Annotated in this window: 101 protein-coding genes, 1 tRNA gene and 3 pseudogenes (2 of these 105 cut by a window edge); 53 read left to right on the forward strand and 52 right to left on the reverse strand. The window is 60.2% G+C overall.

Annotation, left to right across the window (positions count from 1 at the left end):
- On the reverse strand, nucleotides 1-110 hold the start of the coding sequence (locus A3C3_RS0117385) for an N-formylglutamate amidohydrolase (RefSeq protein ID WP_022715854.1). 772 nt of this gene lie to the left of the window's left edge; the window shows 110 of its 882 coding nt (coding positions 1-110); the start codon lies at nucleotides 108-110; its stop codon lies off the left edge, out of view.
- A gap of 190 nt (nucleotides 111-300) precedes the next feature.
- Between A3C3_RS0117385 and cpdR1 the strand changes: the two genes are divergently transcribed.
- Both cpdR1 and A3C3_RS0117395 read left to right on the forward strand, forming a co-directional pair.
- Entirely contained in the window at nucleotides 301-663 is a 363-nt protein-coding gene (gene cpdR1, locus A3C3_RS0117390; RefSeq protein WP_003542883.1) for a response regulator CpdR1, read from the forward strand.
- Nucleotides 664-747: 84 nt separating this feature from the next.
- Nucleotides 748-822: transfer RNA gene (locus A3C3_RS0117395), tRNA-Val, on the forward strand.
- 149 nt (nucleotides 823-971) lie between these two features.
- On the opposite strand, the gene A3C3_RS47940 is transcribed toward A3C3_RS0117395, so the two are convergent.
- A complete protein-coding gene (locus A3C3_RS47940) occupies nucleotides 972-1,106 on the reverse strand; it encodes a hypothetical protein (protein WP_022715855.1) in 135 nt (44 codons plus the stop codon).
- A 315-nt stretch (nucleotides 1,107-1,421) separates the two neighbouring features.
- Here A3C3_RS47940 and A3C3_RS38625 point away from each other — a divergent pair, with 315 nt between their 5' ends.
- Nucleotides 1,422-1,619 (forward strand): CrpP-related protein, encoded by a 198-nt coding sequence (locus A3C3_RS38625; protein WP_022715856.1) that lies wholly within the window; start codon nucleotides 1,422-1,424, stop codon nucleotides 1,617-1,619.
- A gap of 194 nt (nucleotides 1,620-1,813) precedes the next feature.
- Nucleotides 1,814-2,290: a hypothetical protein gene (locus A3C3_RS0117410; protein ID WP_022715857.1), complete on the forward strand. Its 477-nt coding sequence runs from the start codon at nucleotides 1,814-1,816 to the stop codon at nucleotides 2,288-2,290.
- A 3-nt stretch (nucleotides 2,291-2,293) separates the two neighbouring features.
- Here the strand turns inward: A3C3_RS0117410 and A3C3_RS0117415 are convergent, their stop codons facing one another.
- Nucleotides 2,294-2,992: a hypothetical protein gene (locus A3C3_RS0117415; RefSeq protein WP_022715858.1), complete on the reverse strand. Its 699-nt coding sequence runs from the start codon at nucleotides 2,990-2,992 to the stop codon at nucleotides 2,294-2,296.
- Between the two features lie 150 nt (nucleotides 2,993-3,142).
- Here A3C3_RS0117415 and A3C3_RS0117420 point away from each other — a divergent pair, with 150 nt between their 5' ends.
- Nucleotides 3,143-3,661 carry an MgtC/SapB family protein gene (locus A3C3_RS0117420; RefSeq protein WP_022715859.1) on the forward strand — a complete coding sequence of 173 codons (519 nt, stop codon included), beginning with the start codon at nucleotides 3,143-3,145 and terminating at the stop codon, nucleotides 3,659-3,661.
- Between the two features lie 26 nt (nucleotides 3,662-3,687).
- Here A3C3_RS0117420 and A3C3_RS38630 read toward each other — a convergent pair whose 3' ends face one another.
- Together A3C3_RS38630 and A3C3_RS0117430 are read right to left on the reverse strand one after the other, a co-directional pair.
- A complete protein-coding gene (locus A3C3_RS38630; RefSeq protein WP_022715860.1) occupies nucleotides 3,688-3,885 on the reverse strand; it encodes a hypothetical protein in 198 nt (65 codons plus the stop codon).
- A 72-nt stretch (nucleotides 3,886-3,957) separates the two neighbouring features.
- Nucleotides 3,958-4,188 (reverse strand): hypothetical protein, encoded by a 231-nt coding sequence (locus A3C3_RS0117430; RefSeq protein WP_022715861.1) that lies wholly within the window; start codon nucleotides 4,186-4,188, stop codon nucleotides 3,958-3,960.
- Between the two features lie 409 nt (nucleotides 4,189-4,597).
- Between A3C3_RS0117430 and A3C3_RS0117435 the strand changes: the two genes are divergently transcribed.
- A complete protein-coding gene (locus A3C3_RS0117435) occupies nucleotides 4,598-5,719 on the forward strand; it encodes a DUF475 domain-containing protein (RefSeq protein ID WP_022715862.1) in 1,122 nt (373 codons plus the stop codon).
- A 104-nt stretch (nucleotides 5,720-5,823) separates the two neighbouring features.
- On the opposite strand, the gene A3C3_RS46130 is transcribed toward A3C3_RS0117435, so the two are convergent.
- The 5 genes from A3C3_RS46130 to A3C3_RS0117460 all read right to left on the reverse strand — a co-directional run bounded on the left by A3C3_RS46130 (nucleotide 5,824) and on the right by A3C3_RS0117460 (nucleotide 10,473).
- Nucleotides 5,824-5,994, reverse strand: coding sequence for a hypothetical protein (locus A3C3_RS46130; protein WP_022715863.1), 171 nt, complete (start codon nucleotides 5,992-5,994; stop codon nucleotides 5,824-5,826).
- Nucleotides 5,995-6,154: 160 nt separating this feature from the next.
- Complete coding sequence (locus tag A3C3_RS0117445) at nucleotides 6,155-7,672, reverse strand: tripartite tricarboxylate transporter permease (protein WP_022715864.1); 1,518 nt, start codon at nucleotides 7,670-7,672, stop codon at nucleotides 6,155-6,157.
- Nucleotides 7,673-7,683: 11 nt separating this feature from the next.
- The gene (locus tag A3C3_RS0117450; RefSeq protein ID WP_022715865.1) at nucleotides 7,684-8,175 is read right to left on the reverse strand and encodes a tripartite tricarboxylate transporter TctB family protein; all 492 of its coding nucleotides are present in this window, start codon (nucleotides 8,173-8,175) and stop codon (nucleotides 7,684-7,686) included.
- A complete protein-coding gene (locus tag A3C3_RS0117455) occupies nucleotides 8,172-9,116 on the reverse strand; it encodes a Bug family tripartite tricarboxylate transporter substrate binding protein (RefSeq protein ID WP_022715866.1) in 945 nt (314 codons plus the stop codon). Before A3C3_RS0117455 ends, A3C3_RS0117450 begins: the two co-directional genes overlap by 4 nt.
- A gap of 310 nt (nucleotides 9,117-9,426) precedes the next feature.
- Nucleotides 9,427-10,473 carry an ABC transporter substrate-binding protein gene (locus A3C3_RS0117460; RefSeq protein ID WP_028739737.1) on the reverse strand — a complete coding sequence of 349 codons (1,047 nt, stop codon included), beginning with the start codon at nucleotides 10,471-10,473 and terminating at the stop codon, nucleotides 9,427-9,429.
- A gap of 140 nt (nucleotides 10,474-10,613) precedes the next feature.
- On the opposite strand from A3C3_RS0117460, the gene A3C3_RS0117465 reads away from it, so the two are divergent.
- The 15 genes and pseudogenes from A3C3_RS0117465 to A3C3_RS47105 all read left to right on the forward strand — a co-directional run.
- The gene (locus tag A3C3_RS0117465) at nucleotides 10,614-12,482 is read left to right on the forward strand and encodes an adenylate/guanylate cyclase domain-containing protein (RefSeq protein WP_022715868.1); all 1,869 of its coding nucleotides are present in this window, start codon (nucleotides 10,614-10,616) and stop codon (nucleotides 12,480-12,482) included.
- A gap of 116 nt (nucleotides 12,483-12,598) precedes the next feature.
- Nucleotides 12,599-13,276 carry a response regulator gene (locus tag A3C3_RS0117470; protein WP_022715869.1) on the forward strand — a complete coding sequence of 226 codons (678 nt, stop codon included), beginning with the start codon at nucleotides 12,599-12,601 and terminating at the stop codon, nucleotides 13,274-13,276.
- The gene (locus A3C3_RS0117475; RefSeq protein WP_022715870.1) at nucleotides 13,273-14,655 is read left to right on the forward strand and encodes a sensor histidine kinase; all 1,383 of its coding nucleotides are present in this window, start codon (nucleotides 13,273-13,275) and stop codon (nucleotides 14,653-14,655) included. The genes A3C3_RS0117470 and A3C3_RS0117475 overlap by 4 nt, the downstream gene beginning before the upstream one ends.
- Nucleotides 14,656-14,765: 110 nt before the next feature.
- On the forward strand, nucleotides 14,766-18,089 hold the full coding sequence (locus A3C3_RS0117480; protein WP_022715871.1) for a transglutaminase family protein: 3,324 nt from the start codon (nucleotides 14,766-14,768) through the stop codon (nucleotides 18,087-18,089).
- A gap of 14 nt (nucleotides 18,090-18,103) precedes the next feature.
- Entirely contained in the window at nucleotides 18,104-20,524 is a 2,421-nt protein-coding gene (locus A3C3_RS0117485) for a circularly permuted type 2 ATP-grasp protein (protein ID WP_022715872.1), read from the forward strand.
- Nucleotides 20,521-21,408, forward strand: a complete 888-nt coding sequence (locus A3C3_RS0117490; protein ID WP_022715873.1) for a transglutaminase family protein — start codon at nucleotides 20,521-20,523, stop codon at nucleotides 21,406-21,408. The genes A3C3_RS0117485 and A3C3_RS0117490 overlap by 4 nt, the downstream gene beginning before the upstream one ends.
- Nucleotides 21,409-21,788: 380 nt before the next feature.
- Nucleotides 21,789-22,979: a vWA domain-containing protein gene (locus tag A3C3_RS0117495; RefSeq protein WP_028739738.1), complete on the forward strand. Its 1,191-nt coding sequence runs from the start codon at nucleotides 21,789-21,791 to the stop codon at nucleotides 22,977-22,979.
- Between the two features lie 276 nt (nucleotides 22,980-23,255).
- Nucleotides 23,256-25,718, forward strand: coding sequence for a glycogen/starch/alpha-glucan phosphorylase (locus A3C3_RS0117500; protein ID WP_028739739.1), 2,463 nt, complete (start codon nucleotides 23,256-23,258; stop codon nucleotides 25,716-25,718).
- Complete coding sequence (gene glgB / locus A3C3_RS0117505) at nucleotides 25,715-27,922, forward strand: 1,4-alpha-glucan branching protein GlgB (protein WP_022715876.1); 2,208 nt, start codon at nucleotides 25,715-25,717, stop codon at nucleotides 27,920-27,922. The genes A3C3_RS0117500 and glgB overlap by 4 nt, the downstream gene beginning before the upstream one ends.
- 22 nt (nucleotides 27,923-27,944) lie before the next feature.
- A complete protein-coding gene (glgC, locus tag A3C3_RS0117510) occupies nucleotides 27,945-29,207 on the forward strand; it encodes a glucose-1-phosphate adenylyltransferase (RefSeq protein WP_022715877.1) in 1,263 nt (420 codons plus the stop codon).
- A 4-nt stretch (nucleotides 29,208-29,211) separates the two neighbouring features.
- On the forward strand, nucleotides 29,212-30,654 hold the full coding sequence (gene glgA / locus A3C3_RS0117515; protein WP_022715878.1) for a glycogen synthase GlgA: 1,443 nt from the start codon (nucleotides 29,212-29,214) through the stop codon (nucleotides 30,652-30,654).
- A 5-nt stretch (nucleotides 30,655-30,659) separates the two neighbouring features.
- Nucleotides 30,660-32,291 (forward strand): alpha-D-glucose phosphate-specific phosphoglucomutase, encoded by a 1,632-nt coding sequence (locus A3C3_RS0117520; RefSeq protein WP_022715879.1) that lies wholly within the window; start codon nucleotides 30,660-30,662, stop codon nucleotides 32,289-32,291.
- 10 nt (nucleotides 32,292-32,301) lie between these two features.
- Nucleotides 32,302-34,281 (forward strand): glycogen debranching protein GlgX, encoded by a 1,980-nt coding sequence (glgX, locus tag A3C3_RS0117525; protein ID WP_022715880.1) that lies wholly within the window; start codon nucleotides 32,302-32,304, stop codon nucleotides 34,279-34,281.
- An 89-nt stretch (nucleotides 34,282-34,370) separates the two neighbouring features.
- Nucleotides 34,371-34,859, forward strand: a complete 489-nt coding sequence (locus A3C3_RS0117530) for a MaoC family dehydratase (protein ID WP_022715881.1) — start codon at nucleotides 34,371-34,373, stop codon at nucleotides 34,857-34,859.
- Between the two features lie 12 nt (nucleotides 34,860-34,871).
- A pseudogene (locus A3C3_RS47105) lies at nucleotides 34,872-35,346 on the forward strand (HIT family protein); the annotation flags it as partial.
- A 36-nt stretch (nucleotides 35,347-35,382) separates the two neighbouring features.
- Here the strand turns inward: A3C3_RS47105 and A3C3_RS0117535 are convergent.
- The 4 genes from A3C3_RS0117535 to A3C3_RS0117550 are packed head-to-tail and all read right to left on the reverse strand — an operon-like array spanning nucleotide 35,383 to nucleotide 40,535.
- Nucleotides 35,383-35,931 (reverse strand): sarcosine oxidase subunit gamma, encoded by a 549-nt coding sequence (locus A3C3_RS0117535; protein ID WP_022715882.1) that lies wholly within the window; start codon nucleotides 35,929-35,931, stop codon nucleotides 35,383-35,385.
- Nucleotides 35,924-38,917, reverse strand: coding sequence for a sarcosine oxidase subunit alpha (locus A3C3_RS0117540; RefSeq protein ID WP_022715883.1), 2,994 nt, complete (start codon nucleotides 38,915-38,917; stop codon nucleotides 35,924-35,926). The genes A3C3_RS0117535 and A3C3_RS0117540 overlap by 8 nt, the downstream gene beginning before the upstream one ends.
- Nucleotides 38,914-39,255 carry a sarcosine oxidase subunit delta gene (locus tag A3C3_RS0117545; protein WP_022715884.1) on the reverse strand — a complete coding sequence of 114 codons (342 nt, stop codon included), beginning with the start codon at nucleotides 39,253-39,255 and terminating at the stop codon, nucleotides 38,914-38,916. The genes A3C3_RS0117540 and A3C3_RS0117545 overlap by 4 nt, the downstream gene beginning before the upstream one ends.
- A gap of 26 nt (nucleotides 39,256-39,281) precedes the next feature.
- Complete coding sequence (locus A3C3_RS0117550) at nucleotides 39,282-40,535, reverse strand: sarcosine oxidase subunit beta family protein (RefSeq protein WP_022715885.1); 1,254 nt, start codon at nucleotides 40,533-40,535, stop codon at nucleotides 39,282-39,284.
- 245 nt (nucleotides 40,536-40,780) lie between these two features.
- On the opposite strand from A3C3_RS0117550, the gene A3C3_RS0117555 reads away from it, so the two are divergent.
- Nucleotides 40,781-41,743 carry a FecR family protein gene (locus A3C3_RS0117555; RefSeq protein ID WP_022715886.1) on the forward strand — a complete coding sequence of 321 codons (963 nt, stop codon included), beginning with the start codon at nucleotides 40,781-40,783 and terminating at the stop codon, nucleotides 41,741-41,743.
- A gap of 4 nt (nucleotides 41,744-41,747) precedes the next feature.
- On the opposite strand, the gene A3C3_RS0117560 is transcribed toward A3C3_RS0117555, so the two are convergent.
- The 5 genes from A3C3_RS0117560 to A3C3_RS0117580 form a co-directional block, all read right to left on the reverse strand.
- Complete coding sequence (locus tag A3C3_RS0117560; RefSeq protein ID WP_022715887.1) at nucleotides 41,748-43,919, reverse strand: CHASE2 domain-containing protein; 2,172 nt, start codon at nucleotides 43,917-43,919, stop codon at nucleotides 41,748-41,750.
- 177 nt (nucleotides 43,920-44,096) lie between these two features.
- Nucleotides 44,097-44,327: a hypothetical protein gene (locus A3C3_RS0117565; protein WP_022715888.1), complete on the reverse strand. Its 231-nt coding sequence runs from the start codon at nucleotides 44,325-44,327 to the stop codon at nucleotides 44,097-44,099.
- 52 nt (nucleotides 44,328-44,379) lie between these two features.
- A complete protein-coding gene (gene rpsU / locus A3C3_RS0117570; RefSeq protein WP_022715889.1) occupies nucleotides 44,380-44,616 on the reverse strand; it encodes a 30S ribosomal protein S21 in 237 nt (78 codons plus the stop codon).
- Nucleotides 44,617-44,667: 51 nt separating this feature from the next.
- Nucleotides 44,668-44,970: a hypothetical protein gene (locus tag A3C3_RS0117575; protein WP_022715890.1), complete on the reverse strand. Its 303-nt coding sequence runs from the start codon at nucleotides 44,968-44,970 to the stop codon at nucleotides 44,668-44,670.
- A 107-nt stretch (nucleotides 44,971-45,077) separates the two neighbouring features.
- Nucleotides 45,078-45,287, reverse strand: coding sequence for a cold-shock protein (locus tag A3C3_RS0117580; RefSeq protein WP_028739741.1), 210 nt, complete (start codon nucleotides 45,285-45,287; stop codon nucleotides 45,078-45,080).
- A gap of 366 nt (nucleotides 45,288-45,653) precedes the next feature.
- On the opposite strand from A3C3_RS0117580, the gene rpsU (A3C3_RS0117585) reads away from it, so the two are divergent.
- The 5 genes from rpsU (A3C3_RS0117585) to A3C3_RS0117605 all read left to right on the forward strand — a co-directional run bounded on the left by rpsU (A3C3_RS0117585) (nucleotide 45,654) and on the right by A3C3_RS0117605 (nucleotide 50,384).
- The gene (rpsU, locus tag A3C3_RS0117585) at nucleotides 45,654-45,866 is read left to right on the forward strand and encodes a 30S ribosomal protein S21 (protein WP_003585885.1); all 213 of its coding nucleotides are present in this window, start codon (nucleotides 45,654-45,656) and stop codon (nucleotides 45,864-45,866) included.
- Between the two features lie 138 nt (nucleotides 45,867-46,004).
- Nucleotides 46,005-46,874 carry a tetratricopeptide repeat protein gene (locus A3C3_RS0117590; protein WP_022715892.1) on the forward strand — a complete coding sequence of 290 codons (870 nt, stop codon included), beginning with the start codon at nucleotides 46,005-46,007 and terminating at the stop codon, nucleotides 46,872-46,874.
- 27 nt (nucleotides 46,875-46,901) lie between these two features.
- Nucleotides 46,902-47,966: an NAD(P)/FAD-dependent oxidoreductase gene (locus A3C3_RS0117595; RefSeq protein WP_022715893.1), complete on the forward strand. Its 1,065-nt coding sequence runs from the start codon at nucleotides 46,902-46,904 to the stop codon at nucleotides 47,964-47,966.
- Between the two features lie 218 nt (nucleotides 47,967-48,184).
- A complete protein-coding gene (locus A3C3_RS0117600) occupies nucleotides 48,185-49,843 on the forward strand; it encodes a sensor histidine kinase (protein ID WP_028739742.1) in 1,659 nt (552 codons plus the stop codon).
- A gap of 61 nt (nucleotides 49,844-49,904) precedes the next feature.
- Complete coding sequence (locus A3C3_RS0117605) at nucleotides 49,905-50,384, forward strand: DUF992 domain-containing protein (protein ID WP_022715895.1); 480 nt, start codon at nucleotides 49,905-49,907, stop codon at nucleotides 50,382-50,384.
- A 92-nt stretch (nucleotides 50,385-50,476) separates the two neighbouring features.
- Here A3C3_RS0117605 and A3C3_RS0117610 read toward each other — a convergent pair whose 3' ends face one another.
- The 6 genes from A3C3_RS0117610 to A3C3_RS0117635 form a co-directional block, all read right to left on the reverse strand.
- Nucleotides 50,477-51,871, reverse strand: a complete 1,395-nt coding sequence (locus A3C3_RS0117610) for an NAD(P)(+) transhydrogenase (Re/Si-specific) subunit beta (protein ID WP_022715896.1) — start codon at nucleotides 51,869-51,871, stop codon at nucleotides 50,477-50,479.
- A 10-nt stretch (nucleotides 51,872-51,881) separates the two neighbouring features.
- On the reverse strand, nucleotides 51,882-52,280 hold the full coding sequence (locus tag A3C3_RS0117615) for a proton-translocating transhydrogenase family protein (protein WP_022715897.1): 399 nt from the start codon (nucleotides 52,278-52,280) through the stop codon (nucleotides 51,882-51,884).
- Entirely contained in the window at nucleotides 52,270-53,427 is a 1,158-nt protein-coding gene (locus tag A3C3_RS0117620) for a Re/Si-specific NAD(P)(+) transhydrogenase subunit alpha (protein WP_022715898.1), read from the reverse strand. The genes A3C3_RS0117615 and A3C3_RS0117620 overlap by 11 nt, the downstream gene beginning before the upstream one ends.
- Nucleotides 53,428-53,526: 99 nt before the next feature.
- Nucleotides 53,527-53,751 carry an aa3-type cytochrome c oxidase subunit IV gene (locus A3C3_RS0117625; protein ID WP_022715899.1) on the reverse strand — a complete coding sequence of 75 codons (225 nt, stop codon included), beginning with the start codon at nucleotides 53,749-53,751 and terminating at the stop codon, nucleotides 53,527-53,529.
- Between the two features lie 117 nt (nucleotides 53,752-53,868).
- Entirely contained in the window at nucleotides 53,869-54,621 is a 753-nt protein-coding gene (locus A3C3_RS0117630) for an N-acyl amino acid synthase FeeM domain-containing protein (protein WP_022715900.1), read from the reverse strand.
- Nucleotides 54,622-54,764: 143 nt separating this feature from the next.
- On the reverse strand, nucleotides 54,765-57,068 hold the full coding sequence (locus tag A3C3_RS0117635; protein ID WP_028739743.1) for a putative bifunctional diguanylate cyclase/phosphodiesterase: 2,304 nt from the start codon (nucleotides 57,066-57,068) through the stop codon (nucleotides 54,765-54,767).
- Nucleotides 57,069-57,388: 320 nt separating this feature from the next.
- Here A3C3_RS0117635 and A3C3_RS0117640 point away from each other — a divergent pair, with 320 nt between their 5' ends.
- On the forward strand, nucleotides 57,389-57,928 hold the full coding sequence (locus tag A3C3_RS0117640) for a TRAP transporter small permease subunit (RefSeq protein WP_022715902.1): 540 nt from the start codon (nucleotides 57,389-57,391) through the stop codon (nucleotides 57,926-57,928).
- A 21-nt stretch (nucleotides 57,929-57,949) separates the two neighbouring features.
- Nucleotides 57,950-59,509 (forward strand): TRAP transporter large permease, encoded by a 1,560-nt coding sequence (locus A3C3_RS0117645; RefSeq protein WP_022715903.1) that lies wholly within the window; start codon nucleotides 57,950-57,952, stop codon nucleotides 59,507-59,509.
- A gap of 80 nt (nucleotides 59,510-59,589) precedes the next feature.
- On the opposite strand, the gene A3C3_RS0117650 is transcribed toward A3C3_RS0117645, so the two are convergent.
- Entirely contained in the window at nucleotides 59,590-60,696 is a 1,107-nt protein-coding gene (locus A3C3_RS0117650) for a TRAP transporter substrate-binding protein (protein ID WP_022715904.1), read from the reverse strand.
- A gap of 72 nt (nucleotides 60,697-60,768) precedes the next feature.
- On the opposite strand from A3C3_RS0117650, the gene A3C3_RS45310 reads away from it, so the two are divergent.
- From A3C3_RS45310 to A3C3_RS0117665, 3 genes are read left to right on the forward strand one after another with little or no spacing between them, the layout of a single operon-like run.
- Nucleotides 60,769-60,993 carry a hypothetical protein gene (locus A3C3_RS45310; protein WP_156890787.1) on the forward strand — a complete coding sequence of 75 codons (225 nt, stop codon included), beginning with the start codon at nucleotides 60,769-60,771 and terminating at the stop codon, nucleotides 60,991-60,993.
- Nucleotides 60,990-61,763 carry a gamma-glutamyl-gamma-aminobutyrate hydrolase family protein gene (locus A3C3_RS0117660; protein ID WP_022715906.1) on the forward strand — a complete coding sequence of 258 codons (774 nt, stop codon included), beginning with the start codon at nucleotides 60,990-60,992 and terminating at the stop codon, nucleotides 61,761-61,763. The genes A3C3_RS45310 and A3C3_RS0117660 overlap by 4 nt, the downstream gene beginning before the upstream one ends.
- A gap of 37 nt (nucleotides 61,764-61,800) precedes the next feature.
- Nucleotides 61,801-62,310, forward strand: a complete 510-nt coding sequence (locus tag A3C3_RS0117665) for a GNAT family N-acetyltransferase (protein WP_022715907.1) — start codon at nucleotides 61,801-61,803, stop codon at nucleotides 62,308-62,310.
- A gap of 4 nt (nucleotides 62,311-62,314) precedes the next feature.
- Here A3C3_RS0117665 and A3C3_RS0117670 read toward each other — a convergent pair whose 3' ends face one another.
- The 3 genes from A3C3_RS0117670 to A3C3_RS0117680 all read right to left on the reverse strand — a co-directional run bounded on the left by A3C3_RS0117670 (nucleotide 62,315) and on the right by A3C3_RS0117680 (nucleotide 64,944).
- Entirely contained in the window at nucleotides 62,315-63,271 is a 957-nt protein-coding gene (locus A3C3_RS0117670; RefSeq protein WP_022715908.1) for a 2-hydroxyacid dehydrogenase, read from the reverse strand.
- A gap of 16 nt (nucleotides 63,272-63,287) precedes the next feature.
- Nucleotides 63,288-64,310 carry a LacI family DNA-binding transcriptional regulator gene (locus A3C3_RS0117675; protein ID WP_022715909.1) on the reverse strand — a complete coding sequence of 341 codons (1,023 nt, stop codon included), beginning with the start codon at nucleotides 64,308-64,310 and terminating at the stop codon, nucleotides 63,288-63,290.
- A 121-nt stretch (nucleotides 64,311-64,431) separates the two neighbouring features.
- A complete protein-coding gene (locus tag A3C3_RS0117680) occupies nucleotides 64,432-64,944 on the reverse strand; it encodes a MarR family winged helix-turn-helix transcriptional regulator (protein ID WP_028739744.1) in 513 nt (170 codons plus the stop codon).
- Between the two features lie 87 nt (nucleotides 64,945-65,031).
- On the opposite strand from A3C3_RS0117680, the gene A3C3_RS0117685 reads away from it, so the two are divergent.
- The 3 genes from A3C3_RS0117685 to A3C3_RS0117695 all read left to right on the forward strand — a co-directional run bounded on the left by A3C3_RS0117685 (nucleotide 65,032) and on the right by A3C3_RS0117695 (nucleotide 68,046).
- Nucleotides 65,032-65,823, forward strand: coding sequence for a creatininase family protein (locus tag A3C3_RS0117685; RefSeq protein ID WP_022715911.1), 792 nt, complete (start codon nucleotides 65,032-65,034; stop codon nucleotides 65,821-65,823).
- A 124-nt stretch (nucleotides 65,824-65,947) separates the two neighbouring features.
- Entirely contained in the window at nucleotides 65,948-67,057 is a 1,110-nt protein-coding gene (locus tag A3C3_RS0117690) for a CobW family GTP-binding protein (RefSeq protein ID WP_022715912.1), read from the forward strand.
- Entirely contained in the window at nucleotides 67,057-68,046 is a 990-nt protein-coding gene (locus A3C3_RS0117695; protein ID WP_028739745.1) for a WD40 repeat domain-containing protein, read from the forward strand. The genes A3C3_RS0117690 and A3C3_RS0117695 overlap by 1 nt, the downstream gene beginning before the upstream one ends.
- A 51-nt stretch (nucleotides 68,047-68,097) precedes the next feature.
- On the opposite strand, the gene A3C3_RS0117700 is transcribed toward A3C3_RS0117695, so the two are convergent.
- Nucleotides 68,098-69,108: a serine hydrolase domain-containing protein gene (locus A3C3_RS0117700; protein WP_028739746.1), complete on the reverse strand. Its 1,011-nt coding sequence runs from the start codon at nucleotides 69,106-69,108 to the stop codon at nucleotides 68,098-68,100.
- Between the two features lie 148 nt (nucleotides 69,109-69,256).
- Between A3C3_RS0117700 and A3C3_RS0117705 the strand changes: the two genes are divergently transcribed.
- Nucleotides 69,257-70,213 (forward strand): NAD-dependent epimerase/dehydratase family protein, encoded by a 957-nt coding sequence (locus tag A3C3_RS0117705; protein ID WP_022715915.1) that lies wholly within the window; start codon nucleotides 69,257-69,259, stop codon nucleotides 70,211-70,213.
- Between the two features lie 40 nt (nucleotides 70,214-70,253).
- Here A3C3_RS0117705 and A3C3_RS0117710 read toward each other — a convergent pair whose 3' ends face one another.
- Both A3C3_RS0117710 and odc2 read right to left on the reverse strand, forming a co-directional pair.
- Nucleotides 70,254-70,844: a GNAT family N-acetyltransferase gene (locus tag A3C3_RS0117710; RefSeq protein WP_022715916.1), complete on the reverse strand. Its 591-nt coding sequence runs from the start codon at nucleotides 70,842-70,844 to the stop codon at nucleotides 70,254-70,256.
- Nucleotides 70,845-70,932: 88 nt separating this feature from the next.
- Nucleotides 70,933-72,066 carry an ornithine/lysine decarboxylase gene (odc2, locus tag A3C3_RS0117715; protein WP_028739747.1) on the reverse strand — a complete coding sequence of 378 codons (1,134 nt, stop codon included), beginning with the start codon at nucleotides 72,064-72,066 and terminating at the stop codon, nucleotides 70,933-70,935.
- Nucleotides 72,067-72,591: 525 nt separating this feature from the next.
- Here odc2 and A3C3_RS0117720 point away from each other — a divergent pair.
- The 3 genes from A3C3_RS0117720 to A3C3_RS0117730 all read left to right on the forward strand — a co-directional run bounded on the left by A3C3_RS0117720 (nucleotide 72,592) and on the right by A3C3_RS0117730 (nucleotide 75,296).
- Nucleotides 72,592-73,485, forward strand: a complete 894-nt coding sequence (locus A3C3_RS0117720) for a LysR family transcriptional regulator (protein WP_022715917.1) — start codon at nucleotides 72,592-72,594, stop codon at nucleotides 73,483-73,485.
- A gap of 102 nt (nucleotides 73,486-73,587) precedes the next feature.
- The gene (locus A3C3_RS0117725) at nucleotides 73,588-74,229 is read left to right on the forward strand and encodes a DUF1007 family protein (protein ID WP_022715918.1); all 642 of its coding nucleotides are present in this window, start codon (nucleotides 73,588-73,590) and stop codon (nucleotides 74,227-74,229) included.
- Nucleotides 74,223-75,296 carry a nickel/cobalt transporter gene (locus A3C3_RS0117730; protein WP_022715919.1) on the forward strand — a complete coding sequence of 358 codons (1,074 nt, stop codon included), beginning with the start codon at nucleotides 74,223-74,225 and terminating at the stop codon, nucleotides 75,294-75,296. Before A3C3_RS0117725 ends, A3C3_RS0117730 begins: the two co-directional genes overlap by 7 nt.
- Nucleotides 75,297-75,300: 4 nt before the next feature.
- Here A3C3_RS0117730 and A3C3_RS0117735 read toward each other — a convergent pair whose 3' ends face one another.
- From A3C3_RS0117735 to A3C3_RS0117750, 4 genes are all read right to left on the reverse strand, one after another.
- A complete protein-coding gene (locus A3C3_RS0117735; protein WP_022715920.1) occupies nucleotides 75,301-75,507 on the reverse strand; it encodes a hypothetical protein in 207 nt (68 codons plus the stop codon).
- Complete coding sequence (locus A3C3_RS0117740) at nucleotides 75,504-76,196, reverse strand: GNAT family N-acetyltransferase (RefSeq protein ID WP_022715921.1); 693 nt, start codon at nucleotides 76,194-76,196, stop codon at nucleotides 75,504-75,506. Before A3C3_RS0117740 ends, A3C3_RS0117735 begins: the two co-directional genes overlap by 4 nt.
- A gap of 64 nt (nucleotides 76,197-76,260) precedes the next feature.
- Complete coding sequence (locus A3C3_RS0117745; protein WP_022715922.1) at nucleotides 76,261-76,980, reverse strand: tellurite resistance TerB family protein; 720 nt, start codon at nucleotides 76,978-76,980, stop codon at nucleotides 76,261-76,263.
- Nucleotides 76,981-77,082: 102 nt separating this feature from the next.
- Nucleotides 77,083-77,721: a 2-dehydro-3-deoxy-phosphogluconate aldolase gene (locus A3C3_RS0117750; RefSeq protein ID WP_022715923.1), complete on the reverse strand. Its 639-nt coding sequence runs from the start codon at nucleotides 77,719-77,721 to the stop codon at nucleotides 77,083-77,085.
- 151 nt (nucleotides 77,722-77,872) lie between these two features.
- Between A3C3_RS0117750 and A3C3_RS0117755 the strand changes: the two genes are divergently transcribed.
- The 3 genes and pseudogenes from A3C3_RS0117755 (at nucleotide 77,873) to trhO (ending at nucleotide 80,257) form a co-directional block, all read left to right on the forward strand.
- Nucleotides 77,873-78,361, forward strand: a complete 489-nt coding sequence (locus A3C3_RS0117755; protein WP_022715924.1) for a CYTH domain-containing protein — start codon at nucleotides 77,873-77,875, stop codon at nucleotides 78,359-78,361.
- Nucleotides 78,339-79,246, forward strand: a pseudogene (locus tag A3C3_RS41620) (CHAD domain-containing protein). The gene A3C3_RS0117755 and the pseudogene A3C3_RS41620 overlap by 23 nt, the downstream one beginning before the upstream one ends.
- A gap of 81 nt (nucleotides 79,247-79,327) precedes the next feature.
- The gene (gene trhO / locus A3C3_RS0117765) at nucleotides 79,328-80,257 is read left to right on the forward strand and encodes an oxygen-dependent tRNA uridine(34) hydroxylase TrhO (RefSeq protein WP_022715925.1); all 930 of its coding nucleotides are present in this window, start codon (nucleotides 79,328-79,330) and stop codon (nucleotides 80,255-80,257) included.
- Nucleotides 80,258-80,259: 2 nt separating this feature from the next.
- Here trhO and A3C3_RS0117770 read toward each other — a convergent pair whose 3' ends face one another.
- From A3C3_RS0117770 to A3C3_RS0117815, 10 genes are all read right to left on the reverse strand, one after another.
- The gene (locus A3C3_RS0117770; protein WP_022715926.1) at nucleotides 80,260-82,467 is read right to left on the reverse strand and encodes a bifunctional diguanylate cyclase/phosphodiesterase; all 2,208 of its coding nucleotides are present in this window, start codon (nucleotides 82,465-82,467) and stop codon (nucleotides 80,260-80,262) included.
- Nucleotides 82,468-82,637: 170 nt separating this feature from the next.
- Nucleotides 82,638-83,414 (reverse strand): MetQ/NlpA family ABC transporter substrate-binding protein, encoded by a 777-nt coding sequence (locus A3C3_RS0117775; protein WP_022715927.1) that lies wholly within the window; start codon nucleotides 83,412-83,414, stop codon nucleotides 82,638-82,640.
- Nucleotides 83,415-83,448: 34 nt separating this feature from the next.
- Nucleotides 83,449-84,114: a methionine ABC transporter permease gene (locus A3C3_RS0117780; protein ID WP_022715928.1), complete on the reverse strand. Its 666-nt coding sequence runs from the start codon at nucleotides 84,112-84,114 to the stop codon at nucleotides 83,449-83,451.
- Nucleotides 84,104-85,177 (reverse strand): methionine ABC transporter ATP-binding protein, encoded by a 1,074-nt coding sequence (locus A3C3_RS0117785; protein ID WP_028739748.1) that lies wholly within the window; start codon nucleotides 85,175-85,177, stop codon nucleotides 84,104-84,106. The genes A3C3_RS0117780 and A3C3_RS0117785 overlap by 11 nt, the downstream gene beginning before the upstream one ends.
- Nucleotides 85,178-85,613: 436 nt before the next feature.
- Entirely contained in the window at nucleotides 85,614-86,987 is a 1,374-nt protein-coding gene (locus A3C3_RS0117790; RefSeq protein ID WP_022715930.1) for a GH1 family beta-glucosidase, read from the reverse strand.
- A 295-nt stretch (nucleotides 86,988-87,282) separates the two neighbouring features.
- On the reverse strand, nucleotides 87,283-88,470 hold the full coding sequence (locus tag A3C3_RS0117795) for a Gfo/Idh/MocA family protein (protein WP_022715931.1): 1,188 nt from the start codon (nucleotides 88,468-88,470) through the stop codon (nucleotides 87,283-87,285).
- A 197-nt stretch (nucleotides 88,471-88,667) separates the two neighbouring features.
- Nucleotides 88,668-89,720: a sugar phosphate isomerase/epimerase family protein gene (locus A3C3_RS0117800; protein ID WP_028739749.1), complete on the reverse strand. Its 1,053-nt coding sequence runs from the start codon at nucleotides 89,718-89,720 to the stop codon at nucleotides 88,668-88,670.
- A gap of 245 nt (nucleotides 89,721-89,965) precedes the next feature.
- Nucleotides 89,966-90,916: a substrate-binding domain-containing protein gene (locus tag A3C3_RS0117805; RefSeq protein ID WP_022715935.1), complete on the reverse strand. Its 951-nt coding sequence runs from the start codon at nucleotides 90,914-90,916 to the stop codon at nucleotides 89,966-89,968.
- Nucleotides 90,917-90,986: 70 nt separating this feature from the next.
- Entirely contained in the window at nucleotides 90,987-91,997 is a 1,011-nt protein-coding gene (locus A3C3_RS0117810) for an ABC transporter permease (protein ID WP_022715936.1), read from the reverse strand.
- Between the two features lie 73 nt (nucleotides 91,998-92,070).
- Nucleotides 92,071-93,594, reverse strand: a complete 1,524-nt coding sequence (locus A3C3_RS0117815) for a sugar ABC transporter ATP-binding protein (protein WP_022715937.1) — start codon at nucleotides 93,592-93,594, stop codon at nucleotides 92,071-92,073.
- A 168-nt stretch (nucleotides 93,595-93,762) separates the two neighbouring features.
- Between A3C3_RS0117815 and A3C3_RS0117820 the strand changes: the two genes are divergently transcribed.
- On the forward strand, nucleotides 93,763-94,794 hold the full coding sequence (locus A3C3_RS0117820) for a LacI family DNA-binding transcriptional regulator (RefSeq protein WP_022715938.1): 1,032 nt from the start codon (nucleotides 93,763-93,765) through the stop codon (nucleotides 94,792-94,794).
- A 49-nt stretch (nucleotides 94,795-94,843) separates the two neighbouring features.
- Here the strand turns inward: A3C3_RS0117820 and xylA are convergent, their stop codons facing one another.
- From xylA to A3C3_RS0117845, 5 genes are all read right to left on the reverse strand, one after another.
- Nucleotides 94,844-96,154 carry a xylose isomerase gene (xylA, locus tag A3C3_RS0117825; protein WP_022715939.1) on the reverse strand — a complete coding sequence of 437 codons (1,311 nt, stop codon included), beginning with the start codon at nucleotides 96,152-96,154 and terminating at the stop codon, nucleotides 94,844-94,846.
- A gap of 158 nt (nucleotides 96,155-96,312) precedes the next feature.
- Nucleotides 96,313-97,767, reverse strand: a complete 1,455-nt coding sequence (xylB, locus tag A3C3_RS0117830; protein WP_022715940.1) for a xylulokinase — start codon at nucleotides 97,765-97,767, stop codon at nucleotides 96,313-96,315.
- 16 nt (nucleotides 97,768-97,783) lie between these two features.
- Nucleotides 97,784-98,809, reverse strand: a complete 1,026-nt coding sequence (locus A3C3_RS0117835) for a LacI family DNA-binding transcriptional regulator (RefSeq protein WP_022715941.1) — start codon at nucleotides 98,807-98,809, stop codon at nucleotides 97,784-97,786.
- A 132-nt stretch (nucleotides 98,810-98,941) separates the two neighbouring features.
- Nucleotides 98,942-100,531: a DHA2 family efflux MFS transporter permease subunit gene (locus A3C3_RS0117840; protein WP_022715942.1), complete on the reverse strand. Its 1,590-nt coding sequence runs from the start codon at nucleotides 100,529-100,531 to the stop codon at nucleotides 98,942-98,944.
- A gap of 21 nt (nucleotides 100,532-100,552) precedes the next feature.
- Nucleotides 100,553-101,767 carry an HlyD family secretion protein gene (locus A3C3_RS0117845; RefSeq protein WP_022715943.1) on the reverse strand — a complete coding sequence of 405 codons (1,215 nt, stop codon included), beginning with the start codon at nucleotides 101,765-101,767 and terminating at the stop codon, nucleotides 100,553-100,555.
- 154 nt (nucleotides 101,768-101,921) lie between these two features.
- On the opposite strand from A3C3_RS0117845, the gene A3C3_RS0117850 reads away from it, so the two are divergent.
- From A3C3_RS0117850 to lysS, 6 genes and pseudogenes are all read left to right on the forward strand, one after another.
- On the forward strand, nucleotides 101,922-102,596 hold the full coding sequence (locus A3C3_RS0117850) for a TetR/AcrR family transcriptional regulator (protein WP_022715944.1): 675 nt from the start codon (nucleotides 101,922-101,924) through the stop codon (nucleotides 102,594-102,596).
- A gap of 103 nt (nucleotides 102,597-102,699) precedes the next feature.
- Nucleotides 102,700-103,520: pseudogene (locus A3C3_RS41625) on the forward strand (GyrI-like domain-containing protein).
- Between the two features lie 100 nt (nucleotides 103,521-103,620).
- Nucleotides 103,621-104,370 (forward strand): TerC family protein, encoded by a 750-nt coding sequence (locus A3C3_RS0117860; protein ID WP_022715945.1) that lies wholly within the window; start codon nucleotides 103,621-103,623, stop codon nucleotides 104,368-104,370.
- A gap of 296 nt (nucleotides 104,371-104,666) precedes the next feature.
- The gene (locus tag A3C3_RS0117865) at nucleotides 104,667-106,436 is read left to right on the forward strand and encodes an SLC13 family permease (protein ID WP_022715946.1); all 1,770 of its coding nucleotides are present in this window, start codon (nucleotides 104,667-104,669) and stop codon (nucleotides 106,434-106,436) included.
- 192 nt (nucleotides 106,437-106,628) lie between these two features.
- Nucleotides 106,629-108,086, forward strand: a complete 1,458-nt coding sequence (gltX, locus tag A3C3_RS0117870; RefSeq protein WP_022715947.1) for a glutamate--tRNA ligase — start codon at nucleotides 106,629-106,631, stop codon at nucleotides 108,084-108,086.
- A gap of 16 nt (nucleotides 108,087-108,102) precedes the next feature.
- Entirely contained in the window at nucleotides 108,103-109,599 is a 1,497-nt protein-coding gene (gene lysS, locus A3C3_RS0117875; protein WP_022715948.1) for a lysine--tRNA ligase, read from the forward strand.
- Nucleotides 109,600-109,663: 64 nt separating this feature from the next.
- Here the strand turns inward: lysS and A3C3_RS0117880 are convergent, their stop codons facing one another.
- On the reverse strand, nucleotides 109,664-110,353 hold the full coding sequence (locus A3C3_RS0117880) for a hypothetical protein (protein WP_022715949.1): 690 nt from the start codon (nucleotides 110,351-110,353) through the stop codon (nucleotides 109,664-109,666).
- Nucleotides 110,354-110,534: 181 nt separating this feature from the next.
- Between A3C3_RS0117880 and A3C3_RS0117885 the strand changes: the two genes are divergently transcribed.
- The 4 genes from A3C3_RS0117885 to A3C3_RS0117900 all read left to right on the forward strand — a co-directional run.
- Nucleotides 110,535-111,443, forward strand: a complete 909-nt coding sequence (locus tag A3C3_RS0117885) for a LysR family transcriptional regulator (protein ID WP_022715950.1) — start codon at nucleotides 110,535-110,537, stop codon at nucleotides 111,441-111,443.
- 121 nt (nucleotides 111,444-111,564) lie between these two features.
- Entirely contained in the window at nucleotides 111,565-112,725 is a 1,161-nt protein-coding gene (locus A3C3_RS0117890; RefSeq protein WP_028739750.1) for an ABC transporter substrate-binding protein, read from the forward strand.
- Nucleotides 112,726-112,919: 194 nt separating this feature from the next.
- On the forward strand, nucleotides 112,920-113,906 hold the full coding sequence (locus A3C3_RS0117895; RefSeq protein WP_022715952.1) for an ABC transporter ATP-binding protein: 987 nt from the start codon (nucleotides 112,920-112,922) through the stop codon (nucleotides 113,904-113,906).
- A protein-coding gene (locus A3C3_RS0117900) for an ABC transporter permease (protein WP_022715953.1) crosses the window boundary here: on the forward strand, nucleotides 113,903-114,370 show its start. The gene runs 501 nt beyond the window's last position; only the first 468 of its 969 coding nucleotides appear in the window; the start codon lies at nucleotides 113,903-113,905; its stop codon lies off the right edge, out of view. The genes A3C3_RS0117895 and A3C3_RS0117900 overlap by 4 nt, the downstream gene beginning before the upstream one ends.

Below are 114,370 nucleotides of genomic sequence, written 5' to 3' on the forward strand. Positions count from 1 at the left end.
AATTCCGGTGGATAAATACGGCCGCTGTGGGGAGAATTGTAAACGAAGGGAATGGTCTGCGACACGGGCTCACGGATCTCAAAAAGCTCGTATTCGCGAATTTCCGGCACCTTTTTCCCTCTTAACCATGTCACAGGACGGCTGCTTCGCCCATGTTGCCAGTTGCCTCACCGCAAGTCCATACTATGTAGCGGGGATGACAGCCTTGGGCAGGCAATTCACCGGTTGTTTACTGGCCAAAGTCTAGTGTAAATAGCTGGCGCCTCCCACCAAAAACCTATTCACCAATCGGTCTGGATAATGACTCAGAAGATACTGCTCGCCGAAGACGACAACGACATGCGCCGCTTCCTTGTAAAGGCGCTCGAAAAGGCCGGTTACAAGGTTCTTTCCTACGATAACGGCGCAAGCGCCTATGACAGGCTCCGCGAAGAGCCCTTCTCCCTGCTCCTGACCGATATCGTCATGCCGGAAATGGATGGCATCGAGCTCGCACGCCGTGCGACCGAACTCGACCCGGACCTCAAGGTCATGTTCATCACCGGTTTTGCGGCCGTTGCACTGAACCCTGATTCGAAGGCGCCGAAGGATGCAAAGGTGCTTTCCAAGCCTTTCCATCTTCGCGATCTCGTCGATGAAGTGAACAAAATGCTTGCCGCATAAGGCTTGCGGGCGGCGGGTCACAAAACTTCGAAAAAGCCTATTGACGGCTCCCAAGGTTTTGTGATCTATGCGCCGCCATCGGATGGGCGTGTAGCTCAGCGGGAGAGCACTACGTTGACATCGTAGGGGTCACAAGTTCGATCCTTGTCACGCCCACCATTCGATCCTCTTGAAATTACAAGAGGACTTCGTCAAACCGCTGATTGACGAGTTATCTTCCAGGGCGTGAGCAATCCTGCCTTACGGCGCAAAACTGCGCCCTTGCCCAACACGGCTCACACAAGCCAGCCAAAACCCCATCAAATACTTTACTTCGTAAGCGTGGCGTCTTCAGATAGAGTTGCTGCGGTTTGCAAGTTCGGCGTCTCAGGGATTGCTGCGATGAAAAACATCGTGAACGCATAAACTGAGAACAACGTCAGCACCGCGGTCAATCGAATCATTCAGTATCTCCTTATTCACAAGGACAGCTTGACCCATATCGGGGTTTTCCAAAACCGTTTTCTGAACGGGAGATGAACAAAAACTTGTGACGGGGAATTTTAACGATATTTTTACAACACATTTTGGAGAGTCTCGCCTCTTCCCGCGGGGGCTTATAAGCCGGAAGAAGGAGCCTTTTAGGTCATGAAGGAGGCATTGCTCCATTCGAGCTAATCCTGTGAATAGCGGGAATCGACGCCGGTGAACTGGACATTAGCAACGAGAAATGTTTGCCTAGGAAGGCTGGCTGAGGGGCCGGCGGTTGGGGGCGAGCGATGAATATCGAAGAACTGCTTGACATGCAGGAGCGCGGAATACGCGACCGGATCCTCGGCTACGCGTTAAGCGACAATCCCATGTCGCGACCGGAACTGATGCCGATCTGTGACGCTACGGAGCTTGAAATCTGGTACGCCCGCTACGAGGCATGGCGCTTCGGTTGGTCCGTCGAGGACGCCAGCCGGCGACACTGAGCGTTTGAATGGGCGAAGGCTCCGCGCAAGCAAGAGGGAAGATACAGAGGCCGGCCCGTCGTTGTTGACGGCCACGCTTCCCAGAACGGGCCGCTATCCCTGCAGCGGCCCGTTTTCTTTGAGCGCGGCAAATTTCGGACACAGAAACATGCGACCCCCGTCCGGTAAACCAGCATGACAGGATTCCTGAACAGATGAGACTGACAGTGATTGCAGCTGCGGCGCTTTCCGCCGCAGCTTTCGCCTCCGGCGCCAACGCCGCATCCCAGAATTTTCCAGGCGCCGGTGTTTCGACACTTACAGGCAAATGCACAAAGCTCGTCGTTGGCAACGTGGATGCAACGAAGGGCTGCAAGGGCGAACTCGCCAGCGTGGGACTGCCGAACGGCCAGGTGACCTTCATCTTCACCTCAGGCGGCAAGATGCTTGGCTTCCAGGGCGACGGCACCGCGATCAAGCCGGCTTCTAACGGCAATGCCAGGATTCCGCTCAAGATGGTGACAACCGGCGTCGGCGAGAAGATGACGGGCCAGGTCAAGGTGGCAGGCACCTGCACATTCGGCAACCCTTACGGCGGCAAGCCGATCGTGATCGAATGCTCCGCGAAAAGCAAGGATACGGCCTTTACCGGCAGCTTCCGCACCAGCGGTAAGGCTCCGAAGCAGAAGTAGACCTCAGGCGCACCATCCACCGGCGGCGCCAGGCTTGCGGGCAAGACCCTCGGTAATCAGTTGCGTGCCCAAGGAGCGGCCGCCGCGCGAAATCACGTGCGGCGCACCGGTACTGGCTGGCTTGCCGGTAGCGTTCATGATGAAGGGCCCGGCATTCAGAAATTTAAGCAGCCTCGATTTTGCGGCAAAGCCGATCCTCCGCTCGCCTTCGCAACGCGCGGCGCCGACATCCGGCACTACCATATCCGCGATTACGATCTTCTCGCCCTTATACCAGAATATCCCACCGTCTGCGACGCAGTTCACATGCTGGCCCTGCCCGCAATAGCCGAAGGCAGCACGCGCGCTTTCCGGGCCGGCGGGTGATGTAGCCGTTGGGGAGAGCTTCACAGGCTGCGCGGCGGGAACAGGAACGGCTTCGGGCGGCACGGGACGCTGCGGCTGCGACGCAATAGCCTGCCTCGGCGCGCTCTTGGCGACAGCCGGTTTCGGCGAATCTGCCTTGATTGCAGCGGTAATCGCGGCTGTGTCCGGCGCGCGCGAGGCAAGAATCGGGCGCACGCTCTTCCAGTTGTCGTAAAGCGCGATGCTGCCAACGGCAACGATACCGGCGAAGAGCCAGGGCAAGGCTCCACCACGCCCCCTGCTCTTCGATTTTGCGGATGATTTGCGGCGGCGGCCGCGAGGTGCAGTTCTAGCCATCTGGTCCGAATCCCGTGATGGGCGGATTATCGCCTCCCAATCCTTTCCGAAAGGTTGGCGTGGAGCCGCAACGTCGAAACGGACGAACAAAGAGCCGCAGAAGACGTTAGCCCCGCGAAGAAATGTTCACCCGAAGGGAGCGCCTTCTCCATGGATATCGTCTTTGCCGACATATTCCCTGAATCCCGTATTCAATACCCGGTGATCTTTGCCCGGCTCATCGGTGCGATTATGCTGGGCGGCATCATCGGCTTCGAACGCGAGGCGCAAAACCATGCGGCGGGTCTCCGGACCCATATTCTGGTGAGTCTTGCGGCAGCGCTTTTCGGCATCATTTCCATCGAATCCGTGCATATGCCGGGCTTTGCCAACGACGAGCAGGTCCGCATCGATCCGTTGCGCGTCATCGAGGCCGTGACGGCGGGCGTCGCGTTTCTGGCCGCCGGCATGATCGTCTTTTCCAGAGGCAGGGTGAAGGGCCTGACGACGGGAGCAGGCATGTGGCTTTCCGGCGCGATCGGCCTTGCCATGGGCTTCGGCTATTGGCCGGTCGCCTTCTTCGCGACGGCGGCGGCGGTCAGCGTCCTCTTTGCTCTGGGTAAAATGGAGCAGCGCCTGGAGCGAGATTCCGGAAAGCAGCCGCCGCCGGAAGACGATGCCGACTCATGAAAAACGCCCGGCATGCCGGGCGCGCTTTATCGGCGATGAGAATTAGCCAGTCTTCCTCTTGAACTGTCCCTGTCTCCAGGCCCGCCCGTTTCGCCATGGGCAATAGTGCCGGATGCCGTTTCGCGCTTCTGCATATCAATGCCATTCTCGGAGGCCTCTTTGAGGGCCTGCCATTCGTTTTCGTGTTTCAGATAGATGTCCTGCGGCACGAGATCAGTCGTCATGGCGTCCTCACATGTTTGTCCGGGCCTTAAATGCAAAAGCCCCGACGTCGGTTCCCGCGCCGCCTGAAAAATCTAGGCGCGCCGTTTGCGACCTTTGGCTGCAAGGTCTGGACCGCCTTTTGAAAGGTCGCCGCCGGTGACATGAGCCGGAACATGAATGTCGTCCATCGGCGTCTGCGGCAGTGTCAGATCGACATGGTGCGGCGGCAGGACCTGCACCTTCTGCATGCGGTTCGGCTTTGCCCGCTTCATGCGATCTGCCGCTTCCGTACGCTTGTCGGGAGAATGAGTCGAAGTCTGCATTCGTGGTCCCTCCTTTTGTTATCGCGCCGACAATGGGGTTCCATTGCCTCAACCAGAGCCTAACGGGCGGGCGACTGCATGGTTCCAAAGAAAAGCTCCGGCGCGGACTGCGGGCCGCCTTGACTGGCGCCACAGGTTGACTAACTAGAAGGCTGATCCGCGGCCAAAACGATGCGCATGGTTGCCCCCCGTGCAAAAGCATCGGCTGCCGGACAAACACTGGTGCCGGGCCCCTCTGGCGAGAGTTTTTACGGCGCTCTCGTGATGTCGGTACCGCCTGCAAATAGCCGGCGGATTTTCACTCGATGAAAAAGCTCACAATGCCTCACGCGCATATCCCTTACGATATGCCGCGTTTTTCAATCACATCATCCTTCAAAAACGATGTCCGCATCAAAGAGGTGCGGCCATGAAGCAACCCATCAGCCATAAATCCACGCTCGGCTATTTCCGCTGGGCTTTTATCGTAACGGCCGTTGGCCTGGCGCTCGGCGCTTTGCTGGGCTGGCAGTCCACCGGCACGATGAGCGGCACGGCGACTATCTTCTTTATTTGCACGGTTCTGGCCGTGCTGGAGATTTCCCTCTCCTTCGACAACGCGATCGTAAACGCCAACAAGCTCAAGGAAATGACGCCTGTCTGGCAGCATCGGTTCCTGACCTGGGGCATTATCATTGCCGTCTTCGGCATGCGCATCGTCTTTCCGCTGGCAATCGTGGCGATAGCCGCAAGTATCGGCCCGATCGACGCTGTGATCCTCGCCGCACGGCAACCGGCTGAATATGCGCGCATCATGAACGAAGCCCATCTGCCCATCGCCGCCTTCGGCGGGACTTTTCTTCTGATGGTCGGGCTTTCTTACTTCTTCGACCCTGAGAAGGACGTCCATTGGATCGTCTCTGTTGAAAAACTGATGTCGCGCGGTGCGACGGTCAAGGGCATCGAGATCGCCTTCGTTCTCCTATTGATCCTCACTTTCGCTTCACTGCTTGAAGGCCAAGAATCGACGACCTTCGTCTACAGTGCGATCTACGGTCTTGTCACATTCCTGGTGGTCGAGGTGATTGGGGCACTGCTGGACGCCTCGCAAAGGGCCATGGCTGAAGCGGCACGCGGTGGGCTTGGCGCATTCATCTATCTTGAGGTTCTGGATGCAAGCTTCTCGTTCGACGGCGTCATAGGCGCCTTCGCCCTGACGCAGAACCTTTTCGTCATCGCCATCGGTCTGGGCATCGGCGCGATGTATGTACGCTCGATGACGATCATGCTCGTCGAAAACGCAACACTGACGCATTACCGCTACCTGGAGCACGGCGCGTTTTATGCGATCCTAATCCTTGCGATCATCATGTACGTCCAGACCCTCTTCCACATTCCGGAAGTCATCACCGGTCTCGGCGGTGCAGCGCTTATCGGTGTCTCGCTCTGGTCCTCGATCCGCCACAACAAGCGGAAGGAAGCCCGTGCGAAAGCAGAAGCGAGGGCGCGGGCCGAAGTCCATTCCCCTGCCCGCGAGCGGCTGGAGGCCTGACATTTCCAAGGCCGCAGCGTTTGCAAGCGTTGCGGCCTGACGGACAAAAATAAAGCCCGCGACCAACCGGTTGCGGGCTGTTTCATGCGTGATATATCGGGAAATTAACGGCCGATATGGTCGAAGGCATCGGGTGCGATACCGAGAACCTTGAGGTCCCGGGGCTTCGGACGGCGACCCGCTTCGAATGCAGCGCTTACAGCATTTGCGGCGCCGATGACAGCGAAGGCACGGCCGAAGAAACCTTCCCGAATGGACTTGCTGTAGGAGGACATTGTCTTTCTCGCTTTGGCTTCATTATTGACACCTCACATATGATGCGCTGCAGCATTCCTCACAAGTAACGGGATTTCAGGCCTGCCATGCAAAAACAAGCGGCCGGCCCATGTTTCAGGGCCGGCCGCAAGAAAAGGGTTCGAGCAGTACTTTTCTTCTTTAGTCGTCGCTTGCAGCAAGTTGCGAAAGAACTTCGCCGCGGCCGCGTAGTCTCAAGATCAACGGGATGATGAAAGCCGCAGCCGCCACGAGCAGCAGCCCGGCTGAGATCGGCGACGTGACAAGCGTCGTCACATCGCCCTGGCTGATGGCGAGCGCCCGGCGGAGCTGCTGTTCGGCAAGCGGCCCGAGAATCAAGCCGACAACCACCGGGGCGATCGGATAGCCGAAGAGCCGCATGATGTAGCCAAGAACGCCGAAGGCGAGCAGCATGCCGAGCTCGAACACCGAGGGATTGGCGCCGATGGTACCAAGCGTCGCAAACAGCAGGATGCCGGCATAAAGCCAGGGCTTCGGGATCGTCAGCAGGCGGACCCAAAGCCCGATCAGCGGCAGGTTTAGAACCAGCAGCATGGCATTGGCGATGAGCAGGCTGGCGATCAGGCCCCAGACGAGCTGCGGATTGTTTGCAAACAGCAGAGGACCGGGTTGCAGGCCATATTGCTGGAAGCCTGCGAGCATGATTGCCGCCGTCGCCGTCGTCGGCAGGCCGAGCGTCAGGAGCGGCACCAGCGTACCGGCTGCCGACGCGTTGTTTGCCGCCTCCGGGCCCGCTACGCCTTCGATCGCACCGTGACCGAATTCTTCGGGGTTCTTCGCCAGGCGTTTCTCGGTCGCGTAAGAGAGGAACGTGCCGATTTCGGCACCGCCAGCCGGCATTGCACCGATCGGGAAGCCGATCAAGGTACCACGCAGCCATGCCTTCCAGGAGCGGCCCCAATCCTGCGCCGTCATCCAAAGAGAACCCTTGACCGCTTCGACCTTGTCCTCGCCGCGATTGCCTTGGGCTGCGATATAGAGCGTCTCCCCGATCGCGAACATGGCAACCGCAAGCGTGGTCACTTCGATGCCGTCCAGAAGATCCGGAATGCCGAAGGAAAGACGTGCCTGGCCGGTCTGCTGATCGATGCCGACCATCGCCAGCGCAAAGCCGATGAAAAGCGACGTCAGCCCGCGAAGCGCCGAATCGCCGAAAGCGGACGAAACGGTCACGAAGGCGAGTACCATCAGAGCGAAATATTCACGCGGCCCGAAGATCAGCGCCAGTTTGACGATATAGGGCGCGATGAAGGCAAGGCCGAGCGTGGCTATGAGGCCGGCGACGAACGATCCGATCGCCGCTGTCGCCAGCGCTGGACCGCCGCGACCCGCGCGCGCCATCTTGTTACCCTCGAGCGCAGTCACGATCGAGGCGCTTTCACCCGGCGTATTGAGCAGGATGGAGGTCGTCGAGCCGCCATACATGCCGCCGTAGTAGATACCAGCAAACATGATCAGCGAACCGGCCGGGTCGAGCTTGTAGGTGACGGGAAGAAGAAGGGCAACCGTCAGCGCCGGGCCGATGCCCGGCAGAACGCCGACCGCGGTGCCAAGCGTGACACCCACGAACGCGTAAAGAAGGTTCATCGGCTGCATGGCGACCAGGATGCCCTGGAAGAGGAATTCGAAGGTGCTCATCGCATCCAATCCTAGAAGAAGAGTCTCTCGAACGGTCCGGCAGGCAGCGTGAGCTGCAGCAGCTGCGAGAAAATGATCCAGACGACAAAGCTGAAGACGATACCCGCCGGGATCGAAAGCCAGAGCTTGCGACGTCCAAAGCCACGCGCCGTGAAGGCAAAGAGAATGCCTGTGGCAATCGAGAAGCCGGCCGTCTTCAGAAGCAGCATTTGCGCCGCAAGACCGGCCACAATCCAGATGACGGGAGCGACTTCCTGATGTTCCCGTTCGGGAAACTCATTGCGCAACGCCTCGAAGACGGTCCAGATGCCGAGGCCGATCAACCCGAACGCCACGACCTTGGGCGCGGTAGCCGGCCCGATGCGAGCATATTGGGCAATCGCTCTCATATGCGTGGCGTCCCAAAGCATGACGGCCGCAACGACGAAAAGACAGATAGCAATGATCAGCGCCGCCCAATCCGGGCGGCGCTTCGTTGCCAAGGGTGCGTTGCCCCTGCTCATTTAACCAGCCCGATCTCTTTGAGGATGCCTTCGGTTGCGGAGACGTCCTTCTCGAGCTGCGCCTTGAAGGCATCGCCGGCGAGGTATGTGTCGGCCCAGCCCTTCGTCTTTAGGATTTCCTGCCAGCCTGCCGACTTGGAAAGCTTGTCGAAATCGGCGGTGACGGCAGCTGTCTGCTCAGGCGTCAGGCCGGGAGCAGCGGCGACCATCCGCCAGTTCTGTACGCTGACATCGACGCCAGATTCCTTCAGCGTCGGAGCGTCGACCCCGTCAATGCGCTTATCGCTCGAGACGGCGAGCAGGCGGAGCTGACCGGCCTTCACCTGCGATTCGAATTCGCCATAGCCTGAAATGCCGGCCGTCACCTGTCCGCCGAGGATAGCGGCAAGCGCCTCACCGCCGCCCGAGAAGGCGACATAGTTGATCTTCGTCGGATCGACGCCTGCGGCCTTCGCGATGAGACCGACCGCGATGTGGTCGGTACCGCCGGCCGAGCCGCCGCCCCAGGACACCGAACCCGGATCAGCCTTCAGCTTGGCAACGAGGTCACCCATCGTCTTGATGTCGGACGATGCCGGAACGACGATGGCCTCATACTCGCCGGTCAGGCGAGCGATCGGTGTGACATCCTTCAGCGTGACAGGTGACTGGTTGGTGAGAATCGCGCCGACCATGACATAGCCGCCAACGATCAGGGCGTTCGGATTGCCGCTGTTTTGGCTTGCGAACTGCGCCAGACCGATGGTGCCGCCGGCGCCCGGAACGTTCTGAACCTGAACATTGCCGGAGATGCCTTCCTTCTGCATGACGGTCTGCAGCGAGCGGGCCGTTTGATCCCAACCGCCGCCGGGTGCGGCAGGCGCCATGATGGTGTAGTCGGCCGAATAGGCCGGCAGCGCAATAGCGGCTGCGAAAAGCGTTGCAAGGAAAGTATGCTTCACGATGTGTCCTCCGTGATCGCGGTGAGCGCCGCGTATTGTTCTCAAGGGAATCGAGAAGCGTTGCCGGGCAGCGGACATTGATGGTCCGCAATAGCGACGGAGACTCCTCCCGAAACGTCTACTCTCCGCCTCCACGAAGAGAAGTACCAGAACCGCACCACATCAAGCTGTCATTTAGCTGACATCGGCAGGATATCCAGCGCCAAGGACACTTTTTTGCCGTAATTCAAGCATGAGCGCCCGGTTATGCCGGTGGCGTACATGTCAAATCCCCTCCCATAAAGGAGGTAGGTTCGAAGGCTATCGCCATCTACTGTGTCCGCAGCACCTCGTTCCAATGGGCGATCAGCCGCGCGCGCTTGACCTGGTCGAGATAGACCATCAGGCCCGGGCTGACCGGAACGGGCCGGAGCTGGGCACCGAGAAGCTCCTGTAGGGTGTTCGCCGTATTCTCGCCTGCAACTTCGGGGCTGACCGCCGGGATCTGCAGTTTTCGGGCCATGATCGTCTGTCCTTCCTTCGACATGAAGAAGGTGAGATATTGCCGCCCGAGTTCCGGCTCCGCCGCAGCCTGCGGCACCAGCCCGATGCGCGACATCACGACTGTATAATCCTTCGGCAGCACGATGCCGACATCGGGGTGCCGCGACGCCCAGTCCGCAGCATAGGAGCCGAGAATGTTGTAGCCGAGCACGAAGCGCCCGTCGGCTACCCGCTCCAGGATCGCCGAACTCGTCGAATAGAGCTTGACGCCCGCAGCCCCCATCGCGCGGATCACCGACCAGATGTCCCCGAACTGCTCCTGGTCGCGCGCCATGAACAGAAAGCCGACGCCGGAGCGTTCGATGTCATAGGTGCCGATGCGGCCGTAAACCGCGTTGCCTTTGCGCTTCAGGTAATCGACGAATTCCGCCCGTGAACTTGGCACCGGCTCATGCAAAAAGCTCGGCTTGTGATAGACGAAGACGGCCGGCTCGAAGGTGAGCGCATAGGCCGTGTTGCGCCAGTTTGCCCATTTCGGCCATTGTCCGCTCATCGGCAGATTGCTGACCTGCGCATAGCCGTCGTTGGAGAGCTTCACCTGCAGGTCCATCGCCGATGAAAAGGCGAAATCCGCGGTTTTCTTACCGGCATCCGTTTCCCGCACGATCCGGTCATAGATCTCGCCCGTCAGCATGTCTTCATAACGCACGGCGACATCCGGATTGGCTTCCTGAAAGCCGTGGATCATCGGCTGGGCGAGCGGCTCGTCGAGGGAGGAATAAACCGTCAGCACCCGCGCATCCGCCTTGCCGGATTTCGCGGGATAAAAGGCCTGATCCGCGGCTGCAAAACCGGGACAGAGCAGAAGCAGCACAACAAGAAGTCTCCTCATGAGCGCAGAATGCATCACCACGCTTCACCGGGCAAGCTCGAGTGATTGCGGGTGCTGTCTCGCAACGCGACAAGAGCATTAAAAGACGCTAAGCTAATTTAGACAACCGTATGGAGGGGATATTGGAACGACGGCTGAGTGCCATACTCGCTGCCGACGTGGTGGGTTATAGCCGTCTGATGGGTATCGACGAGACCGGTACCTTGCACGCGCTCAACCGCCACCGCTGCGAACTGATCGATGTCAGGATCTCCGACTACAAGGGGCGCATCTTCAAGCTGACCGGTGACGGAATGCTCGCGGAATTCCAAAGTGTGGTAAACGCCGTTGCCTGCGCTGTCGAAATCCAGCGCGAGATGGCTATGCGCAACAAAGACGTCCCGCAGGATCAGCGCATCGAATTGCGGATCGGCATCAATCTCGGCGATGTCGTGATCGAGAATGACGACGTCTTCGGCGACGGCGTAAACGTCGCTGCTCGGCTCGAGCGCCTTGCTTTGCCGGGTGGCATTGTCGTTTCCGGCTCGGTTCGCGATCAGGTCGGCACGCGCCTCAATATCGGCTTCGAGTTCCAGGGGGAGCAATCTCTGAAGAACATCAAGCAGAATGTGTCGGTGTTCACGGTTCTCCTCGATCCGCCTTCTGCAACGGCCGGCGCGTCGGGCGACCAAACCCGCAATACCTGCTTTATTGCCGTTCTGCCCTTCACCAACATGAGCGGCGATCCTGAGCAGGAGTATTTCGCCGACGGCATCACGGAAGACATCATTACCGACCTCTCCAAGATATCGAGTCTACACGTCGTGCCGCGGCACACTGTCTTCACCTACAAAGGGAGTTCGCTGAAGGTAAAGCAGCTCGCCCACGAACTCGGCGTGCGATACGTTCTCCAGGGCAGCGTCCGCATCGCCGGCGCGCGCGTGCGCATATCGGGCCATCTCATCGATACGGCGAACGGCGACCATCTGTGGGCCGATCGCTACGACCGGAATCTCACCGATATCTTCGCGATCCAGGACGAGATCACCAATTCGATCGTCGGCCAGCTCAAGATCCGGCTCCTGCCGGCCGAGAAGAAGGCCATCGCCGCCGAACCCACCGCCAATATCGAGGCCTATACCTACTATCTGCGAGGCCGCCAGCTATCGCACACCTGGACGAAGTCGTATCTGCACCTTGCCCGCAGGATGTTTTGCAAGGCTGTCGAGCTCGATCCTGATTATGCGCGCGCCTATGCGGGTATTGCCGATTGCGATGCGGCCTTACGCGATTGGGACCCGGAAAATGTCCCTCTCGAGAACATCCTGCAGATGAGCGCCCGCGCCCTTGAACTCGATCCTGATCTTGCCGAGGCCCATGCCTCCCGAGGTCTGGCCTTGCATCAGAACGGCCAGGATCAGCAGGCCATTGCAGCCTTCGAGCGGGCACTTGCACTTGAACCCAATCTTTATGAAGCGAACTTCCACTATGCGCGTTTCTTCTTCATGCGCGGCGATTTCGCCAATGCCGTCCGCTATTTCACGCGCGCGGCACATATCCGCACGGACGACTATGTCTCACCCATTCATTTGATGAGCGCCCACCGCTCGCTCGGGCGCATGTCGGATACGGAAAACTGGGCCAAGCTCGGGCTGCTGCGAGCGGAACGCGCACTGAATCTCAGTCCGGAAAATTCAGGACCGGCCCATCGCGGCGCGCTGGCGCTGGCGCATCTCGGAGACAGGGCGAGGGCAAGGGATTGGGCCGCCCGCGCCATCGCGATCGATCCCGACGACATCGTTGCGCAATACAATCTCGCTTGCGTCTATTCCGTCCTCGGCGACGTGGACGAAGCGATTGATATCCTGGAGAGGCTGATGCCGCGAAGCTCGGTCTACCACATCAAATGGTTCGATAACGACTCCGATCTGGATAACATCCGCAGCGACCAGCGCTTCCAGAAACTCCTGCTCGCAGCGCAGGAGGAACAACCCCGCGAGGTCGCTGAATAGAGCCATTGAGACAGCCAAACTCTCGTTGATTGAATGGCGCCGGGTTTTCTTTTGCCGCTGATGACATCCCCCTTCACGGGCTGTAATCTTCTTTGTTGAACAACAGGAAACCACCCGTGCGCATTCTCCTCACCGAAGACAATATCGCGCTGGCCGACGGCCTGTCGGCGATCTTGCGCGGTACGGGGCATGCCGTCGATGTCGTCCACGACGGCGCATCCGCCAATGCAGTCATCGCGGCGGAAAATTTCGATCTCGTGATCCTCGACCTCAACCTGCCCGAGATGGACGGGCTGGACGTCCTGCGCAGCATGCGCGCGCGGCAGAACCAGGCAGCCGTCCTCATTCTGACTGCACGCGGAGCGCCGGAGGAGCGTGTCAGAGGCCTGGACCTCGGCGCCGACGATTACCTTATCAAGCCCTTCGACATTACCGAATTCGAGGCGCGCGTGCGCGTGCTGCTCCGGCGCCAGGCGGGCCTGCATTCGGCGACGGTGATGTACGGCTGCGTGTCCTTCGACCTCAAGTCCCGCACCTTTTCCGCCGGCAATATGCAGCTTGATATTCCCGCTCGCGAAGTCGGACTGCTTGAGATCCTCTTCATGCGGGCCGGCAAAGTCGTGTCCAAAGAGGCAATCACCCAGTCGTTGACGGCCTTCGACGATGACATCTCCGCCAATGCGATCGAGCAATATGTCAGCCGGCTGCGCAAGCGCCTGGCACCGCATGGATTGACCGTGAAGACCGCGCGCGGCATCGGCTACTATCTCGACAAGCTTCCCGAGGCCTCATGAAAGCCGCCTATTCGCTGAGGCGCCGGCTGCTTTTCTGGCTGCTGATCTCCACCGCCATCATCGGCACGCTGGCGCTCGCCGACACATACCGGGAGGCAGTCGAGACCTCGAACATTGTTTCAGACCGTGTGCTTGCCGGTTCAGCGCTCGCCATTGCCGAGCGCGTAGTCGTGGCAGAAGACGGCGCGCTGGAAGTCGACATTCCCTATGTCGCGCTGGAAATGCTGACATCGGCCGCTCAGGACCGGGTGTTTTACCGCGTCGATGGTCCGCCCGGAAAATTCATTACCGGCTACCAGGCGCTTCCGGTTCTTGAGGAAACCAAGAGCGACGCAGCCGTCTTCGCAGACGATATTTTCCGCGGCGAGCCGATCCGCGTCGCGACGCTGGAGCGCTCCGCCTCAACCGGCATCCGTTCGGTTCCCTTCGTTGTCACCGTCGCGGAAACGACGATCGCCCGCCGTCAGCTGGCACGCGCGATCCTTTTCCGTTCGGCTGTCCGCCTCGCTTTCATGATCGCCGGTGCAGCCGTGATCGTCTGGATCTCGGTCACGGTCGCGCTCCGCCCGCTCTACAAGCTCCGGGACGCGATCGGCGAGCGCAGCCCGGACGACTTGCATCCGATCGAGCAATCGGTGCCGAGCGAGGTGCAGCCACTGGTGGATACGGTGAACAGCTTCATGGTGCGCCTGCAGTCAGCCCTTGATGCGCTCCGGAATTTCACCGGCAATGCCAGCCATCAATTGCGCACACCGCTTGCCATCATCCGAACTCAGCTCGCGCTTTCCGCCCGCGCCGCAACGCTGCCTGAAGCGCAGGACTCGGCCCTGAAAGGCGACCAGGCCGTCGCGCACGCCGAACGCATTCTCGCCCAGCTGCTGCTGATGGCAAAGATCGACGCAGCAACGGCCAAGGAGGCTCTGGCGGCCTCGACGATCGACATCGCGGCTATCGCCCAGGAGATTACCGGCGAACTGATCCCTGCAGCCGCCGAGGCCGGTATCGATCTCGGCTTTGAGGGCGATGGACATGCGATGATCCGCGCCGAACCCCTGCTGATCGGCGAGCTGCTGCGCAATCTTGCGGGCAACGCCATCGCATATGCCGGCAAGAGCGCCGAGGTGACCGTGCGGATTGCGCAGGATGGCGAAACCGTACGCCTCGAGGTTGAAGACAATGGTCCCGGTATCGCGCCGGAAAAGCTCGACGCCGTGCGCCGCCGCTTTTGGCGCGGCAACGACTCCGATGCGCCAGGCGCCGGCCTCGGCCTCCCGATCGTCGAGGAAATCGCCAATCTTTTCAATGCGACGCTCACGCTCTCGCCTGCGACCAGCGGCAAGGGGCTCAAAGCCGCCGTCGCCTTTGCAAAAGTGTCGTAAAGGCCTCGCGGCGTTAACCTTTCCGCCTTGCTTTCTGTCGTTGCATTGCACACTATCGCGTCGGGAACAGCAAATGCCGCAAAACGATGTGGCGTCGGACAAGGCAAAATATGTCGATCAAAGCCAGTATCTATCATCTGACGCACTACAAATACGACAGGCCGGTCCGCCTTGGGCCGCAGGTCATCCGCCTCAAGCCCGCCTCGCATTCAAAAACGCGCGTGCTCAGTCATTCGCTGAAGGTCACGCCGTCGAACCATTTCGTGAACCTGCAGCAGGACCCCTACGGGAATTATCTTGCCCGCTACGTCTTTCCCGACCCGGTGACCGAATTCAAGATCGAGGTCGATCTCGTCGCCGACATGACGGTCTACAACCCCTTCGACTTCTTCGTCGAAGAAGAGGCCACCAACTGGCCCTTCGACTATCCGCAGACCATCCAGGAAGACCTCTCGATCTACATGAAACCGGAGGACCCCGGCCCGCGGCTCAAGGCTTTCCTCGAAACGCTCGACTATTCGCCGGGCCAGCCGACCGTTGACATGATCGTCGGCCTCAACGCCCGCCTGCAGCAGCAGATCGGCTATGTCATCCGCATGGAGGCCGGCGTCCAGACGCCGGAGGACACGCTTGAAAGCGCCAGAGGCTCCTGCCGTGATACGAGTTGGCTGCTCGTTCAGGTTCTCCGTCACCTCGGGCTTGCCGCCCGTTTCGTCTCCGGCTACCTCATTCAGCTGACGCCCGACCTGAAGGCCCTTGACGGCCCCTCCGGTACGGAGGTCGATTTCACCGACCTGCATGCCTGGGCCGAAGTCTATCTGCCCGGCGCCGGCTGGGTCGGCCTCGACCCGACATCCGGGCTGCTCACCGGCGAAAGCCACATCCCGCTCGCCGCAACCCCGCATTATAGCAACGCCGCCCCGATCTCCGGCGGCTATTTCGGTGAAGCCAATACCGAGTTCGCCTTCGACATGAAGGTCGCCCGTGTCGCCGAACATCCGCGCATCACCAAGCCCTTCTCGGAGGAGAGCTGGAACGAGCTCGACGCACTTGGCGAAAAAGTGGATCGTATCCTCAAAGCAGAAGATGTGCGCCTGACGATGGGCGGCGAGCCCACTTTCGTGTCGATCGACGATTTCGAATCCGAAGAGTGGAATACCGCCGCCGTAGGCCCGACCAAGCGGGAGAAAGCAGACAGCCTGATCCGCAGGCTGCGCCAGCGCTTCGCCCCGGGCGGCTTCCTGCATTACGGACAGGGAAAGTGGTATCCCGGCGAAAGCCTGCCGCGCTGGACCTTCTCACTCTACTGGCGCAAGGACGGAAAGCCGATCTGGCAGAATCCGGATTTGATCGCAGTAGAGGGCGCTGACACCGTCGCCAAGGCGGAAGACGCCGAGCGGCTGCTCACCGGCATCGCGCGCGAGCTGGCGATTACGCCTGATATGGTGCTGCCGGCCTATGAGGATCCCGCCGAGTGGATCATCAAGGAGGGAAGCCTTCCCGAAAATGTCGATCCGTCGAATTCCAAGCTGAAGGATCCGGAAGAGCGCAACCGCATCGCCCGCGTTTTCGAACGTGGCCTGACGGTTCCGACAGGTTATATCCTTCCCGTTCAAGCCTGGAATGCTCAGGCTTCAGGGCACCGCTGGATCAGCGAGAAATGGCAGACCCGGCGCGGTAAGATCTTCCTCGTACCAGGCGACAGCCCTGTCGGATACCGTCTGCCCCTTGGTACGCTCCCTTACGTGCCGCCATCGCGATATCCCTATATCCACATCGCCGACCCATCGATCCCGCGCCAGCCTCTGCCCGAAGTCTTTGTGCCCGCCGGCCGCGCCATGCCGGAGGCCTCCTTCCAGCGCGACGAGAGCGGCCAGAGCCGTGTGGAACAGACGCTCGGCGTAATCGGCGGCGCGGTTCGCACGGCGATATCGGTCGAGCCGCGCGACGGCCGGCTTTGCGTCTTCATGCCGCCCGTCGAGCGCATTGAAGACTATCTCGAACTCATTGCAGCCGCCGAAAACGCTGCGGCCGAACTTGGGCTTGCCGTCCATATCGAGGGCTATTCGCCGCCTCAGGACGAGCGCATCAATGTCATTCGCGTCGCACCGGATCCAGGCGTCATCGAGGTGAATATCCACCCCGCCTCGAACTGGCAGGATTGCGTCGCCATCACCACCGCGATCTACGAAGAAGCGCGGATGACGCGTCTCGGCGCCGACAAGTTCATGATCGACGGCCGTCACACGGGCACGGGCGGCGGCAACCATGTCGTCGTCGGCGGCGCCAATCCGAACGACAGCCCGTTCCTGCGCCGGCCCGACCTCTTGAAGAGCCTCGTGCTGCACTGGCAGCGGCATCCCTCGCTCTCCTATCTCTTCTCCGGCATGTTCATCGGGCCGACCAGCCAGGCGCCGCGCATCGACGAGGCCAGGCACGACAGCCTGTACGAGTTGGAAATCGCCCTCGCCCAGGTGCCCGCACCAGGCCGCGGCCCGTCGCCGCTTCCCTGGCTGACCGACCGCCTGTTTCGCAATCTCCTGATCGACGTGACGGGCAACACCCACCGTGCCGAGATCTGCATCGACAAGCTGTTTTCGCCGGATGGGCCGACCGGACGTCTCGGTCTGGTAGAGTTCCGCGGCTTCGAAATGCCCCCGAATGCGCGCATGTCGCTCGCTCAGCAATTGATGGTCCGAGCCCTCATTGCCCGCTTCTGGAAAAATCCCGCCGACGGCAAGTTCGTGCGCTGGGGCACTTCCCTGCACGATCGCTTCATGCTGCCGCATTTCGTCTGGGCCGATTTCCTGGATGTACTTGCCGATCTCAAAGAAAACGGCTTCGAGGTCAGCCCGGAGTGGTTCAAGGCACAACTCGAATTCCGCTTCCCCTTCTGCGGCGAAGTGGAATACGAGGGCTCGAAACTCGAGCTTCGCCAGGCGCTCGAACCCTGGCACGTCATGGGCGAGGAAGGCGCGATTGGCGGCACCGTTCGATATGTCGACAGCTCAGTTGAGCGACTTCAGGTTCGCCTCGAAACCAGCAATTCCTCACGCTATACCGTCACCTGCAACGGCCGAACCGTGCCGCTGACGCCGACAGGGACGTCCGGCGTGTCCGTCGCCGGCGTCCGCTTCAAGGCGTGGCAGCCGGCCTCGGGCCTGCATCCGGTCCTGCCGGTGAATACGCCGCTGACATTTGACATTTATGATACATGGTCGAAGCGTTCGATCGGCGGCTGCATCTATCATGTTGCCCATCCGGGCGGGCGCAACTATGACACCTTCCCGGTAAACGGCAACGAAGCGGAAGCAAGGCGGCTTTCCCGATTCGAACCGTGGGGACATACCGCGGGCGGCTTCATTCCGCGCGCCGAAATGGGTTCGCCGGAATTCCCGCTGACGCTGGATCTCCGCAGGCCGGCAGGCATTTGACGAGCTAGGTTTTAATGGGCAAGAAACCGGCATTGGAGAAACCTAGGGACGAGGTTGCAAGCCGCGGCGGCAATGATGCGGCGTTCGGCTATTCGCCCCTGCCTGGCATTGCCGACGAGATGGTCGACAACAACGGCGCCATCCGCCCGGTCTGGCAGCGCTTTCTTGCGGGCTTCGGGGCAATTCCCGAGAAGGAACTGACCGAGCGCTTCGCGCGAGCCGACCGCTATCTGCGCGATGCCGGCGTATTCTACCGCGCCTATGGCAGCAAGGGCACCGGCGAGCGGTCCTGGCCGCTGTCGCATATCCCGGTCCTGATCGACGAGCGCGAATGGCAGGCGCTTTCTGCCGGCCTGGTGCAGCGCGCCGACCTGCTTGAGGCGATCGTTGCCGATATCTATGGCGACAACAAGCTGGTCGAGGAAGGCTTCCTGCCGCCTGGCCTGATCGCCGCCAACCCGGAATTCCAACGCCCGCTTGCAGGCGTAAAGCCCGCGACCGGCCATTACCTGCATTTCTGCGCCTTCGAGATTGGCCGCGGTCCGGACGGAAACTGGTGGGTTCTGGCCGACCGTACACAGGCGCCGTCAGGTGCAGGCTTCGCGCTTGAAAGCCGCGTTGCCACCACCCGCGCCTTCTCCGATATCTATGCCGAAACCCCGGTTCACCGTCTCGCCTCCTTCTTCGGCGCCTTCCGCGATGCGTTGCAGACGATGAAGCATTCCGGCGACGACCGCATCGGCGTTCTGACCCCCGGACCGGCAAACGAAACCTACTATGAACACGCCTATATCGCCCGCTATCTCGGCTTCATGCTGCTCGAAGGCGAAGATCTGACAGTGGTCAACGGCCGCGTCATGGTTCGCACGGTGGCCGGCCTGAAGCCGATCGGCGTCCTCTGGCGGCGCCTCGATTCCGCCTATGCCGATCCGCTGGAGCTGAACCAGAATTCGCATATCGGCACACCCGGTCTGGTCGAGGCACTGCGTGCCGAATCGGTGACGATCGTCAATGCCCTGGGAACCGGCATCCTCGAGACGCGCGCCTTGCTCGCTTTCATGCCGACGATCTGTCGCCGCCTGCTTGGCGAAAAACTGTCCCTGCCGTCGATCGCCACTTGGTGGTGCGGGCAGAAGCAGGAGCGCGAACACGTCGCGAAGAACATCGAGAAGATGGTGATCGGTCCCGCCTATTCGCGCGCTCCCTTCTTCGACGATAGCGGCGAGTCCGTCCTCGGCTCGTCGCTGCGCGCAACGGCAAAGGATTCGATCACCGACTGGCTGAACTCCGACGGCCCAAAACTCGTCGGCCAGGAAGTCGTCACGCTGTCGACGACGCCGGCCTGGGTAGACGGAAAGCTGACGCCACGGCCGATGTCGCTTCGCGTCTTCGCCGCCCGCACGGCGAATGGCTGGCAGATCATGCCGGGCGGCTTTGCCCGCATCGGCGCCGGCGATGACGCCGCTGCGATCGCCATGCAGTCGGGCGGCGCGGCGGCAGACGTCTGGATCGTCAGCGACAAGCCGGTCGAGCGCCATACCCTGCTGCCTGCCGAAGGAAGCTTCACCCGCAATATGCCGGGCAGCCTGCCAAGTCGGGCGGCCGACAATCTCTTCTGGCTCGGCCGCTATATCGAGCGCGCCGAAGGAGCGCTGCGCATCCTTCGCGCCTGGCACGCCCGTTACGCCGAAGCCGCCGATCCGAGTCAGCCGCTGCTTGCCGATGTTTCGGAATATCTCGCCGCCGTCGACATCGGCACGGAAGAAGCCGTGCCTGAAACGCTGCTGCGCAACATCGACAGCGCCGTCTATTCCGCCAGCAATATCCGCGACCGGTTCTCGCCGGATGGCTGGCTGGCCCTTAACGACCTGGCCAAGACCGCGCACCGCTTCCATGTCAGCGTTGCAGCAGGCGACGACGCGAGCCATGCCATGACGATCCTGCTGCGCAAGCTCGCGGGCTTTGCAGGTCTCGTGCACGAAAACATGTATCGCTTCACCGGATGGCGCTTCCTCTCGCTCGGTCGCTATATCGAGCGCGGCCTGCACATGACCCGTCTTCTCGGCCATATGTCCGGCTCCGACGCCCCTGATGGCGCGCTGGATATGCTGCTCGAAATCGGCGACAGCGTCATGACCCACCGCCGCCGGTACAACGTCAACACCGCCCGCCTGACCGTCACGGACCTTCTGGCGCTCGACCCGCTGAACCCGCGTTCGGTTCTCTTCCAGATGAATGAGATCCATCGCGAGGTCGAGCAGCTGCCGAACGCCTTCGTCAACGGCCAGATGTCGCCATTCTACCGCGAGGCCATGCGCCTGCATTCCGGCCTCGCCGTCATGACGCCGGAAACGATGACCGGCGAGTTCTACAACAAGTTTGAACGCGAGCTCGAGCAGCTGTCCGACCTTCTCGCCCAGACCTACCTCGGGTGACCGCCGTGCTCTACGACCTCACCCTGCACATGGGATACACCTACGACACGCCGGCTTCCGGCGCGCGTCACATCATTCGGCTGATGCCGCTTTCGCTGTCCGACCGGCAGCGGCTGGTCGCAGGCTCGATTACCATATCTCCGTCGCCGGACGAGCAATCGCATTTCACCGATTTCTTCCTCCATCCAGCAACATCCTTCCTGCTGCGGTCGCCCCACGAGACGTTGGATATCCGCATGCAGGCCCGCGTGCAGGTCGATAGCCGTTCGATCGCCGCCGATTTCTCGCCGGACCTCGACCGCCTGCCGAAGGAAGTCGCCGGCGTCTGGTCGCTGGAGCCTGACTCTCCGCATCATTTCCTCGCCGGCAGCCCTCGTCTCACGGAAACCCGCGCCATTTCGGACTATGCCAGGGACTGCGCGCTGCCCGGGCTTACCGTGCTGCAGATCGCCAATGCCTTGTGCACCCGCATCAACAGGGATTTCACCTACGATACGGAAGCGACGACGGTCGATTCCACGGCTCTCGACGCTTTCACCCTGAAACGCGGCGTCTGCCAGGATTTCGTCCATGTGATGATCCTGGCGCTCCGCAGCCTCGGCATCCCGGCAGGCTATGTCTCCGGCTTCCTGCGCACCATCCCACCGCCCGGCAAGGAACGGCTCGAAGGCGCTGACGCCATGCATGCCTGGGTCCGTGTCTGGTGCGGTGAAACACTGGGCTGGATCGAACTCGACCCGACCAACGACATGCCCGCCGGCACCGACCACATCGTCGTCGCCTATGGCCGCGACTATTCCGACGTCGCCCCTGTCATCGGCGTGCTGAAAAGCTACGGCGGCCATCGCGCCGTGCAGGCCGTCGACGTTATTCCGATCAAGTGATCGGAAGACAGGAATAGCCGCTGCTTCCTGGAGCCTTGCGACCAGCACGACAAACCCTGTCTCATGTGTTTTTGCCTGCTTGAATCCCGAAATCAACCGACCTTGGCGGAAGCATCCGCATGTCTTTCCTGGCCTCTGTGCCGGAATGTGCCAATGGCGACGGCAAGTGTGTAGGACTGAGGCAGAACCCACCGCCACAGACGTTAATGCGCAAGAGCGCCAGCTGTCCTCTTGGCGAGAAGGTTATCCGGCAAACGCAGTAGATCATGTCCCGAAATCGCAAGGTATCTGCAATTTTAACGATTACCTTAAGACCTGTGGTAACAACCGCGCTGTAGATATGGAACCAGCATAAATCCTCTCTTGCTGCAGGTGACATGATGTCTCCCATATCTTTTCTGCGCGCCAACATTGCGCGCGTCCTACGCGATCGTTCCGGCAATTTCGCCATGATGACGGCGATTTTGATGCCAGTCGCGATTGGCGCCGCCGGGCTCGCCGTCGATGTATCCAACATGATGCTTTCGCAACGTCAGTTGCAGGAAGCCTCCGATTCGGCTGCTCTGGCCGCAGCCTCCGCGCTCGTCGCCGAAAAGGTCGATCTGAATGGCGCCAAGGAGCTTGCCAAGAACTTTGTCATCGGCCAGATGTCAAACTATGTTGACGACCCGGACACCATCGCGGCCCTAAAGGATGCAATGTCTGTTGTTGTCACGGAAACCGCATCCGGTTCGGGCGGCAAGACTTACAAAGTTGAAGTCAAAACTGCCTACAAGATGGACAACAGCGCGCTGATGCGCGTCTTGGGCAAGGAAAGCACGCAAATCGGCTCGTTGTCCAAGACGGAGAGCAGCACCGAAAACACCGTCACAAAGAGCTCGCTCTCCATGTATCTCGTGCTCGACCGTTCGGGCTCGATGGCCGAGGATACGACGACCTCGCATACGTACACGGAACGCTACAACTGTGGCTCGAAAAAGAACCCAAAGACCTGCGATCGAACAGTCACGGACTTCTACACCAAGATCGAGGCATTGAAGCTGGCCGTTTCGAGCCTTTTGACCCAGTTGAATACCGCCGATCCTAATCTGCAATACGTCCGCACCGGCAGCGTCTCTTACAATATCGAAATGCAGTCGGCGTTGAATCTGGCCTGGGGAACGTCTGCCGTGTCAACCTACGTCAACGCTTTGACCGCGACAGGCGGGACAGATTCAAGCGATGCCTTTAAGACGGCATATAACAAGCTTATCGACCCGGCCGAGAATACAGCGCATTTGAACAAGAACGGCCTGACGCCCGACAAATACATTGTCTTCATGACGGACGGCGACAACAATTACATTTCAGCCGATACTGAAACCAAACAATGGTGCGACTTGGCGCGCGACAAAAATATCACGGTCTATACGGTTGCGTTCATGGCTCCCGATCGCGGCAAGGCGCTGCTAAGCTACTGCGCGACGAGCTCTTCAACCTATTTCGCAGCCGAGAACATGGCCTCGCTCGTCGAAGCCTTCAAGATAATCGGCTCATCGGCCGCCAAACAGAGCATACGCCTGACCCAGTAAATTCGTCGCACATCCTTTCAAGGAAAAGCCGCTCCGGAACAAACCGGGGCGGCTTTTCGTTTAGGGCTAATCTCGCGGATCAGACTGGGAAAACCAATTGAAATCAAGTCCCTTATGCCGGTGAACACGACGGTTTCGCAAATTTTTGCTTTCGCTAAATCCCTTGTTGCAAGTGCTTGGTAACGATGCATAAACTGCCGTGACCGGCGTGCGTGCAAAGTCGGCTTCGTCAGACGTAACGCACTGAAACTAAATCAAAATTGGCGAGATATGACGATGAACCCCCTTTCCAAGCCGACCATCCCTTCTCCCGCCCCGCGCAGTTCCCGCCCGGAAATTCTAGCCGAAGAAATCATCGAACGCCTGACTTACCGCATCGGCAAGGATGCAAAAGTTGCCAAGCCGCATGACTGGCTGACGGCGACTATCCTCGTCGTTCGCGACCGCATCATCGACAAATGGATGGAATCGACGCGCAAGGTCTACGCGACAGGCGACAAGCGCGTTTACTACCTTTCGCTTGAGTTCCTGATCGGCCGGCTGATGCGCGATGCCGTCACGAACATGGGCCTGATGGAGCAGGTGCGCGATGCGCTCGCCTCTCTCGGCGTCGATGTCAACGTGATTGCCGGCCTCGAGCCGGATGCTGCTCTTGGCAACGGCGGCCTCGGGCGCCTCGCGGCCTGTTTCATGGAAAGCATGGCAACGGTCGAAGTGCCGGCCTATGGCTACGGCATCCGTTATGTCCACGGCCTATTCCGTCAGCAGCTTGCCGACGGCTGGCAAGTGGAATTGCCGGAAAGCTGGCTGGCGCATGGCAACCCCTGGGAATTTGAACGCCGCGAAAGCGCCTATGAAATCGGCTACGGCGGCACCGTCGACGTCGCCAACGACGCCGAAGGCGAGCCGCGCTATGTCTGGAAACCGGCGGAGCGCGTCATCGCCGCTGCCTTCGACACACCGGTAGTCGGCTGGCGCGGCAAGCGCGTCAACACGCTGCGACTCTGGTCGGCCCAGCCGATCGACCCGATCCTGCTCGACGCCTTCAATGCCGGCGACCATATCGGTGCTCTGCGCGAAAGCAACAAGGCCGAAAGCCTGACGCGCGTGCTCTATCCGGCAGATGCGACGCCGGCCGGACAGGAGCTGCGCCTTCGCCAGGAATTCTTCTTTTCCTCCGCCTCGCTTCAGGACATCCTGCGCCGCCACCTGCAGCAGTATGACGATTTCACCTCGCTGCCGGACAAGGTGGCGATCCAGCTGAATGACACGCACCCCGCCGTTTCGGTTGCCGAATTGACGCGCCTGCTCTGTGACGTTCACGGCATGGATTTCGAGCAGGCCTTCGATATCGTCCGCCGCACGATTTCCTACACCAACCACACGCTCCTGCCGGAAGCTCTCGAAACCTGGCCGATCCCGCTCTTCGAACGGCTGCTGCCGCGTCACATGCAGCTGATCTACGCGATCAATGCCAAGATTCTGCTTGAGGCCCGCAGGGAAAAGAACTTCTCCGACACCGAAATCCGGGCGATCTCGCTGATCGACGAGAGCGGCGACCGCCGGGTGCGGATGGGCAATCTCGCCTTCGTCGGCTCGCATTCGATCAACGGCGTATCCGCCTTGCATACCGAACTCATGAAGGTCACGGTCTTTGCAGACCTGCACAAGCTCTATCCGAACCGCATCAACAACAAGACGAACGGCATCACACCACGCCGCTGGCTGCAGCAATGCAACCCCGGGCTCACCAGCCTCATCCGCGAGGCGATCGGCGAAGAATTCATGGATGACGCCGAAAAGCTCAAGCCGCTCGAAAAATTCGCCACTGATCCGAGCTTCCAGGAAAAGTTCGGCTCCGTGAAGCGCGCGAACAAGGTGGCGCTCTCCAATCTTGTCGCCAGCCGCATGGGTGTGAAGCTTGATCCTTCCGCGATGTTCGACATTCAGATCAAGCGCATCCACGAGTACAAGCGCCAATTGCTCAACGTTGTCGAGGCGGTCGCTCTCTACGACCAGATCCGCTCGCATCCCGAACTCGACTGGGTCCCGCGTGTGAAGCTCTTTGCCGGCAAGGCGGCGCCGAGCTATCACAATGCCAAGCTCATCATCAAACTCATCAACGACGTCGCCCGCACGATCAACAATGACCCGGCCGTCCGCGGCCTCCTGAAAGTGGTCTTCGTGCCCAATTACAACGTCTCGCTTGCCGAGGTCATGGTGCCCGCCGCCGACCTCTCCGAGCAGATTTCGACGGCCGGGATGGAAGCCTCCGGCACCGGCAACATGAAGTTCGGTTTGAACGGAGCGCTCACGATCGGCACCCTGGACGGTGCGAATGTCGAGATGCGCGACAATGTCGGCGCCGACAATATCGTCATCTTCGGCCTGCGCGCCGATGAAGTCGCCGATGCCCGCACCGATGGTCACAACCCACGCGCCATCATCGAAAGCTCCCGGGAACTGTCGCAGGCGCTGGCTTCGATTGCCGGCGGCGTCTTCTCGCCGGATGACCGCAATCGCTACGCCCAGCTGATCGATGGCATTTATTCGCACGACTGGTTCATGGTCGCCGCCGATTTCGACGCCTATGCAGCCGCCCAGCGGGACGTGGACCAGATCTGGAACAAGCCGTCCTCCTGGTATGCCAAGACCATCAACAATACCGCGCGAATGGGCTGGTTCTCCTCCGACCGCACGATCAGGCAGTATGCCGATGAAATCTGGAGAGCCGGATGAAAACGCCGAAAGCCGCCCTTGAAGTAAAGCGTCCCTGGGAAATTTCGGCAGACGAAATAACGGCAATCCTTGCCGGCTCGCACGCTAACCCATTTGCCGTGCTCGGCGTGCATGAGGCAGGCGACAGCTACGCCGCCCGCTGCTTCATTCCCGGCGCCGAAGAAGTCACCGCCCTGACGCTCGATGGCAGCGTTATCGGCGAACTGACGCAGCTCCATCAGGATGGCTTTTTCGCTGGCCCGGTCGCGCTGGCGAAACGGCAGCCGGTGCGCTACCGCGCCCGGCGCGACGATGCGGAATGGGCCGTCACCGACCCGTACAGCTTCGGCCCCGTGCTCGGCCCGATGGACGATTACTACGCGCGTGAAGGCTCGCATCTCCGCCTCTTCGACAAGATGGGGGCGCACTGGATCAAGCATGAAGGCGCGCAGGGAATCCATTTTGCCGTCTGGGCGCCGAATGCCCAGCGCGTTTCCGTCGTCGGCGATTTCAACAATTGGGATGGACGCCGACATGTGATGCGTTTTCGCGCCAGCGCCGGCATATGGGAAATCTTTGCGCCGGATGTCCCGACGGGCGTCCCTTACAAGTTCGAGATCCGCGGCCATGACGGCGTTCTCCTGCCGCTGAAAGCCGATCCTTTTGCCCGGCGCAGCGAATTTCGTCCGAAGACCGCCTCCGTCGTGGCGCCTGAGCTTCTGCAGGAATGGCAGGACGAAGACCACCTCAAACACTGGAGCGAAACCGACAAGCGCCGCCAGCCGATCTCGATCTATGAGGTGCATGCCGGTTCATGGCAGCGCCACCAGGATGGCTCCTTCCTCTCCTGGGACGAGCTTGCTTCCAGCCTCATCCCCTACTGCGTCGACATGGGTTTCACTCATATCGAGTTCCTTCCGATCACCGAACATCCCTACGATCCGTCATGGGGCTACCAGACCACCGGGCTTTACGCGCCGAGCGCCCGCTTCGGCGAACCGGAGGGTTTTGCCCGTTTCGTCAACGGCTGCCACAAGGTCGGCATCGGTGTCATTCTCGACTGGGTGCCCGCGCACTTCCCCACCGACGAACACGGCCTCGGCTGGTTCGACGGTACCGCACTTTACGAGCATGAGGATCCGCGCAAGGGTTTCCACCCGGATTGGAATACGGCGATCTACAATTTCGGCCGTACCGAAGTTCAATCCTATCTCGTCAACAACGCGCTCTATTGGGCGGAGAAATTCCATCTCGACGGCCTGCGTGTCGATGCCGTCGCCTCGATGCTCTATCTCGATTACTCGCGCAACCACGGCGAATGGATTCCGAACGAATACGGCGGCAACGAAAACCTCGAGGCGGTCCGCTTCCTTCAGGACATGAACACCCGCATCTACGCCGAGCACCCGGGCGTCATGACCATTGCCGAGGAATCAACCTCCTGGCCGAAGGTCTCGCAGCCGGTGCATGAAGGCGGCCTCGGCTTCGGCTTCAAGTGGAACATGGGCTTCATGCACGACACGCTAAGCTACATGAAGCGTGATCCGATATATCGCAGGCATCACCACAACGAACTGACCTTCGGCCTGCTCTACGCCTATTCGGAAAACTTTGTTCTGCCACTCTCCCATGACGAAGTGGTGCACGGCAAAGGTTCGCTGATCGCAAAGATGCCAGGCGACGACTGGCAGAAATTCGCAAACCTGCGCGCCTATTATGCCTTCATGTGGGGCTACCCCGGCAAGAAACTGCTCTTCATGGGCCAGGAATTTGCGCAATGGAGCGAATGGAGCGAGGCAACCTCGCTCGACTGGAACCTGTTGCAATACAGCATGCACGAAGGCATGCGCCGCCTCGTACGCGACCTTAACCTCACCTACCGCTCCAAGCAGGCGCTGCATGCGCGCGATTGTGAAGGCGACGGTTTCGAATGGCTGATCGCCGACGATCACGAAAACTCCGTCTTTGCATGGCTGCGCAAGGCACCGGATCACAAGCCGATCGCCGTCATCACCAATTTCACGCCGACTTACCGCGAGAACTATTCCATCCGCCTGCCGTTCGAAGGCCGCTGGCGGGAAATCCTGAATACCGATGCCGATATCTACGGCGGCAGCGGCAAGGGAAATGGCGGGCGCGTGCAGGCCGTCAACGCCGGCGGCAGCATCGTTGCGTCGATCACCTTGCCGCCGCTGGCGACGATCATGCTTGAACCTGAGACTTGAAGACTGGTGGGAGGAGTAGAAAATGGTAGAAAAGCGCATTCAGCCACTTGCCCGCGACGCAATGGCCTATGTTCTGGCCGGCGGCAGGGGAAGCCGCCTCAAGGAACTCACCGACCGGCGCGCCAAGCCGGCGGTCTATTTCGGCGGCAAATCACGTATCATCGACTTTGCACTGTCGAACGCGCTGAATTCCGGCATCCGCCGCATCGGCGTCGCGACGCAGTATAAGGCTCACTCTCTGATCCGCCATATGCAGCGTGGCTGGAATTTCTTGCGTCCCGAGCGAAACGAGAGCTTCGACATCCTGCCGGCCAGCCAGCGCGTCTCGGAAACGCAATGGTACGAAGGCACTGCCGACGCCGTCTATCAGAACATCGACATCATCGAGGATTACGGCGTCGAGTACATGGTCATCCTTGCAGGCGATCATGTCTACAAGATGGATTACGAGTGGATGCTGCAGCAGCACGTCGATTCGGGCGCGGATGTCACCATCGGCGTCCTGGAAGTGCCGCGCATGGAAGCCGTGGGCTTCGGCGTTATGCATGTGGACAAGGCCGACCGGATCATCGATTTCGTCGAAAAGCCCGCCAATCCGCCAAGCATTCCGGACAAACCTGACTTTGCGCTGGCGTCCATGGGGATCTATGTCTTCCACACCAAGTTCCTGATCGACGCATTGCGCCGCGACGCAGCCGATCCGAATTCCAGCAAGGATTTCGGCAAGGATATCATCCCCTATATCGTGAAGAACGGTAAGGCGGTCGCCCACCGCTTCGGCCAGTCCTGCGTCCGCTCGGATTTCGAACATGAACCCTATTGGCGCGACGTCGGAACGATCGAAGCATACTGGCAGGCGAATATCGATCTGACGGCGATCGTTCCGGAACTGGATATTTATGACAAATCCTGGCCGATCTGGACCTATGCGGAGATCTTGCCACCGGCAAAATTCGTCCATGACGACGAAGACCGCCGTGGCTCGGCCACCTCCTCGGTCGTCGCCGGCGATTGCATCATCTCCGGCGCCACGCTTCACAAAAGCCTTCTTTTCACCGGTGTTCGTGCTAACTCCTATTCCAAATTGGAGGGCGCCGTCGTCCTGCCGAGCGTGAAGGTCGGCCGGCGCGCGCAATTGAAAAACGTCGTGATCGATCATGGCGTCGTCATTCCGGAGGGCCTTGTCGTCGGCGAGGATCCGGAACTCGATGCCAAGCGGTTTCGGCGCACGGAAAGCGGTATTTGCCTGATTACGCAACCGATGATCGATAAGTTGGATCTTTAGACATATGAAAGTTCTTTCGGTTTCGTCCGAAGTCTTCCCTTTGATCAAGACAGGGGGCCTTGCCGACGTGGCCGGCGCCCTGCCAATCGCACTCAAGCGGTTCGGCATTGAAACGAAGACCCTCATGCCCGGCTACCCGGCAGTCATGAAGGTCATTCGCGATCCGGTCGTTCGCCTGCAGTTCGATGATCTGCTGGGAGCGCCCGCGACGGTGCTGGAAGTGGAATATGAAGGCCTCGATATCCTCGTTCTCGACGCCCCTGCATATTACGATCGCGCGGGCGGTCCTTATCTCGACCAGACGGGCAAGGACTATGCCGACAATTCGCGGCGTTTCGCGGCGCTATCGCTGGCGGCTGCCGAAATCGCCGCAGGCCTGATGCCAAACTGGCGGCCGGACCTCGTACATGCCCACGACTGGCAGGCCGCCATGACGCCGGTCTATATGCGCTACTATCCCACGCCCGAGCTGCCGAGCGTTCTCACAATCCACAACATGGCCTTCCAGGGCCAGTTCAGCGCCGACATCTTCCCGAGCCTGCGCCTGCCGCCGCATGCGTTCTCGACTGAAAGCATCGAATATTACGGCCATATCGGCTTCCTGAAAGGTGGCCTTCAGACCGCGCACGCGATCACCACCGTAAGCCCAACCTATGCCGAGGAAATCCTGACGAACGAGTTCGGCATGGGGCTGGAAGGTGTCATCGCCAGCCGCCGCGACGTGCTGCACGGCATCGTCAACGGCATTGATGCTGAAGTTTGGAATCCGGCAACCGATCCGGTCGTCCACACACACTACGGCGTCACGACACTTAAAAATCGCGAAGAGAACCGCAAATCGATCGCCGAATTCTTCCGCCTGCATGATGACGGCGCGCCGATCTTCAGCATCATCAGCCGCCTTACCTGGCAAAAGGGCATGGACGTGATCGCTGCGACCTCCGACGCAGTCGTCGCCCTCGGCGGCAAGCTTGCCGTCCTCGGCTCCGGCGATCCAGCGCTTGAAGGCTCGCTGCTTGCCGCAGCCGCCCGTCATCCCGGCCGCATCGGCGTCTCGATCGGATATAACGAACCGATGTCGCACCTAATGCAGGCCGGCTGCGATGCCATCATCATTCCCTCGCGTTTCGAACCTTGCGGTCTCACCCAGCTTTACGGCTTGCGTTATGGCTGCGTGCCGATCGTGGCACGCACCGGCGGCCTCAACGATACCGTTATCGATGCCAATCACGCCGCGCTTGCAGCGAAAGTCGCAACGGGGATACAGTTTTCTCCCGTCACCGCAGAGGGTATGTTGCAGGCAATCCGGCGTGCACTACATCTCTTCGCGGACCAAAAAGTCTGGACCCAATTGCAAAAGCAGGGCATGAAATCGGATGTCTCGTGGGAGAAGAGCGCCGAGCGCTACGCTGCCCTCTATTCAAGCCTCGCCCCGAAAGGCAAGTGACAGAAATGAACAAATCTGTATCCACAACGCCCTACCAGGACCAGAAACCCGGCACTTCGGGTCTCAGGAAGAAGGTCCCGGTCTTCCAGCAGCCGAACTATGCTGAGAACTTCATCCAATCGATTTTCGATTCGCTGGAGAGCTATCAGGGCAAGTGCCTCGTCATCGGCGGCGACGGTCGCTACTACAATCGCGAGGTCATCCAGAAGGCGATCAAGATGGCCGCCGCCAACGGCTTCGGAAAGGTCATCGTTGGCAAAGGCGGCATTCTTTCGACCCCGGCTGCCTCGCACATCATTCGTAAATACAAGGCTTTCGGCGGCATCATCCTTTCTGCCAGCCACAATCCCGGCGGTCCGACCGAAGATTTCGGCATCAAATACAACGTCAACAACGGCGGGCCGGCGCCGGAAAAGATCACCGACGCGATCTATGCGCGCACCAGGGTGATCGACAGCTACAAGATCGCCGATTTCCCGGACGTGAACCTCGATCGCATCGGCAAGGAAGAACTGCCCGGCGGCATGATGCTTTCGGTCATCGACTCGGTCGAGGACTATACCGCGCTGATGGAGGAGCTCTTCGATTTCGGCGCGATCCGCAATCTGATCAGCCTCGGCTTCCGCATCGCCTTCGATGCGATGAGCGCCGTTACCGGCCCCTATGCCAAGGAAATCTTCGAAAACCGTCTTGGCGCGCCGCTCGGCTCGGTGCGCAATTTCATGCCGCTGCCGGATTTCGGCGGGCATCATCCGGATCCGAACCCTGTCCACTGCAAGGAACTCTATGACGAGATGATGGGCGAGGATGCGCCCGATTTCGGCGCCGCTTCGGACGGCGACGGCGACCGCAACCTCATCATCGGCCGCGGCATCTTCGTCACCCCATCAGACAGCCTGGCGATCCTCGCAGCCAACGCCAATCTCGCGCCGGGATATTCCGGCGGCCTGGCAGGCATCGCACGCTCCATGCCGACCAGCGGTGCTGCCGACCGTGTCGCCGAGAAACGCGGCATCGGCATGTACGAAACGCCGACCGGCTGGAAATTCTTCGGCAATCTGCTCGATGCCGGCATGGCAACGATCTGCGGCGAGGAGAGCGCCGGAACCGGCTCCAGCCACGTCCGCGAGAAGGACGGTCTCTGGGCCGTACTCCTCTGGCTGAACATCCTTGCCGTCCGCGGCGAAAGCGTTCAGGACGTCGTTATCCAGCATTGGCAGACCTATGGCCGCAACTACTATTCCCGCCATGACTATGAAGGCGTGGATACCGACGCTGCAAACGGCCTGATCGATAATTTACGCAGCCAGCTTGCTGCCCTGCCGGGCAAGACCTTCGGCGGCTTGACTGTCGAAAAGGCGGACGACTTCGCGTATCACGATCCGGTCGACAAGTCGGTCAGCGAACATCAGGGTATTCGCATTCTCTTTTCGGGCGGCTCGCGTGTCGTGTTCCGCCTCTCCGGCACCGGGACGTCCGGTGCGACGCTCCGTGTTTACCTGGAGCGTTACGAGCCAGATTCGACCCGGCACAACATCGAGACGCAGGAGGCGCTGGCCGACCTGGTCGCCGCCGCGGAAAGCATCGCCGATATCGGCAAGCGCACGGGCCGTGATGCACCTTCGGTGATCACCTGATCGGAGGCTCATGCGGGCGGACAACAGGGCTAAAGGGGGCGCGATCCTTTTCGAAACCGGCGTCGAATTCGCCGTCTGGTCGCAGCATGTCGCAGAGATCCAGCTCTGCCTCTTCGATGAAACCGGCAACAAGGAACTCGCGCGCCTGCCGATGGCGCGCGAAAACGGCCATGTGCACCGCCTTTTCGTCGACGGTCTGAAGGAAGGCGCCTGTTACGGCATTCGGGCCGACGGCATCTATGCTCCGGAAAACGGTCTCTGGTTCGATCCGTCCAAGCTTCTGGTCGACCCGTACGCCAAACAGCTCGACCGTCCCTTCCGCCATGATCCGCGTCTCGGCATCTTCGGCGAAGACACGCAGAACCTGATGCCGAAGGCGATGGTGACCCGCGATACGAAAGTGACGCTGGAGAAACCTCTCTTCAAGCCAGGCGGGTTTATCTATGAAGTCGCGGTCAAACCCTTCACGATCCTCCACCCGGACGTTCCCGAGACGCAGCGCGGCACCGTCGCCGCCCTTGCCCATCCCTCAGTGATCGCTCATCTCAAGCGGATCGGTGTCGATGCCGTCGAGCTGATGCCGATCACCGCTTGGATCGACGAACGCCATTTGCCGCCTCTCGGACTAGCGAACGGGTGGGGCTACAATCCCGTTGCCTTCATGGCGCTCGATCCGCGCCTCGTGCCGGGCGGCATGGCCGAACTGCGCGATACGGTCGCGAAGCTTCGGGCCGAAGGCATCGGCGTCATTCTTGATCTCGTCTTCAACCATACCGGCGAGAGCGACCGTTACGGCACGACGCTGTCGCTGCGCGGCCTCGACAATCTCTCCTTCTACCGGCATCTGCCCGGCCGGCCAGGCGAGCTCGTCAACGACACCGGGACCGGCAATACCGTCGCCTGCGATCATCCCTATGTCCGCCAGCTCATCATCGACAGCCTCCGACATTTCGTCCTCGGCGCCGGCGTCGATGGTTTCCGCTTCGATCTGGCGCCGGTTCTCGGCCGCACGGCAAACGGCTTCGAGGCCCATGGGGGGACACTCTCCGCGATCCTCGACGATGACGTGCTCGCCGAGCGCATCATGATCGCCGAGCCTTGGGATATCGGTCCGGGCGGCTATCAACTCGGCAATTTTCCAGCTCCCTTCCTCGAATGGAACGACCGCGTTCGCGACGATATCCGCTGCTATTGGCGCGGCGACGACTGGAAGACCGGACCGCTCGCAACAGCACTGGCCGGCTCCTCCGACATTTTCTCGCGAAACGGCGCAACGGCGACGCGCAGCGTCAATTTCCTGGCTGCCCATGACGGTTTCACGCTGAAGGATCTCGTTGCCTACAGTCATAAGCACAACGAAGCGAACGGCGAGGAAAACCGCGATGGCCACAACGAGAACCATTCGTGGAACAACGGCATCGAGGGCGAAACGCCCTATCCCGATATCATCGAGAAGCGCCGTGGCGATCTGAAGGCGCTGATCTCTACGCTCTTTGCCAGCCGCGGCAGCATCATGCTGACGGCGGGGGATGAAGGCGGGCGAACACAGCGCGGCAACAACAACGCCTATTGCCAGGACAACGAAATCACCTGGGTCGACTGGAAGGCGCTGGATGAAGAATTGATCGCCCACACCGCCTTCGTGGCAGCATTGCGAAAGCGCTTCTCCGTCTTCTCCGAATCCGGCTTCTTCAACGGCAACGGCGATATCGAATGGGTATCATCCTCGGGCAAGCCGATGACCGTTGGCAAGTGGGAGACTGCGAATTTTTCCACGCTCGGCATGCTGCTCACAACGCGCGACCGCGATAGCCGCAGACAGGTGCGTCTGGCCGTGCTCTTCAATCGATCGAACAATGCAATGGACTTCGTCCTCCCGCCCCCAGAGACTGCCGCGTGGCGGCTGTTGAGCGCGTCCGGCAACTCCGGAAAGCTTGGCGCGGCAGTGACCGTTCCGCCGCGGTCGGCCATCTTTTGCGTCGGGAATTGATTCAAGCCGCAACGACTGTGAATCGTTGTCGTAATTGTCATAGATCCACTGTAAGCAATTGAGCAGGCGCCTTTTTTCATGGGGAATTTATGGTCAGGGAAATTTCGCTCGCGGAAGTCCGCGGGCTCATTGGCACGAAAACAGGGCTTTCAGATTGGATTCTTGTCGATCAGGCGATGATCGACGCTTTTGCGCACGCCACCAACGACCATCAGTTCATCCATACCGATCCGGCCCGCGCGACAACCGAAAGCTCCTTCGGTGGCACGATCGCCCATGGTTTCCTGACGCTCTCTCTGCTTTCCACAATGAACTACAATGCGTTGCCCAAAATCCGCGAGCAGACGATGGGTATCAACTATGGATTCGACAAGGTGCGCTTCATGGCGCCGGTCAAATCCGGCACCCGCATCCGCGGTCATTTCGTTCTCGCCGACGCACGCTTCCGCGGCGCCAGCATGCTGATGACCACATATGAAGTGTCCATCGAGATCGAGAACGAGAAGAAACCCGCGCTTACTGCGAACTGGATCACCATCATCCAGTTCGACCCGAAGGACCGGCCGGAGGAAACCTGAGGAGCAGGCTCTTTGGAAATCCCCGCGCAGTCCCATATCCTCGAAACCGGGAGCTGGCTTGTAAACCACAGGATGGATTCGGCGTTGCCGGGCTATCTTATGGTCGGTTCCAAGAGGCTTGCCGATGAACTTTCCGAATTGCCGGCCAGCGCTCTTCCAGAACTGGGCCCCGCTACTGGCAAGGGTCGAGGACGCTGTGCACCGGGTTTTGCAGACGCAGCGTGTCTATATCGGCCGATATGGACACGCCCCGGGCTATAGGGTCCATTTCCACATAATTCCGGTTTATGATTGGGTGGAGACACTCTTCTGGGAGGATGCCCGATATCGGATCCTTGAGGACCTTGCCGAATCTCCCGTCAAGGCCACTGATGGCGCGGCGTTGACGCTGTTCGTATGGCGGGAATTTTGCGAACGCGCAGTTCCGCCCGCGATCAAGGGCTCCTCCGTTTCAGAGGCCATTGGATTGCTGAAAGCGGCTATGCGTCCTTATCCGCTCTCGCGCGATTTCACGGCCAGCCCGTCAGTGCCCCGCGTCTTCTGTCGCCTCGGCCAGCAGACCGAAGACATAGTCGGAAAACGACCGCCAGCATTCGACCCGGAACGTATCGTCTTCGGTGCGGAAGAACACGACCTCCGCCTTGCCGAACAGCGTGCGCGAGCAGGCGCCGACCGGAAATGTGCCGATCGACAGGTCCTGCGGGCAGCCGCCCGAAAGCGTGGCTTCGGCGCCAGGGCCGGAGACGATGATGCCGACATTGCGATGGGAGACATCCGTCGCCGAATGAAGGAGGCTGACACCTGAAAACAAGGCCATCAAATCTGCGCCGTCTTCATCGATCACCAGCCATTCGTCGGGGCCGAGCCAGAGCGCCGAGCGTCCGCCCTTGCGGCCCGAGGTCTTCGGCGCAGCCGGGATCGTGACGCCGAGAGCCGATGAAAGAGCTTTGAGCGAACCTGCCGGCGCCCGCAGCGCCACCCGGCTCGCGGCAGGTGCAGGCGTCAGCCGTACAGTGGCAGAACCGCCGTGGTTGCCGGAAAGAACGGGTTTGCGAATTGCCATATCAACCATTGATCCGGCCTCCTTCTTTGTCAAAGAACACCATATCCGTCACTTCAACGGCAATCGTCTTGTCCGGCATCGGTACGTAAAGAGTCTCGCCTATGCGCGCACGGCCGCCGGCGACCAGCGCGAAGGCGATCGACTTGCCGAGGTTTTCCGACCAGTAGGACGAGGTCACATGCCCAAGCATGGTCATCGGCTTCGGCTCGTTCGGATTGGCGACGATCTGTGCCCCCTCTTCGAGCACAAGCTTCGTATCCTTCGTAGCGAGACCGACAAGCTGCTTGCGGCCTTCCCTGACGAGATCGGGACGCTTCAGCCCCCGAATGCCAACAAAATCGGTCTTCTTCTTGGAAACGGCCCAGGAAAGACCCGCGTCATCCGGCGTAACCGTGCCGTCCGTATCCTGTCCAACGATGATATAGCCCTTTTCGGCGCGAAGAACGTGCATCGTCTCGGTGCCGTAGACGCAGGCGCCGAGCGGCTCGGCATTCGCCCAGACAGCTTCCAGCACCGACTGGCCGAAATCGGCTGGAACGTTGATTTCGAAGCCGACTTCGCCAGTAAACGACACTCGGAAGAGGCGCGCAGGCACGCCGCAGACCTTGCACTCGCCAACGCTCATATGCGGGAAGGCCTCGTTGGAAATATCGAGCCCCTCAACGAGCGGTGCGACGATCTCGCGCGCCTTCGGACCTTGCACGGCAATCACAGCCCATTGCTCGGTAACGGAGGTCAGCCACACCTTCAGGTGCGGGAACTCCGTCTGCAGATAGTCTTCCATGTGATGAAGAACGCGCGGCGCGCCGCCCGTCGTCGTCGTGACATGGAAACGGTCATCCGCGAGACGCCCGACAACGCCGTCGTCGTACACGAAGCCGTCTTCGCGGGTCATGATGCCATAGCGGCACTTGCCGGGTTTCAGCGTGTCCCAGGCATTGGTGTACATCAGGTTCATGAACTCGGCCGCATCCGGACCGACGACCTCGATCTTGCCGAGCGTCGAGGCATCAAAAACGCCTGCGCTATCGCGAGCCGTTTTGCATTCGCGGGCAACTGACTGATGCATCGTCTCGCCGGCACGCGGATAGAACCAGGCACGCTTCCAGTTGCCGACGTCTTCGAACACAGCGCCATGCGCCTCTTCCCACTGATGCATCGGCGTCTTGCGCGCGGGATCGAAGAGCTCGCCGCGCGAATGGCTGATCAGCGTGCCATAGGTGACCGGCGTATACGGCGCACGGAAGGTCGTGAGGCCGACCTGCGGGATTTCCTTGCCGAGCATTTCGGCGGCGATCGCCAGACCGTGCATGTTGGAGAGCTTGCCCTGGTCGGAGGCCATGCCGTTCGTCGTGAAACGCTTGATGTGCTCGATCGAGTGCATGCCTTCGCGCACCGCAAGACGGATGTCCTTGGCGCAGACATCGTGCTGGAAGTCGATGAAGGCCTTGGCGCTCGTCTCCGGTCCGGCACCTTCGGCAGCACCAATCATACCCCCGGTCCAGTCATAGGCCTGCTCGGCCGAGATGCTGATCTTGCCACTGCCCGGTTTTCCGACGGCCTGCGCCATCAGCTCGCCGGCCGCAAGAGACTCTTCGATCGTCTGTTGCAGGCCGTCCGTGCCGTTGCAGGCGCCGACCGACAGGCAGTCCTGGGCATAAGTGCCGGGCAGGAAGCGCTGGCTTTCCGGCTCGAACTTCACCTTGCCGCGCGACTGCGAGAAAAGATGCACCGACGGCGTCCAGCCGGCCGAAACCAGCAATGCATCGATCGCAATCTTGCGCGGCGAACCGCCGCCGTTGCGGGCAACGGTCATCGATGAGACGCGGAGCTTGCCCGAAGTATTGATGACCGATTGTCCAGCCAGCACCTCGATACCGAGTGAACGCGCTTCGGCAAGAACTGCAGCCCCCGGTGCCTGGCGGCAATCGACGATCGCAGCGATAGCCACGCCGGCACGCTTCAGGTCGAAAGCGGCTTCATAGGCCGAGTCATGGGCGGTGTAGACACCAACCCTGGCTCCGACGGCGATGCCGTAGTGGTTCAGGTACATGCGCGCAGCGGACGCCAGCATGATGCCCGGACGGTCGTTGTTTCGGAATACCATGTGCCGCTCGATTGCACCGCTGGCGAGGATCACCCGCTTGGCGCGGACCTGCCAGAGACGCTCGCGCGGCAGGTCACGGCCCGGCTTGGCGATATGGTCGGTCACGCGCTCGGCAAGAGCGATGAAATTATGGTTGTAGTAGCCGAAGGCCGTCGTGCGGGTCAGAACCTGCACGTTGTCCATCGCCTTCAGCTTGGCAGCTGCCTGCTGCGCCCAGACGTAGCCTTCGATGCCGTCGATCTTCACCCCGCAGTCGAAACGCAACGCACCGCCGCATTCCGCCTGCTCGTCGCAGATGATGACGCGGGCGCCCGCCTCGGCCGCGGCAAGGGCAGCGGAGAGACCGGCAACGCCGGCGCCGGCGACGAGCACGTCGCAATGCGCATAGCGGCTTGCGTAGTGATCCGGATCGCCTTCCGTCGGCGCGACGCCGAGACCGGCGGAACGTCGGATGAGTGGCTCATAGACGTGCTTCCAGGCGGCCTTCGGCCACATGAAGGTCTTGTAGTAGAATCCGGCCGCAAAGAACGGCGAAAGCAGATCGTTGATGCCACCGACGTCAAAAGCAAGCGACGGGAAGCGGTTCTGCGACTTGACGATCATACCGTCGAAGACTTCCTGAACCGTGGCGCGCACGTTCGGCTGCTTTCGCGCCGAGTCTCGGGCGACGTCGATCAGCGCATTCGGCTCTTCCGCACCGGCTGAAAGGATGCCGCGCGGGCGGTGGTACTTGAAGGAGCGGCCGACGAGATGCACGCCGTTGGCGATCAGGGCCGAAGCAACGGTATCGCCTTCGAGCGCGGTATAGCTCTTGCCGTCGAAAGTGAAGCGGGCGGTTCTCGCCGGCGTCAGGCGTCCCTTGCCTGGAATTCGGTTCGCGCCGCTCATTGCGCCTCTCCTTCCATCGCTTCATAGGTTTCGACGGGGGCGTGCGGGACGCTGGCAGCGCCTATTTCAGGCTTTGGCTCGCCTGCCTTGTAGGTCATGATGAATTTGTCGCTGATGGTGTCGCGCGCCGCATTGAAGAAACGGCCGCAGCCGTGGATGTGCCGCCAGCGTTCGAAGATCAGACCCTTCGGGTTGTCGCGCAGGAAGAAATACGCCTCGAATTCCTCGTCGGAAATCGAAGCGATATTCTGGGGCCGCGCAATATGCGCGTCGCCAGCGCCACGGAATTCGAGCTCGGAGCGCTCTTCCTGACAGTATGGGCAGTGGATCAGTAGCATTGGATTCCCTTGTCGGAAGTGCGTGGTCAGTGCGCGACGGCGGCGGCTGCCGCTTCATCGATGAGCCGTCCGGTGCGGAAGCGCTCCAGCGTCAACCCGGCATTGAACTTGTGCGGCTCGTCACGGGCGATCAGGTGCGCAAAGAGATTGGCCGAACCCGGCGTCGCCTTGAAGCCGCCCGTTCCCCAGCCGCAGTTGACATAGAGCCCCGGAACCGGCGTCTTCGACTGGATCGCCGAACGGTCCGGCGTATTGTCGACGATGCCGCCCCAGGAGCGCATCATCTTCACGCGGCGGAACATCGGGAAGAGCTCGCAAATCGCATCAAGCGTATGCGTGATGATCTGCAGGCCGCCTGTCTGCGAATAGGAATTATACTGGTCAGTGCCAGCGCCGATGACGAGCTCGCCCTTGTCGGACTGCGAGATATAGGCATGCACCGTGTTCGACATGACGACACAGGGAAAGATCGGCTTTAGTGGTTCGGAAACCAGCGCCTGCAGCGGGCTCGATTGCAGCGGCACGCGCACGTCCGCCATCTTCATCACGGTCGTCGAGTGGCCAGCCGCGGAGACGCCGAGCTTCTTCGCGCCGATGAAGCCGCGATTGGTTTCGACGCCAACAACCCGCCCGTCCGGTCCGCGGCGGATGCCGGTGACTTCGCAATTCTGGATGATGTGAACGCCGCGATCCGACGCCGCACGGGCATAACCCCAGGCGACCGCATCATGACGCGCCGTCCCGCCGCGGCGCTGCAAGGCGGCGCCGTTAATCGGATAGCGCGCCGTCGCCGAAATATCGAGCGGGGGGCAATAGGCCTTCGCCTGCTCCGGCGTCAGCCATTCATTATCGATGCCATAGAGCCGGTTGGCATGGATATGCCGCTTGAAGGACTGCTGATCGTGGATGTTGTGCGAGAGCATCATCACGCCGCGCGGCGAATACATCACATTGTAGTTCAGATCCTGCGAGAGGTTCTCCCAGAGCTTCATCGAATGCTCGTAGATGTGCATGCTCTCTTCATAGAGATAGTTCGAGCGGATGATGGTGGTGTTACGGCCGGTGTTGCCACCGCCGAGCCAGCCCTTTTCCAATACCGCGACGTTGGTGATGCCGTGCTCCTTGGCAAGGTAGTAAGCTGCTCCCAGACCATGCCCGCCGCCGCCGATGATAATGACGTCGTATTGCGCACGCGGCTCCGGCGAAGTCCACTGCCTCTCCCAGCCCTTGTGGCCTCTGAGCGCTTCCCGTGCCACGGCAAAAACCGAGTATTTCCGCATCCGCCTTGATCTCCTTCAGGGAAAGGCATTTTCTTCGTGGCCATACAAATCGCAAATCGAAATGCGGCACAACGTTTCTTTTGCGACGCGAACGGGCTTTTGTTTGACATGGGTGGAACAAGTGCTGATGACAGTGAGGTTGTCGCATCCGCCCGCCCGCACCGGATTAGTCCGACTAACCCAAGAGGGCAGGAAGACGAGCCGTAAAATTACATGCTAATATTCCTATTCTTAGGGGTATTCCCATGTCCTATCTGAGTCTTGCCACAGCCACGGTGCTCAGCGCGGTGCTTTTCAGTTCCATGCCGGCCTCCGCAGCCGAGCAGGTTGGCCAGGCGGTCCACATCAAGACGGAAGTGACCGGTCAAACGGGACCGCTGACCGTAAATGCCGCAGTCCATCGCGACGAGCGCATTCGTACATCGAAATCCGGCCTCGGCCAGTTTCTCTTCCGTGACGGCACCAAGCTTGCGGTCGGCTGGGGTTCGTCAGTCGTCATCGACAAATACATCTTCGATGACTCTCAATCGGTGAAAAAGCTGAGCATCCGCGCAGCGAAGGGGACTTTCCGCTGGATCAGCGGCAGTTCGAAATCGTCCGCCTACCAGATCCTGACACCTGCGGGCACGATCGGCGTGCGTGGCACCGCCTTCGATTTCTATGTCGGCCCGGATGGAACGACGGCCGTCGTGATGCTGAATGGCGCCGCCCAGTTTTGCGGCCCGGGTGGCTGCCGGCAACTGACACGCCGTTGCGACTATGTCGTTGCGACCCCCAACGGCAACATGACGGATGTGGCGCGCGTAAACCAGGGCGTCCTTCGAAGACTGGAGACGGCACGCGCCCTCCCATTCCTTTCCGGCAGTCAGTCGCTTTCCGGCATGATGGGCGGCGGCTGCGGACTCATGGCGACAGTGCAGCGGCCCGATAACCTTCAGCGCCAGGCGCCGGCCGTCCCGCCTCGGGAACCGACGCCGGAGAAGCCGCATAAACCCGACAAGCCGGATAAGCCCGATAAGCCCGATAAGCCCGATAGACCACACAAACCCGACAGGCCGGATAAGCCGGACAAGCCGCATGACCACGATAGGCCGCATAAATCACATGATCACCACCGGGGCGATCACGACAGCGACCGCGACGAAGGCGACCATCATCATGGCAAGGACCGCGATAGGGATCGCGGCGAACGGAACCACCATCGCTGATACGTCATTGTGCGGGGCGCGCTTCCTCGGAAATCGGTTCATCACGGAAATGTTCGGCCCTGCGGGAAATCCGGCGATAAAACTCTGCCAGGCCGGGAGCGATCATTTTGGTCTTCAACCTGATGGCACTGACGATCCTGCGCGTGTCGGGCGAGCGCGAGCGAAATGCCTCGATAAGCTGATTGTGGAGCTGCCGCAGCTCACCAAATTCGGCCGATTGCGTCACGCGCTCATCGCCGACGACGGCGAATAGGCGCGTCCGGCTGCTCTTTCCCTTCAGGCCGATGGTGCCCGCCTTAAGCAGCGCAGCACCTAACTGCAGCCGCGCCGTGTCCTCCGAAATCAGAATATCGAAGCCGACTTCCTTGCAGGAGGATTCGATCCGCGCAGCAACGTTCACGGCATCGCCGACGGCCGAGTAGTTGAAGCGCGTTTCGGCTCCCATATTTCCGACACAGGCAATGCCGGTATGGATGCCGATGCCGATTCCCACCGGCTGATCCTTGCCGAAGCCGAAGGCATCGGCAGCATTGAGCTCGGCAAGCGTTTCGCGCATGGCCAGAGCGGCGCGCACCGCCTTCGTCTCGTGATCGGCCACATCGACTGGCGCATTCCAGAAGGCCATGATCGAGTCGCCGATGAACTTGTCGAGCGTGCCCTCATTGGCAACGACATGGCGGCTCAGCGCGTCGAGCAGCGTGTTCAGGAATCCGACGACGGCCGTCGGCGGCAGCCGCTCACTGATTTCGGTAAAATGACGCACGTCGACGAACATGACCGTCAGTTGCCGATCGTCTCCGCCAAGGCGCAGTGCGTCGCGCGTATGCTCGATACGATAGAGAAGCGATGGCGACAGATACTGCCCGAATGCGCGGCGAACCTCGCGCCTTTCACGGTCGATCACCAGGATGCGGAACGACGTCGCGGCGAAATGCGTCACTGATCCGCTGATGATCGGAGCCAGCGGATCGAAAAGAAGCCCGGCATAGGAAAAGCAGAGCCAGGAGGCGACGACAGCAAGCGCAGTAATCGCCAAACCACAGGCCAGGGCGACCGCCGGGCTGACGAAGGTCGTCAATATCACCAAAAGGCCGCCAAGCACTGCGATGGCGAATATTTCCAGGCCATCCGCCCAATCGGGCCGCGACAGATAGCGGCCGGTCAAAATCTGCTCGACGGTCTGGGCGTGCAGCGAAACCCCCGGCACATTCTCTCCGAGCGCCGTGACACGGATATCCTGCAGCCCCGCGGCCGATGTGCCGATAAAGACGATACTTCCGTTTATCGCCGCGCTGACCTCGGCCGAGGCACCTTTTTCTGCAAGCACATGCCGCGCGGAGACATATCTCTGCGCACGGTCGGGGCTGACATAGAGCCATAGCTCGCCGGCGGCCGTCACGGGGACGACAAAATCGCCTGTCTTGACCGAGACCATGACGCCCGCCGCATCCGGCGCGCCCGCCAGCACATAGGTCGAGACGCCCTGGGCAACACGCAGCGCCTCCAGCGCCAGATTCGGATAAAGCTGCTCCCCATCCGTCAAAAACAGCGGAACTGCCCGCACGACCGACGAAGAGCTGCCCGGATTGAGACTGATATGACCGATGCCAGCGGCGTTCGCTTCAAGGCGCGGACGTAACGGCGTTGCGGCATTGATATGCGGGGGTGCGCCGACGGGACTCTCGCCGGTGAAGGCGAAGCCTGCCTTGACCGACGGGCGATAGGTTCCCTCGTTGGTCAAGCCGAAGCCGAGCACGACAGGCTTATCAGCAATCGAATCGGCGAAAATCTCGTCATTGTCCGGCAATTGCGACAGCAGCGACGGATCGATGCCGGACACATTGCCTAAGACGGCCCGTGGCGAAAGCCGGTCCGGCTCGGCAAAGAGAATGTCGAAGGCGATCGCCGCCGCACCCATCTCGGACAACCTGTCGACGAGCAGAGCCAGCCTGTCTCTCGGCCACGGCCACTGGCCGAATTCGCGCAGCGATGCCTCGTCAATATCGATGACCCGAACCGGCAGCTCTTCGAAGGACCGCGGCGATAAGCGCTGGTATTCGTCGAAGGTCACATCGCGGATCGATCGCAGCAGCTGTGGATCGCTGGCCCGCAGCAGGGTGAGCACGGCAACAATCGCCAAGCCGATGATGACACCGATTTGCTGCGCGCGTGTCATGAACCCGATGGCGCCCCCTACGCTGCAAGCCGCTGAGCAGCGAAGAAAGGCTACGCCGCTTTAGCGCCGAACGCCATCCTGTCGCAGAACTGGCACGCAGCATAAAGAGAGATTGTGTCGGAGCGCGTGGGAATCGGGCAGACGCCGTCCGGGGAGGGACCGCGTTTTGCAATAAACCTATTGGCCGGCCGATTTGATTGAAACCTTGCGCTTCCTTTTCGGAGCCGGAAGTTCGGGCTCAGCTTCGGCCTGCCGCTGCAGACGGAGGGCTTTCAGCTTCTCCGTCTTTTTTTCACGCAGTTTTGCTTCGTCTGCAATAATCGCCCGCGCCGTGTGATCCGTGGCTTCCGCCTTGTCGCGGGCCGACATCTTCGTGGCGTTGAAGAATGCGTCCTTTGTGGCAGTCATTCACTTTTCCTTGGATGGTTCGCGATTTGGAAACCACGCTCGCAAGCGACACTCAACGTGTATTTGCGGCCTTTTTGGGCATCGGCAGCAAACCTTCGCGCTGCATCTTCTTGCGCGCGAGTTTCCGCTGACGGCGGATAGCTTCGCCCTTTTCGCGGGCGCGCTTCTCGGATGGCTTTTCATAGGCGCTGCGCGCCTTCATTTCACGAAACAGACCTTCGCGCTGCATCTTCTTCTTGAGAACGCGAAGAGCCTGGTCGACATTGTTGTCCCTGACGAGAACCTGCAAAATCTTATCCTTTCGCGGCAATGGATGCCGTATCGTTAACGAGGGGAGGCGTTACTTTCGAACCTTGATGCTGGACGTCTTCAGCCAAGGCTCGGCATTGGAAGTTTGGGCTACCTGAGCGCCTGAAATCCGCGGCGGGGATTCGGTCGCATCGATATCAAGCGCTGTTATCCTGCGCTCGAAGTTTTCGGCCTCGAACCGAACACGGTACTGTACATGTCCATGGTCGTTCGGCAGGACGCCGACGACCTTGCATCGCCTGTCGGCAGCGGCCGTTCGGGTGAGACCGGACTTCAGCACGACAAAGTCACCTATTTTATAGGTCGGCTTTGCCTTATAGTTCGGCTTTGGCATCACGGTGCTCTTTCAAAATGTCAAAAAGGCCGGGCGTTCTACCCGACCTCTTCCCGTCATTCAGCCTGCTGCCAGTACATCCGTGGTCAGCCGTGGCAAATGACAAATCACGCGGCCTGGAGATTATCCGCTGCGTTCTTGCCGGACTTTTTGTCCCGGACGAGATCGTAGCGTACCTTCTGCCCGTCGGACAGCGCGCTCATGCCGGCACGCTCCACGGCGGAAATGTGAACAAATACGTCGGTCGAACCGTCGTCCGGCTGAATAAAGCCAAAGCCCTTGGCGCTATTGAACCACTTAACTGTGCCTGAATTCATGAACGATCTCCTTTCAATCGCTGCACTGCCGGGAAAAATTCGCCGGCTCTTATCGAGAGTTGAGAGGAAATCTGACAGAGCGCTCAGCGCGTGACAAAGGTCACAAGCAATATTCGATAGGCTCATATATAGGGGTATTTCTGCATACCGCAATAGCAAATGCATTTCTGGACACCGCATCCGCCAGGCAGGCGGAAGGCTTATCCGCCATTTTTTCCGCAGATCGCCATATCAGTCTGGACTTCGTGGCTTCGATCTGTTATCCCGCATCACCAATCGCAAGGCTCCGGCCGCGCGAGCCGTATAATTTTGCCCTGGCGCTGTGCCGCCGCTGGTGTCAACCAAAACCAAAGGAACGTGATTCTCGTGCAGGTACTCGTCCGCGATAACAATGTCGATCAGGCTCTCCGCGCTCTCAAGAAGAAGATGCAGCGCGAAGGCATTTTCCGCGAAATGAAGATGCGCGACTACTACGAGAAGCCGTCGCAGAAGCGCGCCCGCGAGAAGGCCGAAGCTGTTCGCCGCGTTCGCAAGCTGGCTCGCAAGCGGGCACAGCGCGAAGGTCTGGTCGCACGCTAAGCGGTGCCGTCGTTATTTCGACGTTTTCAAATGCATGTTGGCGGGGGCGATTACGTGTCGCCGCCGCCTTTTTATTTTTGCTGCTGAAGATCGCATATCCGATTGCCCCCGGATATGACGCATGGGGGAAGCGCACGAATGGCTGATTTCTTGTTCACCTCGCCCCGGTCCTTGCGCGCGCCGAAAGCGACGCTGCTGCCGGTGCTTGCAGTTCTTACCGCAATCGGCCTTGCCGGCTGCCAGACCGACAACACCTCCGATGCTGTGATCCGCCTCGACAAGGCTCAGGGGTCCGAAGAGAACATCGCCTCGCTGACCTCGGTGATCAATTCCAATCCGCGTGATCCGGAAGCATACAACGTCCGAGGCTCGGCCTATGGCCGTGCCGGTCAGTTCAAGGCCGCGCTGAACGACTTCAATACCGCCCTGCAGATCAATCCACGCTTCTTCCAGGCCTATGCCAACCGCGCGCTCGTCTATCGCAACATGGGCCAGCAGCAACAGGCGATTGCCGACTACAACGCCGCGCTGCAGATCAACCCGAGCTACGACGTCGCCTATATCGGCCGCGGCAACGTCTATCGCCAGGCCAGCCAGGACGATGCGGCATTCAACGATTTCGCCCGCGCGATCCAGCTCGGCACGACGGATGGGCGCGCCTATCACAATCGCGGCCTGATTTTCCAGAAGCGCAATCAGCAGGACAAGGCGATCGACGATTTCTCGAAGGCAATCTCGCTGTCACCGAATTCGCCCGAGCCCTATAACGGCCGCGGCATTTCCTATATCGCGCTGAACGACGACGACAATGCCTTCGCCGACTTCAACCATGCGATCGAGCTCAACGGCAACATCGCCGAATCCTGGGCCAACCAGGCGCTCGTCTATGAGCGCCGCGGCGAAAAGGACAAGGCGGCCCGTTCCTATCGCCACGCGATCGGGCTGGACCCCAAATACCAGCCGGCCCGCGACGGCCTGGCGCGCATCGGCGCGGCAACCAGCGGCTGATACCTGTAGACCACGGAGAAAAGAGCGATGGCGGCGAAACGGCATGTGATCGTCGTCGGCGCCGGTATCATAGGCGCCTCGATCGCCTGGCATTTGGCGAAGGCCGGTGCTGCTGTGACGGTCATCGCCGAAGAAACCGGCGGCGTCGCAACACCCAATTCCTTCGCCTGGATCAATGCCAGCTGGGGAAACCCCGAATTCTACTTTCATTTCCGGCGCCGCTCGATGGCGGAGTGGAAGCGGCTCGCTGCGGAGCTTCCGGGCCTGCCGCTTTCGTGGTGCGGCGGCATCTGCTGGGACCTGCCCCGCGATCAACTCGAAGCTTACGCGAAGGAGCATGGCGGGTGGGGTTACGGAATCAACCGCATCGAGCGCAGTGAGATCTCCCGCCGTGAACCCTATCTCAGTAATGCACCCGATTTTGCCCTCGCTGTCGCTGAGGAAGGCGCAGTCGAGCCGGTCGCAGCCGCGCGCATGATGCTGGCGGATGCTGAAGCGCGAGGCGCGAGATTCATCGGCGCTGCCGTTCGCAGCCTCATCCGTAGCGGAGATCACATTGCCGGCGTCGTGACGTCGCAAGGTCTGGTCGATGCGGATCATGTCGTCCTCGCTTCCGGCGCAGGATCCGTTCCCATAGCCGCGTCAGCCGGGATCACGCTGCCGATTGACGCGCCGCCCGGCCTGATCGTCCACTCCCGCCCGTTCGAGAAACGGCTGCACGGCTTGGTGATTGCGACGGAACTGCATATGCGCCAGACGACCGAAGGGCGCATCATCGCGGGCAGCGATTTCGGCGGTAGCGATCCGGGCGAAGACCGCAAGGCGACCGCGGCCGCTCTCTTTGCAAAGGTCAAAGCGAGCCTTTTGGAAAGCGACGCGCTGACACTGGATTTCCTCACTGTCGGATATCGCCCGACGCCGCGAGATGGCTTCCCGATCATCGGCAATTGCGGCATCGGCGGCCTTTACATCGCCGTTATGCATTCCGGCGTGACGCTTGCTCCGTTGGTCGGCGCGCTCGCGACAAACGAAATTCTGTCAGGCGCAACTGACGCAAGCCTCGGATCATTTCGGCTCTCCCGGTTCGCCTGACGGCACAATTGTATGACCATTACAATTCTTCCGTCAGCATGTTTTAGTGTGTTGCAACCACTTTCCCGTGCCCCTAACATGTTCCTGCTTCGATAGCAGGCTATCGGGAATCCGAACGCGTTGAGGGCACTGACGGCGATGCAGTTTTTTGCTTTCGTAACTGTTTGCGAAAATCCGGCCGGGCCATTCGCCCTCGAAAGCCTGCAAAGACTATGCCCATGAGTCTGCGCACGCGGCTGTTTCCCAAAGCTTCGATCGGCACCTACCTGATTGCCATGGCGGTCTCGATCGCCGTGCCGATCTTTGCTTTCGTCACACTCCTGCTTCTGCAGCTCGAGGACAATCAGCGCACGACGCTGCGGCGCGAGACGGCGCAAGACGCGCTGACCCTCTCTCGCTCCATTGACCGGCAGTTGCAGGACATGGCGACGACACTTCGTCTGCTCTCAACCTCGCCGGAACTCGAGAACAACGACTTCGCCTCGTTCCATGAGCGGACAGAAACGGCCCTGCGCGGCGATACACTCTACGTGATCGCCGTCGACCGAAGCGGCCAGCAGCTACTGAACACGCGCCGTGATTTCGGCACGCCGCTCAGCAAGACAGCCAATATCCCTGCGATGGAATCGGCCATCAAGTCCGGCCGTATCGAAGCATCCGACGTCTTCAAGGGAGCGACAAGCGGCGAGTGGGTCTACAATGTCACGATGCCGCTGGATGCAGGTCAAGTCGCGGCCCTGATCGTCACCCAGAATGCCAAGGACCTCGCCAGACTTGTCACGACCGAAGGGCTTGCGTCGGGTTGGTCGGCTGCGGTGATCGATCAGGGCGGCCATGTGGTGGCTTCGAGCGGCATGGCAAGCATTGCCCCTGGAACGCCGTTCGACACGCGCATCTTGCCGTCGCTTATCGCTTCACGCGGCGTCTTCGAAGACGAGGATATTCTGCCGAACCAACTCCTGGGTTATGCCCAAATTCCCGGCTGGTCCTGGAAAACGGTGGTCTGGGGACCGGTTGCCACGGCCCAGGCATCGATCCTCACGACATGGCGTTTCCTGATCGTCGGCGGCATCGCATTGCTTCTGGTCGCCGTGCTTGCGGCCTATGCCGTGGCGCGGCAGGTGCGCACTACGATCCGCGATATAGCCGACATGGCGAGCCGCATGGGCGAGGGCCAAATCGTGGCGCCGATCGATACCAGCGTCATCGAGGCAAACCAGGTCGCCGTTGCTCTCTCCAATGCCTCTTTCGATCGCAGCCAGACGGAAGACCGTCTGCATTTCATAATGCATGAGCTCGTGCATCGAACGAAGAACCTGCTCACGCTTGCCCAGGCAATGATGCGCCAACTCGCCAAACAGGCCGACAGCGTCGAAGGCTTTCAGTCGGCCGTTTCCGATCGCCTCGACGGGCTCGTCCGTTCGATTGAGCTTTTGACAAGCGAACAATGGTCCGGTGCCTCGCTCCGCCGGGTCATCGACATTCACCTGGAGGCCTTCCCGCAGGCGGCTGAACAGCTTGAGATTTCCGGAGAGGATTTTGTCGTCAAGCCGGAGGCGGTCCAGAACCTCGGCCTGACGCTGCACGAACTTGCGACCAATTCGGTGAAATACGGTGCGCTTTCCGTGCCGCAGGGCCGCGTCTTCTTCTCCTGGGCGAATATCCAGGTCGAGGATCAGTCCGAGGCAATGCTGCGTTTTATTTGGGAGGAACGGAGCGGTCCCGAGGTCGCTACACCGTCGCGCTCCGGCTTTGGAACCACCGTCATCAAGACGCATGCAGCAGCAGCCTTCCGCGGAACGGTGCAGGTGGACTACCTGCCGCAGGGCCTGATCTGGACCCTGACAGCACCGCGCAGCACGCTCGAGCGCGAATAACGGCCGGAACAATCAAAAGGATCAATTCGTTTCCGATAGGTCATCCGAAAGGAGAACGGCCATGTTTAAGCACATGATCATCGCAGCAACGGCGGCGGCAGCAGTCTTTGCAAGCCCGGCAGGCGCTGCGAACTATATCAGCCTCGGCCGTCTGGTCTGCGGATCGGAAGGCGGTCAGGGACTGATTGTCACTTCGCAGAAGAATCTCATCTGCACCTATACGCCTGCCGGAGGCGGCCCGAAAGCGGTCTATGCCGGCAAGATCGAGAAATTTGGGCTGGATATCGGCGAGACCGGCAAAAGCGTTATGATCTGGCAGGTTCTTGCCAAGACCGGCACGAACATTCCGGAATTTGCGCTTGCCGGTGAATACTACGGGATCGGCGCCGATGCCAGCCTTGGCGCAGGTGCCGGTGCCAAGGTGATCGCCGGTGGCACCAACAAGGCTTTCATGCTGCAGCCGCTGAATGTGCAGGCCCAGGAGGGCCTCAATCTCGCGATCGGCGTGGAGAAAATGACGCTGGCGCCCGCTGCTACCTGACAAAGGTCAGCGGAGATGGACAAAGGCTCGCCTCGGCGGGCCTTTTTCTACGGCTGGCATCGCTTAAAATAAAGGCCCGGCTCGGCGCTGGCTCAGTGGCCGATCGCTTTGTTGATCTCCTCGGTGACCTTCTTTGCGTCGCCGAGCAGCATCATCGTGCCATCCTTGTAGAACAGCGTATTGTCGATGCCGGCATAGCCGGAGCCGAGCGAACGCTTGACAAAGAGGCAGGTCTTGGCCTTGTCGACATCAAGGATCGGCATGCCGTAGATCGGCGAGGTCTTGTCATCGCGTGCCGCTGGATTGGTGACGTCGTTGGCACCGATGACATACGCGACATCGGCCTGGCCGAAGTCGGAATTGATGTCTTCGAGTTCGAAGACCTCGTCATAAGGCACGTTCGCTTCGGCCAGCAACACGTTCATGTGGCCGGGCATGCGGCCGGCGACCGGGTGAATTGCGTATTTGACTTCGACGCCGGCCTTCTTGAGATTGTCGGCCAGCTCGCGAAGCGCGTGCTGCGCCTGGGCAACCGCCATGCCGTAGCCCGGCACGATAATGACCTTGGAAGCGTTCGCCATCAGATAGGCGGCATCCTCTGCCGAGCCGAGCTTGACGGTCTTGTCGGAATTGTCCGCTGCCCCTGCGGAGGTCTCGCCACCGAAGCCGCCGAGAATGACGGAGATGAACGAGCGGTTCATGCCCTTGCACATGATGTAGGACAGGATCGCACCCGAAGAGCCGACCAGCGCGCCGGTGATGATCAGAGCGAGATTGCCGAGCGTGAAACCGATACCGGCTGCCGCCCACCCCGAATAGGAGTTCAGCATGGAGACGACGACCGGCATGTCGGCGCCCCCGATCGGCACGATCAGCAGCACGCCAAGCGCCAGCGAAAGCACCACGACCGCCCAGAAATCGAAATGGCTTTCGGTTGCCGCGAGCCCGATGATGAAAAAGACGATCAGCACCAGCAGCGCGATGTTGATGATATGCCGGAAGGGAAGCAGGATCGGCTTGCCGGACATGCGCCCGTCGAGCTTCAGAAAAGCGATGATCGAGCCGGTAAAGGTAAGCGCCCCGATCGCGGCGCCGATCGCCATCTCGATACGCGCCTCGCCATGGATCGAGCCGATATCGCCGATGCCGAAGGAGGCCGGTGTATAGAGCGCGGAGGCAGCAACCAGCACGGCGGCAAGGCCGACCAAGGAGTGAAAGCCCGCTACCAGCTGCGGCATAGAGGTCATCGGGATGACGCGGGCGATATAGGCGCCCGCCCCGCCGCCGATCGCCAGTCCGAGCACGATCAGCACGAAGCCGGCGAAAGAAGGCGTGGCCAGCACCAGCGTCGTGAGGATCGCCATCCCCATGCCGATCATGCCGTAGAGATTGCCCTTGCGGCTGGTGGCCGGATGGGAGAGGCCGCGCAGTGCCAGGATGAAAAGCACGCCGGAGACGAGGTAGAGGAAAGCTGCGATATTGGTCATTCGTCCGGCCTCACTTGTCCTTCTTGCGGTACATCGCCAGCATGCGCTGCGTGACGAGGAAACCGCCGAAGATGTTGACCGAGACGAGCACGAGCGCAACGAAGCCGAAGCCGGTCGCAAGCCCGCTTGCCGAAATGCCGACTGCAAGCAGCGCGCCGACGACGATGACTGAAGAGATGGCGTTGGTGACGGCCATCAGCGGCGTATGCAGCGCCGGCGTCACCGACCAGACGACGTAATAGCCGACGAAGATCGCCAGCACGAAGATTGCGAACTGGAAAATGAAGGGATCGATCGCCCCGCCCGTTGCCGCACTTGCCGCTTCCGGTGCCTGCGCGGCCGCCGCCACGACTGCGTTGACCGCCTGGTCAAGCTGCTCCAGCGCCTTGTCCATTGCTTCACTGGCCATCAGCTATCCCCTTCTTCGTCCCGCCGAATGCCGGATGCACGACATCGCCTGCATAGGTCAGCATGGTGGCTTTGATGAGTTCGTCGTCGAGATTGAGGAGGACGCTGTTCGTCTCCTTGTTGAGCATGGTCTCGAGGAAGGTGACGAGGTTCTTGGCATAGAGCGCCGAGGCGCTGGCGGCGACCCGGCCCGGCAGGTTGGCAAAGCCGATCACCTTGACGTCTTCGACATCGACGACCGTGTCTGCAACCACGCCCTCGATATTGCCGCCACGCTCGACCGCAAGATCGACGGCAACGGCGCCGGGCTTCATCGAAGCCAGCATCTGGCGCGATACGAGCTTCGGGGCAGGGCGGCCGGGGATCAGTGCCGTTGTGATGACGATGTCCTGCTTGGCGATATGCTCGGCAACAAGCGCTGCCTGTTTCGCCTGGTATTCCTTGGACATTTCCTTGGCATAGCCGCCCGCCGTCTCCGCAGCCTTGAACTCCTCGTCTTCAACGGCGATGAACTTGGCGCCGAGCGAGGCGACCTGTTCCTTTGCGGCGGGGCGAACGTCGGTGGCCGAGACCGCAGCGCCGAGGCGCCGCGCCGTCGCAATCGCCTGGAGGCCCGCCACGCCTGCACCCATCACGAAGACCTTGGCGGCCGGAACGGTACCGGCCGCCGTCATCATCATCGGCAGGGCGCGATCATAGACTGACGCTGCTTCAATGACGGCCTGATAGCCGGCGAGATTTGCCTGTGAGGAAAGAACATCCATGGACTGCGCGCGCGTAATGCGCGGCATCAGTTCCATCGCGAAGGCTGAAAGCCCTGCCTTCGCCATTGCGGCAATCGCCTCATCGTTTCCGTAGGGATCCATGATCGCGATGACGACGGCGCCGCTCTTGTAGCCGGCAATCTCCGCCTCCGTCGGGCGGCGCACTTTCAGCACCACATCCGCGGTTGCCGCATCGCCAGCCGAGCCGATCCGCGCCCCTGCAGCCTCGAATTCGCTGTCCGGCATGCGCGATAAAACGCCAGCACCTGCCTCGACCACGACGTCGAAGCCGAGGTTCCTCATCTTCTTCACAGTTTCGGCAGACGCCGCAACGCGTGTCTCGGAACCGATCGATTCTTTGGTAATGAAAACGATATTGCCCAACTGCCCCCTCCTCCGGGTCAGCCAAACCACCGCGGGCTCACCGCTCAGGCCAAGCACCTATTCAAAAATTCGGAAATGCCGCTCCTCGCCTGCTGCCGCTCAGCGCAGCAGGACGATGCCGGCAACGAAGATGATGAGAAAAACCAGGAGGCCGCCGAGAAAGCCGCTGCTGGTGAAAAAACCGGCCGTCATGGCAAGCAGCAGGGCGATCAGGAACATCGCGCCGTATTTCGCAGCCGAAATGAACATATTGTAGGTTTGTTCATGTTCCTTGTAGTCCATCGGCGCGCCGACTTCGACGGGTCCGTTGTGTTCTTCGGCCATGAAATTTCGTCTCCCTGAATGCCATGATCCCATTCAGGGCTTACACAAAGCCTGGGAAAAGCGCAATGCATGAGAATGCCGCAGCCGGTACGCTTTGCGGCATTTCATGAGCGCGGCTTAAAGCGGCAGATCGGTGCCGAACTGGCCTTCCGGCACGAAGCGAGCGGTCGGGATGATGGTGAGCGACGGCAGCGTGCTTTCGGGGCTGCGGGAAAACATCATTCGCTGTTCGCTGGCGCTGGACATAAAGAAGGGATAGCGCGTCAGAAGCTTTCGGCCAACCTCGATCACATTCGTCGCCATCAGCGTCATGTCGATTCCGTAATTCTTCGCCAGCCGGCCGGGCACGATGGTATCGGCATAGAAGACCCGCTTGTAGAACGCGGCGTGCGGGGGCCGGCAGAACTGAAGAACGCGGTCGGCACGGAAATGCGCCGCCGCAACGATGCTTGGCCTCAGCGTCAGGTAGGGAATCCACGACAGGTCGGCGGTCAGTTCCGGATCGGCCGCAAAGCGCGCCGGATCGATCAAGGTCAGCCCTGCATCCAGGAGCGAATCGATCGCCTCGGGAAAGGCGCCGGCGGACTGGCTGACGCGATGGTCCGGCGTTACATAGTGAAGTCGGACCGTGCTGACCATTTCGCCGTAATAGTAAAGACCGAAGACATAAGCATGGCTATCGAAATCGGTATCGTCCAACAGCCCTTTTGGGGCGAGCGCCAGCACATCATGGGCCTTGTAGGCCTTCCAGCGCAACCGTTCGACATCCTCCATGTCCTCGCTGCTTTCGATGCGGCGATATTCGACATGGTCCAGAATTTCGAGAAGCTTTCTTGAAAAGTCACTTGTATTCAAAGGGATTGACGCCATTGATGTTCCCGCAGTTAACGGGCCATTAATCATATCTGGTCACGCAAAGAGCAAGAATTATCAAAAATTTCTGACGTATTTGAATTATTAAGGTTAACAGACCCGGATAAATGGGCTCTTGTCGCGATGGCGGCAATCCCGGCTCAGGCGACCTTGCTGCGGCGGCGCTGGGTGACGCGACGGCTGAGTGCTTGCGAAAGGATGCCGATCTCCTTTGAGGGGACCGGCGGAGAGAAGACATAGCCCTGCACGAGATCGGCGCTGCGATGCTTGTTGAGCAATGCCAGTTGCTCAACAGTTTCCACACCCTCGATGACGATCTTGAGCCCGAGCTCGCGGGCGAGATTGACGGTACCGCACAAAAGCTTCAGACGGCGCGTGTCTTCCGCGATATTGCGAACGAAGGAGCGATCGATCTTGACGATATCGAGCGGCAACGTGTCGAGATAGCTGAGGCTGGAAAAACCCGTGCCGAAGTCATCGATCGCAATGGTAATGCCGTGTGAGCGCAATTCCGCGAGGATGGCGCGCACCGCCGCAGGCTCGTCGATGAGACAACTTTCTGTAATTTCCAGATGCAGCCGCGACGCTTTCAGGCCGGATGTTGAAAGCGCTTCCGAAACGACGGCGAGGATATCGTTGTCACGCAGGTCGCGTGCCGAGAGATTGACCGATATCGCGATGTGGTCGGGCCAGGTCATGCATTCGCTGCAGGCCTTGAAGAGGATGAACCGCGTGATGTCCGATATGATGCCCATCTCTTCGGCGAGGCGGATGAAAACGTCCGGCGGAATGGCGCCTTTTTCCGGGTGGACCCAGCGCGCCAGCGCCTCGGCGCATTCGATGCGTGTCCCATCGTTTTTGAACATCGGTTGAAACGCGACGCTGAGCGCGCCCGCAGCCACCGCTTCGCGCAAGTCCGCTTTCAGCTTCTGCTGCTCGATGTAGCGGCCATCCATTTCGTGTTCGAAGCCGGTGATACCGCCGCGCAGGCGTGACTTGCTTTCAAAGAGGGCGAGGTCCGCTTTGATGCTCCACTCCTCCATTGCAAATGCATTGCTTTCGAGGAGCGCGTAGCCGGCGCTGAGCGATACAAGGAAGGTGACCTCGTCCACTTCATAATTGCCCTGAATGTCGGCATGCACCCGGCGGATTTCGGCATCGAGCGCTTCGTTGTTCTTGGCATGCGGGAAGAAGATGACGAACTGGTCGCCCATGAGGCGGCCGACGATGGCATTGCCTGCTTCGTCCTTGATCCGTGCCGCGATCGCGCAGAGCAGGTGATCGCCGGTGATGTGGCCGCGCATGTCGTTAACGTGCTTGAACTCGTCGATGTCGAGAACCATGAAACCAAGCGGCCCACGCCTTTTCGGGTGGCGCTCGATATATTCCTTTACGAGATGACCGAAATATTCGCGGTTCGGCAGGCCGGTCAGCGCATCGAAGCGGACCATATGCAGGATCTTCTGCTCCGCCTTCACGCGGCTCGACACATCCTCGAAGATCAGAACGGCGCCGCCGTCGGCACGACGCTTCGCGGAAAATTCCAGCGAGAGGCTCTCGGGAAAATGGATCAGGGTACGCGACAGGCCCTCCTCGGCAACCTGTGTCAGTTGCCGCAGGATCAATTCCGGTTGCGAGGCATCCATGAAGCTGTAGCGCGCGCCGTAGCGCAGGACGGCACCGAGGTCGCGATCCTTCAACCGGTCCGGATCGCCGATCTTGAGAAGCTCGCAGGCCTTCCGGTTGATCACCTGGATACGGTTCGACGGATCGACCATCACGAGACCGTGCGGCATATTGTTGAGCGCGGTATCGAAACGATCGGCAATCAGCGAGATCTGCCGGTGAGCGATGACATTCTCATAAAGGAACTCGCGCACGCCGTTCGCCATCGCCCGCGTCGTCAGCCAGAAGGGAATGAGGAAGATAGAGAGGATGCCGCGATAGAAATCCAACGCCATCAGGCTGCAGACGATCATCGGCAGGCAGCAGGAGAAAGTCTGCAGGTCAACTGCCAGCCGCGAGCCGTAATTGCGGCCGACGACGGAAACCATGGTCGCCATGGTGACGGAAATGCAGGCAAGCTCCGCGAAGGAATCATGCACGACGAAGATGGCATAGCCGCTGCCGATGCCGAGAATGGCGGTAGTGCAGGCTGCACCGGCAACGAGGACACGCTCCCATCGCTCGATGCCGGCGCGCGACAGTTTCTCTTTTTCCACGCGATCGAACCGCCGGAAGGTGAGCATGCGGAGGCAAAAGACCAGGAGGGCGGCAGCCGACAGCAGAACATAGATGAAGGACTGCGTTTTGGCCGCAACTGCCAGGAACGTTGCGACATGCACAATGACGCCGGCAAGCAGCGTCATGCGGTTCCCCGAAAGAGAACTCACAAACGACAGATACACGTCGATAGGGACCCTGTTCGGGTTATGTGGTTTCATCCATACTTTCCCTGTGCGCCGGGATGATATGGGGAACCCTTTAAAAATTGATTGCCTAGACCCTAACTGTTTGGTTGTTTTTTCTAAAACCGAAGAGAGAATTTCAAGATTAAGAGCGAATTTCACAGCTATGAAGTGAAGTTTATGGAAAAATGATCCACGCTTAAGTTGCTGGTTGTACAGGCTGCATCTAGACCGCCGCATCCAAAGTCTACGACTAAAATTCTACACGGCCGTTTATTCTTTCAATTTCCGAAACCGTAGTTTACACAAATTTCAAAAGTGAGAACTTGCCGCAAAGGCAGAGTAAGGGGAAAGGCATGCCGGCGTTCCTAAGCGTCAGCCGGCTGATCGACAGCGTCAGCCAATTCATAGGGAAAATCGCGGATTACATGGTGCTTGTGTGCTGCTTCATCAGCGCCGGCAATGCAATCGTCCGCTATCTTTTCAATTACAGCTCGAATGGTTGGCTGGAGATTCAATGGTATCTCTTTGCCTACATCGTCGTGCTCGGGGCGGCTCATACTCTGCGCAACAATGAGCACGTACGCGTCGACCTGATCTACGGATCGGTTTCCGACAAGGCCAGAATCTGGATCGATATCATCGGTTTGATCGTCTTCCTGATCCCGGCCTGCTCCTTCCTGGCTTTCTTGTGCTGGCCTTATTTCGTGATCGCCTTCCAGCAGGGTGAGATATCCGCAAATGCTGGGGGGCTCATTCGCTGGCCGGTCAAGCTTATTCTTTTTTCAGGTTTCGCACTCCTGGTGCTGCAGGGCATTTCGGAACTCATCAAGAGGATCGCCGCGGTGCGCGGCTACATCCAGCTCGAAACGAAATACGAAAAGCCCCTGCAATAAAGCTCTCCGGGAGGAACGGACTTGTTTGACTTCGGTATCATTCCGCCGGCGATGTTTCTGGGCATGGTCATCTTCATGCTCTACGGCTTTCCGGTCGCCTTTTCGCTCGCATCCGTCGGCCTTTTCTTCGGGGTCATCGGCATAGTAACCGGGCATTTCAGCGAGGCCTTCCTGCAGGCCCTGCCCCTTCGCGTCTTCGGCATCGTTTCCAACGACTTGCTGCTCGCCATACCCTTCTTCACCTTCATGGGCGCCATTCTGGAAAGGTGTGGCCTGGCGGAGGATCTTCTCGAGGGAACCGGCAAGCTCTTCGGCGCCGTTCCCGGCGGTCTCGCCTACGCCGTCATCCTCGTCGGCGCTGTTCTCGGCGCCATCACCGGCACGGTTGCGGCATCGGTCATCACAATGGGCGTGATCTCGCTGCCGATCATGCTGCGCTACGGCTACAATCCGCGGCTGGCGACCGGCGTCATCGCCGCGTCGGGCACGATCACCCAGGTCATCCCGCCCTCCCTCGTGCTCGTCGTTCTCGCCGACCAGCTCGGCAGATCGGTCGGTGACATGTATCTCGGCGCCATCGGCCCTTCGATCCTGCAGGTCGCGATCTTCCTTGGCTTTATCCTGTTCCTGTCCATCTTCCGGCCAGGCTTGATGCCGCCGCTGCCGAAGGAGGTGCGCGGCGAGTTCAACTGGGCACTGCTGATGAAGGTGCTAGCCGGCATGGTGCCTTCCATTATCCTCATCTTCCTGGTGCTCGGCACGATCTTCATGGGGCTTGCGACGCCAACGGAAGCCGGCGCCCTCGGCGTCGTGGGCGCGATCGGGCTTGCAGCGCTCCACCGCCGCCTGACCTGGCCGCTGGTCCGCGAAGCCATGACATCGACGATGCATATCACCTCGATGGTGGTGATGATCTTGATCGGCTCGACTTGCTTCAGCCTCGTCTTTCAGGGCATGGATGGTTCGCGCTGGATCGAGCACATGCTGTCCGGCATCCCGGGCGGTCCGGTCGGCTTCCTGATCTTCGTCAACCTCTTCATTTTCGTCCTCGCCTTCTTCCTCGATTTCTTCGAAATCGCCTTCATCGTCATTCCGATGCTGGCGCCTGTCGCTTCGGCACTCGGTATCGATCTGATCTGGTTTGGCGTGCTTATCTGCGTGAACATGCAGACGAGCTTCATGCACCCGCCCTTCGGCTTCGCGCTGTTTTATCTGCGCTCCATCGCCAGCCGTGACGTGAAGACACGGGATATCTACATGGGCGCGATCCCATGGGTCCTCATGCAGCTCATCCTCGTTGCGGTTGTGATCTTCTGGCCGCAATCCGTGACTTACTGGCTGAACAAGGGTCCGGCCGTGGACCTCAACACGATCAAGATCGAAATACCCGGCTTCGGCGGCAATCAGCTCTCGCTGCCTCCCGCGCCTGGCGGCGGCAGTACGCCACAGATCCCGGGTCTCACCCTGCCGCCACTGAACGGTCTGCCCGGTCAGCAGCCTGCCCCTGCGACGCCCGCGCCGGCCAATCCGGCACAACCAGCACCGCCACCCGATCTCAGCCAACCTCCAAAGATCAATTGAAGGCAAACGAAGAAGCCCCGGATTTCCATCCGGGGCTTCTGTTGGCGATGCGATGAACGCGCAGAAGGGTTCCAAGCCGCCTAGAGCTTGCCCGATCGCTGCTGGATCATCATGAAGGTGTCGAACGTATATTCCGAGAGCTGCATCCACAGGTAAGCATCGCGCTTGAATGCGGTCTGGTCGTCGTAGATCTTCTTGAAAGATGGGTTCGAAGCCGAGAGCTCGCCATAAAGACCGGTCGAAGCCTGGAACGCGGCTTCCAGAATTTCCTGGCTGAAGGGACGCAGCGTCGCACCTTCGGCGACGAGCTGCTTCAGCGCTGAAGGGTTCTTCATATCGTATTTCGCCATCATCCTGGTATTGGAATAGGTGCAGGCGTCGGCGAGGATCGTCTGGTAGTGCTTCGGCAGACTGTTCCACTTTTCGAGATTGAAGAAAGCGTGGATCGCCGGACCGCCTTCCCAGAAGCCCGGATAGTAGTAGTACTTGGCGACTTTATGCAGGCCGAGCTTCAAGTCGTCATAGGGACCGACCCACTCGGACGCGTCGATCGTGCCCTTTTCGAGCGCCGGATAGATGTCACCGCCGGCAATCTGCTGCGGGATGACGCCGAGCTTTTCCATGACGCGCCCGGCAAGACCGGCGATACGCATCTTGACGCCCTTGAGGTCGTCGAGCGTATTGATTTCCTTGCGGAACCAGCCACCCATCTGGACGCCGGTATTACCGGCTGGAAGACCGAACATGCCCTGCGTGGCATAAAATTCGTTCATCAGGTTGATGCCATTGCCCTCGAAGAACCAGGCGTTGGTGAGGCGGGCGTTGAGGCCGAAGGGAATGGCCGTGCCGATTGCATAGGTCGGATCCTTGCCGACGAAATAGTACGAGCAGGTGTGGCAGCATTCGACGGTACCCGAGCTGACGGCGTCGGCCGCCTGCAGGCCGGGCACGATTTCCCCGGCTGCGAAAGGCTGGATCTTGAAGGCACCGTCGGTCGCGTCGGCGACTTGCTTGGCGATATCTTCCGCACCGCCAAAGATCGTGTCCAGGCTCTTCGGGAACGAAGAGGTCATGCGCCACGAAATTTTCGGATTCTCCTGCGCGATCGCCGGTGCGGCGAGCGCGCTTGCCGCAACGGCACCTGCCCCCGCAGTTCCAGCCTTCTTAATAAACGAACGACGATCCATCAAAAACCTCCCGTATAGATGGCATGCGCGGACGATTTCATCCCTACCCGCAGCAATGGAGGCGAGCTAAGCATGCGGCCGCCTGCGTTTCAAGCTTTAGTCGATCAGACTTTGGCATCACGGCAGCAATTTGGCGAATGCCGTGTTTCCATCGAAAATCAGCAGTTTAGCAAGATCTCTATGCTTGAATGGCGCAGATCGCCGCAATTTGGCCCGCCATTGCGCCGAGAAGTTGACTTTGAGGCCGATCTCGGTTCTCACAATAGAAAAATCGAGAGCTTTCCGGACCAAAAATGATGAAGCCGATCGTCGCCGTTCCTGCCGATATCCGCACCCTCGATGGCGCCGACTGGCATGCTGTCCAGCATCAATATGTACGCGCGGCGCTGAACGCTGCCGGCGTCATGGCCTTCATCATTCCTGCCTTCGAGAAAGGTTATGACACGGACGCAATCCTTGACCGAGTGGATGGTCTGCTGGTTTCCGGCTCCGCGAGCAACGTCCACCCATCGCTCTACGGTGCCGAGGCTCGCGAGAGTGATGGCCCCTTCGACCCGGCGCGTGACGCAACGGCCATACCCCTCATCCGCCGTGCAATCGATCGAGCCATCCCGCTGCTGGCGATCTGCCGCGGCATACAGGAGCTCAACGTCGCGCTCGGCGGTTCCCTTGCCAGTGAAATCCACGAGCAGGAGGGCATCTGGGACCACAGAAAGCCAGCCGATGTCGATCGCGACGGCATGTATGCTATCCGCCAGAGCGTTTTCGTCAAGGAAGGCTCCTGCATCGCCCGCATCATCGGTCCAGGCGAAGTCCTGGTGAACTCGCTGCACCGTCAGGCAATCGCCAAGACGGCGCCTCGCCTACAGGTGGAGGCGATTGCCGAAGACGGGACGATCGAAGCCGTTTCCGTCATCGACGCCAAAGCCTTTGCAGTCGGCGTGCAGTGGCATCCGGAATACTGGGCCGAAACCGACAAGCCCTCGAACCAGATCTTTGCGGCCTTCGGGGATGCGGCAAGGGAATATGCGGCGGCTAAGAATGTCTCCATGAAGGTTAAGGCTTAGGCACTCCGGTTGCACGACAGAACGACAGGTATCGACAGTGGCTCACGGCGAGATCAATATACGGCTCCTCGGCCCCGAGGATATTGAGCCTTTTCGGCAAATCCGCTTGGAGGCGCTGCAGACGGAGCCAGCGGCATATGCGAGCACCGCCGCCGATTGGGAGAGCCTGACAAACGATGAATGGCGTCACCGCCTCACGAACAATGCAGTGTTCGTCGCATTCCACCAAGAGAAGCCGGTTGGCATGATGGGCTTGATGCGGCAGCAATCGAGCAAGATGGCCCACCGTGCCACGATTATTATGGTTTACGTGCACAAGAGCTTTCGCGGTTTGGGCGCCGCTTCGGCGCTACTGGAACGACTGACCGGGCATGCTCGAGAGGTCGGCATCAGACAGCTGGAGCTGGCCGTAAGCGCGCAGAACCCGCCCGCGATCCGCTTCTACGAGCGCGAGGGCTTCAACCAGGTCGGGCGAATTCCGGGCGGAATTGTTCACGACGGCGAGGAAATCGATGATGTCGTTATGGCACGGCGCATCGTTGACTGAGCCCTTACCTTGCCGAAGGCGTCTCCGACACCGGAGTTAGCGGCCTGCCTTTGTCGAACCATTCGATGAGATTGCCGGCGACAAGATCGGCCATCGCATTGCGCGTCGGGATCGAGGCGGAGGCAACGTGCGGCAGCAGCACCGCATTCGGCAAGCTGAAGAGTTCCGCCGGGACCACCGGCTCGTCGTAGAAGACATCGAGGCCCGCAGCGCCTAGTGCGCCGCTCTTCAGCGCCGAAACGAGCGCTGCTTCATCCACCGTCCAACCTCGGCCGACATTGATCAGAATGCCGTCAGGGCCGAGTGCAGAAAGGATCTCCGCATCGATCGTCTTGTGGGTGTGAGGCGTCTTCGGAACGATCGCAATCAACGTATCGACAGCCTCGGCGAGACCTTTCAGCGTCGGGTGATAATCATAGGTGATATCTGGATGGATCGTGCGTGTGTGATAGCTGATCTTCACCTTGAACGGTTCAAGGCGCCTGGCGATCTCTTGGCCGATGCGGCCGAGGCCGTAGAGACCGACATGCCGTCCTTTTAAGGAAAAGCGCGATAATGGATAGGCCGAACCCGGCGTCCAGTGGCCCTCACGCAGCCAGTTCTCCGCCCGCGGCAGCTCGCGGACGGTGTTGAGCAACAGGCCGATTGCCGTATCGGCGACCTCGTCGTTCAACACATCCGGCGTGTTGGTGACGACGATACCTTTTTCCGCAGCATGCTTGACGTCCACCGCGTCATAGCCGACGCCGAAGCTCGCGATCACCTCAAGGCTCGGCAGCTGATCCATCCACCTGCCGGCAAACGCGCCGCTGACGGCCGCGCCGCGAATGCGGTTTGCGGTTTCGGCGTCGAGTTCCAACGTCTCGCTTTTTTCGACGGCGACAACTTCGAAACGGTCCTTCAAGGTCGCAAGAACGCGCTCGTGTATCTTCCCGGGAACGAGAATGGCGATGCGGGACATGGCTTTTCCTCTTGTCTTACTGGCGGGGTCTGTAAGGGCTTGTCGACTGGCGGATGCGCATCTCGGGTTTGATCAGGTGGATGCCGTCCGGCTCGTGACTGCCGGCCAAGCGATCGAGAAGTGCCCGGGCGGCAAGGCGGCCAACTTCAGCCTGCCCATTCCAGACCGTCGTCAGCGCCGGTGTCGAGAGCGAGGCTTCCTCGAGATCGTCATAGCCGGTAACCGAGATGTCCTTGCCTGGCACAAGACCGGCACGGGCAATGCCGTTCATGAGCCCGATGGCAACGAGATCGTTCCAGCAGACGGCGGCAGACGGCTTTTGCGGTAGCGACAGGAAATGCACAGCCGCCTCGAACCCGCCCTGCATCGAGCGCGGGCCGGGAATGCGCAGGTTGGGATCGACTTCGATCTCCGCCTTGCGCAGCGCATTGACATACCCCTGATAGCGGTCGCGGCCGGTCGAGGTCTGATCCGTTCCCCCGATCATGGCGATTGAGCGGTGGCCGAGCCCGATCAGGTGATTGGTAGCAAGCGAAATGCCGTAGCTGTCGTCACCGCGATAGGTCGGCAGGTCCATCCCCTCCATCGAGCGCGCGACAAGGATCGCCGGCATGCCGTTGGCCTCGGCAAGCTGCATGTCCTCCGGCGGCGTGCCGATTGCGGGCGACATGATGACGCCATCGCCGCCGAGCTGCAGCAGCGTCTCGATGAAGGTGCGCTGCTTCTCGACCGAATCGTAGTGGTTGGACAGGATGAAGGTATGACGGCTGCGATCGAGTTCGCTCTCGATCGCCTTCAGGATTTCGCCATAGAACGGGTTCATGATGTCGTGCACGACGACGCCGACGATGCCCGAGCGAGACGTACGCAGGCTTGCGGCCCGGCGGTTGTAGATATAGCCGAGCGCGCGCGCCTGTTCCTTGATCTTTTCCCGCGTATTGCCCGCAACGAGCGGGCTGTCGCGCAAGGCTAGCGATACCGTTGCCGTAGAAATGCCGAGTGTTTCGGCAATTGTCGAAAGTTTGATCTTTTGAGCCACGCATCCTCCCCAGGCAACGCGCGAGATGGTGGAGCGCATCGCGGAACCGGAAAAGAGCGCCCCTTAAAATGTTTAATTAAAAGATTAAACGCGGGGAGGCAAACCGAATTTTAATCGACCGTCAAATTTCGTCGGGTTCTTCGAACGGCACTGCTTCGGCCTGGAGATTGTTGTCGATCGCCTTTAGAAGGCGCACGAGGTTGCGGATTTCTTTCTCCGAAAAATCAAGCGTAGCCGTTCGATCGCAGGCCGACGCCGCCATCTCGATCGCCTTCACGCTGCCGCGCCCGAGTTCGGTGAGGTAGACCTTCGTCAGCCGCGCATCTTCCGCATCCGGCTTGCGCTCCAGGAAGCCCTGGGCTTCCATGCGGCCGATGGTGCGAGTCATGGTTGGCGCCTTGACGCCGAGTTTCTGAGCAAGGCCGCCTGCCGTCATCCCGTCGGTTTCAGCAAGCGAAAGAATGACGCCGTCCTGGCCGGCGTAAAGGCCGCTTTCAAGCAGACTACGGGAGAGCACCGTGCGCATCGACCGCGCAGCCTGCGTCAAAGCCGGCGAAAGATCGACAAGCGTGTATTCGGTCTGGTCCTTTTTCTTGGACTTGTTTTTCTTGCCGTCTTTGTGCTTCTTCCCCATCGCCATCCCTTTGATCTTTAAGCCGTGACAACGCTGCGTTATGACATTGCGCAGGTTCACGTCATAAACAAGGGGCATTGAAACCGGATGACAGCGCCTGCCCGGAACTTCGCGGACAACGATGCGGCACTTTCGGCTGAAGACCGCCGGAACTGGATCGCGGTTCTGCCGCTCGGCGCGCATGAGCAGCACGGCCCGCACCTTCCTTTCGAAACCGACACGCTGATTGCCGAAGGCATCGTCGAAAGGCTAAAGGCTGCCCTCCCCTCAACATTACCGGTCACCTTCCTGCCCACAGAACCGGTCGGCTATTCGATCGAACACATGGATGTCGAAGGCACGAAGACGCTGACCTACGGCGAAGCGATCCACCGCTGGCTCGCAATTGCCGGAATGCTGCACGATCTCGGCTGCCGCAAACTGGTAATGTTGAACGCCCACGGCGGCAATTCACCGCTGATGACAATCGTCGCAACCGAGGCGCGGGTGAAGTTCAACATGCTGGCCGTTGCGACCAGCTGGACCCGTTTCGGCGTGCCGGAAGAGGTGATTTCAGCTGAAAACAGGGCGATCGACATCCACGGCGGCGATATTGAGACCTCGGTCATGCTGGCGTTGCATCCCGGTAGGGTCACCATGTCCAAGGCTGAGGACTTCGCTTCAAGGCAGCTGGAATTTGCCAGGCGCTTCAAGCATCTACGCGCCTACGGGCCGCACGCCTTCGGCTGGAAGATGTTCGATCTGAACGTCCAAGGCGCGGCCGGAAACGCCGCTGCCGCTACGGTCGAGAAAGGCGAAGCGCTGGTCGGCCATGCGGTTAAGGGGCTGATGGAACTGCTGCGGGATGTGGATGCGTTTGACACATCCGAACTCAAATAGAGCGATCCGAAGGCAATGTGATCTTATAACATTATAAAACCCTTTGAACTGACGCGTCCAAATCCTTATATGGAACCGACCGTTTAAAGCCCTCTCGGCGGCAAGCCCATTCTTCGAGGTTCTCATGACCGACGCAATTTCGACTGAGCAGAAGCCCATCCCCGTCACCGTGCTCACCGGCTATCTCGGCGCCGGCAAGACGACGCTGCTTAACCGCATCCTGTCCGAAAACCACGGCAAGAAATACGCGGTCATCGTCAACGAATTCGGCGAGATCGGCATCGACAACGACCTGATTGTCGAGTCGGACGAAGAAATCTACGAGATGAACAACGGCTGCGTCTGCTGTACCGTGCGCGGCGACCTGATCCGCGTCGTCGAGGGCCTGATGCGCCGCCCCGGACGCTTCGACGGCATCATCGTCGAGACGACCGGACTTGCCGATCCGGTGCCCGTCGCCCAGACCTTCTTCATGGATGACGACGTGCGCGCCAAGACGGAGCTCGACGCCGTCGTCGCCCTTGTCGATGCCAAGCACCTGCCGCTGCGCCTGAAGGACAGCCGCGAGGCCGAAGACCAGATCGCCTTTGCCGACGTCGTCCTCATCAACAAGACTGATCTCGTCTCGCCGGAAGAACTGGCGCAGATCGAGGATATCGTCCGCGCCATCAACCCCTCGGCTCGCGTCTACAAGACAAGCCGCTCCGGCGTCGATCTCGCCCGCGTGCTTGATCAGGGCGCTTTCAACCTTGAACGCGCGCTGGAAAACGACCCGCACTTCCTGGAGCAGGAACACGACGATCACGTCTGTGGCCCGGATTGCGATCACGACCACCATCATCATGCGCATGACCACGATCATGATCACCACCATCATGATCACGATCACGACCATGGCCATCATCACCACGGCGCGATGTCGCCGATCCACGACGTGACTGTGCAGTCGGTGTCGCTGCGCGGCGGCCAGATGAACCCCGAGCGCTTCTTCCCCTGGATCCAGAAGATCACCCAGACGCAGGGTCCGAACATCCTGCGCCTTAAAGGCATCATTGCCTTCAAGGACGATGCCGAGCGTTATGTCGTCCAGGGCGTGCACATGATCGTCGAGGGCGACCACCAGCGTCCTTGGAAGGATGGCGAGAAGCGTGAGACGAGGCTGGTCTTCATCGGCCGCGAACTCGACCGCGAAAAGCTCGAAGCCTCCTTCAAGGCATGCGAGGCCGCGGCCTGATGCCAACAGTTGCCCCGCTTGATCTCGACGGCCACATTCTGGCCGTCGAATTTTTAGGTGATGTCCCCTTCTTCGCGAATGCCGCCGGCACGCTTCACCGGCTGGATGGCGGCGAGAAGGTTTGCGAAGCCCATCAGGGCATGCTGACCTGCATCCGCGATCCCTATAGCGAAAGCCTGATTTCCGGCGGCGAAGATGGCAAGGTGTTGCGCATTGCGGCCGACGCCGGCGTCAGCGAGATCGCTAACGCGCCGCGCAAATGGATTTCGCAGGTGGCGGCCGGCCCGCAGGGTGCGGTCGCCTATGCCTACGGAAAGAGCGCCTTCGTCCATCTTTCGAATGGCGACACCAAGGAATTCACCGAGGAGCGGACGGTCGAAGGCCTTGCCTTTGCACCGAAAGGCATGCGCATCGCTGCAGCGCGCTACAACGGTGTATCGCTGCACTGGGTTGGCATGAACGCAAAGCCGGTCGATCTGGAGTGGAAGGGCGCGCATACGGGTGTCACATTCTCGCCCGACGGCAATTTCCTCGTGACCACCATGCAGGAAAACGCCCTGCACGGCTGGAAGCTTGACGCCAAGCCGGGCGCTGAGGCGCGTCACATGCGCATGACCGGTTATCCGGCCAAGGTGAAGTCGCTCTCCTGGTCCGCCAAGGGCAAGTGGCTCGCCTCATCTGGCGCACCAGCAGCAATCGTCTGGCCCTTCCAGGGCAAGGACGGTCCGATGGGCAAGGCACCGCTCGAGCTCGGCACGCGCGCCAACATCATGGCGACCGCGGTCAAGTTCCATCCGGCTGAAGATATCCTTGCAATCGGTTTCATCGACGGCATGATCCTTGCCGTGCGTATTGCAGACAGTAAAGAGGCGCTGATCCGCCGCCCCGGCCGGGGCGCCATCACCGCGATGAGCTGGAGCAAGAACGGCAAGCTGCTGGCCTTCGCCTCGGAAGCAGGCGACTGCGGCGTCGTCGATATCTCGGCCTGACCCGTCAAACCCTTCCGATGGTGATGGCTGAATGCTCGGCATCCCTTCCGGTCAGGATGTCCGGGCATTTTCGACGATCTCGCCCAGCACGCCATGCAAGGCATCACGATAGCCGTTGCGGGTGGATGGCCCGCTTTCCTGCGAGGTCATCACCACGGTCAGATTGAGCGACGGCACGATGTAGAGCATCTGCCCACCGTAGCCCCATGCGAAATGCACGTCCTCGCCGCCGAGATTGCGCTCAAACCATCCGTAGCCATAGGCATCGCCCGAGAAGCGTGAGTTGGTGCGCGGCTGCCAGGACGCGGCAATCCACTCGGCGGGAACGACTTGTCGCCCCTCCGGCGTCCTGCCGCCGTTGCGATAGAGCTCGCCAAAAGCAAGCAACGAGCGGGCGCTCATGGCCATCTGGTTTCCGCCGAGATAGATGCCCTGTGGATCGCGCTCCCAGGCGCCGATCCGAAAGCCTTCGACTGGCCTAAGCCATTCCCGTGCCAAGGCAAGGGTTGTCTTACCGCTCGCCTTCGTCAGGATTGCAGACAGGAGATGTGTCGAGGCAGTCGAGTACAGCATTCGGCCCCCGGGCTCATCGTCGAAGGGTTGCGAGAGTGCAAAACGCACCCAGTTTCGGCTCGAAACCCAGCGCCCGTAGTTCGGTCCCGACATACGGCCCAACCCCGCCTGCATGGACAGCAGGTTTCCGATGGTGATCTCGTTTAGCCGCGGATCGGGTGATTGCGGCAGATCCGCCTTCAGGATCGGCGCAATCTTCTGATCCGGTCCTTCGAGCACACCCTTGCTGACGGCGATGCCGACAAGGGCGGAGATGATTGCTTTCGAGGCGGACTTGATATTGGTCGATTCCGACGCTGTATGTCCGCGATAGCCGCGCTCGGCAACGATCTTTCCGTCACGTGAAATGATGATGGTTTTCAGCGACTTCAGTTCCTCGCGGGAAGCGAAGTTGTCGAGCAGCGACGCAAGGCGATCGTTTTCGGGCTGGGCTGAGACCGGCGCGGCGGAAAGAAAAAGGGCAAACCATATGAGGAAGGCTCTGGTCATCGCCATGAGCTAGCGCAATCCCAGGCAGAATTCATCCGTCCAAGAGCCCATTCACGCGGACGTGAAAGTATGATCCTGCTTGCCCTATCGACCGGCCGCCCAACATATTGGCCGGACCAACCCAACACACGGCGGGAGCGTAAAAAGGATGGCACGCGTAATCGTGATCGGAGCAACCGGCCATGTCGGCACATATCTTGTCCCGCGTCTTGTCGAGGCCGGGCATGACGTCGTTGCAATCAGCCGCGGCAAAGCGGAGCCCTACGGTCCCCACGCAACATGGCAGAGCGTCGAACGGCAGCAGATGGATAGGGCGCAGATGGAGGAGGAAGGCAGCTTCGGCCCCGCCGTCCGCGCACTGAGGCCCGATATCGTCATCGACATGATCTGTTTCACGTTGGAGAGCGCTCGCCATCTGGCGGGAGTGTTGGATGGCCATGTCGGCCATTTTCTGCACACCGGCACCATCTGGACGCACGGCCATTCCATTTCGGTTCCGACACGCGAGGACGCGCCGAAGACGCCCTTTGGAGACTATGGCGAGCAGAAGAAGGCAATCGAGGACTATCTTCTAGGCGAGGCACGGCGGCGAGCCTTTCCCGCAACCCTCATCCATCCCGGCCATATCGTTGGACCGGGCTGGCCTCCACTCAACCCCGCCGGACATTTCAACATTTCCGTCTTTTCGACGATTGCGCGCGGCGAGACGGTGAGATTGCCGAATCTCGGTTTGGAGACCGTTCATCATGTCCACGCTGACGATGTGGCAGGTATGTTCATGGCAGCGATCAGCAATTGGCGCGCGTCAACCGGAGAAAGCTTCCACGCGGTTTCCGACCAGGCAGTGACGTTGAGAGGGTATGCCGAAGCGATGTTTCGCTGGTTCGGGCATGAGCCGAAGCTTGAGTTCTTCCCCTATGACGAATGGTCGAAAATGGAGAGCGCCGAGGATGCAAGGGCGACGTGGGAGCACATCGCCCGGAGCCCGAACTGCTCAATGGACAAGGCAAGGCGCCTGCTGGAGTTCACGCCACGCCGCAGCTCCCTCCAGGCTGTGCAGGAATCGGTCCGGTGGCTTATCGCGCAAGGGCGCATAGGCGCTTAAAAGAAAAAGCCCCGCCCGTTTCAGAAAGAGGCTTGACCCGTCAGGCAGCCGTGCGGAGCGGCGCCTTGGCCAGCATGCGGCCCGAGGCAACGATCATGCCGACTGCGCCGTCAAGCCAGCCTTCCGTCAACTCCAGCGCAAGCAAGCGCGAGCGTTCGAACGGGCCGGGCATGACGAGATGGCAAGCCTTCTCCGCAAAGAAGCCGAAGCGCTCGTAATAGGCAGCATCGCCGACGAGCAGGATCGCGCCATGTCGGCGGTTCTTGGCCTCGAGAATCGCCGCACGCATCAGCGCCGAACCGACACCCTTGCCCTCAAAGGTCGGATCGACGGCCAAAGGGCCGAGCAGCAACGCATTGATCGACGTTGCGTCGGCGTTGACGCCAGCTTCGATGTTCCAGAGGCGGACGGTGCCGATGACATGACCGTCGCGGTCGCGCGCGACAAGTGCCAAGCCTTCTGCCGGGATGCGGCCGCGCCGGATCTTCTCCGACGACTTCTTGCGGCGGTTCGGACCCATGGCGCGATCGAGCAGATTCTCGCGCGGTACGACATCCGACGGATTCTCGGAGTCGATGGTAAAAACGGAGGGCGCAAAAAATGCGCGGACAGAATCAAGAACAGCGGCCATCTTGGCCTCCCGAACTCAAAACCGTTTCAAACGGCGTCGAAAGAAAATTGTGAAGGTGCCGCCCCGATTGGATACGGGGCCGGCTGGATCAGATGACGTAGGCCTTCAGCGGCTCAAAGCCATTAAAGGCAACCGCCGAATAGGTCGTCGTATAAGCACCGGTGCCTTCGATCAGAACCTCGTCGCCGATGGTGAGGCTCACCGGCAGCGGGTAGAGGTTCTTCTCGTAGAGCACGTCGGCCGAATCGCAGGTCGGGCCGGCGATGACGCAGGGCTCCATCTTGTCGCCGTCGCGTTCGGTGCGGATCGGGTAGCGGATGGCCTCATCCATCGTTTCGGCGAGACCGCCGAACTTGCCGATGTCGAGGAATACCCAGCGGGCCGTGTCGTTGTCCGACTTCTTCGAGACAAGCACCACTTCAGCCTTGATGACGCCGGCATTGCCGACCATGCCGCGGCCCGGCTCGATGATCGTCTTCGGGATCTGGTTGCCGAAGTGATCGCGCAGGCTCTGGTAGATCGAACGGCCATAAGCCTCGGCCGACGGGACGTCTCGAAGGTATTTAGTCGGGAAGCCGCCGCCCATGTTGACCATCTGCAGATGGATGCCCTGCTTGGCAAGCTGCACGAAAACGCGCTTGGCATCGGCAAGAGCCGAATCCCAGGCATCGACCTTGGTCATCTGCGAACCGACATGGAACGAGACGCCATAGGATTCGAGGCCGAGCTGATGAGCATAGACAAGCACATCGACAGCCATTTGCGGGACGCAGCCGAACTTGCGCGATAGCGGCCATTCGGCGCCTTCGCCATCCGTGAGCACGCGGCAGAACACGCGGGCGCCGGGAGCGGCACGCGAGATCTTCTCGACTTCCTCGTGGCTGTCGACCGCAAAGAGGCTGACGCCGAGCGCACAGGCACGGGCGACGTCGCGCTCCTTCTTGATCGTATTGCCGTAGGAGATGCGGGCAGCGGTCGCACCGGCATCCAGTGCCATTTCGATTTCAGCGACAGACGCGCAATCGAAATTGGAGCCGAGGGAAGCCAGCAGCTTCAGCACTTCCGGGGCCGGGTTTGCCTTGACAGCATAGTAGATCGCGCTGTCCGGCATCGCATGACGGAAGGCGTTGAAATTGTCGCGCACGACGTCGAGGTCGACCACGAGGCAGGGACCGTCGGGACGTCGGGTTGCGAGAAAGTCGCGGATGCGCTGGGTGGTCATATCGATTCCCTCTTCCAATTCCAGAGCTCCGGCAAAAACCGGAGGACAAAGGGCATACGAATGCTCGCATTGGAACCAGCCGGTGGAGACCCCGGAACCATAGCAAGCGCTCGATGCGCAAATATTGAACCAACGCCACGACAGCGGCATAGTTCGGCTTTGTCTGCCATGGATTGGAGGGAAAATCCCAACCGCACTTCCGGCAATGAAGGTGTGCCTCTTCAGTAACCCCGGCTGATGGAAAGCCGGAAGACACCAGAAAGGCCCGCACCGTCGTTGCTTAGGCGTCCTCGCATTTCCCGGTTGGCCGGAATAGCGACTGGAGGGGTTAGTTCCAGGTACCTTACCGATGACCTCACCTAATCGAGGGTCGGCGGACACCCATGGGCACGTGCGACTTTGGGCTGAGGACGAGATAAGAATATTCGCAGTCATAATCAAGAATTTTTTTGCTCCTCCTAAAAAAAATAAATTGAACAACTGCGCGCAATTTGTTCAATCTTTCACAACAACCGGGAGATGGCCATGGACACACTGACGCGCATACGCGCCTTCATCGATGTCGTTGAAGCGGAAGGTTTTTCCGCCGCAGCGCGGCGCACCGGCCGCTCCAAGGCGCTGCTTTCCAAATATGTGCGCGAGCTGGAAGACGAGTTGGGTGCCCTGCTGCTCAATCGCACGACCCGGCAGTTTTCCATGACCGAGGCCGGGCATACTTATTACCGCACCGCCTCCGACATTCTGAAGGAGATCGATAACCTCGCCGATCTGGTCCGCGAGAACAACGCGCAACTCAAAGGCCGGCTGAAGATCTCGGTGCCGCGTACCTTTGTCGATGCCGATGTCGGTCAGTCGCTGATCGATTTTGCCAAGGAGAACCCGGACCTGCAGCTGGAAATCGCCGCGGACGACCGGTTCGTCGATCTGATCGAAGAAGGTTTCGACCTGGCGATCCGCGTCACGAAGCTTGAAGATTCGGGAATGATCGCGCGAAAGATCTCGGATTTCCGCGTCCACGTCTGCGCCACGCCGGAGTTTCTCGAGCGCTATCCGAACCTCGAACATCCGACGGACATTTCCAACGTTCCCTTCATCGTGGATACGAACTCGCGCACGCAGGCAAGCGTGCGTTTCTACAATCCGGACAGCACGTCCTTTGCCGTCGCGGTTTCCGGACCGATCGAGGTGAACAGCCCGCATGCGACATTGCGCGCGGCTCTTTCCGGCATCGGCATTGCGGTCATCCCGGACTTCATCGCTCGCAAGCCGATCGAGGACGGCCGGCTCGTGACGCTGTTCAACGACTACATACCTACCGATCGCGGGATTTATGCCGTCTATCCGCATCGGCGCTACCTGCCGGCAAAGGTCCGCATTTTCGTGGATTACCTCCACGCTTGGTTCAAGAAGCAGGCTTGAAGCCGGCCTGATTCACTTTGCCGCCTTGAAGCAGGTCCCAATTCCGTCCCATTCTCCGGCAAGAAGACACCAACCGATTTGGGCAGAGCGGTAAACCGACACATGAAGAAATCCACTTACGTGATGGCCGCGCTGATCTTACTTGCGCCGGCCGCGGCCATGGCACACCCGCATATTTTCGTGGACGCTCGGCTCGAAGTCGTGGCAGCGCCCGATGGGAGCGTTCAGGAGTTGCGTAATGTCTGGCGTTTCGACGAGGTGTTCTCCTCCTCCGTCGTCATGGATTTCGACAAGAACACCGATCTGAAGCTGGAGCCGAACGAGCTCGCCGAAGTCGGCAAGACTGTCCGGGAGTCGCTCACGGACTACGACTACTACATGAATCTGACAATCGACGGGAAGAACGTGAGCGTGCAGAAGCCGGACATCATTCACGTCGACTACAAGGAAGGTCAGCTTCTGATGTTCTTCGCGGTAAAGCCCGCGCAGAAGATGCCGCTGAAGGGCAAACTGACCTTCGGCGTCTACGACCCCACGCTCTACACGTCGATCGACTTCCCGACGGACAAGGAGCTGGCAACGGTCGGGGACGGCTTCAAGAACTGCAAGCATGATGTGCTGCGGCCGGATGCCGATCAGGTGATTTCTCAAAACAAGCAGTCGCTGACCGACGCCTTCTTCAACGATCCCACCGGCACCGACATGTCCAAGCTCTTTGCCACCAAGCTGGAGGTTTCATGCTGAAACGGAACGCTTTGCTGTTCCTTCCAATGGCCGCATTTGCACTGCTTGCGCTCATGAACGTCGCGCATGCGCAATCGCCGCTCGGGATTGGAACTGCGGAGCCGAGTTTCCAGCCGACAGGCGGACCGCTGGCGCCGCTGCTTGCCTACATCAATTACGAACAGCAGGCCTTCTACCGCGCGCTGACGGATGCCCTGAAGGCAATGCGTGAAGACCCGTGGCAGCTTGCGTCGCTGATCGGCCTTTCCTTCGCCTATGGCGTCTTCCATGCGGCCGGTCCTGGGCATGGCAAGGCCGTGATCTCTTCCTACATGATCGCCAACGAAATCGAGCTGAAGCGCGGGGTCGTGATCTCCTTCATCTCAGCCTTCGTTCAGGGTGCAGTGGCAGTGGCGCTCGTCGGCGGCGCCTGGCTCATCCTGCGTGGCAGCGGCATAACGCTGACGCAGGCGACGAATGCGATGGAGATCACAAGCTTCGTCATGGTCATCGCCTTCGGTGGCTGGCTGCTCTTTCGCAAACTGCGTTCGATGATCAGCGGCCTGCCAAAGCGTGAAGTCGTGGAAACATCGGCCGGTCCGGTCAGCATGATGCTCGACTGGAAGGATAATGAAAGCCACAGGCAAGCCTATGCCTTCGGCGAGAAGCAGGCACGCAAGGCGGGGCACAACTTCATCTCCGGCATGGCCTGCGAAACCTGCGGCCGCTCTCATGCGCCGGACCCGTCGCTGCTGGGCGGCGACAAATTCAGCATCCGGGAAGCCTGGTCTGCGATCGTTGCTGTCGGCCTTCGCCCCTGCTCGGGCGCGCTGCTGGTCATGACCTTTTCGCTGCTGAACGGCCTTTATCTCGGCGGCATTCTTTCCGTGCTCGCCATGTCGCTTGGCACGGCCATCACCGTCGCCATCCTCGCGATCCTTGCCGTCACCGCCAAAGGCACCGCCGTCCGCATCTCCGGCCCTGGCTCAGCGAGATCGATCTGGATTGGCAACGCGATCGAAATCCTGGGCGCCGTCCTGGTGATTTGCATGGGCGTGCTGTTGCTGGGCGCCTCTCTTCAGGGGTAGGCTCTTATTTCCCCCTGCCTCGCTGATACTGCGCCCTCAGCCAGAATATCGCGAAGAAGCCGAGCAGCAGCGCTGCGCCGGCAATGACCGCAAGCACAGGTGAATAGCTGCCGATCCAAAGAACGAGCGTCGGCAGGAAATAGATGACCAGTCCCGCGCAAATGAGGATGGTCGCGGCGGCGATCGCCTGAGAGCGGCTTTCGGGGCTCATGCGAGCCTTTCCTTTTCAAGGTCGGAACGGATATCCTGCAGGCGCCGGCGCTGCTTGCCTTCGGCATCGAAGTTCTCCGGCGAAAGCCAGGTCTCGAAAGCCTCGCTGATCAGCGGCCACTCGCTGTCGATCATCGAGAACCAAGCCGTGTCGCGGTTGCGGCGCTTGGAGATCATATGCTGACGAAAGACACCTTCGAACGTGAAGCCGTAGCGCGTGGCCGTCGTCTTACTGGCCTCGTTGTTGTTGTCGCACTTCCATTCGTAACGGCGGTACCCGAGGCCTTCGAAGACATGCTTGGCCATCAGGTAATGCGCCTCGGTAGAAAGCGGCGAACGCTTCATATCCGGACCGTGCGCCACGCCGCCGATTTCGACGACGCCGTTGGCCGGGTCGGCACGCATATAATTGGCCATGCCGACGATCCTGCCGGTGGCGGTGTCGCGGAAGACGTGGGTGAGCCAGCCAGACCTGGTATAGGCGTTCTCAAGCCAGTTGGCGAAATCGTCGATGCCGGCGAAATCGTCCTGCGCGAAGTAGAGAAGCAGTGGATTGATGCCCATGCCGCCGAGGCCGTCCCAGAGCGCCTGAAGGTGCTCCGCGCGGACATAGGGCTCGACCGTCACGTAGCGCCCCTTCAGTGTCACATAACCAGGTGCCGGAACCTTGAAATTCGATAGATCGCGCATGCTCACTCCTCTCATCGGAAGAGTGGATAGGCCAGCCGCCCTGGAAAGGCAACCAGCCTGCATGTCACCGTGACAAGGAAATCTTGGCGGAGGAAACCGTTGCTTCGATGTGGTCCACAAGCGCATCGGCAAGGCCAAGACGGCCGGCAAGAAGATCGAGATAGCCGCGTTCGGCCCGCGAGTCCGGCTCGATCGTCAGGCGCGAAGCCGTATAGAGCTCGACTTTCTGTTCCTCCGTAGTGGCGGCGGCGACCAGCGCGTCGAGATCGGTCGGCGAGGCAAGCTCGTGCTCGATGAAGGACGCGGCTTCGCCGCTGACGTCGGCGGCCTTCATCTTGTCCATGATGTGCGCTCGCTCGGCCGCGTCGATATGCCCGTCGGCTTTGGCCGCCGCGATCATGGCGCGGATCAGCACGAGGGCAAATTCGTTGCTGCCAGCAGGCGAAGCTGGACCGAAACCGGAGTCGGCGGGTGCGGGCAGAAGAACCGGCGTCGAGGGTGGAGGGGCATCCGAAGGCGTGGCAGGTGCCTGGCCCGCCTGGTAATTCTTGTAGGCCTGGTATCCGAGGCCGGCGATAGCTGCGAGCCCGCCGATTGCCAGCGCGTTGCCGGCAATGTTGCGGCCCGTCTTCGTTCCAAGAAACACGGTCGCCAGCGCTCCGGCCTTCCACGGATTATCCTTGGCCAACTGGACGGCATCGCCGGCCCGGTTGCGGACACTTCCGCCGACGCCCGGTATTTGCGATCCCAGGAACTGGTCAAGAAGCTTCTTCGCGTCGAACATCCTTCATCGTCTCCCTGTTGAGGCAGACCCGAAGATAGGAAGCGGAACGACAAATACAAATGCCGGCGAAACCGCCGGCATCCTGAAGCGATCAGGAAAATGTCAGGCCTTCAGCGCAGCCGCTTCCGAGGCGAGCTTGGTGATGCCTTCCCAATCGCCCGCAGCGACAAGTTCCTTCGGCGCCACCCAGGAGCCGCCAACGCAGATGACGTTCGGCAGCGACAGGTAATCATTGGCGTTTTTGAGCGAAATGCCACCAGTCGGGCAGAAGACCGTGCCGGCGAGCGGTGAGGAAAGCGCCTTGAGATATGCCGCACCGCCCGCCTGTTCGGCCGGGAAGAATTTCAACACCTGGTAGCCTTCTTCGCGAAGCGCCATGACTTCGCTTGCCGTAGCAGCGCCCGGCAGCAGCGGAACCGGCGATGCTGAAGCGGCATCGAGCAGTTCCTGCGTGGCCCCCGGGCTGACGACGAACTTCGAGCCGGCAGCAACGGCCGCATCCCACTGCTGGGCATTCAGGATCGTGCCTGCGCCGACTTCTGCACCTTCGACCTCCTGCGCAACGGCACGGACCGTATCGAGTGCTGCAGGCGTGCGCATGGTGATCTCGATCGCCCTCAGGCCGCCCGCGACCAGCGCACGCGCAAGCGAAACGCCGGACTTCACGTCATCGACGATAAGCACCGGAACAACGGGTTGGAGTTTGAGGATGGAAAGGAGCTTTTCTGTCTTCTCGCCCATGGCCGCACGGTTCCTTAAACGATTGAATTGGGCTTCCGAATACCTCTATGGACCTGCTTTGTCGAGACAAAACAGATGCGGCAAGAAGATGGGTATCCCTCCTGGGAGTTTTACGTTACGGTGCGGCGATCGTCACAAAAGGTTCACTGAAATGGCGAAAGAGATCGAGCGGAAATTCCTGGTACGCAACGACGGCTGGCGCGCCAAGGCCGAGACGAAATCGATCCTCAGACAGGGTTACATCGCCTCGATGGACGACCGGTCCGTGCGTGTGCGCATCCTTGATGGAAAGCGCGCGCGGCTGACGATCAAGATCGGCCGCAGTACCGTGACCCGCGACGAGTTCGAATACGAAATCCCCGTTTCCGACGCCGAAGAGCTGATGCAGAGCACCATTGGCCTGGTGATCGAAAAGACGCGTTACCGCGTGCCGCACGACAGCTTCGTCTGGGAAGTCGATGTCTTTGCTGGTGCGCATCGCGGCCTGGTGATCGCTGAGGTGGAGATGAAGTCCGAAAATGACGATCCCTCCCGCCCCGCCTGGCTTGGCCGCGAAGTGACCGGCGATTTCCGCTATTCCAACCAAGCGCTCGCGACCGAATTCGAGTACGATCAGGATGCCCTTTCGCATACGGCCTGATTTCGATTTCACCGATCAGTTCCGAAGAGTGGCAACGGACCAGCTGGAACGTGCCATTGCCGTTCTCGAGGAGCGACCGGACGGCGCGCATGAGGCGGTCCATGATTTTCGCAAGAACGTGAAGCGGCTGCGCTCTCTTTACCGGCTCGTGGCGAAAGAGGTGCCTGACTTTCAGAAGCGACAAAATGCCAGGCTGCGCGACACCGCAAAATCGCTTTCATCCATCCGGGACGCAGCAGCCCTGATGGCACTGCCGAATATTTGCAAAAAGGCGCCCGCGGCGACGCAGAGAGCGAGGCGCTCAGCCGCATCGTCACCATTCTGCAAGCACGGCGTGACTGGATGGCGGAGGCCGAAAGCGGCCTTGAACAGAAGCTTCACGACACCGCCGTCTCGCTGAAGGACGCGATCGCCGCAGTCGATAAGGTTTCTTTCAAGAGCAACCAGCGCACAAACGCCCGCATGCTCGCCAAAAGCTGGCAGCGAACTTTGCGAAGAGCGCGGACAGCGCTCGATGCATGCCGCGATACGGCAGCGGTCGAGGATTTTCATGAGCTGCGCAAACGAACCTATGACTACCGGCTCTATCATGCGCTGCTGCGCAATCTGTGGCCCGCCGCGATGAAGGCGAAGCAAGATGCAGCCAAGGATCTCGCAGAGCGGCTCGGCCATGTCAACGATCTCTCGGTGCTTTCGCAACTGGTCGAGGCCGAGCCGCAGCTCTTTACGCGCAATGAAGATCTCGCCCACCTGCTCGATGCCATCATCTTCCGCCAGCAGGAAGAGCGGCAAAGCGCGCTCGCCGACGCCGGCCGCGTCTTTGCCGACAAAGCGCAACGCGAGGCCAACCGGATTGAAACACTCTGGCTGTTGAGCCAGAACTGAATTCGACAAGCGCCGACGCGTAGCTGTGGGCCGCAATGGCAACGCTTGCGCGAAAACGCTTCAGACTGTATTTCAGCGCGCATGACCGACAGCATCAATCACACCAGCCCGTTCCGCGTGGCGGCGCTTTATCATTTTGTTTCCGTGCCGCGCTTCGAAAGCCTGTGCGCGCCCCTGCAGACGCTTTGCGAAGAAAACGGCGTGAAGGGAACGCTGCTCCTGGCGCATGAGGGTATCAACGGGACGATCGCCGGGCCGGATGCCGGCATCGAAATGGTGCTCGCCTACCTGCGGGCACAGCCGGAATTCACCGCCCTGGAGCACAAGGAAAGCCGCGCATCCAAAATGCCTTTCCTGCGCATGAAGGTGAAACTCAAAAAAGAGATCGTCACGATGGGCGTCGACAATATCGACCCCAACAAGGTGGTTGGGACTTATGTGCTGCCGCAGGATTGGAACGCCTTGATTTCCGATCCCGACACCATCGTCATCGACACGCGAAACGACTACGAAACGGCGATCGGCACCTTCCGTGGCGCCGTCGATCCGAAAACCAAGACCTTCCGCGAGTTTCCGGAATGGGTGCGCCAAAACACCGGCCTGCACAACAAGCCGAAGATCGCCATGTACTGCACCGGTGGTATCCGCTGCGAAAAGGCGACGGCTTTCATGAAGGAGCAGGGTTTTGAGGAGGTCTACCACCTCAAGGGCGGCATCTTGAAATATCTGGAGGAAGTTCCGCGGGAGGAAAGTCTGTGGGATGGCGCCTGTTTCGTCTTCGACGAGCGGGTGTCGGTCGAGCACGGACTGAAGGAAGGCGAGCACAAGCTCTGCCATGCCTGCCGCAATCCGATCACCGCAGAAGAGATCACGTCGCCGCTTTACGAGGAAGGCGTTTCCTGCAGCAACTGCTACCACACGCGCACTGAAGACGACAGGCTGCGCTATCGCCAGCGTCAATTGCAGATCGCGCTTGCCAGGAAACGCGGCCAGAAGCACATCGGGACTTAGGTTCAGGCAGCGGTTATCTGGCGCGGCATCGCGTCCAGGGCACGGCGTACTTCAAGCATTTCGGTGATCCTGTCTGCCGGCACCGGCTTGCTGAAGAAATAACCCTGCAGGCAATCGCAACCGAAGAGACGAACGGCGAGCGCCTGCTCTTCTGTCTCGATACCCTCGGCCGTCACCGGAATATCCAGTGAGCGGGCAAGCGCGACGGTTGCCTGCAACATCTCGCGCTGGCTGTCGCTTTCGGTCACGCCCTCGACCAGCGAACGGTCGATCTTGATGCGGTCGAAACCGAACTGGCGGAGATAGCCGATCGACGAAAAACCCGAGCCGAAATCATCAAGCGCGATTTTGACGCCGAGCGTCTTCAGCCGCTCGATCGATTGCCGGGTGCGCTGCGGATTCTGGATCATGTATCCTTCGGTGATCTCCAGCGTTACGCGCTCCGCCTCGATCTCCGTCTGTTTCAGGACATAGCGAACATAGTCGGTAAAGGCCGGATTCCGGAACTGGCCGGGGGAAACGTTTACGGCAACGCGCAGCTCCGGCCATTGCTTGGCGGTCTCGCAGGCCTTGCGCAGCACAAAGAGACCGAGCGCCTCGATAAGCCCGCTGGTTTCGGCGATCGGAATGAATACATCCGGCGAGACGGGTCCGTGGCCGGGACGATTCCAGCGCACCAGCGCTTCGACGCCGTTCATCTCATGTGTAGAGGCATCGATCAGCGGCTGATAGGCAAGCGTCAGATCGCCGCTTTCGATCGCAACGCGCAGATCGAGTTCAAGCGCATTGCGCTCCTCGCGGTCGGCATCCATCGCGGGATCGTAAAGCGTCATGCGGGCCCGGCCCGCTTCCTTGGCCTTGTACATCGCAAGATCGGCGCGGCGGACCAGTTCTTCGCGGCTGATCGCCCCGCCAGCAGCCATCGCGATGCCAATGCTGGCGCCGATGACGACGACGCGCCGGCCGATCTCCAGCGGCTCCGCCAGGAAATCCAGAATCTGTTCCGAAAGCTGCAGTGCATCGGCGTTGCCACCTTCAGACAGGAAAGCAATCGCGAATTCGTCGCCACCAATGCGCGCCAGAACCGCGCCGTTAGGGATCAACACCTTGAGCCCGGCGGCGACCGCGCGGATCAACTGATCACCGGTGCCATGCCCGTAGCTATCGTTGACTTCCTTGAAACCGTCGAGGTCGAGATAGAGAAGCAGTACGTTCTTACCGGTCTGCTTCGCCTTGGCAACGACGTCATCGACAGCAATCCCAAGGCCTTCACGGTTCGACAGCCCGCTGAGACGATCGCGGAGCGCGTCCTCGCGGGCATTGTTTTCCTCCGCCTTCAGCCGGCGACCGGCAAGCCAGCCTATGACGAGCAGGCCGGCGAAGAACAGCCCGACGAGGCCGAGTGCCTTCACAACCATCGGGCGCACCTGTGCATAGCTGATGTCGCCCGGCGAACGCGAAATCCATACGAGTTTGCCGAGCGCCTTGCCGGCGGCATCATCGATCGCCACGGAATATTGCGCGTCGTAAGCGGCTGGCACCAGCTTCAATCCCTGGATGACATAGGTCTCCCCGAGGCTCCTGATCGTCTCGTCGTTCAGATGGCGGGCAAAAATCAGATAGCGGCGCTGCCCCGCCGGTGCATTCAGCGTGCCGGATTTTTCGCGCACGAGCGCAACGCCGATTGCCGCGATGCCTTTCTTGGTGCCGACGAAACCCACGGCGTCCGGTGCTTCAAGCCCGGCGGCCTTCACTTTGTCGAACAACGTCCAGAACGATGGCGCAAAGAAATCGTCAACCCCGCCCTCCATCGGCTGGCCGTCGCGATAGACCATCAGCGGTTTCTTGTCGTCATCTATGACGATCGCCACGTCGAAAAGCGCGCTGTTGGAGGACATTTCGCCGTAGTTGCTGATCGTCCAAGCCATGCCGTCTCTGGCATAGACATTGACGGCCGCATCGTCCCAGGCGGCATAGTCGTTCAGCGTCGCGCCGAGTTGCGCTTCGAACGTCTTGAGCGCCCCGGCCGTGGTTTCACGCGAACGTTCGTCGTCGAGAATATTGGCGTTATCGGTGACGCGCGACAGCGCCGTCAGCACCATGACGGTAACGACCGCGACCATAACCGCAAAGGAAAAGAGCACACCGGTAACAGTTGTGTGGCGGCCGATCCCCGAAGCCTGATTTTTTTGCCTAAAGAACGCAGGCATGCATTACTCCCCGATAACGGGGACTTTGCCAGTCAAGGCTTCAAAAACGGTTAAAGCGAACGGTACAAGGCTTCATCCGGGTGTTTTTTCTCCCTGAGAATCACTGGGCATTGAAATACCCTCCCCGCGGAACGGGAAGGGCTTGATTTCCTAACGGTTTTGGCCGTCGCTTACCAGCCTGGGATGACCGAGCCCTTGAAAGTATCGGCGATGAACTGTTTCACGGCATCGCTGTGATAGGCTTCGACCAGCGTCTTCACCCAAGGCTGATCCTTGTCCTTCTCGTTGACCGCCAGAATATTGACATAGGGCGCCTTTTCGCCTTCGCGGGCAATCGGATCCTTCGAAGGATCAAGGCCGGCTTCCAACGCGTAGTTGGTGTTGATAACAGCGGCATCTACATCGTCCAGCGAACGCGGCAGCTGGGCGGCATCGAGTTCGGCGAACTTCAAATTCTTGGCATTTTCCGTGACATCGGCAGGTCCGACCTTCAGGCTCGCGCCATCCTTCAGCTTGATCAGTCCCTTATCGGCGAGGATCAGCAGAGCACGGCCGCCATTGGTGGGGTCGTTGGGTATCGCGACGGTAGCACCATCAGCGAGTTCGTCCAGGCTCTTCACCTTCTTGGAATAGACGCCCATCGGGAAGTTGACTGTATAGGCGACGTCAATGATCTTGAAGCCGCGATCGGCGACCTGGTTGTCGAGATAGGGCTTGTGCTGGAACGAGTTGGCGTTCAACTCGCCATCGGCAAGCGCCTGGTTCGGCACGACATAGTCGGAAAATTCCAGAATCTCGATGTCGAGGCCCTTGGGCGCTGCAACTTCCTTCACCTTCTCCATGATCTGTGCATGCGGACCCGGCGTGACGCCAATCTTGATGGTTTCGGCCGCGGCAGCAGTCGCAAAGGCCGCTGCGAAGGCGGCCGCGAGGATGATTTTCTTCATCGGTTTTCTCTCCTTGGGTTATGGGGCAATTCGATCAATTCTTGCGGGATCGCTTGTCGAAGCGGCGGGCAAGCGCATCGCCGGCGCTCTGCACGGCCTGGACGAGCAGGATCAGGACGATGACGACGACCAGCATCACATCCGGCATGAAGCGCTGGTAGCCATAGCGGATACCGAGATCTCCGAGCCCACCGCCGCCCACGGCGCCGACCATCGCGGAATAGCCGATGAGGCTGACCAGCGTCATCGTGAGCGCCAGTGTCAGCGCCGGACGCGCTTCGGCAAGAAGCACCTTGCGCACGATCTGCATCGGGGTCGCACCCATGGCACGGGCGGCTTCGATCAGGCCCTTGTCGACGTCGCGTATGGCGGCTTCGACGAGCCGCGCGAAGAACGGGATGGTTGCGATCGTCAACGGCACGATCGCTGCCCTGGTGCCGATCGACGTGCCGGTGACGAGGCGCGTGAAAGGAATGATCGCGACGACGAGGATGATGAAAGGCGTCGAGCGCGTCGCGTTGACGACCAGTCCAACGACGCGATTCACGGAAGGCGCCGGAAAGAGCTCGCCGCGGCCGCTAGTTGCCAGGAACACACCGATCGGCAATCCGATCAGGGAGCCGATGAAGCCGGCGATCGCCACCATGCGCAGCGTATCGAGCGTTGCCTTGCCGATGAGAAGCAGAAGATCAGGAGACATAGCCGAGCACCTCCGCAACGAGACCGTTCGCCTTGAAGAATTCACCCGCTTTCGCGGACGTCGCATCATCCGCTGCATAGGCGATGATAAGCGAGCCGTAGGGTTCGCCACCGATCTCGTCGACCGTTCCGGCGATGATGTTGATATCCGAACCCAACGTCTGGATAAGCTGCGAGATCAGCGGCTGTTCCGCAGTGCGCCCGAAGAACGTGATGCGCACGGCAACGCGACCGCCTTGTGTCTTCTGCGGCCGCATGCCGGATGCGAGCGCTGCCGGAAGCTTCGAGCCCGGCAAACCGGCAAGCAATGCGCGCGTCGTCGGATGTTGCGGCCGGGTGAAGACATCGAAGGTGCGGCCGCGCTCGACGATGATACCCTTGTCGATCACCGCGACGTCGCCGGTGACGGCTTTGACGACCTCCATCTCGTGGGTGATCAGAAGCACCGTAAGCCCCAACTCTGCATTGATGCGCTTCACGAGCTCGAGGATCGACTGGGTTGTCTCTGGATCGAGCGCGGAGGTCGCTTCATCGGAAAGCAAAAGCTTCGGCTGCGTGGCGAGCGCGCGGGCAATGCCGACGCGCTGTTTCTGGCCACCGGAAAGTTCTGCCGGATAGCGGTCTCGTTTGTCGGAAAGCCCGACGAGATCGAGCAGCGGCTCGACGCGAGCGCGAATGGCGTCCTTGTCGAAACCGGCGATTTCCAGGGGCAGCGCCACATTGCCGAAGGCGGTGCGCGAGGACAAAAGGTTGAAATGCTGGAAGATCATGCCGACCGAACGGCGCAGCGCACGCAGGCCAGCCTCGTCCAGGTCGGGGACGTTGACGCCATCGACGATGACCTTGCCGCTCGTCGGACGTTCCAGGCCGTTGACAAGACGGATCAGAGTCGACTTGCCGGCGCCGGAACGCCCGATGATGCCGGTAATGGAGCCGCGCGCGACGGCGAAATCGACCGCATCAAGTGCGGTAAACGATTTGTTCTCGGCGCCGAAGCGTTTCGATACCTCTTCGAAGAGGACGGTATTTGCGGCATTGGCCGCGCTGGAAGAGTCGGAATGCATGGGAATGCTCTCGATGTTCAAAAAAGTCCGCAATCGCTGAATGGCTGGGGACGCGGCGCGTCTGATCAGGCCGGCATTCGGCAACGCATTCGGAACAGAGAGGCAGTCTTTATCATCGCACAACCGGAAGATTCAATTTGATCGCGCATGGCTGCCATGCGCAGGGATGTAATGCTTTATGGCGGAGTTCCAGTCGCGATTGACAGAGAGATTTTTTCTTTGAATCGGTCAGTGCGGCAAAAAACCACCCATTGTGCAATTGTCTGATTCACGAAACGCGCGTCGCTTGCTTCTTCTCCCCCAGCAAGGAGAAGTGCTGGAGCGTCAGCGAGGCGATGAGGAGTGAGCGACGAAAGGATCGAACGACAATGAGGCCGGGTCTCCCATACGGCCCCTCATCGGCCTTTCGGGCACTCTCACCAAGAGGCGAGGTTATTCAACCCGCTTTGTGATTGCCCGCCGGAAACTGGCTTGCCAGCTCCCGATACCACTTGCCGCTCTTCTTCACGGTGCGGACCTGGGTGTCGTAATCGACATGCACAAGGCCGAAACGCATCTTGTAGCCTTCCGCCCATTCGAAGTTGTCCATCAGGCTCCAGGCAAAGTAACCGCGCATCGGGTAGCCGTCCTTGATGAGGTCGGCAACGACCGCCAAGTGATCGCTGTAATAATCGAGTCGCGGCTGGTCATCGACCTCGCCGTTGACCACGTCCATGTTGTAGCAGGCACCGTTTTCGGTGATGTAGCATTCCGGCAGTTCATAGCGACGATAGAGATCTTCGACGACGTGCTTGAGGCCGGGCGAATAAACTTCCCAGCCGATATCTGTCTTCACGTCGCTGGCACGCGGTGCTTCGGCCGTCCAGGGGAAATCGCCGTTCTTCGCCGGGTCGTCGGCAACACGCAACGGCGTATAGTAGTTGAGACCCCACCAATCGAGCTTCTGGTTGATGATCTTCATGTCTCCATCTTCGATGATGGGCATGCGGTCGCCCAGCGCTTCCACGAACTCGCTCGGATACTCGCCCTTGAAGACCGGATCGAAAAAAGCGCCGTTGTGGAACTGATGCGCGCGTTCGCCGGCTGCGATATCCGCCTTGCTCTGCGATCCCGGAATGACGGGCATCGCATTCAGCACCAGGCCGGCTGGCACCTTCGGCGCCTCGGCGCGGATCGCCTCGACGCCAAGCCCGTGTGCAAGATTCATGTAGTGCATGGCGTGAAGCGCTGCCTGCATGTTGCGCTCGCCCGGCGCATGAATGCCGTAGAGATGGCTGAGCCAGACGATGCACCAAGGTTCGTTGAAGGTCGCGACGCTGTCGAGCCGGTCGCCGAGACGCGCCATGACGGTCTTTGCGTAGCGCTGAAAGGCGTAGGCCGTGGAGCGCGCCGTCCAGCCGCCGTCGCCTGCCAACAGCAGCGGCAGGTCCCAGTGATAAAGCGTCGCGAAGGTCTTGATGCCACGCGCCTTGCAACCGTCGACGAGGCGGTCGTAGAAATCAAGGCCGGCTTCATTCACAGGCCCGGTGCCATCCGGAATGACGCGCGGCCAGGCGATCGAGAAGCGATAGGCCTCGACACCCATGTCCTTGATCAGGTCAAGGTCCTGTTCGAGCCGGTTGTAGTGATCGCAGGCAACATCGCCATTATGGCGGTTATAGACACGGCCCGGCATGTTGCAGAAGGCATCCCAGATCGACGCCTTGCGCCCATCCGCTTTACTGGCACCCTCGATCTGGAAGGCAGCCGTCGCGACGCCAAAGGAGAAATCGCCCGGAAAGCGGGCGGCGAGTGTCTTAGGATCGATCATCTGAAAACCCCGTCTGGTCATGGACTGGTCGTTCGAGCGGCGGTTTAGCCAAAGGAACCGGCGTTGTACAGTGTGGATATGTCAATCCTGCAACGTTGCAGACGGATAGCGGACCTAACGGGTATAGCCAGCCTAAGGGTCGCCCCTCACGCTAACTTCTCCCCGCAAACGGGGCGAGGGACCGTTCTCACGCAAGTGCAGGTTTCTGCTGAAGCGGTGCGATCTATACCCTTCCCCCCGCGTTCGGGGAGAAGGTGGCGTCGGCCGGATGAGGGGCTCGCCCAAGACCTGGTTATCAGAGCTTGACCCAAGCCCCATTCCGCTTCGACGAAGCAACGCAGGCCTCGACGAAGGCAACGCCCTTCACGCCGTCATCGACGGTCGGATAGACCACGGCCTTGGCGACCGCTTTGCCTTTCTTGTGCGCATTGATGGCATGCGCCGCTTCCGTGTAGATCGTCGCGAAGGCTTCGAGGTAGCCTTCCGGATGACCGGACGGAATGCGCGAGACGCGGGCAGCGGCGGCACCGGAACCTGCGCCGTTGCGGGTAATCAGCCGCTTCGGCTCGCCGAACGGCGTGTACCAGAGATAGTTGGGGTCAGCCTGCACCCACTCAAAGCCGCCCTTGGTGCCGTAGACGCGGATCTTCAGCCCATTCTCATGGCCGGGAGCCACCTGGCTGCACCAGAGCATGCCCTTGGCCGGCTTCTCCTTGCCTTTTGCCTTGAAGCGCAGAAGCACGTGAGCGTTATCGTCCAGGCGACGGCCTTCGACGAAACTATCGAGATCGGCCGCGAGACTATCGAGTTCGAGGCCGGTAATGAAGGAGGCAAGGTTATAGGCATGCGTGCCGATATCGCCGGTCGAACCACCCGCGCCCGACTGCGCCGGGTCGGTGCGCCAGACGGCCTGCTTGGCACCGCTCTGCTCGACAGGCTCTGTCAGCCAGTCCTGCGGATATTCGGCCTGCACGACGCGGATATCGCCGAGTTCGCCATTGGCAATCATCTCGCGCGCCTGACGGACCATCGGATAGCCGGTGTAATTGTGCGTCAGGATGAATAGCGCGCCGCTCTCGTCGGCGACCTTCTTGAGTCTTTTGGCATCGGCAAGATTGGAGGTCAGCGGCTTATCGCAGATGACGTGGATGCCCCGGCGCAGGAATTCCTTGGCGGCATCGTAGTGAACATGGTTCGGCGTGACGATCGAGACCGCCTCGATGCCGTTCTTAAGCTTCGCCTCACGGATCGCCATTTCCCGGTAACTCGCGTAGGTGCGCGACGGGGGGAGGCCGAGATCGCGGCCCGATGCGATCGCCTTTTCCGGCGTCGACGACAGCGCACCTGCGATGAGTTCGTATTGATCGTCGATGCGGGCCGCTATGCGATGCACGGCGCCGATGAAAGCACCCGCTCCGCCGCCGACCATGCCGAGGCGGATGCGCGGCTCGCGCGCCTGTTCCGTTGATCCTTCAATTGCCATAGGTTCCTCCAAAGAAGTGAATGTTTTGCCGAAGGCGCCGAGATTCTACTCCGCAAGGGGAAGAAGGTGGCGGTAGCCGGATGAAGGGGCGCGGCAGACGTAGTCTTTCGCGGTTTGCTCAAGACGTCGATCCGCTCCGCCCCGTCATCTCTCCTTCGGACATCTTCTCCCCGCTGGGGAGAAGAAAGAAGCAAGGCTCACAGCCCGAGCATGCGGCGGTTCGCCGCCTGGTCCGTGCCGCTGCCGGCAAAATCGTCGAAGGCCTTCTCGGTGACGCGGATGATGTGTGCCTTGACGAACTCAGCACCCTCACGTGCACCGTCTTCCGGATGCTTCAGCGCGCATTCCCATTCGACAACGGCCCAGCCGTCGAAATTGTTGGCCGTCATTTTCGAAAAGACGGCGCCGAAATCCACCTGGCCATCGCCGAGCGAGCGGAAGCGGCCAGCGCGTTCGACCCAGCCCTGGTAACCGCCATAGACGCCCTGACGCCCGGTTGGATTGAACTCCGCATCCTTGACGTGGAACATCTTGATGCGATCCTTGTAGATGTCGATGTTGTCGAGATAGTCGAGGCACTGCAGGACATAGTGCGATGGATCGTAGAGCATGTTGGCGCGCGGATGGTTGCCGACCCGCTCCAGGAACATCTCGTAGGTGACACCATCATGCAAATCCTCGCCGGGATGGATTTCATAGCAGACGTCGACGCCACACGACTCGGCATGGTCGAGGATCGGCTTCCAGCGGCGGGCAAGCTCGTCAAAGGCCGTTTCGACAAGACCGGCCGGACGCTGCGGCCACGGGTAGATGAAGGGCCAGGCAAGCGCACCTGAAAAGGTCGCATGTGCCTTGATGCCGAGGTGCTTGGAGGCCGTCAGCGCCATCTTCACCTGCTCGACCGCCCATTCCTGCCGCGCCTTCGGATTGCCGCGCACTTCCGGTGCGGCAAAGCCGTCAAAGGCCTCGTCGTAGGCGGGATGCACGGCCACCAGCTGGCCTTGCAGGTGGGTCGAAAGCTCGGTGATCTCGATACCGTTTTCCCGCGCCTTGCCGGCGAATTCGTCGCAATAATCCTTGGAGCTGGCGGCCTTCTTCAGATCCATCAACTGACCGGCCCAGGTCGGAACCTGCACGCCCTTGTAGCCGATATCAGCCGCCCATTTGGTGATCGCATCCCACGAGTTGAAAGGCGCGGCATCGCCTGCAAACTGCCCGAGGAACAGGCCAGGCCCTTTGATCGTCTTCATGTCAGAATCCTCCCTGATGATCGACCGTAAACGTTTATGATAACTTCTAGCACGCGTTCTGGCGGGAGCAAGGCGCCCACGCCGTTGCGGCAGATGCAGCTGAAAAGCCGAAAGTCAAACTGAAGCGAACTAATCATGCCTGCCTGGAGGCTGCAAGAGGTACGTGCCGCATTCTTGACCGCAGCGCATGCGCAAGCAAAGAAAATGCGCCCATCTTCGCAAATGGGCGCATTACAGTCGGAAGATCAGAACGGAGAATCCGGGAAATAGAAGTCCTTGGCGTTATCCTTGGTGATGAGCGTCGCGTCGAGGATATAGGTACCGCGCACCGGAACCTGATCATAGAAATTTGCCGCCGTCATTTCCATCGCCGTGCCGACCATCGCCGGCGGATAGAGAACGTCTACCGGGATCAGCTTGTCGCCGTCTATGACCTTCTTGACCATATCCTTGGAGCCGGCGCCGGCGATAACATACTGGATGTCCGTCCGCTTGGCCTGCTCGATGGCCTGCAGCACGCCGACGGCCATGTCGTCGTCCTGGCACCATACGACGTCGATCTTCTGGTACTTCGTCAGATAGTCCTGCATGACCTTGAAGGCGTCGTCGCGGTTCCAGTTGCCGTACTGGCGGTCGAGAACCTTGACGTTCGAACCGGCGATGCCCTTGTCGAAGCCGTCCTGGCGCTGCTGGTCGATCGGGATCGGCAGGCCGCGGATGACGACCACCTCTGCATCCGGCGTGTTTTCCTTGATGTACTTGCCGGCGACTTCACCGAGCGCCGGGTTGTTGCCGGCAACGTAGAGGTCACGGACGGAATCATCGTTGTTGCTCGGCGCACGGTCGACGAGCGCCACGAACTTGCCGGCGTCCTTGATTTCCTTGATGGCGTTGACGAGCGGATCCGGATCCGACGGCAGGATGACCAGGGCATCAATGCCTTGTGTCGCAAGATCCTGCACGGCGTTTGCCTGGCTTGCGGCATCTGGCGAGGTCTTGACGATGACGTTCAGGCCCGGATGTTCGGCCATCAGCAGCTTTGCCACGCGCTCGGCATGGAAGACGACGCCGGCCGTCCAGCCATGGTCGGCTGCCGGAATGGAAACGCCGATCGTTACCTTCTTGTCCTGGGCATACGAGACGCCCGTGAGGACCGCCATGGCGGCGACGGCCAGCCCCAGAATTTTTTTACGCATTTTTCTCTCTCTCCCAATGAATGACTGGGTCTAGTCGATCGAGGACCGGGCGACCCATAAACCCGGCTATTCACGATTTACGCACCAGCGACCGCTGAACCAGCATGGCGATGATGATGATCGCCCCCTGGATGGCGCCGATCAGGTATTCGCTGATGAAATTCGAAAGCAGCATGATGTTGCCGACGAGTTCGAGAATGAAGGCGCCGCAGATCGTGCCCCAGACCCGGCCCGCGCCACCCTTGAGCGCCGTGCCGCCGACAACCACGGCGGTGATCGCCTGCAGTTCCCAAAGGATGCCCGTCGTCGCCGAGGTCGACCCAAGCCGCGGCACGTAGAGAAGCACGGCGATGGCAACGCACAGGCCCTGGATGACGAAGGCGATGGTGCGCACGCGATTGACTGCGATACCGGAATAACGCGCCACGTCGCTGCTGGAGCCGACCGCCACGACATGCCGCCCATAGCGGGTGCGGTAGAGGACGAAGGCTGCAACGCCGGTGACGGCAAGGATCACGGCGATCGGAACCGGCACGCCGAGGATGGAGCCGAAATAGGCCGGGCGGTAGAGTGTTTGCAGTTCGGGCTCTCGCAGCGTGATGGCGCCGCCCTGTGAAAGCCAGGTGGTCAAGCCGCGATAAACGCCCATGGTGCCGAGCGTTGCGATGAAAGGCTCGATCTTGCCAACGGTGGTGATGAGACCGTTCGCAAGGCCGCATGATGCGCCGATTACGATCGTGAGCACGATGGCAGCCGTCAGCATCAGCGCCGGATCGGCGATCACGCCGGAATTCATGAACAGGATCATCAGGCTGGCGACGAAAGCGACCATCGACCCCACGGAAAGGTCCAAGTCACCCGCCGAAATTACGAAAGTCGCGCCCACGGCAATGATGGCAATGAAAGCGCTTCTCGTCGCAACATTGGCAAGGTTCGTGATGCCGATGAAATTCGGATTGACCAGCGCCCCGACCACGAGAAGCAACGCCAGCGCCGCGAAGGGCGCGACCGCCCGAAGATCGACATCGCGCCAGGAACGGCGCCGGCTTTCCTTTTCGCTGCTTTCCTCGCTTATACTCATGTTCAAAACCAACCTCCCGTCCCATTGCCCCTGGGAATTCTCTGCCACGCCTAGACCGGATCATTTCGCCTGATCAGGCAGCAATCTTTTTTTTCAATCCAGCCGCGTAGCGCATGATTTCCTGTTCGGAGATCTCATCGCCCTCCAAAATGCCGACGATCCGGCCTTCACGCATCACGGCGATACGCGTGCAGAGTCCGATCACCTCCGGCATCTCGGAAGAGACCACGATGATCGAATGACCATCGCGGGCCAGCGCCGAAATGAAATGATAGATCTGCTGCTTGGTGCCGACATCGATGCCGCGGGTCGGCTCGTCGATGATGATGATCTGCGGCTCGATCTCCATGACTTTCGCCAGCAGCAATTTCTGCTGGTTGCCGCCGGACATGCGGCCGGCAATGATATTGCCGTCCCTGACGCGGATGTCGAAGCGGCGGCGGGCCCTTGCCATCGCAGAGGCTTCGCTCGCAGCGCTCAGATAGCCGAACCGGCCATGCTTGTCCAAGGATTGCAGCGTAAGGTTGGCGATCATGCCGGAGTTGAGAAGCAGTCCCTTGGACTTGCGGTCCTTGGTCATGTAGGCCAAGCCTGCGCGATTTGCGGCATGAACGTCGTGCGAAGGCACGGACTGCCCGTTGACCGTGACTTCACCCGATGCGCGCGAGCGCAAGCCCATGATCGCCTCCATGAGCTCCGTCCGGCCGGATCCGATCAAGCCGGAAAAGCCGAGGATCTCGCCTCTGCGGACCTCGAAACTGGCATCACGGACATAGTGGGTCGATACGGAATCGACGCTGAGCACGACCTCTTCATCGACATCGGGCTCGTTCTTGGCGGGATAAAGGCTGGAGAGCTCCCGCCCGACCATCAATTGAGCGATCGATTCGCCGTCCAGGATCGAGGTTGGCGAGGTCTTCACCCATTGGCCGTCGCGCAGCACCGTCACCCGGTCGGTCAGCTCCATGACTTCGTCGAGCTTGTGGGAAACGAAGACAAAGCTCGTTCCCTGGTCGCGAAGCTTGCGCACCTGCTTGAACAGGAAGTTGATCTCCTCGCGCGATAGCACCGCGGTCGGTTCATCCATGAATACGATCCGCGCATTGCGGCTGATCGCCTTGGCGATCTCCACCATCTGCTTGTCGGCGATCGACAGCGTGTTGATCTGCGCATTCACGTCGAGGTGCGAGCCGAGGAGATCAAGGACGCGCCGCGCCTCGGCGCGCATATACTTGCGGTCGAGCACGCCGAAACGCGTGACTTCGCGACCGAGAAACAGGCTCTCGGTGACGGTCAGATGTTCGGCGAGATTGAATTCTTGGTGAATGATGACGATACCGAGCGCCTCTGCGGCACCATTGGGCGGCAGCGTCACAGGTTTGCCGTCGAGCAGGATTTCGCCGGAGCTTGGCTCTTCGAAACCGGAAAGGATCTTGACGAGGGTGGATTTGCCGGCGCCGTTTTCGCCCATCAGCGCATGGATTTCGCCGGCGCGGAGGTCGAAATTGACGCTGAAGAGCACCTGCACGCCGCTGAACGACTTGCTAATTCGCCTTGCCGACAGCAGCACCGCGCCTTCGACGGTCTCCGGATCCATTATTCCCTCCCCACGGCTCCCGTCCGCTTTATGCGACTGTGTAAACCTTTACATTAGCGATGTAAAGGTTTACATCATTGCATACATGAGAATTTTTCAGCGTCGCCTTTGACCTTCGGGGAAGTCTGTGTAGTGTCCCGGTCAAGACGAGACCCAAGGCAGAGCGCAGTGTCGAATTCCACGCCCGCAACAATCGAAGACGTCGCCCGAATTGCCCAGGTTTCGATTGCAACGGTCTCCCGCGCGATCCATATGCCCGAGAAGGTCGCGAACTCGACACGCCTCAAGGTCAACCAGGCAATCGCCATCACCGGCTACACGACGAATGCGATGGCGCGCAGCCTGCGGCTCGGCCGCTCGAACATGATTCTCGTCGTCGCGCCCGACATCGGCGACCCGAATTTCTCCAACATCCTGGTCGGATTGGAGAATGAAGCCCGCGCGCACGGCTACGGCATCCTCATCGGCCATACGCAGAATGATGCGCAACGCAGTCTCGAATATCTGAAGTTCCTGAATTCCAATCAGGCGGCCGGGCTGATCCTCTTCACCGGCATCCTGCCCTTCGGCCACCAGACCATGACCGCGCGCCTGCCGCCCAGCGTCGGCGTCTTCGAACCGGTCTTCAACGGCGGCATTCCCTATGTCGGCGTGGACGACATCGCGGGCGCCCGCAAGGCCGTCGACCTGCTGATTGCCGAGGGCCATCGGAAGATTGCCTTCATCGGCGATTCGCGCACCCGCCTCGCCTACAGCCGGCGGCGCATGGGTTATGAAGCCGGATTGGATGCCGCTGGCGTCAGTCCGGACCTTCGAATTGTCTTCGAAGGCGACGGCACGATTGAAAGCGGCCGCCTGGCGGTCGAACAGCTTTTTATGCGCGACACCCTGCCGACGGCCTTCATGTGCGTCAACGACCAGACCGCCATCGGTGTGATGATCGGACTCGGCGCGCGCGGCTACGATATCCCTCGGGATTTTTCCGTGACCGGCTTCGACGACGTGCCTCAAGCCGTCTTCATGTCACCCTCGCTGACGACGATCCGCCAGCCACGCACCGCCATCGGCAAGCATGCCATGGCGCTCCTGCTCGAACTGCTGTCGGACGGTCAGCCCACCGAGACGGAAATCCTGCTCAGACCCGATCTGGTGGTCCGCAACTCGGTCTCTGCGCCCTCGCGCAACTGGATAAGGAAGTAAGAAGGACGACGGCGGCAGCCGAGTGAAAGCTGCCGCCGGCCGGCATTGCTTAAACGTAGCGGTTGACGACGTTTTCCAGCAGTTCCTGCTTGCCGGATTTCGGCTGCGGGTTGATGTTCTTGCTTTCAACCCACTCTGCGATCTGCTCCAGCGAGTATTCGCCGCGCAAGAGCTTCTGGCCTTCGGGGGCGTTCCAGCCGGCATAACGATCCTCGAGCGGTTTGGAGAGCGCCCTGTCCTCTATCATCCTGGCCGCCGCCTTAAGACCGCGAGCGCAGCAATCCATGCCGCCGATATGGCCGATCAGCAGGTCCTCCGGATCGAGCGACTGGCGGCGCAACTTGGAATCGAAGTTCGTGCCGCCGGTCCTGAAGCCGCCGCCTGCTAGGACGTGGTAATAGGCCAGCGCCATTTCAGGGACGTTGTTCGGGAACTGGTCGGTATCCCACCCCGATTGGTAATCGTTGCGGTTCATGTCAATCGAGCCGAAGATGCCGAGCGCATTGGCAAGCGCCAGCTCGTGCTCGAAGGAATGGCCGGCGAGGATCGCGTGGCCCTGCTCGATATTGACCTTCACCTCATTTTCCAGGCCGTTCCTCTTCAGGAAGCCGTATACGGTCGCGACGTCGTAGTCGTACTGGTGCTTGGTCGGCTCCTGCGGTTTTGGCTCGATGAGGATGGTGCCCTTGAAGCCGATCTTGTGCTTGTATTCGACGACGAGATTGAGGAAACGGCCGAGCTGATCGAGCTCGCGCTTGAGGTCGGTGTTGAGCAGCGTCTCATAGCCTTCGCGGCCACCCCAAAGCACGTAGTTTTCGCCGCCGAGCTTCTGGGTCGCATCCATGCAGGTCTTCACCGTCGCCGCCGAAAATGCAAAGACATCCGGATCCGGATTGGTCGCGGCACCCGACATGAATCGGCGGTTCGAGAAGAGGTTCGCCGTGCCCCAAAGCAGCTTGACACCGGTCGCAGCCTGCTTTTCGGCAAAATAGTCGACAATCTCGTTGAGGTTCTTCGTGTTCTCGGCAAAGTTGTTGCCTTCCGGGCGAACGTCGGCGTCGTGGAAGCAATAATAGGGCGCGCCGAGCAGCTGGAAGAATTCGAAGGCAACGTCGGCCTTCAATTTCGCTGCCTTCATCGTATCTTCGAACCAGGGACGCAGGAAGGTCTGGCCGCCGAAGGGATCGCCACCCGGCCAGGTGAAGGTATGCCAGTAGGCAACCGCAAAGCGCAGGTGGTCTTCCATGCGCTTGCCCATGACAATTTCGTCGGGTTGGTAGTGGCGGAAGGCGAGCGGATTGGTGCTGTCCGGGCCTTCATATTTCACTTTCTGGATATCGCCGAAAAATCCGGTGCTCATTGTCTTGTCTCCTTGGGTTTCACTCTTGTTGGTTAGCAGCCAGGCGCCCCTCACCTTGCCCTCTCCCCGCTAGCGAGAGCGGGGGCAAGGCGCCGCCGAAAGTCCTTTCTCCCCAGCGGGGAGAAGGTTCCGGCAGGCGGACGAGGGCAGCCTCAACCTCAATGCGCCACCGATTTAATCGCGGGATAAAGAGCCCGATAACGCCTGTAGGCATCCTCATAGGCACCACTCAAAGCCGCGACCGGCTCGATCGTTTTTGCCGTCTTCGGCGGCGTGCAGACTGAAACCGGCTCGGCGCCTGTCGCCGCGATCAGCCCAAGCCGCGCCGCCCCGAAGGCCGCGCCGAAATCGCCGTCGGCGGGCAGATCGACCGGAACGCCGAGCGCCGTTGCGATCGACGCCAGCCAATAGTGCGAGCGCGAGCCGCCGCCGATGGCGGTGACGCGGGATATATCGGTGCCTGCCGAACGGAGCGCTTCGAGGTTATCGCGGATTGCGAAAGACACACCTTCGAGCACCGCCTGTGTCAGCACAACCCGATTGCTCTCATGCTCGAGGCCGATGAAGGCGCCACGGATGACGGCATCATTGTGCGGCGTGCGTTCGCCCGAAAGATAAGGAAGAAAAGTGACACCAGAGGGTGCCTTCAGCGTCTCGCCGAGTTCGTTCGCGAGATCGGCAGCGGATTTGCCGGTGGCGTTCGAATGCCAGTTCAACGCATCGGTGGCCGAGAGGATGACGCCCATCTGATGCCAGGTGTTGGGTAGTGCGTGGCAGAATGCATGGACCGCACTCTCTGGCTTCGGCAGGTAGGCGGCATTCGCCGCGAAGAGAACGCCGGACGTGCCGAGCGAGACAAAGGCCGCGCCATCGCTGACCGTGCCCATGCCGCAGGCAGACGCTGCATTGTCCCCTGCCCCGCCGGCAACGACAGCATCGCCTGCAATACCCCACTTGGCGGCGATTTCGCCGCGCAGCTTTCCTGCCTGCGCCGTGCCTTCCACCAGCGCGGGCATCTGCTTTTCGTCGAGACCCGTCGCGGCAAGAAGCTCCGACGACCATTTGCGTTTGCCGGTATCGAGCCAGGACGTACCGGCAGAATCCGACATTTCGGAAATGTGCTCGCCCGTCAGCCAGAGCCGCAGGTAGTCCTTCGGCAGCAGCACCTTGGCGACCTTGGCGAAAATTCCGGGCTCATGCTTGGCGACCCAGGCAAGTTTCGGTGCGGTAAACCCGGGAAAGACGATGTTACCCGTCAGCTTGCGGAATTTTGGATCGGCATCCAGCGCCGCTGCCTCGACATAAGAACGCGTATCGTTCCAGAGAATGCAGGGACGCAGCACCCTATCGTCGGCATCGAGCAGCGTCGCGCCATGCATCTGGCCCGAAAGGCCTACGCCTTTGACGGCCGCTAGCTCTTTCGGGTGTTTCGCTTTCAAGCCCGCAACAGCCTCCTCCGTTGCGCGAATCCAATGCGACGGTTCTTGTTGCGACCAGCCCGAATGCGGCCGCGAAACATCGAGCGAACCATTCGCCGAGCCGATGATCTTCTGATCGCCGTCGATGAGCATCGCCTTGACGCCCGAGGTTCCGAGATCGAGACCCAGATACATGTCATTCTCCTTGCCGTTACGGCAGATTGTCTTTCAGGAATATGTCGAGCCGGATCCGCTCCTGCGCGTCGATGACGGCAAGCCCGTCGGCCTTTGCTTTGAGAACCCGGATTGCACTGCGGACCTCATGGCCGGCGTTCTGGTTGAGGATCGCATCGATCGTGCCGTCGATGAGGGCTGCGCGCGTATGGACGGTCAATTCATGGGCGACGACTGTCAGCGGGCGGCTCGAGGCTCTCTCCTTCAGCGCCCTGACAAGTCCACGGTTGCCGGCCCCTAGGCTGTAGATGCCAATCACCCGCTCATGCTTGGACAAGACGTCGGCGACGAGCATATGCGCCAGTTCCGGATCGTCGCGGCCTTCGAGGACGGGCAGGATGGAAAGTTTCGGAAATTCCTGCGCCATCAGCGCGGCAAAGCCTTCCAGCCGCTCGCGATGGTCGCGCACCAGCATGGAGCCGGCAAGCACCGCCACCTCGCCCTTGGCATCACCAAGAAAGCGTCCGAGAAGACGCGCTGCGGTTCTTCCGGCAGCGATGTTGTCGACACCCGCATAATGATGCCGGCGCGAACCGGTGAGGTCTGAAACAAGCGTGACGACAGGAATGCCGTCGGTCACCAGCTTGTCGACCGCAGCGACTACCTCAGGTGCATCGGTGGCGACAAGCGCAACCCCGGCGGGGCGTTCATCGGCAAGCTTTTCGAGCGCCGTAACCAGAGCGGCCGGATTGAAGGCGGCAACTTCCACCGTGCGAATACTCGTCCTCTCGGACGGCGAACGGATCATCGCTTCGCGGATCTCGGCGTGCAGCCCGTGCATGAAGGAATTGTCTGAGGCAGGCAGGATGAAAACCAGCGGATAGGTGCGGCTCTTGGCGAGGTTGGCGGCGGCAACATCGCGCACATAGCCGATCTCGCGGATTGCCGTTTCCACTTTTTCGCGCGTGATGCGGCGGACACCGGGGCGCTGGTTCAGCACGCGGTCAACGGTCGCCAAACTGACCCCCGCTGCAGCGGCGATATCATGAACTGTAGGCCTCATCGCTCCTCCTGATGAAACCATTATCGCCAAATTTGATGTACGTAAATCAAAAAATTCAAACGGCTGTCGGGCACCCAGAAAAAAGGCCGGCATGGTCTCCCAAGCCGGCCGTCACTTCGTTTCTTCGAACGCTCAGTGGCCTCCGCTGCCACCGCCGCCGCCCTGGGGTGCCGGTTTCTTGATCATCGCGACCCCGAGGATCATGGCCATGAACAGTACGGTCAGGATCAGGAATACGTCGCTGAAGGAGAGAATGATCGCCTGTTGGGTGGCAAGCCCGACCATCTGCTTGATCGCGGCCGAAGCACCGTCCAAGCCATAGGAATTGAAGTTGGCAGTCAGGTTGTTCATCTGGTCGATCGCGGCCGGATTACCCCAATCCATGTTTTCCCGCAGCCGCTCGTAGTGCACGTCCTGACGGTTGGAGAGAACGGTGTTGATCACCGCAAGGCCAACTGCCCCGCCGAGGTTACGAGTGAGGTTGAACAGACCGGAGGCACCACGGATACGTGAAGGCGGCATCGTGCCGAGCGCGATGTTGTTGATCGGCACCATGCACATCATGAGCCCGAACCCGCGCAGGATCTGCGGGATGAAGAGCTCGTAGAAATCCCAGTCGTCCGTCAGATGGGTCATGACGAAGGTGCCGGCCGCGAAGCTGGTAAAGCCGATCACCATCATCAGGCGAAGGTCCATCTTCGTCGACAGCCGGCCGGCAATCGGCGCAGTGAAGAACATCGCAAGCCCGGAGACAAACATGGTCTCGCCGATCATCAGCGAGTCGTAACCGCGGATGCGCCCCAGATAGACCGGATAGATATAGGTAAGGCCGTATAGCCCGATCCCCATGACGAATGAGAACACCGAACCGAAGGAGAAATTCCTGTTGGTAAAGGCCCTGAGGTCGACGACGGGGAAGTCCACGGTGAAAGCGCGATAGAAGAAGATGATCGCGCCTGCCGCAGAAGCTACAGCGCCGGCGACGATATAACTGTCGTTGAACCAGTCGTTCGAATTGCCTTCCTCCAGCACATATTCCAGCGCACCGAGGAAAACGCCCATGGAGATAAGGCCCCACCAGTCGAACTTCCTGAAGAGCGACAGTTCCGGCTTGTCGAAATCGATGAAATTCCAGGTGATGGTGGCGACCAGGATACCGGGAATGACGTTGACGAGAAACAGCCAGTGCCACGAGAAGGCATGGCTGAGATAACCGCCGACGGTCGGGCCGATGGTCGGCGCAAGGGTGGCGATCAGGCCGATGATAGGCGAGACGATACTGCGCTTCGACGGTGGGAAGATGGTAAAGGCGGCCGCGAAGACGGACGGAATCATACCGCCGCCGATGAAGCCCTGGATGGCGCGGTAAGCGATCATCTGATCGATGTTCGTTGCCGTTGCGCAGAGCACGCTCGACAGCGTGAAACCAGCAGCGGAAATAGCGAAAAGATAGCGTGTCGAGATGATGCGAGCGAGCGTTCCCGACAGCGGAATCATGATCACTTCCGCAATCAGGTAGGACGTCTGCACCCAACCGATCTCATCCGAGCCGGCAGAAAGGCCGGCTTGGATTTCCGCGAGCGATGCGGAGACGATCTGGATGTCGAGGATCGACATGAACATGCCAAGCACCATCGCAAAGAATGCGATGAGCTTGCGCGGGTCCATTCGCTCCTCGGAACCGGCGACCGGAATGGCGCCTGTTGTAGCGGTGGTAGCCATTGGCCTACTCCGGCTGGCTGGTCACTTTGCTGCGTGCCCTGTATCGGGCGCCGTGCGGGTATCGACATCGACGACGACGCTCAGGCCGGCGCGCAAGCGGCCGCTGTCAAGCGCATCTTGAGGCAGCCCAATGCGGACCGGGACGCGCTGGATGATCTTGGTGAAATTGCCCGTCGCATTTTCCGGCGGTAGTAGCGAGAAGACGGAGCCGGAGGCCGGCGAAATCGACTCGACGGTGCCGACGATCGGATGGTCGTCATAAGCATCGACATGCACGTTGACCTTCGAACCCGGAACCAGGTGCTGGATCTGCGTTTCCTTGAAGTTGGCGTCGATGAACAGCTGACGCACCGGAACGAGTGCCATCAGGCGCTGGCCGGGCGAAACGAGATCGCCTTCCTGAACAGAGCGGTTGCCGACGACGCCATCATACGGTGCCTTGAGGATCGTGAAGGACAGATCGCGGGCTGCCTTGTCCCGCTGAAGCTCGAGCGTACGGACCGAACCTTCGGCTTCCCTGCGCTGCGCCTCGAGGATGGTGACATTTGCTTCCGCCGACTTGATGTTGGCGTCGCCGCCGACGAGATTGGCCTTGGCCTGGTCGAGAGCAATATTGGCAGTGTCGAGATCGGCCGTCGTGCCGACCGACTTCGCCTGGAGGTCCGCCTGGCGCTTCTGTGTGATCTCGGCGCCACGGACTGCCGCCTCGAGAGCCACCTTGGAGGCCTGGGCCTGAGCAAGCGCTGCCTTGGCTCCTTCGATCTGCGCGTCGATGCGGCTCAGCGACAGCTTCTCCGTGGCGATCTGGGCCTCGGCCTGATCGAGGGCGTTTTGATAATCGCCGTTGTCGAGCGTGGCGAGCACGTCCCCGGCCTTCACCTGCTGGTTGGCGACAACATTAACCTTCGCAACATAGCCGGTGACCTTTGGCGAGATCGTTGCGATATCGCCTTCGATATAGGCGTCGTCGGTCGAGACCATGAAACGGCCGTTCGTCCACCACTCGTAGCCGTATGATGCACCTCCGGCAAGAATAGCGAGCGCCACGATCGGTAGCACCAGGCTGCGGCGCTTCTTCTTTTCAGCTGGAGCGGTCTGCGTATCGGGAGCAGTCTGAGGGGCACGCGGAGCTTCGGCGGTCGCCGGTTCGGCCGGGACAACGGCGTCCGGCACCGTCTCGTCCCTTGCGGAATCGCTGACAATGCGGGCGACATTCGTTTTCTGGTTAGACGACATGAGCAAAGACCGGTAAATCGAGTGACATTGATCGAACTGAACGGTTCGGTTCAGTTGACTTAAGGCCTTTTTAAAGTCATATCAAGTTATATCGAACCAGGCGGTTCGATTTTGTTAAAGAATGTTCGCACCTGCGAACGTGGTTAAGGAGACAATGACAGAGATCTTCAAAGATACGGTCGAAGCCCCGGCTGCAAGCGGCCGATGGGCGGCAGGAGAGGATCCGACAAAGCGCAGGCAGATTCTTGAAGGGGCGAAGCGTGTCTTCATGAAACTCGGCTTCGATGCCGCGAGCATGAACGACGTGACGCGCGAGGCTGGTGTTTCGAAAGGAACGCTTTATGTCTACTTCGCCAACAAGGAAGAGCTTTTTACCGCGATGATGGAGACCGAGCGCGCCGCTTTTGTCGCCAGCGTGCGTGCGGCCCTCAATGCCAATCCCGATCCGGACACGGCTCTTTATGATTTCGGCATGACCTTCGTCCGGCACACAACCGAAGAAAAGGTCATCAATGCAATACGCACCGTCATCGGAGTGCGCGACCGCATGCCGCACCTCTGTCAACGCTTCTTTACCGGCCCCGAAAACATCCGGACCGTCCTCACCGACTATCTGAAGACGCAGGTCGCCGCCGGGCATTTTGTGATCGAAGATGTCGAGCTTGCCGCTCGCCAGTTCCTGGAACTATGCGGCGGAGGCTTCTTCAAGCTGCGCCTCTTGGGCGACATGGCGGGTCCTCCGTCCGAGGAGGAGATGAGCCGCATCATCCGCGGTGCGATCCGCGTCTTCCTTGCTGCCTATGGCGTTAGCCAGAACCGGCCAGCCTGAACGTTTTCGATTTCTTTCGGCGTTGCGCTAGAATCCAGCAATAGCGATCAAACCTGCTTGCCGGTTTTACTCTAATCAGGAGACCGCAACCAAGGAAGTGCGCATGAGTGCCATTGGACGGGCGATTTGGTTTATTGAAAGCCATTCCGCCAGCGATATCTCGCTGGACGATATCTCGGATGCCGCAGGTCTGTCGCGCTATCATCTGTCGCGCGTCTTCGGACTCGTCACCGGCCACTCGATCAGCGGCTATCTTCGCGGCCGTCGGCTGAGCACCGCCGCATTGGCCCTGATCGGCAGTTCATCGAGCATCCTCGAGGTTGCCCTCGGCGCGAGTTACGGCTCGCACGAGGCTTTCACCCGTGCCTTCCGCGACCAGTTCGGCATCACGCCGGACGCGATTCGCAAGCAGGGGCACGTCCGCAACCTCGCTTTAGTGGAGCCGCTCAAAATGCACCCCGCACGCCTCAACGAACTTGAAGAACCCCGCTTCGAAACCCTGCCGCCAATGCTGTTTGCCGGACTGCAAGAGGCCTATGGCTACGGCGACAATGCCGCGATCCCCTCACTTTGGCAGAAATTCAACTCTTATTTCGGCAATATTTCCGGCCAGCGCGGCAATGCCGCCTATGGCATCTGCACACATATCGAAGGAGAAACCGAAACGTTCCGTTATATGGCAGGTGCCGAAGTCACAGATGCCGGCGACCTGCCGGAGGGATTTACGACGCTGAAAGTGTCTTCACCCATCGCGGTCACGTCTCCGCTATTGCGGCAACGATGCATCATATCTTCGGGACATGGTTCCCCTCCTCGGCTCTGCAGCACGGCGAGATGCCAGACATGTTCGAACGTTACGACGAGCGTTTCGATCCCCATACCGGCATGGGCATCACGGAAATCTGGATACCGGTTAAGGAATAAAAGCCTTCCCGCTTTCGTATATTCCCCTGCGCGCTTGTTTCTTGGCGCCTTCACCTTAAATTGCGGGCGTCAGATTCTATGGCGCGAGGGAATATAGCTTATGCAAGATATCGTCATGCTCGTTCAGGATCCGGCAGCCTGGGTGGCTCTGGTGACCCTGGTTGTCATGGAAGTCGTCCTCGGCATCGACAACCTGATCTTCATTTCCATTCTCACCAACAAGCTGCCGGTCGAGCATCGTGATAAAGCTCGTAAAGTGGGTATCAGCCTCGCCCTCATCATGCGTCTTGCATTGCTTGGTACCGTGGCCTGGATCGTCCAGCTCACCACACCTGTCTTCGAGGCTTTCGGTCATGGCTTCTCTTGGAAGGACATGATCTTGATCGCCGGCGGTCTGTTCCTCGTATGGAAGGCCACCAAGGAAATTCACCACAGTGTCGATCCGGAGGATCACAACGAGGATTTCATCGCGAGTTCGGCGACGACGGGCTTTGCGGCGGCGATCGGCCAGATCCTGCTGCTCGACCTTGTCTTCTCGGTGGACAGCATCATCACCGCCGTCGGCATGACCCCGCACCTGCCGATCATGGTCATCGCCGTCATCGCCGCCGTCACCGTCATGCTGGTCGCCGCCACGCCGCTTGCAAATTTCATCGAGAAGAACCCGACGATCGTCATGCTGGCGCTGGCCTTCCTGCTGATGATCGGCACTACACTCATCGCCGACGGCATGGGGTTCCATGTACCGAAGGGCTATGTCTATGCCGCCATGGCCTTCTCGGCGCTCGTTGAAGTGCTGAACATGTTTGCAAGAAATGCCCGAATGCGGAAGAAAGTTAGCGGGCATTGACGAGATTTACACGGGGGGCGCGACAAAACGCGCCCTTTTCTTTTGGTTCAGCCGGCCCCCTGGCGAGTTCCCTGTGATCGCCGACACCAGCCGCCGATCGTCTGCCGTGATGTCCGAAACGGCGGCGACCGCGAAATGTGCGCGTAGCGACGACACCCCCTGTCCGGCGAGATGCTGGAAAAGTTCATTTGCGCCCGGCGAGGTGAAGGATAGGACTTTGCATCCTGCGCGACATTGATTGGTCCAGGAAAGCGTACAAGTATCATCCGGCAATCAGCCCAAACCTCCGGAGCGGTATGACAACCCAACAGATCCTTTCCTTCGGCGTGATCGGCCTGATGATGGCAATCTTCATCTGGGACCGGTTTCGCTACGACATTGTGGCCTGTTGCGCCCTCGTTCTTGCGGTTGCAGCTGGTCTCGTTCCTTTCGGCAAGGCGTTTTCCGGCTTCGGAGACGACATCGTCATCATCGTCGGTAGCGCGCTCGTCGTCAGCACCGGGGTCGCCCGCTCGGGGATCGTCGACATGGCGATCAAGCGCTTCTTTCCCAATCTGGACAAGCCGCATCTCCAACTCGCCCTGTTGCTTATCGTTGTTGCAGTGCTCTCTGCCTTCATCAAGAATATCGGCGCTCTGGCGATCATGATTCCGGTCGCCTTCCAGTTCGCCAGGAAAACCGGCAAATCACCATCGCTCTATTTGATGCCGATGAGTTTTGCTGCACTGCTCGGCGGCTTGATGACGCAGATAGGCACTTCGCCCAATATCGTCGTATCGCGCTTGCGCGAGGAGATCACCGGTGCGCCCTTCACCATGTTCGATTTCACGCCTGTCGGCGCGACCCTGACCCTCGTCGGCGTCGTCTTCTTGATCTTCTTCCATTGGCTGGTGCCGGAACGGCAGAACGAGAATCCCTCGCTCGAGGAGGCGCTCGACCTCAAAACCTATTTCTCGGAGGCGACGGTTGTCGAAGGATCGAACTTCGACGGCAAGAAGCTGAACGAACTCCTTAAACTCGGCGACGGCGAAGTCGTGGCGACAGCGATCCTGCGCGGCCACTCCCGCATGTCGCCTTTTCCCGACGTGATGCTGAAGGCCGGCGATACGATATTGCTGGAAGGCGTGCCGGATGCACTCGATCGCGTGGTGACCCATGCGAAGCTGAAGCTCTCCGGAAAGCCCATCCCGGAAGCGCGGGCGGAAGGCAATCTCGTGTCGATCGAGGCCGTCATCACCGCGGAATCGATGCTGATCGGCCTGTCCGCGCGCCAGCTCTCGCTGTGGAACCGGCGGCGGGTCAACCTTCTCGCCGTCAGTCGGCAGGGCCACAAGCTCACCGAGCGGCTGAGCGAGGTGACGCTTCGGGCCGGCGACGTTCTCCTACTTCAGGGAAGCCGCAGGAACCTGCCTGCCTTCCTGCAGGAATTTTCCTGCCTTCCTCTTGCCCAGCGTGACATCATGCTTGGCACGCCACGCCGAGGCTATGTGCCCCTTCTGATCCTCGCTGCCGCCATGGGTGTGACTGCCGCTGGCCTGACGCCGGTTTCGGTCGCCTTTTTCTGCGCAGCGCTGGCCATGGTCGTCTTTCGCGTGATCCCGCTCGTCGATGTCTATAAGTCGCTCGATGCGCCGATCCTGATCATGCTTGCAGCGCTGATCCCGGTATCCGATACGCTCCGCACCACGGGCGCCAGCGATCTGATTGCCGGATGGCTCGGCGATTTCGCTGCCCATATGCCGCCATTCGGCGCTCTGGCGTTGATGCTGGTGACCGCCATGGCAGTGACGCCGTTCCTCAATAATGCCGCCACAGTCCTTGTCATGGGACCGATCGCGGCGAGTTTCGCTGAGGCCCTCCATTACAAACCGGAAGCTTTCCTGATGGCGGTTGCCATTGGCGCCGGCTGCGACTTCCTCACGCCAATCGGCCATCAATGCAATACGCTGGTTTTCGGCCCCGGCGGCTACCGCTTCAGCGATTACCCTCGCCTGGGCCTTCCACTATCCTTCATCATCATCGTGGTGAGCGTGCCCGTGCTTCTTTATGTTTGGCCTGCGCTTTGAGTGCCCGGTCCCCATTTTCCTTGACGTGCGCGGTCGAATATGGCCTTAAGGCCAGCCAAACGGACAATCGGCGGATGAATAGGGCAGAATGCCCTTATCCGGCCGGTTTCCTGATCCAGTGATCTGCATTCTTCCCGCCGAACGTCGCTTTCGCAGGAAAGCCGTCCGGCATTCATTTGACGGGCACATAAAATGACAGCTTCCGGCGTCCGCGTCCGAATCGCTCCCTCGCCGACTGGCGAGCCGCATGTCGGGACCGCATACATCGCTCTCTTCAATTATCTTTTCGCCAAGAAGCACGGCGGCGAGTTCATTCTGCGCATCGAAGATACCGATGCCACGCGCTCGACCCCGGAATTCGAAAAGAAGGTCCTGGATGCGCTGAAATGGTGCGGCCTGAAGTGGTCGGAAGGCCCCGACATCGGCGGGCCCCATGGCCCGTACCGCCAGAGCGACCGCAAGCATATCTACGGCGAGTATGTCGAAAAGATCGTTGCTGCCGGCCACGGTTTCCGCTGTTTCTGCTCGCCGGAGCGTCTGGAAAAGATGCGCGAGGCGCAACGCGCCGCAAACCTGCCGCCGAAATATGACGGACACTGCCTGAACCTCTCGGCAGAAGAAGTCACCTCACGCATGGCAGCAGGCGAACCCTCCGTCGTGCGCATGAAGATCCCGACCGAAGGCTCCTGCAAGTTCACCGACGGGGTCTATGGCGACGTCGAAATCCCGTGGGATGCGGTCGACATGCAGGTCCTCTTGAAGGCTGACGGCATGCCGACCTATCATATGGCAAATGTCGTTGACGACTACCTGATGAAGATCACCCATGTCGCCCGCGGCGAGGAATGGCTGGCTTCGGTTCCAAAGCACATCCTGATCTACCGGTATCTCGGCCTCGAGCCACCGGTGTTCATGCACCTGTCGCTCATGCGCAATGCCGACAAGTCAAAGCTGTCGAAGCGCAAGAACCCAACCTCGATCTCCTATTACACCGCGCTCGGCTATATCCCCGAGGCGCTGATGAACTTCCTCGGCCTCTTCTTCGTCCAGATCGCTGAAGGCGAAGAGCTGATGACGATGGACGAGCTCGCCGAAAAATTCGACCCGGAGAACCTCTCCAAGGCCGGCGCGATCTTCGACATCCAGAAGCTCGATTGGCTGAACGGCCGCTGGATCCGCGAGAAGCTTTCGGAAGAACAGTTCCAGCACCGTGTCCTGCAATGGGCGATGGAAAACGATCGCCTGAGGGCCGGTCTTGCGCTCTCGCAGTCGCGCATCGCCAAGCTTGGCGAACTGCCGGACCTCACGGGCTTCCTGTTCAAGTCGGACCTGAATCTTGATCCATCCGCCTTTGTCAAGATCAAGTCGCCGCCGGAAGAGATTTTGGAAATCCTCAACACGGTGCAGCCGGACCTCGAAAAGATCCTTGAATGGAACGTCGAGTCGATCGAAGCCGAGCTGCGCGCCGTTGCCGAGCGCATGGGCAAGAAGCTGAAGGTGGTCGTCGCACCGCTTTTCGTCGCCGTCTCCGGCTCATCGCGCTCGCTGCCGCTCTTCGATTCCATGGCGATCCTCGGCCGCGCCGTCGTACGCCAACGCCTGAAACTGGCGTCCCACGCGGTCGCCTCCCTCGTCGGCCCGAAGAACTGAACCGGACGTTTGCATCATGACTGAAAAGACCGAAACAGCGACCCTTTCCTCAGACGCAACGGAAGTCCGCGCCCAGAAGCTGAAGCTGCTGCGCGAACAGGTCGGCGATGTCTATCCGGCGCATTTCCACCGGACGATCACCAATGCCGAGCTCGCTGCGAAATACGAGGGCCTGGAGCCGGACACCGAGACACAGGATGTCGTCACCGTCGCCGGCCGCGTCTATTCCTCGCGCAACTCCGGCATGTTCATGGACATCCATGACGCTTCGGCCAAGATCCAGATCTTCAGCCACAAGGACACGACGCCGCAAGAGGCTCGCGCCCTGCTGCCGATGATCGACATCGGCGACATCATCGGTGTGACCGGCGTGGTGCGCCGCACCAAGCGCGGCGAACTGACGATCAACGCGCAGAAGATCATCATGCTGACCAAGTCGCTGCTGCCGATGCCCGAGAAGTGGCATGGCCTCTCCGACATCGAGCTGCGCTACCGCAAACGTCACCTCGACATCATGACCAACGAGGAATCGAAGCTCCGTTTCCAGCAGCGTTCGAAGATTGTCTCCGGCATCCGTCGCTTCATGGAGAATGACGGCTTCATGGAAGTCGAGACGCCGATGCTGCAGTCGGTCTACGGGGGTGCGACCGCCGAACCCTTCAAGACACATCACAACACGCTGAAGCTCGACATGTACCTGCGCATCGCGCCGGAACTGTTCCTGAAGCGCACCCTGGTTTCGGGCCTCACCGACAAGGTCTTCGAGATCAACCGCAACTTCCGCAATGAAGGCGTCTCGACAAGGCACAATCCCGAATTCACGATGATGGAGTGCTACTGGGCCTATGCCGACTACGAGGACATGATGGACCTCGTCGAACGCATGTTCGCCGAGCTTGCCATGTCGGTTCATGGCAGCACGGAATTCACCTTCGTCGACAAGCAGATCTCCTTCAAGGGCCCGTTCCGCCGTGTGCCGATGCCTGACGCCGTCAAGGACGCGACCGGCATCGACTTTCTGGCGATCAAGACCGACGAGGAAGCCCGAGCCGCCACGAAGGCGGCCGGTTTCGAAATCGAGAAGGACGCGACCTGGGGCGAATGCCTCGCCTTTATCTTCGAGGAGAAGGTCGAAAGCACGCTGATCCAGCCCGCGCACGTCACGCATTTCCCGAAGGACATCTCGCCCTTCGCCAAGGAAGTGCCGGGCGAGCCGCGCCTTGTCGAGCGTTTCGAGACCTATTGCAACGCCTGGGAACTCGGCAACGCCTTCTCGGAACTCAACGATCCAGAAGAGCAGCGCAAGCGCATGGTCGAACAGCTGGAGCAGGCTCACGCGCGCGGCGAAAAGGAAAAACAGCTGGACGAGGAATTCCTGGACGCAATCGACCAGGGCATGCCGCCCGCCGGCGGTCTCGGCATCGGCGTCGATCGCCTGATCATGCTGCTCACGAATTCCCCCTCGATCCGCGACATCATCCTCTTCCCGGCCCGCCGCAGCAAGGCGGACTGAGCGCAAGGATGAGCAGCTCCAAAAAGGCGGACGGCCGATGGTCGTCCGCCTTCATGCCCAACGATTAATGGCCGGAGGCAGGAGCAGCCTTGCTGCCTTCTGGCGAAGAAACGGCTTCGCCTTCGGGTGATGCGTCCTCTTCGCCGCCTTTTTCGTTGCCCTCGCCTGCGGTTGCAGCGACAGCCGTTGGATCAATGCAATCGGAGCGTTGCTTGAACGAGGCGTTCAGCGCCTGGATTTCTTCGTCCGGCAAATCGATGCGCTCGCCGAAAAACAGGCCGTTCTCGCTCGCCTGGCCATCGTAATAGCGGGCAGTATAGGGTTTGCCGTTCAGCCCTTCGACCAACTGGTCGGGATGCGGGATATAAACCACATCGGCGCCGATCGCCCTGCCACGAATATCCGAACGCAGCGTTGGACCGTTTTCATCGAGGACCACGACCTGTACCAGATCGGGCCTTTCTTGCGCGTAAATGGCTTGCGCCACGCGGAGCGCCGTCTTGACCCGTGTCATGCCGTCCGTCGGCTCGGTCTTGATGTATTTGCGAATCCAGACTCGATCCTGCTTCTTGATGGTCACCAGGTTGACATCGGTGCAGGAGACGCCGTTCGCCTCTTCCAACACCTGGCCGATGATGTTGTCCCTGCCGATATAAACAGCGACACCGCCGGAAGCGCCTATAAACAAGGCCGTTCCGCCGATCACGATCACCAATTTCCGGGAGGGCCGGAAGATGCGCAGTAAGGCCTTCACGCCAACTGGTCCGCCATCGCAAAAACTCCAACGCAATACATGCAAGTCAAGCTAGTCAAACGACGTTTCGGAATGCTTAAGTGGTCTTTCGACAAACATACCAATTCGGGCTAAAGACCAAAAAAGGTCCGCCAGCCGTTGTGCTTGCCATGATCCGTTTGACCGTGCTCTAAAAACACGCATGGCCTTTACCCTTCGCCAGATCCAGTATTTCGTCGCCGTTGCCGAGCAGGGTTCGGTGACGCGCGCCGCGCAGAATCTTTCGATCTCGCAATCCTCGGTCACAGAAGCGCTGAAGGAACTGGAAACCGACCTCGGCGTCGAACTCTTCGAACGCCACCCGCGCGGCCTGACGATCACGCACAACGGTCACCAGTTCCTCCGGCATGCGACAAAAATTCTAGCCAGCGTCTCCGATGCGCGCGCCAGTTTTTCCGGCCTGCAAAGCGCTCTTTCCGGCACATTGAATATCGGCGTCACCTCGCTGGTCGCAGGCTATGTTCTCTCCGATCTTCTGGCGCGATACCGCCGCGCCTGCCCCGGTGTGGAGGTGAGTGCAATCGAAGACAATGGCGGCTATCTGGAGCATCTGCTGGTCGGCGGTGAGCTCGATGTCGCGGTCATGGTGATCTCTAACCTGCGCGACCGCATGGCGCTGCAGGCGGAGATCCTCGAAACCTCGCCCTATCGTCTCTGGCTGCCGATGGGTCACCCGTTGGTTTCCGCCGACATCATCTCGGTTGCCGACATCGCCCGCGAGCCGCTGATCATGCTGACGGTCGATGAGATCGAGGAGAACACCGGCAAGCTTTTGTCAGCGCTCGGCGCCCGCCCGCATGTCGCCTTTCGCACCCGGTCGGTGGAGGCCGTGCGCAGTCTCGTTGCAACAGGCGCCGGCGTCGCGCTGCTTCCCGATCTCGTCTACCGCCCCTGGTCGCTGGAAGGCGACCGGATCGAAAGCCGCGATGTCTCCGGTTCATTGCCAGTCGTCCAGGTCGGCATGGTCTGGCGCAAGGGTTCCAGCCTGCCGCAAGCGGCGCGAGATTTCGTCGGCATTGCGGAAGCGATGCGATCCGGCCGTGCGCGGTGACGATATCGGAAATTCCGATATCGTCTTTCTGATAAATGAATTTGCGAAACCGGATATTTCAGCGCACCTTTCAGCCGGGAACAAAATGCCGCAACAAGCGGCACAAACCGGGAGACAGACGATGAAGTACCTTCTGAAATCGTGCACTGCTGCCCTCGCAAGCTTGAGCTTCGTGACGCAGGTTGCTGCTGCCGAACCGTTGAAGGCCTTGGACAAGGGTGAGGGTGCGGTCAGCATCGTCGCCTGGGCCGGCTATATCGAGCGCGGCGAAACCGACAAGAATTACGACTGGGTTACCGATTTTGAAAAGAAGACCGGCTGCAAGGTTTCCGTGAAGACTGCGGCGACCTCGGATGAAATGGTGGCGCTGATGAACGAAGGTGGCTTCGATCTCGTCACCGCTTCGGGCGATGCTTCGCTGCGTCTCGTTGCCGGCAAGCGCGTGCAGCCGATCAATACCGATCTCATTGCGAGCTTCAAAAACCTCGACGAACGCTTACAGAGCGCTCCGTGGCATACGGTCGGCGGCGTCCACTACGGCGTGCCCTATCTGTGGGGGCCGAACGTTCTGATGTACAATACCGATGCATTCAAGGATAAGGCCCCGACCAGCTGGAAGGTGGTATTCGAAGAAGAAACGCTGCCTGATGGCAAGTCCAACAAGGGCCGCGTCCAGGCCTATGACGGGCCGATCTACGTCGCCGATGCTGCCATGTATCTGATGGCCCACAAGCCCGATCTCGGCATCAAGGATCCCTACGAACTCAATGAAGACCAGTATAAGGCAGCTCTCGATCTGCTGCGCGGCCAGCGCAAGCTCGTCTCCCGCTACTGGCATGACGCGATGATCCAGATCGACGACTTCAAGAACGAAGGCGTCGTCGCATCCGGCTCCTGGCCGTTCCAGGTGAACCTGATGCAGGCCGAGAAGCAGAAGATCGCCTCGACCTTCCCCGAGGAAGGCGTCACCGGCTGGGCCGACACGACAATGCTTCATGCCGACAGCGAGCATCCGAACTGCGCCTATATGTGGATGGAGCATTCCCTGTCCGCCAAGGTCCAGGGTGATGCCGCCGCCTGGTTCGGCGCCGTTCCCTCCGTTCCGGCAGCATGCAAGGGCAACGAACTGTTGACCGATACCGGCTGCACCACCAACGGCTTCGATCACTTCGACAAGATCAAATTCTGGAAGACGCCTGTTGCCAAATGTACGACACAGAGTGAATGCGTGCCGTATCATCGCTGGGTGTCGGACTATATCGGCGTGATCGGCGGGCGGTAGTCAACACCCAGACAGAATGATTGCCCCAACCCTCTCCCACACGCAGGGAGAGGGGACATGCCCCAAGACCTCTCGCCGCTATCCGAAACGCCCCGAGAGGCGAAAGCATCGCCGCGAGTCCCCTTCCCCGCGCTTGCCGGGAGAAGGTGCCCGGCAGCAAGGATGAGGGCATCATGTATAACTCGGAGACCCCAATGACACCCGCCGTCCGTTTCCAGCAGGTTTCGCGCCATTTCGGCCAGGTTCGCGCCGTCGACGGCGTCGATCTCGAAATCGCACCAGGCGAGTTCTTCGCGATGCTCGGTCCGTCGGGCTCGGGAAAGACGACCTGCCTGCGTCTGATCGCCGGCTTCGAACAGCCAACGGATGGGCATATCGAGATTTTCGGAGAAACGGCAGACGGTGTCCCGCCCTACCGCCGCAACGTCAACACCGTCTTCCAGGACTACGCGCTCTTCCCGCATCTCAACATCCTCGACAACGTTGCCTACGGGCTGATGGTCAAGGGCATCGGTAAGGCAGAGCGCACCAGGGCGGCCGAACAGGCGCTGGAACTGGTGAAACTTCCGGGCTACGGCGCCCGCCGCCCCGGCCAGCTCTCCGGCGGCCAGCGGCAGCGCGTGGCACTTGCCCGCGCGCTCGTCAACAAGCCGAAAGTCCTGCTGCTCGACGAGCCGCTTGGCGCTCTTGATCTGAAGCTGCGGGAGCAGATGCAGGAAGAATTGAAGAGCCTTCAGCGCGCACTCGGCATCACCTTCGTCTTTGTCACCCACGATCAGGGCGAGGCGCTCTCCATGGCAGACCGCGTCGCCGTCTTCAACAACGGCGGCATCGTGCAAGAGGGTACGCCGCAGGATATCTACCGCCGCCCGAAGACACGCTTCGTCGCCGATTTCGTTGGTTCCTCGAATGTCATCGCGCCAGATGTAATGACGTCGCTCGGCGGCGAAAACCGCTGGGCAAGCCTGCGCCCCGAAGCGATCCATCTCTCCGGCGACGGCATGGAGGCGGCGGTCGAAAACACCAGTTTCCTTGGCGCCGCGTATCGCCTGACGGTCGCCATGAGGGGCACACGTCTGCATGTCACACTACCCGCAGGTGCCAATGTGCCGGATATCGGCGCCAGCGTGCGCCTCGCGTGGCAGCCGGCCGAGGTGCATTACATGGATGATGCAGCATGACAGCGCTCGCCCTGACAAAACCTGGCGTTACGACCTCCATTTTGCCCGGCCGCGGCGGATTCTTCGGTGGACTGTCGGACGCCTTCTGGCGCCATCCGAAGCTACTGCTTTTACTGATGCTGACGCCGCCGCTCCTCTGGCTCGGCATCATCTATATCGGCTCGCTGATCGCACTGCTGCTGCAGAGTTTCTTCTCGATCGACGATTTCTCCGGCTTGATCAACTACGAGTTCACGCTCGCGACCTATGCTGAGCTTCTGAACCCCGCCAATTTCGACATCATCGTCCGTACCGTCGTCATGGCGGTCATGGTGACGATCGCTTCCGCCGTCATCGCTTTCCCAATCGCCTATTACGCTGCGCGCTATGCGCAGGGAAATTGGAAGGCGTTTTTCTATCTCGGTGTCATGCTGCCGCTCTGGTCGAGCTATCTCGTCAAGGTTTACGCCTGGAAGCTGATCCTC

Origin of the sequence: Rhizobium mongolense USDA 1844 (genome assembly GCF_000419765.1) — a bacterium.
Taxonomy (GTDB): Bacteria; Pseudomonadota; Alphaproteobacteria; order Rhizobiales; family Rhizobiaceae; genus Rhizobium; species Rhizobium mongolense.

Bases quoted from the DNA above. Each gene is read 5' to 3' on its own strand.
- A3C3_RS0117710 (WP_022715916.1), bottom strand. From the start codon at position 70,844: ATGGCCGCTGTTCTTGATTCTGTCCGCGCATTTTTTGCGCCCTCCGTT.
- A3C3_RS0117835 (WP_022715941.1), bottom strand. From the start codon at position 98,809: ATGAGGCCTACAGTTCATGATATCGCCGCTGCAGCGGGGGTCAGTTTG.
- odc2 (WP_028739747.1), bottom strand. From the start codon at position 72,066: ATGACCACCCAGCGCATCCGCGACTTTCTCGCAACCCGACGTCCCGAC.
- A3C3_RS0117745 (WP_022715922.1), bottom strand. From the start codon at position 76,980: ATGTTCGACGCGAAGAAGCTTCTTGACCAGTTCCTGGGATCGCAAATA.
- A3C3_RS0117485 (WP_022715872.1), top strand. From the start codon at position 18,104: ATGGGCAAGAAACCGGCATTGGAGAAACCTAGGGACGAGGTTGCAAGC.
- A3C3_RS0117845 (WP_022715943.1), bottom strand. From the start codon at position 101,767: ATGTCGTCTAACCAGAAAACGAATGTCGCCCGCATTGTCAGCGATTCC.
- A3C3_RS0117640 (WP_022715902.1), top strand. From the start codon at position 57,389: ATGCCGGCGTTCCTAAGCGTCAGCCGGCTGATCGACAGCGTCAGCCAA.
- A3C3_RS0117785 (WP_028739748.1), bottom strand. From the start codon at position 85,177: ATGCATTCCGACTCTTCCAGCGCGGCCAATGCCGCAAATACCGTCCTC.
- A3C3_RS0117450 (WP_022715865.1), bottom strand. From the start codon at position 8,175: ATGAGCAGGGGCAACGCACCCTTGGCAACGAAGCGCCGCCCGGATTGG.
- A3C3_RS0117890 (WP_028739750.1), top strand. From the start codon at position 111,565: ATGAAGTACCTTCTGAAATCGTGCACTGCTGCCCTCGCAAGCTTGAGC.
- A3C3_RS0117705 (WP_022715915.1), top strand. From the start codon at position 69,257: ATGGCACGCGTAATCGTGATCGGAGCAACCGGCCATGTCGGCACATAT.
- A3C3_RS0117495 (WP_028739738.1), top strand. From the start codon at position 21,789: ATGTCTCCCATATCTTTTCTGCGCGCCAACATTGCGCGCGTCCTACGC.
- lysS (WP_022715948.1), top strand. From the start codon at position 108,103: ATGACTGAAAAGACCGAAACAGCGACCCTTTCCTCAGACGCAACGGAA.
- A3C3_RS0117690 (WP_022715912.1), top strand. From the start codon at position 65,948: ATGACCGACGCAATTTCGACTGAGCAGAAGCCCATCCCCGTCACCGTG.
- A3C3_RS0117545 (WP_022715884.1), bottom strand. From the start codon at position 39,255: ATGCTACTGATCCACTGCCCATACTGTCAGGAAGAGCGCTCCGAGCTC.
- A3C3_RS0117565 (WP_022715888.1), bottom strand. From the start codon at position 44,327: ATGACTGCCACAAAGGACGCATTCTTCAACGCCACGAAGATGTCGGCC.
- glgA (WP_022715878.1), top strand. From the start codon at position 29,212: ATGAAAGTTCTTTCGGTTTCGTCCGAAGTCTTCCCTTTGATCAAGACA.
- A3C3_RS0117630 (WP_022715900.1), bottom strand. From the start codon at position 54,621: ATGGCGTCAATCCCTTTGAATACAAGTGACTTTTCAAGAAAGCTTCTC.
- A3C3_RS0117590 (WP_022715892.1), top strand. From the start codon at position 46,005: ATGGCTGATTTCTTGTTCACCTCGCCCCGGTCCTTGCGCGCGCCGAAA.
- A3C3_RS0117840 (WP_022715942.1), bottom strand. From the start codon at position 100,531: ATGGCTACCACCGCTACAACAGGCGCCATTCCGGTCGCCGGTTCCGAG.
- A3C3_RS0117420 (WP_022715859.1), top strand. From the start codon at position 3,143: ATGGATATCGTCTTTGCCGACATATTCCCTGAATCCCGTATTCAATAC.
- A3C3_RS0117625 (WP_022715899.1), bottom strand. From the start codon at position 53,751: ATGGCCGAAGAACACAACGGACCCGTCGAAGTCGGCGCGCCGATGGAC.
- A3C3_RS38625 (WP_022715856.1), top strand. From the start codon at position 1,422: ATGAATATCGAAGAACTGCTTGACATGCAGGAGCGCGGAATACGCGAC.
- A3C3_RS0117755 (WP_022715924.1), top strand. From the start codon at position 77,873: ATGGCGAAAGAGATCGAGCGGAAATTCCTGGTACGCAACGACGGCTGG.
- A3C3_RS0117860 (WP_022715945.1), top strand. From the start codon at position 103,621: ATGCAAGATATCGTCATGCTCGTTCAGGATCCGGCAGCCTGGGTGGCT.
- A3C3_RS0117725 (WP_022715918.1), top strand. From the start codon at position 73,588: ATGAAGAAATCCACTTACGTGATGGCCGCGCTGATCTTACTTGCGCCG.
- A3C3_RS0117895 (WP_022715952.1), top strand. From the start codon at position 112,920: ATGACACCCGCCGTCCGTTTCCAGCAGGTTTCGCGCCATTTCGGCCAG.
- A3C3_RS38630 (WP_022715860.1), bottom strand. From the start codon at position 3,885: ATGACGACTGATCTCGTGCCGCAGGACATCTATCTGAAACACGAAAAC.
- A3C3_RS0117660 (WP_022715906.1), top strand. From the start codon at position 60,990: ATGATGAAGCCGATCGTCGCCGTTCCTGCCGATATCCGCACCCTCGAT.
- A3C3_RS0117650 (WP_022715904.1), bottom strand. From the start codon at position 60,696: ATGGATCGTCGTTCGTTTATTAAGAAGGCTGGAACTGCGGGGGCAGGT.
- A3C3_RS0117535 (WP_022715882.1), bottom strand. From the start codon at position 35,931: ATGGTTGATATGGCAATTCGCAAACCCGTTCTTTCCGGCAACCACGGC.
- A3C3_RS0117735 (WP_022715920.1), bottom strand. From the start codon at position 75,507: ATGAGCCCCGAAAGCCGCTCTCAGGCGATCGCCGCCGCGACCATCCTC.
- A3C3_RS0117780 (WP_022715928.1), bottom strand. From the start codon at position 84,114: ATGTCTCCTGATCTTCTGCTTCTCATCGGCAAGGCAACGCTCGATACG.
- glgC (WP_022715877.1), top strand. From the start codon at position 27,945: ATGGTAGAAAAGCGCATTCAGCCACTTGCCCGCGACGCAATGGCCTAT.
- A3C3_RS0117600 (WP_028739742.1), top strand. From the start codon at position 48,185: ATGAGTCTGCGCACGCGGCTGTTTCCCAAAGCTTCGATCGGCACCTAC.
- A3C3_RS0117605 (WP_022715895.1), top strand. From the start codon at position 49,905: ATGTTTAAGCACATGATCATCGCAGCAACGGCGGCGGCAGCAGTCTTT.
- A3C3_RS0117670 (WP_022715908.1), bottom strand. From the start codon at position 63,271: ATGTCCCGCATCGCCATTCTCGTTCCCGGGAAGATACACGAGCGCGTT.
- A3C3_RS0117475 (WP_022715870.1), top strand. From the start codon at position 13,273: ATGAAAGCCGCCTATTCGCTGAGGCGCCGGCTGCTTTTCTGGCTGCTG.
- A3C3_RS0117445 (WP_022715864.1), bottom strand. From the start codon at position 7,672: ATGAGCACCTTCGAATTCCTCTTCCAGGGCATCCTGGTCGCCATGCAG.
- A3C3_RS0117810 (WP_022715936.1), bottom strand. From the start codon at position 91,997: ATGAGTATAAGCGAGGAAAGCAGCGAAAAGGAAAGCCGGCGCCGTTCC.
- A3C3_RS0117775 (WP_022715927.1), bottom strand. From the start codon at position 83,414: ATGAAGAAAATCATCCTCGCGGCCGCCTTCGCAGCGGCCTTTGCGACT.
- A3C3_RS0117555 (WP_022715886.1), top strand. From the start codon at position 40,781: ATGTCCTATCTGAGTCTTGCCACAGCCACGGTGCTCAGCGCGGTGCTT.
- A3C3_RS0117575 (WP_022715890.1), bottom strand. From the start codon at position 44,970: ATGCCAAAGCCGAACTATAAGGCAAAGCCGACCTATAAAATAGGTGAC.
- A3C3_RS0117500 (WP_028739739.1), top strand. From the start codon at position 23,256: ATGAACCCCCTTTCCAAGCCGACCATCCCTTCTCCCGCCCCGCGCAGT.
- xylB (WP_022715940.1), bottom strand. From the start codon at position 97,767: ATGTATCTGGGTCTCGATCTCGGAACCTCGGGCGTCAAGGCGATGCTC.
- A3C3_RS0117415 (WP_022715858.1), bottom strand. From the start codon at position 2,992: ATGGCTAGAACTGCACCTCGCGGCCGCCGCCGCAAATCATCCGCAAAA.
- glgB (WP_022715876.1), top strand. From the start codon at position 25,715: ATGAAAACGCCGAAAGCCGCCCTTGAAGTAAAGCGTCCCTGGGAAATT.
- A3C3_RS0117795 (WP_022715931.1), bottom strand. From the start codon at position 88,470: ATGGCAATTGAAGGATCAACGGAACAGGCGCGCGAGCCGCGCATCCGC.
- glgX (WP_022715880.1), top strand. From the start codon at position 32,302: ATGCGGGCGGACAACAGGGCTAAAGGGGGCGCGATCCTTTTCGAAACC.
- A3C3_RS0117540 (WP_022715883.1), bottom strand. From the start codon at position 38,917: ATGAGCGGCGCGAACCGAATTCCAGGCAAGGGACGCCTGACGCCGGCG.
- A3C3_RS0117580 (WP_028739741.1), bottom strand. From the start codon at position 45,287: ATGAATTCAGGCACAGTTAAGTGGTTCAATAGCGCCAAGGGCTTTGGC.
- A3C3_RS0117865 (WP_022715946.1), top strand. From the start codon at position 104,667: ATGACAACCCAACAGATCCTTTCCTTCGGCGTGATCGGCCTGATGATG.
- A3C3_RS0117560 (WP_022715887.1), bottom strand. From the start codon at position 43,919: ATGACACGCGCGCAGCAAATCGGTGTCATCATCGGCTTGGCGATTGTT.
- A3C3_RS0117740 (WP_022715921.1), bottom strand. From the start codon at position 76,196: ATGCGCGATCTATCGAATTTCAAGGTTCCGGCACCTGGTTATGTGACA.
- A3C3_RS0117430 (WP_022715861.1), bottom strand. From the start codon at position 4,188: ATGCAGACTTCGACTCATTCTCCCGACAAGCGTACGGAAGCGGCAGAT.
- A3C3_RS0117595 (WP_022715893.1), top strand. From the start codon at position 46,902: ATGGCGGCGAAACGGCATGTGATCGTCGTCGGCGCCGGTATCATAGGC.
- A3C3_RS0117435 (WP_022715862.1), top strand. From the start codon at position 4,598: ATGAAGCAACCCATCAGCCATAAATCCACGCTCGGCTATTTCCGCTGG.
- A3C3_RS0117885 (WP_022715950.1), top strand. From the start codon at position 110,535: ATGGCCTTTACCCTTCGCCAGATCCAGTATTTCGTCGCCGTTGCCGAG.
- A3C3_RS0117815 (WP_022715937.1), bottom strand. From the start codon at position 93,594: ATGGATCCGGAGACCGTCGAAGGCGCGGTGCTGCTGTCGGCAAGGCGA.
- A3C3_RS0117680 (WP_028739744.1), bottom strand. From the start codon at position 64,944: ATGGGGAAGAAGCACAAAGACGGCAAGAAAAACAAGTCCAAGAAAAAG.
- A3C3_RS0117610 (WP_022715896.1), bottom strand. From the start codon at position 51,871: ATGACCAATATCGCAGCTTTCCTCTACCTCGTCTCCGGCGTGCTTTTC.
- A3C3_RS46130 (WP_022715863.1), bottom strand. From the start codon at position 5,994: ATGTCCTCCTACAGCAAGTCCATTCGGGAAGGTTTCTTCGGCCGTGCC.
- A3C3_RS0117730 (WP_022715919.1), top strand. From the start codon at position 74,223: ATGCTGAAACGGAACGCTTTGCTGTTCCTTCCAATGGCCGCATTTGCA.
- trhO (WP_022715925.1), top strand. From the start codon at position 79,328: ATGACCGACAGCATCAATCACACCAGCCCGTTCCGCGTGGCGGCGCTT.
- A3C3_RS0117695 (WP_028739745.1), top strand. From the start codon at position 67,057: ATGCCAACAGTTGCCCCGCTTGATCTCGACGGCCACATTCTGGCCGTC.
- A3C3_RS0117700 (WP_028739746.1), bottom strand. From the start codon at position 69,108: ATGACCAGAGCCTTCCTCATATGGTTTGCCCTTTTTCTTTCCGCCGCG.
- A3C3_RS45310 (WP_156890787.1), top strand. From the start codon at position 60,769: ATGCGGCCGCCTGCGTTTCAAGCTTTAGTCGATCAGACTTTGGCATCA.
- A3C3_RS0117800 (WP_028739749.1), bottom strand. From the start codon at position 89,720: ATGAAGACGATCAAAGGGCCTGGCCTGTTCCTCGGGCAGTTTGCAGGC.
- A3C3_RS0117530 (WP_022715881.1), top strand. From the start codon at position 34,371: ATGGTCAGGGAAATTTCGCTCGCGGAAGTCCGCGGGCTCATTGGCACG.
- A3C3_RS47940 (WP_022715855.1), bottom strand. From the start codon at position 1,106: ATGATTCGATTGACCGCGGTGCTGACGTTGTTCTCAGTTTATGCGTTC.
- A3C3_RS0117750 (WP_022715923.1), bottom strand. From the start codon at position 77,721: ATGGGCGAGAAGACAGAAAAGCTCCTTTCCATCCTCAAACTCCAACCC.
- cpdR1 (WP_003542883.1), top strand. From the start codon at position 301: ATGACTCAGAAGATACTGCTCGCCGAAGACGACAACGACATGCGCCGC.
- A3C3_RS0117685 (WP_022715911.1), top strand. From the start codon at position 65,032: ATGACAGCGCCTGCCCGGAACTTCGCGGACAACGATGCGGCACTTTCG.
- xylA (WP_022715939.1), bottom strand. From the start codon at position 96,154: ATGAGCACCGGATTTTTCGGCGATATCCAGAAAGTGAAATATGAAGGC.
- A3C3_RS0117850 (WP_022715944.1), top strand. From the start codon at position 101,922: ATGACAGAGATCTTCAAAGATACGGTCGAAGCCCCGGCTGCAAGCGGC.
- A3C3_RS0117410 (WP_022715857.1), top strand. From the start codon at position 1,814: ATGAGACTGACAGTGATTGCAGCTGCGGCGCTTTCCGCCGCAGCTTTC.
- A3C3_RS0117635 (WP_028739743.1), bottom strand. From the start codon at position 57,068: ATGAAACCACATAACCCGAACAGGGTCCCTATCGACGTGTATCTGTCG.
- A3C3_RS0117480 (WP_022715871.1), top strand. From the start codon at position 14,766: ATGTCGATCAAAGCCAGTATCTATCATCTGACGCACTACAAATACGAC.
- A3C3_RS0117770 (WP_022715926.1), bottom strand. From the start codon at position 82,467: ATGCCTGCGTTCTTTAGGCAAAAAAATCAGGCTTCGGGGATCGGCCGC.
- A3C3_RS0117615 (WP_022715897.1), bottom strand. From the start codon at position 52,280: ATGGCCAGTGAAGCAATGGACAAGGCGCTGGAGCAGCTTGACCAGGCG.
- A3C3_RS0117790 (WP_022715930.1), bottom strand. From the start codon at position 86,987: ATGATCGATCCTAAGACACTCGCCGCCCGCTTTCCGGGCGATTTCTCC.
- A3C3_RS0117720 (WP_022715917.1), top strand. From the start codon at position 72,592: ATGGACACACTGACGCGCATACGCGCCTTCATCGATGTCGTTGAAGCG.
- A3C3_RS0117805 (WP_022715935.1), bottom strand. From the start codon at position 90,916: ATGCGTAAAAAAATTCTGGGGCTGGCCGTCGCCGCCATGGCGGTCCTC.
- A3C3_RS0117550 (WP_022715885.1), bottom strand. From the start codon at position 40,535: ATGCGGAAATACTCGGTTTTTGCCGTGGCACGGGAAGCGCTCAGAGGC.
- A3C3_RS0117520 (WP_022715879.1), top strand. From the start codon at position 30,660: ATGAACAAATCTGTATCCACAACGCCCTACCAGGACCAGAAACCCGGC.
- gltX (WP_022715947.1), top strand. From the start codon at position 106,629: ATGACAGCTTCCGGCGTCCGCGTCCGAATCGCTCCCTCGCCGACTGGC.